The sequence below is a fragment of the Bradyrhizobium sp. 22 genome (assembly GCF_000482425.1).
GTDB classification, from domain to species: Bacteria; Pseudomonadota; Alphaproteobacteria; order Rhizobiales; family Xanthobacteraceae; genus Bradyrhizobium; species Bradyrhizobium japonicum_B.
In genome coordinates, this window is sequence record NZ_KI519399.1 from 2762414 (window position 1) to 2876940 (window position 114527).

The window sequence follows — 114527 nt, forward strand, 5'->3', positions numbered from 1 at the left end:
TCGCTGGATGGCGAGACGGTGCAGCTTGCCGTCAACAACGGGCCGAATGCCCTGCACGGCGGTCTCGATGGATTCGACCGCAAGCTCTGGGAGATCGTGGAGATCGACGAGGGCGCAGAGCCCGCAGTGACACTCGCCTATACGAGTCCGCCCGGGGAGGAGAATTATCCCGGCAAGCTCGATGTTCGCCTGACCTATCGCGTCACTGGCCCATCCGAGCTGTCGCTGACTATGGAAGCGCGCAGCGACCGGCCGACCATCGTCAACCTGACCAACCACAGCTTCTTCAATCTCGACGGCGCAACGTCGGGCACGTCCATCCTCGACCACCGCCTGACGGTCGCCGCCGAGCATTTCCTCGCGATCGATCCCACCGCCATTCCCTTGCCGGAGCCGCCGCGTCGCGTTGCCGGCACGCCGTTCGATTTCCGCGAAGCTCGGCCGGTCGGCGAGCGCATCCGGCAGGGCGATCAGCAATTGCAGAACGGCAGGGGCTACGACCACACCTACTGCCTCGGCCGCGACGGCAAGCTCGCGCTCGCCGCAAGGCTGGAGGCGCCGCGCTCGGGGCGGATCATGGAGCTGTTCACCGACCAGCCCGGCCTTCAGGTCTATTCCGGCAATTATCTGGACGGCACGGTTTCGGGGAAGGGCGGCAAGCTGATCCGGCAGTCGGACGCCATTTGCCTGGAGCCGCACATCTGGCCTGATGCGCCGAACCGGCCGGATTTTCCGAGCCCGCGCCTCGATCCCGGCCAGGTCTATCGCCATCACACGGTGTATCGCTTTGCAGTGAGGACGCCATGATGGAGCAGGTGCCGACCACCGTTCTCTCGGATGAACCCTGCCACCTCGGCGAGGGCCCGACCTATGACGTGACCACCGACACCGCCTGGTGGTTCGACATCCGCGAGGGACGGCTGTTCGAGGCGCAACTCGGCAACGGCAGCATCCGCGTCCATGCGCTCGGCCGGATGGCGAGCGCGCTCGGACGCATCGATGCCGAACGGCAGCTGATCGTCGCCGAGGACGGGCTTTACATCCGCAAGCTCGCCGATGGCGCCATGACGCTGTTCCTTGCGCTCGAGGCGGACAATCCGGTCACGCGCTCCAACGATTGCCGTGTGCACCAGTCCGGCACGTTCTGGATCGGCACCATGGGCAAGAAGGCCGAGCCGAAAGCCGGGGCGATCTACGCGCTCCATCGCGGCAAGATCTCGACACTGTTTCCCGGCATCAGCATCCCCAATTCGATCTGCTTCTCGCCGGATGGCGCCACCGGCTACTTCACCGACACTCCGCGCGCTGTGCTCTATGCCGTGCCGCTCAATCCCGCGACCGGCCTGCCGCGCGGCGAGCCGGAGGTGTTGCTGCGCCATACCGGCATTGGCGGTCTCGACGGCTCGGTGTGCGACGCCGACGGGCAGATCTGGAACGCCTGCTGGGGCGCGAGCCGGATCGACGTCTATTCTCCGCAAGGCGAACGGCTGCGTTCGCTCAGCGTGCCGGCACGGCAGGCGAGTTGCCCGGCCTTCGTCGGCCCCGACCTGTCGCGCCTCCTCGTCACCTCCGCCTGGCAGGACATGGACACGGCCGCGCGCGCCGCCGATCCGCAAGCCGGTTACACCTTTCTATTGGAGGCCTCCGCGCGCGGTCGCGCGGAGCCCGATGTCAAGCTCGCATAGGAGACAAGAAAGCAACCACGGCACGTTCTCGACGACACGAACGGACAATCTGAACACCCAAGGGAGTGAAACATGCAGAAACTGAAGATCGCATTCCTCGCACTGGCGCTGGCGGGCGCTGCGACGATGGCCACGAGCCTTCCCGCTGCCGCCCAGGACAAGGCGACCGTCGGCATCGCCATGCCGACAAAGTCGTCGGCGCGCTGGATCGACGACGGCAACAACATGGTCAAGGTGCTGAAGGAACGCGGCTACAACACCGACCTGCAATATGCCGAGGACGACATTCCGAACCAGCTCTCGCAAGTCGAGAACATGGTGACCAAGGGCGCGAAAGCACTGGTGATCGCCGCAATCGACGGCACGACGCTGTCCGACGTGCTCAAGCAGGCGAAAGCAAAAGGCATCACCGTGATCGCCTATGACCGCCTGATCCGCGGCACGCCGAACGTCGACTATTACGCGACCTTCGACAATTTCCAGGTCGGCGTCTTGCAGGCGCAATCGATCGAGCAGGGGCTCGGGCTGAAGGACGGCAAGGGCCCGTTCAACATCGAACTGTTCGGCGGCTCGCCGGACGACAACAATGCCTACTTCTTCTACAACGGCGCGATGAGCGTGCTGAAGCCCTACATCGACAGCGGCAAGCTCGTCGTTGCCTCGGGCCAGATGGGCATGGACAAGGTCGCGACGCTGCGTTGGGACGGCGCCACGGCCCAGGCCCGCATGGACAACCTGCTCAGCGCCTATTACGGCAACAAGAAGCTCAATGCCGTGTTGTCGCCTTATGACGGCATTTCGATCGGCATCATTTCGTCACTGAAGGGCGTCGGCTATGGCAGCGCCGGTCAGCCGATGCCGATCATTTCGGGGCAGGACGCCGAGGTGCCTTCGATCAAGGCGATGCTGCGCGGCGACCAATATTCGACCATCTTCAAGGACACCCGCGACCTCGCCAAGGTCACCGCGGACATGGTCGACGCCGCGCTCGCCGGCAAGCAGGTCACGGTCAACGACACCAAGACCTACGAGAACGGCGTCAAGACCGTGCCATCTTACCTGCTCAAGCCGGTCGTGGTCTACAAGGACAATTGGGAGAAGGTCCTGGTCGACAGCGGCTACTACAAGAAGGCGCAGTTCCAGTAGTTTATTGCTCTGTCATTCCGGGTCGATGCGAAGCATCGAACCCGGAATCTCGAGGTTCCGGGTTCGCCCTACGGGCGCCCCGGAACGACGACGATTGAAGGACACGCTGCCATGACCGCCATGCTGGAGATGCGCAACGTCAGCAAGAGCTTTGCCGGTGTGCAGGCGCTGCGCGACGTCAACTTCTCGGTTCACGCCGGACAGATCCACGCGCTCGTCGGTGAGAACGGTGCCGGCAAGTCGACGTTGATGAAGGTGCTGAGCGGGGTCTACCCGTATGGCAGCTACGAGGGCACCATCGTCTTCGAAGGCGAGGAGCGGCGCTTCCGCGACATCAACGATTCCGAGGCGCTCGGCATCATCATCATCCACCAGGAGCTGGCGCTGATCCCGCTGATGTCGATCGCGGAAAACATCTTCCTGTCGCATCCGCCCTCGAAGCTCGGCGTGATCGACCGCGACGAGGTGTACCGGCGCACGCAGGAGCTGCTGGCCCAGGTCGGCCTGAAGGAATCCCCGGATACGCTGATCACCGATCTCGGCGTCGGCAAGCAGCAATTGGTCGAAATCGCCAAAGCGCTGTCCAAGCGCGTGCGGATGCTGATCCTGGACGAGCCGACCGCCAGCTTGAACGAAGCCGACAGCGCCGCGCTGCTCGAGCGCCTGATGGCCTTCCGCCAGCAGGGCATCGGCTCCATCCTGATCTCGCACAAGCTCAACGAGGTCGCCAAGGTTGCCGATCACATCACCGTGCTGCGCGACGGCCGGACCGTCGACAGCATCGATTGCCATGCCGAGCCGATCCAGGAAGATCGCATCATCCGCAGCATGGTCAATCGCGATATGGCCCACCGCTTCCCGGAGCGTAACGCCAAGATCGGCGAGCCCGTGCTCGACGTCGCCAACTGGTCGGTCTACCACCCGATCCATCCCGAGCGGCAGGTGATCAAGAACGTCGATTTCGGCGTCAGGCGCGGCGAGGTCGTCGGCATTGCCGGATTGATGGGCGCCGGCCGCACCGAATTCGCCATGAGCCTGTTCGGCCGCTCCTGGGGAACCAATATCAGCGGCACGATCCGGCTGGAGGGACGGGAGATCGTGCTGCCGAGCGTCGCGGCGGCGATCGACGCCGGCCTTGCCTATGTCACCGAGGACCGCAAGCAACTCGGCCTGATCCTCGCCGACGACGTCCGCAAGAACATCACGCTCGCCAGCCTCGACCAGGTCGCGCCGAGCCGGGTGATCGACGACATCGCCGAGCTGAAGGTCGCCAGCGATTACCGCACCCGCATGCGCATCCGCTGCTCCGACGTCTACCAGGAGACCGGCCAGCTCTCCGGCGGCAACCAGCAGAAGGTGGTGCTGTCGAAATGGCTGATGACCGACCCGAAAGTCCTGATTCTGGACGAGCCGACGCGGGGCATCGACGTCGGTGCCAAGTACGAGATTTACTGTATCATCAACGAGCTGGCGGAGGCCGGCCGCGGCGTCGTGGTGATCTCCTCGGAGATGCCCGAACTGCTCGGCATCTGCGACCGCATCTGTGTCATGAATGAAGGCGCCTTCGTGGGCGAGTTCAAGGGCGCGGACGCGACGCAAGAGAAGATCATGCGCGCCATCATGCGCAACGAACGAAACATTGGGAACGCCGCGCCCGCGGCCGCGGAAATGGGAGGAATGCAGCCATGACCGACAAGACGGTGTCGCTGCCCGAGGAGCGCCGGCACGGCAGCTTCATCAAGAACAATCTGCGCAACTACGGCATGCTGATGTCGTTGATCGCGATCATGCTGTTTTTCCAGGTGATGACCGGCGGCACGCTGCTGCAGCCGCTCAATCTGACCAATCTCGTACTTCAGAACAGCTACATCGTCATCATGGCGCTGGGCATGCTTCTGGTGATCGTCACCGGCCATATCGACCTCTCGGTCGGCTCGGTCGCCGGCTTCGTCGGCGCGGTCGCCGCCGTGCTGATGGTGACCTACAAGGTGGACTACACGCTCGCCTTCATCGCCTGCCTGCTGCTGGGGGCGGCGATCGGTGCGGCGCAGGGCTACTGGGTGGCCTATTTCGGCATTCCGTCCTTCATCGTCACGCTGGCGGGCATGCTGGTGTTCAAGGGGCTCGCCCTCGCGGTGCTGCAGGGCCAGTCACTCGGCCCGTTCCCGGCGACCTTCCAGAAGCTGTCCTCCGGCTTCATTCCGGAGCTTCTGCCCGAGGCCGGCACGCTGCATCCGACCTCCATGCTGATCGGCGCCGTGCTCGCGCTCGGCCTCGTCTATGCCAGCGCCAAGGGCCGGTCGCGCGAGCAGGCGCATGGCATCGAGGTCGAGCCTTACGCGTTCTTCCTGGGCAAGAGCGTCCTGCTTGCCTGCGCCGTGCTCTATTTCACCTATCTGATCGCCTCGCATCGCGGCCTGCCGAACGTGCTGGTGATCATGACCGCGTTGATCGCGCTCTACGGCTTCGTCACCCGTCGCACCGTGATCGGTCGGCAGGTCTATGCAGTCGGCGGCAATGCGAAGGCGGCGAAGCTGTCGGGCATCAAGACGGAGCAGCTGACCTTTCTCACCTTCGTCAACATGGGCGTGCTCGCCGCGCTGGCCGGCCTCGTCTTCGCCGCGCGTCTCAACACCGCGACCCCGAAGGCCGGGCTCGGCTTCGAGCTCGACGTCATCGCCGCCTGCTTCATCGGCGGCGCCTCGGCCTATGGCGGCGTGGGTCGGGTCGGCGGCGCCGTGGTCGGCGCCATGATCATGGGCGTGATGAACAACGGCATGTCCATCCTCGGCATCGGCATCGACTATCAGCAGGTCATCAAGGGCCTGGTGCTGCTCGGGGCGGTGTGTATCGACGTGTATAACCAGCGGCGGTAGCCGCAGAGAAGGTCTTGTAGCAACCATTAAACGGCGCCCGCTTGCCGGTGAGCATGACGCCGTGCTTGCGGCCGTCAAGGCGTGGCCTGGCGGCAGTGGGGCAGGGGTGAGGCCGGCGCGACGGCCAGCCTTGACGGCCGCGGCGCGCGGCGTCTTTGTGAGGGCAGGTCGGGACGAAGAAACGGTGCTTCGGCCGAACAAAGAAACGCGATCAAGTGGCTGGTATGCCGGCGACTTCAGGCAATTTTTTCTGCCAGGGCGTGCCGCGAGCGACGACTGTATTGGCGAAGATCAGCAGCTTTCTGGCACACGCGATCAAGGCGCGTTTGTGCTCCTTGCCGGCTCGGGTCAGCCTTCCGTAGAACGCGATCAGCTGCGGATTCCAGCGGAATGAGGCGGGAAACGCGGCAGCAAAGAGCGCACGTCGCAGTCGGTCACGCCCGCCGGCGATCTGACGAGCGCCGGAGCGATCGCCGCTGTCGTCGTCGTAAGGGGCAATGCCAGCCAGCGCGGCCGCTTGTTCGCGCGTGATCTGACCGATCTCAGGCATCCGCACCAGAATGACCATGGCGGTCTTCAGCCCAATACCGTCGATGCTGTTGATCAAGGCGAGCCGCTTGGCAAGATCGCGATGCTCACGGATTGCGGCGGCCAGTGCCTTCAGTTCGACCCTCTCGCGCTTGGCCAGGCGGGCGATATCTTCCTTCCACAGCTTCTGGAGCCGCATATTGCGGCAGCTCTCGATCCGGTTCTTCAACCGAGCAATGTCCTCCGTGATCTGGTCGATCATCGTCAGATGCTCGGCAAAGGGCTGCAACCGGGGATCCGGAGCTGCGTGGATCTTCTTGACCGCGGCGGTACAGGCTGCAATCAGCGCGGCATCGATCTTGTCATTCTTGGCTCGCTGCAGCTGGAACACGCCATAAGCGCGCACCTGGGCCGGCTGAAACACGACGACCACAAACCGCTGCCGCCGCAGTTCGGCGACGACAGCTTGCTCATAGCCGCCACTCGCCTCGATCCCAACCCGCTTGATCTTGTGCTGCCGCAGCCATTCCACCAACACTTTATGGCCATCCGGCGTGTTGTCGGCCTGAAACCGCTCCGAACCACCATCAAGTGCAACATCGAGCTTACGTTTGCCGGTATCGATCCCGGCACACATCGTGATACGCTTGGCCATCTTCGTCGACCCTCCCTTGTTACGCGAACCTGAAGTTCGTTCAACCATCCGGGTCCCGATGAAGTGCCGATCGCGATCTTGCTACGTCTGACAGCCCTCAAGGCTTCGGTGGGCATCGATCCGATCGAACGGCGACCCAGCTCGGGCGGCCACCCGGGCTGGGCCATTCCTCACGGAACGCCCCATTATAAGCCGGCGCGCTGATACAAGGGTGGGCAAAGGCGCAACGCGCCGTGCCCACCATCGTTCTCCGATCGAAAGAAGTGGTGGGCACGCTACGATTTGCCCACCCTACGACAACGGCGCTACGGCAGCGGTGATTGCGTCGTGAACAGCACCGCCGCGATCGCGACGGACAGGCTCACCGCCGATATCGTTGCCACGGTCGACAGCACCCCCATTCGCCGGAGCGCGAGGGCGAACACGATGATGATGGGGGTCGCCGTCATCAGCCCGATCTGTGCATCGCTCATCTCTTCGCTCGCCGTTTTGCGGAACCGCCCGATGGCATCCACCCTATGACGGCGGGGCGGGCGGAACGTTGCGGCAGCGCAAACGTGCCTCTGGCCGGTTGCACTATTTGTCCGGCGACAAAGTCGGAACGGCGCACGTGGGATATCTGTCCGGCGGCTTGATGCGGAAGGCAGATGTCGGCGACGGACCTCGAACAAGAAGGCAGCGGCTGGGGAATCCTGGAAGATCTTCCTGGCGATCCCATGATCTGGGTGCTCATCTTCAGCGAGCTCGCCGCGTTCGGCCTGTTCCTGGGTGCTTTCGTCGTCGCTCGTGCGCTTCACCCAGCGGTCTTCGCGGCCGGTCAGGCCACGCTTGATGCGCATCTGGCGGGACTCAACACCATCGTGCTGGTGACCAGCGGCTGGGCTGCCGCACGGGCGACGGCTGCAGCACGCGCGGGCGACAGGGGACGTGCGCGCGGCTGGCTGTTCGGTGCCATGGCGCTTGGCACGCTCTTCATCGCGGTCAAGCTGCTCGAATATGCCGGCGAGATTGCGTCGGGAAACGGCCTGGAGACCAGTCCGTTCTTCACGCTGTACTTCCTCCTCACCGGATTCCATCTCCTGCATGTCGGCCTCGGCATCGTGATTCTCGCCGTGGTTTCCCGGGGTGCCCGGGCGGCAAGCGTCGAGACCGGAACCGCGTTCTGGCACATGGTCGACCTGCTCTGGATCGTCATGTTTCCCATCATCTATCTGGTGCACCCGTGATTCCCGATCGTCTCGACCTCGCCTGGATCGTGTTGATCGGCCTCGCGCTCGCGACCCTTCTGGTTCCGGCGCTGGTGTCGCGACCCTTGTTCGCCAATGCCTTGCTGCTGACCTTCGCCGCCCTCAAGGGCCGCCGTGTCGTGCTTGACTTCCTCGACCTTCGCGCGGCACCGGCGCTCTGGCGCGGCCTCGTCAGTGCCTGGATCCTCATCGTGGTGCTGTTCGCGTGGCTCGCATCCGCCATCGTCGTTCTGATCTGACCCCTATGTCGCGCATCTTCGCGCTCGTTGCGCTTCGACAAAGATTGATCGGCGCCCTTCGGCAATAAATCGCATCACCGAATTTTTCGACTCAAACCGGAAAGGATTGGCAATGGCTGAACGCCTGACCAAGTCGGCCGCTCGAAACGTGTTCTACGGCGGCTCGGCCTTTTTCTTCGCCATTTTCATAGGGCTGACGGCGCACAGCCATTACTACATCGCCACGACGTCCACGGACGCAACGACGCTGACGTCGTCGGTCGCCCGCGGCAAGCATGTCTGGGAGAAGAACTCCTGCATCAACTGCCACACCTTGCTCGGCGAGGGCGCCTATTTCGCGCCTGAGGTCGGCAACGTCTGGGATCGCTGGGGCGGCAACGAGGACCCGGCCGCAGCGCGCGAGACGTTGAAGGCGTGGATGCAGTCGCAGCCCTCCGGTGCGCCGGGCCGGCGGCAGATGCCGCAGTTCAACCTCACCAATCAGGAGCTCGACGATCTCGCCGACTTCCTGGAATGGACCAGCAAGATCAAGCGGCAGGAATGGCCGCCGAACAAGGCCGGCTGAGCGCCTTCCTCTTTCAAGACAGAGAGAACCCGAGATGAAATATCAAACCCAGAAAGTCGCGATGCTGTATTTCTACGGCGCGCTGACCCTGTTCCTGGCCCAGGTCCTGTTCGGCCTTCTCGCCGGAACCATCTACGTCCTGCCCAACACGTTGTCGGCCCTCCTGCCGTTCAACATCGTCAGGATGATCCACACCAACGCGCTGATCGTGTGGTCGCTGATCGGCTTCATGGGCGCGACCTACTTCCTGCTCCCGGAAGAGACCGAGACCGAGCTCTATAGCCCGCTGCTGGCGAAGATCCAGTTCTGGCTGTTCTTCGGTGCGGCCGGCGTCGCCGTGGTCGGCTATCTCTTCCACTATCACGAGGGCCGTGAGTTCCTCGAACAGCCCTTCATCCTCAAGGTCGGCATCGTCGTCGTCTGCCTGATGTTCCTGTTCAACGTCACGATGACGGCGCTGAAGGGCCGCAAGACCACGATCACCAACATCCTGCTGTTTGGCCTGTGGGGCGTCGCGATCTTCTTCCTGTTCGCCTTCTACAATCCGGTGAACCTTGCCGTCGACAAGATGTACTGGTGGTACGTCGTCCATCTCTGGGTCGAAGGCGTCTGGGAGCTGATCATGGCCTCCGTGCTCGCTTATCTCATGATCAAGCTCAACGGCATCGATCGTGAGGTGGTCGAGAAGTGGCTCTACGTCATCATCGGTCTTGCCCTGTTCTCGGGCATCCTCGGCACCGGCCACCACTTCTATTGGATCGGCGCGCCCGGCTACTGGCAGTGGATCGGTTCGCTGTTCTCCACGCTCGAAGTCGCGCCGTTCTTCACGATGGTGATCTTCACGGTGCAGATGACCTGGAAGGCCGGCCGCAAGCATCCGAACCGCGCGGCGCTGTTGTGGTCGGTCGGCTGCTCGGTGATGGCGTTCCTCGGCGCCGGCGTGTGGGGCTTCCTGCATACGCTGTCCTCGGTGAACTACTACACCCACGGCACGCAGGTCACCGCCGCGCATGGCCATCTCGCTTTCTTCGGCGCCTATGTGATGCTGAACCTGTCGGTGATGGCCTATGCGATCCCGCAGCTGAAGGGACGTGCGCCCTATAACCAGTGGCTGTCCATGACGAGCTTCTGGATCATGTGCACGGCCATGATGGTGATGACCTTCGCGCTGACCTTCGCCGGCGTCGTCCAGGTCCATCTCCAGCGCGTGCTCGGCCAGGGCTACATGGACGTGCAGGACCAGCTCGCGATGTTCTACTGGGTCCGTCTCGGCTCCGGTGTGTTCGTGGCGATCTCCGCGCTGATGTTCGTCTGGGCCGTGCTGGTGCCGAGCCGCGAGAAGCAGGCGGTCGTTCCCGCCGCGCTGCAGCCGGCTGAGTAAACGCAAAAGGCGGCCGCGGTTCGTCGCGGCCGCCCTCTCTTTTGAAATCCGGAGGAAGATCATGAACGCAGCACTTCTCGCCGTGGCAGCACCTCGGCCCGAGCTGCCGGCTTATGTCGCGAGCGGCAACGAATGCGCGCTGTTCGAACACGCCTGGCGCCATCAGCTCCCCGTACTGCTCAAGGGGCCGACCGGCTGCGGCAAGACCCGCTTCGTCGCGCATATGGCGGCCCGGCTCGGGCTGCCGCTTCACACCGTCGCCTGTCATGACGATCTGACCGCCGCCGATCTCACCGGCCGTCATCTGCTCAGGGGCGGCGACACCGTCTGGACCGACGGTCCGCTGACGCGCGCCGTGCGCGACGGCGGTATCTGCTATCTCGACGAGGTCGTCGAGGCCCGCAAGGACGTCACCGTCGTGCTGCATCCTCTGACCGACGATCGCCGCATCCTGCCGCTGGAGCGCACCGGCGAGGAGCTGGTGGCGCCACGCAGCTTCATGCTCGTCGTCTCCTACAACCCCGGCTACCAGACGCTCCTGAAGGCGCTGAAGCCCTCGACGCGGCAGCGCTTCGTCGCCATCGAATTCGATTTCCTGCCGCCGGAGCAGGAGATCGGCGTCGTGTCCGCCGAAAGCGGGTTGTCGCCGGAGCAGGTGCGGCCGCTGGTGGGGCTGGCTGGCCGGCTGCGTGCGCTCAAGGGGCACGATCTGGAGGAGGGCGTCTCGACCCGGCTCGTGGTTTATTGCGCCACCCTGATCGCCGCGGGCACGCCGATTGCCGATGCCGTGCTGGCCGGCATGATCGAGCCGCTTACCGACGACCCCGACGTCAAGGCGGCGCTGCTGGACGTCGCACGCGCCGTCATCGGGTGAGGCCGCACCGATGCTCGACTTCCTCGAACTGGAGGAGACGGTCGGCCGCGCCTGGCACAGGATGGTCGGCGGCACCGCGAGCTATCCGGTTCACGACGAACACGTCGTCGCGCTGACCGAGGTGAGGGGGCGGCTCGCGGTGATGTTCCGCGCGCTCGGCGGCGAGACCGGGGTGCAGATTGCAAGCGCAGGCGCGCGAAAATCGGGGCACCGCCTCGGCTGGCGGCAGCGCATCGGCCTCGGAGACGAGCGGCTCGAGCAGCCGGGCCGTGATGCTGCGACCATCTACCTGCCCGATCGCATCTCGATCTATCCCGACCGTGCGCTCAACGCGGCGCTCTATCGCTGGCTTGCGGCGTGGTTCGCCGCCGCGCCGATCGACACGATCACGGAAGCCGATCCGCTGCGGCGGGATCTCTTGGTGTTGCGCCGGGCCAGCGAGACGGCGGTGTTTGTGCTCATGCAATTTCCCGGCCTTGTCGGCGATTACGCGAAGCTCGCCGCAGCAACCGCCGAAGCCCGGCCCCGCCGTCCCCTTCCGCGGATCGAGCAGGAGGTCGAGCAGATCGTGCTGGCCCTGCTCGGAACCGGCAAGGCGCCTGCGGGCAAGCTGTGGCCGGCGATGATGGGCACGGGCCCGCTGCCGGACAAGGCGCCGCCGGGCTATCATTCGATCCTCCCGTGCCCGCTCTGGGGGGATTGCTGGACGCGCGAGCTCTCGCCCGCACATGCCGGCGAGGACGAATGCGCACCGGGCGCGGAAGCCGCGGCCGAGAACGATCGCAAACGCTTTGCCGTCCGCGAGCGCGAGGACAATGCCAACCGCCGCGATCCTTTCGTGCTCAACCGCTTCGAGAAGATCCTGGCGATGGCCGAGATGGTCAATGTCGACCGTCCGGCCGACGACAGCGAGGACGAGGATGCGCAGAAGGCGGCCGACGATCTCGAGGAGATCACGCTCAGCCGCCGCACCGGGAAGCCGGCGAGCCGGTTCAAGTTCGATCTCGACCTGCCGCCGGAAGCCGTCGATGCCTCGAAGTTGAATGCCGACCTCACCTATCCCGAATGGAACTATCGCAGCGGCTCCTATCTGCCGGATCATTGCCGCGTGCTCGCAGGCGCGGCCTCCGAGCAGGGTGAGAGCTGGACGCCTGACGATGCCACGCGCCGGCACATCCGTCAGGTGCGCCGTCGCTTCGAGGTGCTGCGGCCGCGCCACGAATTGATGCGCGCACAGACCGACGGACACGACCTGGATCTCGACGCGCTGGTGCGGGCGCAATGCGACCTGCGTGCCGGCAGCGGCGGCAGCGGTCTCGATCGCATCCATGTCGCCATGCGTCCGCAAGGGCACGATCTCGCCGTCACGCTGCTGGTCGACGTCTCGCTGTCCACCGACGCCTGGGTCGACGGCTACCGCGTGCTCGACGTCGAGAAGGAGGCGCTGCTGGTGCTCGCCCACGGTCTCTCGGCCTGCGGCGATCACCACAGCATCCTGACCTTCACCTCGCGCCGGCGCTCCTGGGTGCGGCTCGAAACGGTCAAGGCGTTCGGCGAGCCGATGAACGCGACGGTGGAGCGCCGGATCGGCGCGCTGAAGCCCGGCTATTACACGCGGATCGGCACGGCGGTGCGTCACGCCGCGGCCGAGCTGGTGCGCCAGCCGCAGCGCAAGAAGCTGCTGATCGTCCTTACCGACGGCAAGCCGAACGACGTCGATCATTACGAAGGTCGCTTCGCGGTCGAGGACACCCGGAAATCGGTGCAGGAGGCGCGCCGGCTCGGCATCGCCGCCTTCGGCGTCACGGTGGACGCAACTGCGCAATCCTACTTCCCAACCCTGTTCGGCCGCGGCGGCTACGCCATCGTCGGCAACATCAAGCGGCTGCCCGCGGCGCTGCCTGCGATCTACCGGCAGGTCGCGCATTGACAAGAACCCCCGGCGCCCCCTTGTCCTGTGAGCTATTGCTCACATTGTGGGTATATGATCGAATGGCCGGATGGAGCAGGACCGGCCGAGACCCGAACTGATCATCTTCGATTGCGACGGCGTGCTCGTCGACAGCGAGCTATTGAGCTGCCGGTGCCTGTCCGAGGTGCTGGCCGAGTTCGATATCGCGCTCAGCCAGCAGCAGGCGCTCGAGCTGTTTCTCGGCCGCAGCACCAAGGCGATCGAGCAGCATTATCGTAGTCTGGGACAGATCGTGCCGGAGAGCTTTCTGCCGCGCCTGAAGTCGCAAGTGCTGTCGACTTTTGCAGCTTGTCTTCAGCCGATCCCCGGCATTGCCGGCGTGATGTCCGACTTGTCGGTGCCGTTTTGCGTCGCCTCGTCCAGCGATTTCGACCGCGTCGCGCTCTCCCTCGATGTCACCGGCCTGCGGGCGTATTTCGGCGAGCGGATCTACACCGCGCAAATGGTCAGGCACGGCAAGCCGGCGCCGGATCTCTTCCTGCTAGCGGCGGAGAAGATGGGAGTGCGGCCTGCGCGCACGCTGGTGATCGAGGACAGCGTCAGCGGCGTTGCCGCAGGCAAGGCGGCCGGCATGACGGTCTGGGGATTTGTCGGCGGCAGCCATTACCGCGGCCGTGACGGGCAGGCTATATTGTCCGGCGCGGGGGCCGACCGGGTCTTCGCGCGCATGGGCGATTTCTGGGAGGCGTGAGGGCCGCATGGCCGCCGACAACGACAAGTCGCGACTCGACGACGCCGCGCGCGCCGGCTGGCTTTATTTCATCGCCGGTCACACCCAGGACGAGATCGCAAAGATGCTGCAGGTCTCGCGGGCCTCGGCGCAGCGGCTGGTCTCGCTGTGCCTTGCGGAGCGCCTCATCACCTTCCGGCTCGAGCATCCCATCGCCGCCTGCATGGAGCTTGCCGCGCGTCTGAAGCAGCGGTTCGACCTCGTCCATTGCGAGGTGGTGCCGGCCGATCCGGCTGCTCCCCAGGCCACCGCAGGCATCGCGGAGCGCTGCGCCAATCTGCTCGATGCGGCGCTGCGGTCGGAGACGCCCGTGATCGTGGCGCTCGGCACCGGCCGTGCCGTGCGCGCCGCGGTCGAGCGCGTCACGCCGATCGACCGGCCCAATCACCAGATCGTCTCGTTGGTCGGCAACATCTCCGCCGACGGTTCGGCGAGCTTCTACGACACCGTCGGCCGGCTCGCGGACCGCACCGGAGCGCGACACTATCCGATGCCGCTGCCGTTCCTGATGTCGTCGGAGGACGAGCGCAACAAGATGGTCCGCATCGAGCCGATCGCCAAGGTGAAGGCTGTCGCGGCCAAGGCGGATTTGCGCCTCGTCGGCATCGGCCAGATGGACCAGAAGGCGCAGGTTCACGTCGACGGCTTCGTCACACGCGACGAACTGTTCGAGATGATGCGGCTCGGCGCCATCGGCGAGATCACCGGCTGGGCCTATGATTCCAGGGGACGGCTGCTCAAGGCCGGCACCAACAAGCGCCTCACCAGCATCCCGCCGGAAGTGCCGGCGAAGACCACGACGATCGGTGCCGCGGTGGGCGCAGCCAAGGTCGCAGCCATCGCGGCCGCCCTGAACGGGGGGCTGATCAACGGCCTGATCACCGACGAGACGACGGCACGTGCTATTCTGGAGCGATAGGCCGGCGGGCTAGCGTCTCGCGCCGCTGTCATCGTCCGCGGAGGCGGACGATTCAGTACGCCGCGGCCTCTCTGAGGACAAACCAACTCACGGCACGGAGTACTGGATGCCCCGCCTTCGCGAGGCATGACACCAAGGTTTGGGTCGGCCGCTCCCGCACCGCAGCACTCATAAGTTGCAGGAACGCCGGCGCGCCTGCTTGACAATCCTTCTTGGTTGAGTTGAACATACGCCCAACGCGTGGGCATATGCTCAAACGCGATTGAGGGGAGGTCACCGTGAAGCTCGTCCTGGGCGCCGTCTGCGGCGCATCTGCACTTTTGCTGGCCGTCCCCGCGATGGCCGAAACGACCCTGACGATCGCCACCGTCAACAACGGCGACATGATCCGCATGCAGGGGCTGACGAGCGAGTTCACCAAGAAGAACCCCGACATCACGGTGAAATGGGTGACGCTGGAGGAGAACGTGCTGCGCCAGCGCGTCACCACCGACATCGCCACCAAGGGCGGTCAATTCGACGTGCTCACCATCGGCACCTACGAGGTGCCGATCTGGGCCAAGAAGGGCTGGCTGGTGCCGCTCGCCAATCTCGGCGGCGACTACGACGTCGCCGACCTCCTGCCCAAGATCAAGGATGCGGTCTCCGTCGACGGCAAGCTCTACGCCGCGCCGTTCTATGGCGAGAGCTCAATGGTGATGTATCGCACCGATCTGTTCGAGAAGGCCGGCCTGAAGATGCCGGAAAAGCCGACCTGGGATTTCGTGGTCGATGCCGCCAAGAAGCTCACCGACAAGGGTGCAGGCACCTACGGCATCTGCCTCCGCGGCAAGGCCGGCTGGGGCGAGAACATGGCGTTTCTTTCGGCCATGGCCAATTCCTACGGAGCGCGCTGGTTCGACGAGAAGTGGCAGCCCCAGTTCAACACGCCGGAATGGAAGGCGACGCTGACGACCTACGTCAATCTCATGAAGGACGCCGGCCCGCCCGGCGCGAGCTCCAACGGCTTCAACGAGAATCTGGCGCTGTTCAACGCCGGCAAGTGCGCGATGTGGATCGACGCCACCGTCGCGGCATCCTTCGTCACCAATCCGAAGGACTCCAAGGTCGCGGACAAGGTCGGTTTCGCGCTGGCTCCCAACACTGGCCTCGGCAAGAACGCCAACTGGCTGTGGGCCTGGAATCTCGCGATCCCCGCCGGCTCCAAGAAGACGGAGGCTGCCGAGAAGTTCATCGCCTGGGCGACCAGCAAGGACTACACCAAGCTCGTCGCCTCGAAGGACGGCTGGGCCAACGTGCCGCCGGGCACACGCACCTCGCTCTACCAGAACCCCGACTATCTGAAGGTCGCCCCGTTCGCCAAGCTGACGCTGGCCTCGATTGACGCGGCCGATCCGAACAAGCCGACGGTGAAGCCGGTGCCTTATGTCGGGGTGCAATACGCCGCGATTCCCGAATTCCAGGGCATCGGCACCCAGGTCGGCCAGCAATTCTCCGCCGCGCTGGCGGGCTCGATGACGGTCGATGCCGCGCTGACTGCGGCGCAATCGGCGACCGAGCGCGAGATGAAGCGCGCCGGCTACATCAAGTGAACCCGAGCTCGACCTCCTGAGCTCAGACTTGCGGCCATCCGCCGATCCCGGATGGATGGCCGCCTTCTTTCCAAGGTTTCATTCCGACGCGTTTTCTTCCCGCGAACCGGTCTCAACTTCGCTCGAAAACGCTCTGAAGGAGAAGTCAGGCATGGCAACCCGGCAGACGCAGCTCCTTGCGCGCTCGCTCCTGACGCCTGCGGTCGGGCTGCTCTTCATCTGGATGATCGTTCCGCTCGCGCTGACGATCTACTTCTCGACCCTGCATTACAGCCTGCTCGATCCCGGCTCCGAGTCGTTCGTGGGCCTCGAGAACTTCCGCTACTTCCTCACCGATCCCGCCTTCCTGGCCTCGCTTCGAAACACGCTGGTGCTGGTCGGCTCCGTGCTCGCGCTGACGATCCTGCTCGGCATTCCGCTCGCGCTGCTGATGGACCAGCCGGTGATCGGGCGCAATGTCGTGCGGCTGATGGTGATCGCGCCGTTCTTCGTGATGCCGACGGTCAGCGCGCTGGTCTGGAAGAACCTGTTGATGCATCCGGTGTCCGGCCTGTTCGCCTGGCTCGCCTCGTTGTTCGGGTTGACGCCGATCGACTGGTTCAACGACGTGCCGCTGTTTGCCGTGATCCTGATCGTGACCTGGCAATGGCTGCCGTTCGCGACGCTGATCCTGCTCACCGCGCTGCAATCGCTCGACGAAGAGCAGAAGGAGGCTGCCGAAATGGACGGCGCCCCCGCGGTATCGACCTTCATCTACATCACGCTGCCGCATCTGGCGCGTCCCATCACGGTGGTGATCCTGATCGAGACCATCTTCCTGCTGACGGTGTTTGCCGAGATTTTCGTCACCACCGGGGGAGGGCCGGGCCTGCAAACCACCAACATCGCCTTCCTGATCTATTCGCAGGCGCTGATCCAGTTCGACGTCGGCACCGCCTCGGCGGGCGGCCTCGTCGCCGTGGTGATCGCCAACGTCGTCGCCTTCTTCCTCGTCCGCATCGTCGGCCGCAATCTGGAGGCTTGAAGCATGGCGCGGATGGCGACGACGCGGCGGGTGGTGGTCTCGACGATCGGAGCGTGGTTCTTCGGCTTCCTGATCTTCTTCCCGATCCTGTGGATGATGCTGACGAGCTTCAAGACCGAGCTCGAGGCATTTGCCATTCCACCGTCCTTCCTGTTCTTCCACTGGACCACGGAAAACTATGCTACCGTCCAGGAGCGGAGCGACTATTTTCACCACGCGATGAACTCGATCGTCATCGCCGGCGGCTCGACGCTCATCGCTCTCTTGATCGCCATTCCCGCGGCCTGGTCGATGGCGTTCTCGCCGACCAAGCGCACCAAGGACATCCTACTCTGGATGCTCTCGACCAAGATGATGCCGCCGGTCGGCGTCTTGGTGCCGATCTACCTGATCTACAAGTCGTTCGGTCTGCTGGATTCCCGCATTGGCCTCGTCTTCATCCTGTGCCTCGGCAATCTGCCGATCGTCATCTGGATGCTCTTCACCTATTTCAAGGAGATCCCGCGCGACATTCTCGAAGCCGCGCGCATGGACGGCGCCACCATCGGCCGCGAGCTGGTCTACGTGCTGACGCCGATGGCGATCCCGGGGCTGGCGTCCACGATGCTGCTGAACCTGATCCTCGCCTGGAACGAGGCGTTCTGGACGCTCAATTTGTCGACCTCGAACGCGGCGCCGCTGACCACGTTCATCGCCTCCTATTCGAGCCCGGAAGGGCTGTTCTGGGCAAAGCTGTCGGCGGCCTCGACGATGGCGATCGCGCCTATTCTCGTCCTCGGTTGGTTCAGCCAGAAGCAGCTCGTGCGCGGGCTCACCTTCGGCGCGGTGAAGTAGAGGGGCTGCCGGATCATGGGTCAGATCACACTTCAAGGCGTGCAGAAATCGTTCGGCCCCGTGCACATCATCAAGGGCGCCGACCTCGACATCGCCGACGGCTCCTTCGTGGTCTTCGTCGGCCCGTCCGGCTGCGGCAAGACAACCTTGCTGCGGTTGATTGCCGGGCTCGAAGACGTCTCCGGCGGCAGGATCCTGATCGACGGCAAGAACGTCGTCGACACGCCGCCCGCCAAGCGCGGGCTGTCGATGGTGTTTCAGTCCTACGCGCTCTATCCGCATATGAGCGTGCGCGGCAATATCGGCTTCGGCCTGAAGATGGCCGGCCTTGCCAAGGACGAGATCAACCGCAAGGTCGAGGCCGCCGCCGCGACGCTGAACCTCACGGCCTATCTCGACCGCAAGCCGCGCGAGCTCTCCGGCGGCCAGCGCCAGCGCGTCGCGATCGGCCGCGCCATCGTGCGCGAGCCCAAGGCCTTCCTGTTCGACGAGCCCCTCTCCAACCTCGATGCCGCGCTGCGCGTGCAGATGCGCATCGAGGTGACCAGGCTGCAGAAGCAGCTCGGCACCACCGCGATCTACGTCACGCATGACCAGGTCGAGGCCATGACCATGGCCGACAAGATCGTCGTGCTCAACGGCGGCAAGATCGAGCAATATGGCTCGCCGCTGGAGCTCTACGAGCGGCCGGCCAATCTCTTCGTTGCCGGCTTCATCGGCTCGCCCAGGATGAATTTCGTCACCGGCGAGCTCGCTGCGCAGCAGGGCGCGACCACGATCGGCGTACGGCCGGAGCACCTCAAGATCGAGCGCGACGGCGCCGGCGGCTGGCTGGGCACGATCGCGGTCGCCGAGCATCTCGGCAGCGACACCTTTCTTTATGTCGATGCCGGTGCGCTCGGCATGCTGACGGCGCGCCACGTCGGGGAATTGAGCCTGCACGCCGGCGACCGCGTCTCGCTGTTGCCGGACCCTGCGCGCATCCACCGCTTCGACGAGGCCGGCAACGCGCTTCGACGCTGACAAGAAACGTCAAGACAACGGAAACACCGCCATGTACCTGGAAAAATTCAAGCTGGACGGCAAGACCGCGTTCATCACCGGCGGCGGGCAGGGCATCGGCCTTGGCTGCGCGGAAGCGCTGGCCGAAGCCGGCGCCAGGGTGATCATCGGCGACCGCGACGGCAGGGTCGCCGACAGCGCCAAGGCCAGCCTGAAGACAAAGGGCTTCGACATCGAGACCGCAATCATGGACGTGACCGATACCAGGCGGGTGGCGGAAGTCGCGAACGACCTCGTCGCCCGCCACGGCAAGGTCGATATTCTCGTCAACAATGCCGGCATCGCCCGCAGCGAAACCCCGGCCGAAACCGTCACCGACGAGCACTGGCTCAACGTCATCGATGTCAATCTCAACGGCACGTTCTGGTGCTGCCGCGAATTCGGCAAGCACATGCTGAAGGCGAAAAGCGGCGCCATCGTCAATGTCGGCTCGATGTCCGGCTTCATCGTCAACAAGCCGCAGGAGCAGTGCTTCTACAACGCCTCCAAGGCGGCGGTGCATCACCTGACCAAATCGCTGGCCGCCGAATGGGGCGCGCGCGGCATCCGCGTCAATGCGGTGGCGCCGACCTATATCGAGACGCCGCTCAACGCCTTCGTGAAGAGCAATGCCAGGATGTACGACGCCTGGATCGGTGGAACTCCGATGGCGCGGATGGGGCAGGTCGAGGAGATCGCCTCCGTCGTGCTGTTCCTCTCCTCGGAGGCGGCGAGCCTGATGACCGGCAGCATCGTGCTGGTGGATGGCGGCTACACTTGCTGGTAGGCTGACCGTCAAAAGCGACGGAAAGCGACCGGGAGCGACAATGCCGCGAGCGTATATCGGCGTCGACGTAGGGACCACCAGCGCGCGGGCGGGGGTGTTTGACGAGGCCGGAGACCTGCTTGCGACCGCGCGGCATCCGATCCGCATCTGGCACGAGGCCGGCGACATCGTCGAGCAGTCGTCTCAGGATATCTGGGAGGCCTGCACGACGTCGGTGCGAGCGGCGATGGCGCAAGCGAGCATTGCGCCCGACAGCGTCGGCGGCATCGGCTTTGACGCCACGTGTTCGCTGGTTGTCCTCGACAGACAGGGCGAGCCGCTCACCGTCAGCGCGACCGGCGAGGCGCAGCGCAATGTCATCGTCTGGATGGATCATCGTGCCATTGCCGAGGCACGGCTGATCAACGAGACCGAGGATGCCGTGCTTCGCTATGTCGGCGGCTCGATCTCGCCGGAGATGGAAATGCCGAAGCTGCTATGGCTGAAGCGGCACCTTCGTGGCAGCTTCGACGCAGCCGGCCACTTCTTCGACCTGGCGGACTATCTGACCTGGCGCGCGACCGGCTCGCTGCAGCGCTCAACCTGCACCGTCACCTGCAAATGGAATTATCTGGCCCATGATGGCGGCGGCTGGAGCGCGCAATTCTTCAAGCGTATCGGCCTGTCGGACTTCGTGAACGAGACATACGCCCGCATCGGCACCGAGATCGTTGCTCCCGGCACGCGGCTCGGCAGCGGTCTGACCCGCACGGCCGCGGCGGAGCTCGGCCTGGCGCCGGGCACACCGGTCGGTGCCTCGCTGATCGACGCCCATGCCGGCGGCATCGGCGCGATCGGTGGCCGCAACGGCTCGGGTGGGGACAGCGATGTCTGCGACCGGCTCGCCTACATCATGGGGACGTCGGCCTGCATCATGGCGACGACCAAGGAGCCGTGCTTCGTGCCGGGGGTGTGGGGACCCTATTACTCCGGCATGGTCCCGGACTTCTGGCTCAACGAGGGCGGTCAGTCTGCCGCGGGCGCGGCGATCGACCATCTGCTCAAGTCGCATCCGGCCCATGCCGAGGCCAGCGCGGCGGCGCGCGGCGAGGGGCTCGACCTCATCGACTTCCTCGAGCGCCGGATCATCGCACGTGCCGGCGATGCCAGCCGCGCCGCGCTGCTCGCCCGCGATATCCATGTCCTGCCTGAGTTCATCGGCAACCGCTCGCCCCACGCCGATCCGGATACGCGCGCGGTGATCGCCGGCCTCGATCTCGACACCGACATCGCCTCGATGGAGCGGCTGTTCGTCGCCGGCTTGTGCGGGCTCGCCTATGGGCTCGCCGAGGTGATCGAGGCCTTTGCCGCGCATGGCGTGCGCGCCAGCATGATGATCATGGGCGGCGGCGCCAGCCGCAGCCCGCTGGTACGGCAGATCATGGCCGATACGACGGGGCTCACTGTCGCGCTGCCGCAGACGAAGGAGCCGGTGCTGCTCGGTGCCGCGATGCTGGGGGCGGTGGCCGGCGGGGCCTATGCGTCGATCGGCGAGACGATGGCCAGGATGTCGGCGCTGGGACGGAAGAGCGAGCCGACCGCGCCCGACATGGCGGCGTTTCACACCCGCAAGCGCGAGGTCTACAAGCTGCTGCGCGAGCTCGATCGCGGCAGCCGTGCGGCGATGAGCGGCATCGCGAGAGGTTGAAGGACATGCTGATTGCCTGCGGCGATGCGCTGATCGATTTCGTGCCGACGCGAACCGCCGAGGGGCGCGAGGCGGTGATGCCGGCCGTCGGCGGCTCCTGCCTCAATGTCGCGATCGGCATGGCGCGGCTGGGCGCGCCGGCCGGCTTCGTCGGCGGCATCTCGACCGATCTGTTCGGGCGGATGATCGCAGATCATGCTACGGCCTCTCACGTCGATCTCGATCTCGCGACCCGCAGCGATCATCAGACCACGCTCGCCTTCGTCCGTATCGTGGCGGGCGAGTCGCACTACGCCTTCTACGATGCCGAGACTGCGACGCGGAACTGGACCTACCGGCGCGGGTCCATTCAGTTCGACACTGTCGAGGCCGTCCATGTCGGCTCGACCACCCTGGTCAACGATCAGGGCGCGGCCGAGACCAAGGCGCTGATCGCGGACGCGCGGGCGGCTTCGACGATCTCCTTCGATCCGAATTGCCGACCCAATCTGGTCAAGGACAAGCCGGCCTATCTCGCGCGCATGGCGGAGTTCGCGAACCAAGCCGATCTGATCAAGATGTCGGACGTCGACTTCGACTATCTCTTCGGCGAGGAGCCGCATCCGCAGCGCGCGCGCGCGCTGCTCGGGCAGGGCACCAGCCTCGTCGTCATCACCCGCGGCAATCATGGCGCGATCGCCTGGCACGCGGGAGCAGGGCAGATCGAGGTCGAAGCACCCAAGGTCGACGTCGCCGACACGATCGGCGCAGGCGACAGCTTTCAGGCGGCGCTGCTGTTTGCCCTGCATAAACAGGAACGCATTGCCCGGGAAGCATTGAAGGACATCAGTGCCGACGAGCTCCGCCGCGCGCTGTCCTTTGCTGCCAATTGCGCCGGCCTGACTTGCACCCGCCCGGGCGCCGATCCGCCCTGGAGCAAGGAGATCACTTGGAGCTGGTAGCGCGCCTCACATCCGCGCGACGGCCTTCTCGGCGCATTTGAGAAATCTGGAGATCAGCGGGCTCTGGGAATCCCGCCGCCAGCAGACGGCGATATCGAGGGAGTCGGCTGCATCGCGCAGCGGCCTGAACACGATGCCGTGTGGCGCGCCGAGCTTGGCGCAGGCCGGCACGATCGCAAAACCTTCGCCGGCGAGAACCAGGCTCATCGCCGAATGCACCGTCTCCACCCGGCTCGCGATCGGCATCACGATCTGATGCCGGCGCAGCAGGGCCGCGACGGCGGAGGAGGCCGGATCCTGCTCCGGCGGCGGCAACGCGATCAGCGGGCGGCCGTGCAACCGCTCCATCGGCACCGCACTGAGCCGTGCGAGCGGCGAGCGGATCGGCATTGCCAGCATGAATGGCTGTGCCCCGATCCGCGCCACCTGGATCTCGGGATGGTTGATGGCCGGCATGCACAGCGCGACCGTGACGCTGCGATCGAGCAGCCGGGCCTCGCGCGTCGATGCGCTGAGTTCGGCGAAGTCGAGATCGATGCCCGGAATGGATCGCCGCAGCTCCGGGATCAGAGATGGCAGCATCGCATTCGCCAGCACGAACATGTAGCCGACCGAGAGCCGTCCGCGCTTGCCGGCGGCGACCGCGCGCGCGGCTTCGGCGCCGTCGATGGCCAGCGCCAGCGCCTCGCTCGCGCGGGCCAGCAGCGCCTGGCCGGCCTCGGTCAGGTCCATGCCACGGGTGCCGCGGCGGAATAGCGGCGCGCCGATCTCGGCCTCGAGCTTGCGGATCTGGACGGAGAGCGGAGGCTGCGCCATCCGCAGCCGCTCGGCGGCCTTGCCGATGCTGCGCGCCTCGGCGACGGCGACGAAATAGCGGAGCCGGCGAAGATCCATTGGCATACCGAGAACGTATGGGTTGACGATCAAAATCGTATTGGACGGCGAGTTAACAAAACTGTCATTCTCGCTGTCAATGTCTTGTCGATGTCCTGGGACCAATTGCGGCCCGCTTCGGAGCGTGATGTGGCGATCAACGGTGATCCTTGTCTCTTGTCCGCAACCGAGTTACGCGGCCTCATTGCCGCAAAGAAGATTTCGCCGGTCGAGATCGTCCGTGCCGTGCTCGCGCGCGCCGAGGCGCTCCAACCCGAATTGAACTGCTTCATCACGCTCTGTGGCGAGGAGGCGATGGCGCAGGCGCGCGCGGCCGAGCGCAAGCTGATGGCCGGTGAGCCGCTCGGTCTGCTGCACGGCATCCCGGTTACCGTCAAGGACATCGTCAACACCAGGGGCGTCAGGACCACCTTCGGCGCCGTTCCCTACAAGGACAACGTGCCGACCGAGGACGCCGTCGCGGTGGCGCGGCTGCGCAGCGAAGGCGCGATCCTGATCGGCAAGACCACCACGCCGGAATTCGGCAGCAAGTGCCTGACGGATTCTCCGCTGTTCGGCCGGACCCGCAACGCCTGGGACGCGTGCCGCTCCTCCGGCGGCTCCAGCGGCGGCGCGGCGGTTGCGGTCGCCAGCGGCATCGCACCGCTTGCGATTGCGACCGATGGCGGCGGCTCGACGCGGATTCCCGCCGCCTGCAACGGCGTGGTGGGTCTGAAGCAGAGCAACGGCATCATCCCGCACAGCCAGGCGTTGGATGTCTTCGGCAACCAGACCTATGTCACACCCACGACGCGCACCGTCGCCGACACTGCGCTGATGATGCAGGCGATGGCGGGGGAGGACGCCTGTGATCCCTGGTCGATCGGCGTGCCCGTGCCTGACTTCATCGGCACCGCCGCCCCGCGCGGCGATCTGCGCGGGCTCAGGATCCTGTGCTGCCTGACGCCGCCGGGCCGTCCGGTGTCCGCGGAGGTCGCCGCCAATTTCAAGGCGAGCCTCGACCGACTGGCAGGGCTGGGGGCCGAGCTCGAGGAATTCTCGGGCGACGGTTTCGACATCGAGCCGATCTGGCGCGCCATCAACCACACGGTCTGGCGCACGCGCTTTGCCAAGCTTGCCGCGGAGCACAAGGACGTGCTGAGCGAGGCTTTCCTCAAGCAGCTCGCACTCGCCACCGAGGTCAGCGGCGTCGACTACCAGGAGGCGATGTTCGCGCGCACCGCACTGTTCCGCCGGGTGCAATCGTTGCTTGCGCGCGGGCACCTGCTGGCGATGCCGACCCTGACTCGGACCGCGCTGCCGATCGGCCAGGACCTGTTCGGCACCATCGAGATCGACGGTCGGCATTTCGACAGCGTCCGGCCGCATTGGTTCCCCTGGACCATGCCGTTCAACATGACCGGCCATCCCGCCATCAGCCTGCCCTCAGGCTTCGGCCGTGACGGCTTGCCGATCGGGTTGCAGCTGGTCGGCCGCTTCCGCGCGGATGCGGAGCTGCTGCGCATCTGCGCATTGTTCGAGGCCTCCGCAGGCCTTCTGTCCCGCTGGCCGGAATGACGACATGTCCCCGCAGCAAAAGGCTTGCCTCTCTCGTCCGGACATGTTGATCGTGCCGCAGCTGAGCCCTGAAGCCGAGCGCGCATGAGCGTATTTGTCCTCCGACGTCTGGTGACCTTGCTGGCGACGCTGATCGGCGCATCGCTGATCATCTTCCTGGTGCTCGACGCACTTCCCGGCAATGCCGCGCAGATGCTGATGGGCGCCGATGCCTCGCCGGACGCGGTGCGCGCGCTCACCATCAAGCTCGGTCTCGACCAGCCCCTGGCGGTTCGCTATCTGCAATGGATCAAGGGACTTCTGTCCGGCGATCTCGGCAATTCCTATGTCTACGGCACGCCGGTCGCCAGCCTGATCGGGGAGCGGCTGCTGCTGACCGTTCCGCTCGCGATCATGGCCATGGCAATCACGGTGACGCTGGCGCTCTCGGCCGGCATCTATACCGCCGCCAACCACAACAAGCTCGGCGACGTCGGCGTGATGTCGCTGACGCAAATCGGCATCGCGCTGCCCAATTTCTGGTTTGCGATCCTGCTGGTGCTGTTGTTCTCCGTGCGGCTGCAATGGCTCTCGGCGGGCGGCTTTGCCGGCTGGGAAGACGGCATCTGGCTCGGCTTCAAGTCACTGCTGCTGCCGGCGATCTCGCTCGCGGTGGTGCAGGCCGCGATTCTGGCGCGCGTCACGCGCTCCGCCGTGCTCGAGGTGCTGCGCGAGGATTTCGTCCGTACCGCGCGCGCCAAAGGGCTCGGCAAGCGCGAGGTGCTGTGGAGCCATGTGCTGCGCAACGCCATGATTCCCGTGATGACGGTGATGGGCCTGCAATTCGCCAATCTGCTGGCCGGCACCATCGTGATCGAGAACGTGTTCTACCTGCCGGGGCTCGGCCGCCTGATCTTCCAGTCGATCGCCAACCGCGACCTGATCGTGGTGCGCAATTGCGTGATGCTGCTTGCGACCATGGTCGTAATCGTCAATTTCGTGGTCGACGTGCTCTACGCCTTCATCGATCCCCGCATCAAGGTTCACGACCTGTGAGCGCGCCCATGACCATCGACGCGCCGCTCGCCACGCGGCCGCTGCCGGCCCGGACCTTCTGGCGCCGTGCGCTGCGCCACCGCAGCTTCGTCCTCGGCGGCACGTTGAGCCTTCTCGTGCTCGCCTCGGCACTCCTGTCGCTGGTTTGGACGCCGTGGTCGCCTTACGAGATCGACATCGCCTCGAAGCTGCGGCCGCCGTCGGCGGCGCATTGGCTCGGCACCGATTCCTTCGGCCGCGACATCGTCTCGCTGCTGCTCGCCGGCGCCCGCTCCACCATCATGGTCGGAATCATCGCGGTCGGCATCGGTCTCACCTTCGGCGTCACGCTCGGCCTGATCGCTTCGGCGCGGCGCGGCTGGACCGAAGAGATCATCATGCGCTTCTCCGACTTCACCTTCGCCTTTCCGGCCGTGCTGTCCGCGATCATGCTCGCCGCGGTGGCGGGGCCGGGCATGGTCACCTCGATCGTCGCCATCGGCATCTTCCAGATCCCGACGTTGACGCGGCTGACGCGGGGCTCGGCCAATGCGATCTGGGCCCGCGAATTCGTGCTGGCCGCGCGCGCCGCGGGCAAGGGGCGCTTCCGCATCACCATCGAGCACGTGCTGCCGAATATCCTGTCGATCCTGATCGTGCAGGTCACCATCCAGTTCGCGCTCGCCATTCTCGCCGAAGCGGCGCTGTCCTATCTCGGTCTCGGCACGCAGCCGCCGCAGCCGTCCTGGGGACGGATGTTGAACGATGCGCAGACCCTGCTGTTCCAATCGCCGATGCTCGCGGTCTATCCGGGTGCGGCGATCGCGATCGCGGTGCTGGGCCTCAATCTGCTCGGCGACGGCTTGCGCGACCTGCTCGATCCCAGATTGGCGCGCGAGCGATGACCATGACCGAGCGCTCCGACATGCCGCTGATCGAAGTTGAGAATCTCGGCGTCCGCCTCAACACCAGTCGCGGGCCGGCGCAGGCCGTACGCGGCCTCAGCTTCTCGCTGAAGCGCGGCGAGACGCTCGGGCTCGTCGGCGAGTCCGGTTGCGGCAAGTCGATCACCGCAATGTCGCTGATGGGACTGCTGCCAGATAGCGCCGTGGTCTCGGGCAGCATCAAGCTCGACGGCCACGAGCTCGTGGGATTGCCGGATGCGGATTATTGCCGCCTGCGCGGCAACCGTATCAGCATGATCTTCCAGGAGCCGATGACCGCGCTCAACCCGATGCACACGATCGGCGATCAGGTCGCCGAGCCGCTGCGGCGGCACAAGACATATTCGGCGGTGCAGGCGCGCAGAGAGACGATCGCCTTGCTCGACCGCGTCGGACTGCCCGATGCTGTCAGGCGCGTCGATGCCTATCCGCACCAGTTTTCCGGCGGCCAGCGCCAGCGCATCACCATCGCGATGGCGCTCGCCTGCGAGCCGGACCTCTTGATCGCGGACGAGCCGACCACCGCACTCGACGTCACCATCCAGGGACAGATCCTCGACCTCATTGCCGATCTCGTCGAGGAGCGCGGCATGTCGATGATCCTGATCTCGCACGATCTCGGCGTCATTGCCGAGAACGTGCAGCGCATGATGGTGATGTATGGCGGCGCCGTCGTCGAGAGCGGACCGACCGACGAGGTCTTCCGCCGCATGGGCCATCCCTACACGCAGGGCCTGTTCCGCGCGCGGCCGAAGCTCGGCGCACGCAAGGGGACGCGGCTGCAGACGATATCGGGCACGGTGCCGGAGCTGGCCGATCTGCCGACGGGGTGCACCTTCTCCGACCGCTGTCCGCTGGTGATCGATGCGTGTCGCGCCGCACTGCCGCCGATGGTGGAGGTCGGACCGCGCCATGGCGTGCGCTGCATCAGGACCGATGTGTCGATGGCAGAACGTGTCGGAGCGCTGACCGCATGACCGCCGCGCCGCTTCTCGACGTGAAGGATCTCGAACAGCGCTATGCGCTGCCGCGGGAAAGCCTGTTTCGTGCGCCGGGCCAGGTGCGTGCGCTCAATGGTGTCAGCGTGCAGGTGGCCGCGGGCAAGAGCCTCGGCGTCGTCGGCGAATCCGGCTCGGGCAAGTCGACCTTCGCGCGGCTGGTGATGGCGCTGGAGCGGCCGACGTCGGGACAGGTCGCGCTGCTCGGGCGCGATCTCAACCGCATCCCCGCCGATGAATTGCGCCGCGCCCGCCGCGATTTCCAGATGGTGTTCCAGGATCCCTACGGCTCGCTCGATCCGCGCCAGACCATCGCGCGCATCGTGGCCGAGCCACTCACCGTGCTGGAGGGAGCCGACCGCTCCACGTTCCGCGACCGCGTCGCCGCCGCGCTGCGCCAGGTCGGCTTGCGCGATGCCGACATGGAGAAGTATCCGCACGAGTTCTCCGGCGGCCAGCGCCAGCGCATCGCCATCGCGCGCGCGCTGATCACCCAGCCCAAGCTGATCGTCGCCGACGAGCCGGTCTCCGCGCTCGACGTCTCCGTGCAGGCCCAGGTGCTGAATCTGATGCAGGATCTTCAGGAGCAGTTCGGCCTCAGCTACATCCTGATCAGCCACGATCTCGCCGTCGTCGACTATCTCTGCGACGAGGTCGCGGTGATGTATCTCGGCCGTATCGTCGAGCAGGGCCGGCCCGAAGACCTTTTCGAGCATTGCGCTCATCCCTATACGCGAGCGCTGCTGGAGGCGGTGCCGCGGGCACGTGCCGGCGGCGGTCGGCGGCGGCGCGGCGGCCAGGCCATCGCCTCGCAATCGGCGGCGGCGGCCGGATGCCCCTATGTCGCGCGTTGCCCGCTCGCCGAGCAGCATTGCCGCGAGGCCCTGCCTGCGTTACGCAAGGTCGGCGAGGGACACCTTGCCGCCTGCCACAGGGCGGAGGCCGTGATGGCGTTGCCGCAGGTCGCGATGGAAGGTTAGTGTCCGGAGCCGGATTGGCGTAGGCTGAAGAACGGAACAGGCCGGGGAGTTACGCATGTTGAGGAAATTGTCGATTGTCGCCGTAGCGGCTGCGCTCGTCGCGGCGCCTTTGCCGGTGCTGGCGCAGAGCAAGAAGGACAGCGTCGTCATGGGGATGACGCTGGAGCCGCCGGGGCTCGATCCGACCAATGCCGCTGCGGCTGCGATCGCCGAGGTCACGCTCTACAACATCTACGAGACGCTGACCAAGATCAACGAGGACGGCTCGGTATCGCCGCTGCTGGCCGAGAGCTGGACTGCTTCGCCCGATCTCAAGACCTACACGTTCAAGCTTCGCAAGGGCGTCAAATTCCACAATGGCGAGCCGTTCGATTCCGCGACGGTGAAGTTCTCCTTCGAGCGCAACGCCGCGCCGACCAGCACCAACAAGGACAAGAGCCTGTTCCAGGCGTTCGAGAAGGTCGACGCGCCCGACGCCGACACGATCGTGATCACCCTGAAATATTCCGAGCCGAACCTGCCGTTCCTGCTGGGACAGGCGAGCGGCTCGATCGTCGAGCCCAAGAGCGCGGCGACCAACGTCACCCAGCCGGTCGGGACCGGACCCTATCAGCTGGGTGCCTGGGCCAAGGGCTCCTCGATCACGCTCAACAAATGGGCCGACTACCGCAACGCCTCCGCAATCAAGCTCTCGAAGGTGACGATCCGCTTCATCTCCGATCCGGCCGCCCAGGCCGCGGCGCTGCTGTCGAACGACGTCGACGCGTTTCCGCGCATCGCCACCCGCGTCGTTGCCCAGTTCAAGAGCGACCCGCGTTTCACGGTGCTGATCGGCGGATCCAGGGCCAAGACCATCGTCGCGATCAATCATCGGAAGAAGCCGCTCGACGACGTCCGCGTTCGCCGCGCCATTCTCGCTGCGATCGACCGCAAGGCATTGATCGACGGCGCCGTCGAGGGGTTCGGCACGCCGATCGGCAGCTTCTACACGCCGGGATCGCTCGGCTACGTCGACACCACCGGCGTCAATCCCTACGACCCCGAGAAGGCCAAGAAGCTGCTCACTGAAGCCGGCGTCACCGCGCCGCTCGAGCTGTCGCTGAAGCTGCCGCCGCCGCCCTATGCGCGGCAGGGCGGCGAGATCGTCGCGGCCCAGCTCGCCAAGGTCGGCATCGTCGCCAAGATCGAGAACGTCGAGTGGGCGCAGTGGTTGTCGCAGGTGTTCGCCGGCAATGGCCCGCACAATTTCGACCTCACCATCGTCAGCCACGTCGAGCCGTTCGATCTCGTCAAGATCACCGAGCCCGACTATTATCTCGGCTACAACAACGAGAAGTTCAACGCGCTCTACAAGCAGATCGTGTCGACACCGGAAGAAGCCGCCCGCGCCAAGCTGCTCGGCGACGCCCAGCGCATGCTCGCCACCGACGCCGTCTCCGCCTATTTGTTTCAGCCGCAATGGCCGACCGTCATCAACAAGAAGCTGAAGGGCGTCTGGAAAGAAGTCCCGCAGTTCGAGAACGATTTCTCGGCCTGGGCCTGGGAGTAGGAACGCGCGACCAAGGCGAGCGCGTCGGTTCAATCTTGGCCTCTTCCCGTCGGGAAGAGGCCAATCGTTTGGCAGGCCCAAAGCAAAAACTGAAAAACAACCCCATGCACAGTAGCCGGGCGTAGTCATTTCAATGGCTTGCGCATTGTGCGTTCGATCGTCGAGGCGGTGCGCGGGGACCATTGTCCCGTCGGGCGAAACAGCGATATTCGAAATTCCTCAGCTGCGGAACCGGAGTCCGCGTTAACCATCGCTGACGGTTTCAATCTGAACGCAATCGCTTCGAAGTTTCTTAAATTTTGCCGGGTTACCTCTGTTGGGCATGGTGACCTGGGGAAGCATATGAGCAAGCGAGCCAAACGCAGGAAGGCGGAGACGCTCGCGATACCGATGGCCGCCAGAGTTGCAATTGGCGCCGTGGCCGTGGCTACATTGGGCTACGGCTTGCTGTCTCGCCCGGCGAGCGTGCAACCGGCACGGAAGCCGTCCGCGCCGCAGGCCCAGGCATCGTCATCCCCGGTCTACGTGGCACCTCCGGTTCATGCATCGGCGCCGCCTCCGGCTCCGATTCCGGCACCGGCGCCTCTGGTCGAGCCTCCAAAAGCTGCTGACGGCCCCGGCGCTTTTGTCCGGCAGGTGGTTGACTATGCGAGCCGCCAGGCGCCGGGCACCGTGATCATCGATACCAAGAACACGTTTCTCTATTTCGTCCTGAACGACACGCAAGCGATGCGCTACGGCATCGGTGTCGGCCGCGAAGGTTTCACATGGTCCGGTGAGCAGACCGTGGCCCGCAAGGCAGAATGGCCGGATTGGCATCCGCCCGCGGAGATGGTCACCCGTCAGCCTTATCTGCCGCGGTTCATGGCAGGTGGCCCCGGCAACCCGCTCGGCGCCCGGGCGATGTATCTGGGCGACACCGAATACAGAATTCACGGCACCAACAAGCCCGATACGATCGGGAAGCGGGTTTCGTCCGGCTGTATCCGGCTCACCAATGAGGATGTCGTCGACCTCTATGAGCGGGTGAAGATCGGCGCGAAAGTGATCGTGCTTCCGACGAGTGCTGCGCGTCGACCATCCCAGGGCGTGCCGTCCGACGCCGCTTTCCGGTTGCCGGACCCGGCATCGCCGTCGAACCGGTCCTTGGCAGCCAACGCGAAGATGCCGTCGTCTGGACCTGACATCGCCGACGCCCGGTAACTCGATTCTCCATCTGAGTGAAGGCGGCGGCGCATCGTTCGGAAAACGATGCGCCACCTCTCTCTCATGCGGCTTTCGCCGCGACATTGCCGATCCAGTCGCGCGCGAGCGTCACGTCCGCTTGCGACAATTGATGGCCCGCCGGCAGGATCCTGTGGGTCACGCTCGCGCCAGCTTGCGAGAGCAGGGCCGCAAGCCTGGCCGAATTGTCGGCCGGCACGATCGGGTCGCCCTGACCGGACAGCAGCAGGATCGGCTTTCCGGCGAGATCCGCCGTTGGCGGATCAGACAGCGGCACCATTGCGCGCAGCAGGATCGCGCCGGCAAGCACTTCAGGCTCCAGCAACAACAGCGCGGCGGCGATGTTGGCGCCGTTGGAGAAGCCGACTGCGACAGGCGCGGCGATGCCGTGGCGCTGCCGCGCTTCGCTCACGAAGTCGCCGAGCTCATGCGCGCGGCGGCGCACGTCGTCCTCGTCGAACACGCCTTCCGCGAGGCGGCGGAAGAAGCGCGGCATGCCGTGCTCGAGCACGCGGCCGCGCGGCGACAGCAGGGCCGAGCCGGGCGAGATCATCTTGCCGAGCCCGAGCAGGTCGTTCTCGTCACCGCCGGTGCCGTGCAGCAGCAGCAGCGGAGGGGAGCCCGCGCGGGTGGCGGGCTCGAAGCGATGGATGAAGGCGCTCTCGGTCATGACACGGTCTCTTCCAGGCTCGGCAGCACGCCCTCGATCTGCTTGCGGTGCTGCTCGAGGAATGCAGGCAGCTTGAGGTCGCGCCCCAGCGTCGCGACGGGCTCGTCGACGGCGAAGCCGGGGATGTTGGTCGCGATCTCGAACAGCACGCCGCCGGGCTCGCGGAAGTAGATCGAGCGGAAGTAGTTGCGGTCCCTCTGCTCGGTCGGATGCAGGCCGTGATTGCTCACGAGCTTTTGCGCCATCCGGCCTTGCTCCGCATCGTCAGCCGCGCGGAACGCGATGTGATGCACCGACCCGCCGCCCTGATGCCCGCGCAAGAATCCCTTGGCCTCGTAGATGTCGACGATGCTGCCTTCGGCATCGCCCGCGGCCTTGAAGCGGATCACCGAGCCCTCGCGGCCGGTCTCCTTGAAGCCGAACACGTCGGTGAGGACGGCGGCGGTCTTCGCCGCGCTGTCGAGCAGCAAGGTCACGCCGTGGAAGCCGCGGATCGCATGCTCGGCCGGCACGTCGCCATTGCTCCAGCCGGGCTCGCCTTCGGCGCCGGGAATGCCGACCAGCGCGAGCGCCATGCCGTCGGGGTCGGTGAACGGCAGCACGGACTCGCCGAAGCGCTTCTCCAGCGCCTCATAGGCAATGCCCTTCTCGGTGAAGCGCTGGGTCCAGTAGCCGAGCGAGCGCTGCGGCACGCGGAAGGCGGTCTGATGGGTCTCGCCGACGCCGCGGCGTCCGGGCGAAACGCCGGCCCAGGGGAAGAAGGTCAGGATGGTGCCGGGGCGGCCGGTCTCATCGCCATAATAGAAGTGATAGGTGCCGGGATCGTCGAAATTGACCGTCTTCTTGACGAAGCGCAGGCCCAGATCCCGCGTGTAGAAGCCAAAATTGCGGATGGGGTCGCCGGCGATCGCAGTGACATGGTGCAGTCCAGACATGGTCGTCCTCCTGAGTTCGGGGGAGCGTCTTGCTCTGGCCGGAAATATTGTTCCGCTTTGGATTGGAGACAATCCATGCAAATATGACGGCTATGTCTACGATTTGGAAACAATCGGCAAAGGCGGCCCTTGGATAAGCTCGGCAGCCTCCGGGCCTTCGTGAAGGTGGTGGAAAGCGGCAGCTTCGCGGAAGCCGGCCGGCAGCTGCGGCTGTCGCGCTCGGCGATCAGCAAGTACATCGCCGACCTCGAGGAAAGCCTCGGCGTCCAGTTGCTGATCCGGACCACGCGGCACGCCAGCCCGACCGAGAACGGCAAGCGCTATTTCGAGCGCGCGCTCGTCATCCTCTCGGAGGTCGAGGCGGCCGACCAGGCGGTGACGCAGGCGCAGTCGGCGCCGCGCGGGCTGCTGCGCGTCAACGCGCCGATGTCGTTCGGCACCATGCGGCTCGGTCCGGTGCTCGCCGATTTCATGGCGCGATATCCGGAGCTGCAGCTGCAGATCGTGCTCAGCGACGATCTGCTCGATCCGGTCCAGGACGGCTTCGACGTGACCTTGCGGATCGCGGAATTGGAATCGTCGAGCCTGATCGCGCGAAAGATCATGCCGGTGGCGCGCATGATCTGCGCCTCGCCGGACTATCTGGCGCGGCACGGCACGCCAAAACATCCGCAGGATCTGCGCGAGCATAATTCGCTGACCTACGGCTTCCTGCTGACCGGCAATCAGTGGAAGCTCACGGGCCGCGACGGCGACCACTGGATCCAGCCGGCCTGGTCGCTCTGCGTCAACAACGCCGAGGTGCTGCGTGACGTCGCGATCAAGGGCAGGGGGCTGGCGCTGCTGCCGGAGTTCATCGCTGCCGATGCGTTGAAGAGGGGCGAGCTGCGAACCGTGCTGGACGATTATGCCGCGCCGCCGCTCGCGCTCTATGCGGTGTACCCGCCGACGCGGCACCTGTCGGTGAAGGTGCGGCTCTTCATCGACTTCCTGGTTGAGCGGTTCGGCCGCGAGGACGAGGGCGTGCAGGCGCGTTGAGGCGGATATCTGTGGACTTGCGCATATCAGCTTTCAATCACGATCCGAATGTCCACGTCCGCGCCGATGCGCACATGCCTGCGCGAATCGTGTTCCGCTATCGCCAACGCAAACTCGTGAAGCGTCTGTGTCAGCTCGGGCGCCAGCGCGACCGAGTTTGCGATCTTGATCACATAGGGCGGCTCGAGACCATTCATCCCGCCGCCGAACATCGAATCGAGAAATGCTCCCAAGATGTCGCCGTGCCATTCCGGCGCTCCAATCGCGACCTTGAGCGCGCGTCGAAAATCTCGAGCGGCTTTCCAGCTGCTCGCGTCGAGTTCAATTTTGTGCATGGCGTGTCGAAGGCGATGTTCAGCCGACAGTGCGCTGCTCTTCCGGCCGTAGCAATTCCTCCAGCGCGCCCATCGAGGCCTCCCGAAGCGCTGCGAGCCAGCGCGCGGCATCTTCGCATTCGGCAGGAGACAACGAGGGCGCCGCCAGCTCGACCTCGCGGCAGCGTTCGGACAGGCGGACGAGGCCGAGCGCGCTGGCGGCGCTGCCGAGCTGGTGCGCGGAACGCGCCAGCTGCTTGTGATCGCCGGCCGCCGCGGCGCTGACGATGTCGGCGATGAGCCTGTCGCTGGTTGCTTGCAGCAGATGGTGCAGCTTTGCGATCTGGGTCGGGCCCAGCAGCTCCCGCTGGTCGTCGAGAAAATGCCGGTGGATCAAGGCGCCCGTGGCGAGCTGCGCGGCGGCCGGCTCGGCTTCCGGATCGTCCTCGATCGCCTCGCGCAACGCGCCGATCAGGATCGGCTTGCCGATGATCCGGACGATGCCGGCGTCCGCGAGCCGCTCGCGCGCGCCGGACGATACGTCCGCCGTCACGGCGATGATACGCGGGATGTCTGGCAGATCGAGCGCGCCGATCCGGGTCGCAGCTTCGACGCCATCCATGTCGGGCATGTGCAGATCCATCAGGATGACGTCGAACGGACGATCGCGAGCGAGCGCGACGGCCGATGCGCCGTTCCTGGCGATCGTGGGGTGATGGCCGAGCCGCTTCAGGATCGCTTCCCCGACCTCGCAATTGACGGGATCATCGTCGACCAGCAGCACGCGGCGCAGCCGCGACGGCGGCGGCAGCACGCCTTGCGCGATGCCGCTTGCGGCCAGGCCCAGCGGCACCTCGAAGCTGAACGTGCTGCCCGCGCCCGGCGTGCTCGCAACCGTCAACTGGCCGCGCATCAGGCGGACGAGGCGCCGCGCGATCGCAAGGCCGAGGCCCGTGCCGCCGAACCGCCGCGCGATGCTGTCGTCGGCCTGGACGAAATCCTCGAAGATTCGCTCGTGCATGTCGGGCGCGATGCCGATGCCGGTATCGCGAACGGTGATACGCAGCAGGACGTGATCGTCGTGCCGCTCGGCGGCTGCGGCCACGGCGATCCCGCCCGACGGCGTGAACTTGACGGCGTTGCCGATCAGGTTGAGCAGGATGCGATTGAGCCGGACGGGATCGCCATGCACCGAGGCGTGGACCGACGCATCGCAGGCGAGATCGAAGGTCAGTCCTTTGCCGAGGGCCTGCGGACGCATCAATTCGGCGGCGGTCTCGATCAGCTGGTCGAGGCGGAAATTGCGCGGCTCCAGCGTCTCCGCACTGGCCTCCAGGCGCGCATATTCGAGGATGGTGTCGACCAGGGCGATCAGCGTCTCGCCCGACGCGGCCGCGGTCGCAAGGTGGCGCCGCTGCGCCTCGCCGAGGCTGCCGTCGTCGAGCAGTTGCAGCACGCCTATGACGCCGTTCAGCGGCGTGCGCAGCTCGTGGCTGACGACGGCGAGGAAGCGCGACTTGGTCTCGTTGGCCGCCACCGCCGCGCTGCGCGCACGCTCGGCGGAATCGTGCTCGGCGAGGGCGTGATCGCGCGCCTTCTCCAGCTCGGAGGTGCGCTCGATCACCTTGCGCTCGAGCGTCGCGTAGGACTCGCGCAAGTGCGCCGCCATCCGGTTGAACTGGTCGCCGAGCGCTTCCAGCTCGTCGCCGGTTCTGATCGCGAGCCGCAGACCGAGGTCGCCGCTGCCGATCCGCCGCGCGCCCTGCGTCAGCAGCTGGATCGGCCCGGTCATGCGCCGGCTGAGGAAGAACGAGACCAGCACCGCACCCACCAGCAGGACGGCGAGGAGAAAGGTCGAACGGCCGATCGATGCATAGATCGGCGCATAGGCTTCGCTGAGCGGCAGCTCGACGAACACCAGCCAGCCGAGCGAGGGCACCGTCGCATAGGTCGATAGCACGCGCTGGCCGGTCAGATCCTCCTTGACCAACCCGCCCGAGGGCGGCCCGACGCCGTCGAGCGCGGCGCGCACGTCCGCATGGCCGGACAGATCGCTGCGCTGCAGTGCCCGCCACAGATCGGGATGGGCGATCAGGACTCCCATGCGGTCGACCACATAGGCCTTGCCGGTGTTGCCGACCCTGATCCCGGTGACGAGGTCCCAGATGAAACGCAGATTGACCTCGGCGACGATCACGTTCGGATGGCGGCCGGTGCCGCGCGTGGCGAGCGTCATGAACGGCTCGGTGTCGGCGAAGAAATAGACCGGCCCGTAATAGGCGCGGCTTTCGTTGGCGCCGCGGAAGGCGGGCGAGGCCGACAGATCGGCCTTGCTGCCGATCCGGTCGGCGACACGGCGGGACACGCGCACCTGCTCCAGCCCTTGCGAGTCGAGCTCGGCGATTTCCGCGATCGCCGGCGAGAGGCGGAGGAGACGGATGGCGTCGAGGCGCTCGTCCTCGTTGGTCGACAGCTCCGGCGGCAGGCGCGAGAGCCATCTGATCTGGCTCTCGATCTGGCCGACGAACTGGCCGATCTGGATCGCGGCGGACGCTGCCTGCTCGCGCTGGGTTGCCGCCAGAAGCTGCTTCTGCTCGCGATAGGAGAACCAGACGTCGAAGCCGGTGTTGATGGCGAGCGCGGCAAAGGCGAGGGCGAGGATCGAGTAGAGATATTTGCGGAACAGCCGTCCGGGAGGCGTCCGCAAGTCTCCCTGGTCGCCCGTCCCGTTCACTCGCGGATCTCGTCGGCGCGCGCGAGCAGCGTGAACGGAATGGTCAATCCCAGCGAGCGGGCAACCGTGCGGTTGATCAGGAGCTCGTATTTACGCGGCGACTGCACCGGAAGATCGCCTGCCTTGGTGCCGCGCAGGATGAGGTCGACATAGTCGGCCGAGCGCACTTCCAGCGTCGGCCCGTAGCTCATCAGCCCGCCGGCATCCATGAAGTAGTGGAACGGATAGATCGCGGGCACGCGATGCTTGGCCGTCGCTGTAACGACGGCCTGGCGGTTGACGACAAGGAAGCTGTCGACCAGCGCGATCATCGCAGCCTTGGGCGGTTCGGAGAAACGCCTGACGGCTTCGTCGATCTCCGCCGGCGCGTTGACGGGAGCGGGGACAGCGGACACTCCGGACTGCATCGCCTCCTGCTCGATCGAATCGAGGAAGAAGCGCCCGCCGCGAGGCGTGGTCGCCGGGTTGAACAGGATGCCGACGCGCGCAATGTCAGGAACGGCTTCCCGGATCAGCTGCAGCCATTTGCCGCCCATCTCGGCCGTGCTGCTGGTGAAGCCGGTGACGTTGCCGCCGGGATGCGCAAGGCTCTGGACGAAGCCGTTGCCGACCGGATCGTTGGCGGTCGCAAAGACGACCGGAACGGTTTTCGTGGCGGCAAGGACCGCCGCGGTTTCGATCGTCGATCCCGTCAGGATCACGTCCGGCTTGAGCTCGAGCAGTTCCTGAACGGCCGCCTTCAGCCTGTCCGGTGCGCCGAAGCTCGAGCGCAGCTCGAGGCGGAAATTGACGCCTTCGACCCAGCCGCGCTGCCTCAGGCCGACGATGAGATTGCCGAGGCGAGAGGTCGCGCTGTCGATCATGCTCCGCCTCGTCAGCTCGTCGTCGAGCGGCAATGCGGTCAACGAAGCGACGATCCGCATGCGGTCCGACGTTGCGCCGAGCGCGATCCATCCCGCGGCGGTTGCTCCCGCAAGACGAATGAAGCCGCGGCGATCGACCGCGAGCGCGGAAGGCCGTTCGGTCATGGAGTTCTTTGCATGCTGGCTGGCCCCAGTCCGGATGCTTAGCGCGAACGGCCGGTGTCCACAATTGATCAAAGAATGCCCTTGTGAATGTTCATTCGCAGCGTTTGGCAGCCCAATACCGTATTCGTACGCGGCCCGAGAGCAGCTGTTTCGAACTTAGTCCCCTCGACGGCGTCTTGTAACGCCCTATGATTGCTTCCGGCTTCGCCAAGGCTTCGGCGGGACAAGTCGCTGCGCTCGCGACGACGGAGCATCGTCCGGCGGGCTAACGCCGCAGCGTAAGCTCATCCGCTCCGCGCCGATACTCCCATTTCGCCTGCTCCAGCTCGGGCTGGTCGCATTGGGCTTCCGGATAGCCGATGCAGAGATAGGCGATGAACTTCCAGCCATCTGGCACGTCGAGGATGGCGTGCACGCGATCCGGATTGAGGATCGACACCCAGCCGAGGCCAATGCCTTCCGCGCGCGCGGCGAGCCACATCGCGGTGATGGCGGCCACCACGGAATATTCCGTGGTCTCCGGCATGGTGGCGCGGCCGAGACCGTGGCCGATGTCGCCGGTCTTGTCGGCGAACACCGCAAGATGTCCGGGCGCCTGCTCGAGGCCCGACAGTTTCAGCGTGGCATAGCGCGCGGCGCGCTCGCCGGAATAGCAGCTCAGCGCATCGGCGTTGCACGCCCTGAAATCGTCGATCACGGCGCGGCGGCGCGCGGCATCGTCGACGATGACGAAGCGCCAGGGCTGGCTGAGGCCGACCGAGGGCGAGAGGCAGGCGGTCTCGATCAGGCGGTCCATGGCGCCGTCCGGCAGCGGATCGGTGCGAAAGCGGCGCACGTCGCGGCGCCACACGAACAGCTCGCGCAATTGCCGGCGGAAGCTGTCGTCGAATTCGACCATGAGGTCAGCCTCCGATCTGGAAGGAAGCGGCGACCAGCAGGATGATGGTCTCGCCCAGCTGCTCGAACGCGCCGAGGATGTCGCCGGTCTGCCCGCCGATCTGGCGGATCGCAAGCCGCGCCAGCATCAATCCGGCGAGCGACAGCAGGATGAGGCCGACCAGCGCCTTGCCCGGCCCCAAAGCCAGGACGAGCGCGAGCATTCCGATGGCAATGGCGAGGGCGGTGCTCCGGCCCGGCGGCGCGCCGGCGCTTGCCGACAGACCGTCCGGCCGGGCGGGCGGGACCAGGGCCATGAAGGCCGGGACGCCGGCGCGGGCAACAGCATGCGCGGCGCAAAGCGCGAGTGCGACGGCAACCGGATCGGCGATGGTCGCGAGCGCGCTCCAGCGCAGGCCGAATGAGAGGATCAGCGCGCAGACGCCGTAGGTGCCGATGCGGCTGTCGCGCATGATCTCCAGCTTGCGCTCGCGCGTGCGGCCGCCGCCGAGCCCGTCGGCGGTATCTGCAAGACCGTCTTCGTGCAGCGCGCCGGTGACGAGGGCGGTCGTAACCAGAGCGAGCAGGGCAGCAAGGCTCGGCGTCAGCCCGAACCACATGGCGCCCTTGTAGACGAAAGCGCCGGCGAGGCCGACCAGCACTCCCGCGACGGGAAGCGCCCAGGTCGCGCGCGCGATTGCGCCGTCAGGTGCCGGCTTCGACGATGCCACGGGGAGGATCGTCACGAACGATGCCGCCACCCTGAGATCGGCGACGATGTCTTTGAGAAGATCGGCGCGCGGCATCATTTCAGTTTCATGGGAAGGCCGGCGACGACGAATTCGACTTCATCGGCGGCAGCCGCGATCATCTGGTTCATGTTCCCGGCAGCATCGCGAAAACTGCGCGCCAGCGCGTTGTCGGGCACGATGCCGAGGCCGACTTCGTTGGTGACGAGGACGACGGGGCTCTTCAGACGGGGCAGGGTGCTGGCGAGCTCGGTCACCTCGTGCTCCCAGTCGCGCGTCGCATGCATCAGATTGGAGAGCCACAGCGTCAGGCAATCGACCAGCCGCGCGCCGCCGCCATCGCTTGCGACCAGCGCGGACACGAGATCGAGCGGGACCTCGCGCTCGATCCAGTCGGTTCCGCGGCGCGCGCGATGCTTGGCGATGCGCGCTTCCATCTCGGTGTCGAGCGGCTCGGCCGTTGCGACATAGACGGGCTGCCCGGGAAAGGCGCGCGTGCGCATTTCCGCGCGCTTGCTCTTGCCGGATCGCGCTCCGCCGGTGATCAAGATGACGGTCATCAAGGTCTCCTTCGGGCCTGACTAATCATCAAACGCGGTCAAAGACAAAGCCGAAATCAGGCGCGAAGGGGCTTGCGCTCGCGCCTTGCTTTGCGCAACAGGGGCGGGACAGGAGGCGGGATTGGGCTTTGCGGGCGCGATGGTAGCGGCGATGGCGGTGGATGCCTTCCTGGGCTGGCCGACATGGCTGTTCGCGCGGATCGGTCATCCCGTGACCTGGCTGGGGCAGGTGATTGCGGCCATTGATCGCGGCTGGAATCGCGCCTCCGATGCCCCGGCGCTGCGCCGTGCGGCCGGCATCGCCGGAGCGCTCCTGGTGATTGCAGTCTCCGTCGTGATCGGCTGGATGATTCAATCCTTGCTCCCCAAAGGTTGGATCGAGAGCGTGCTGGTCGGCATCCTGGCCTGGCCGCTGGTCGCGCTGCGTTCGCTGCATGATCACGTCGCTGCGGTCGCGACCCCGTTGCTGGCCGGCGATATCGCCGGCGCCCGCGCGGCGGTCTCGCGGATCGTCGGCCGCGATCCCGCGGCGCTCGACGAGGCCGGCATCGCGCGTGCGGCGATCGAGAGTCTTGCCGAGAACACCTCCGACGGTATCGTCGCCCCGGTGTTCTGGGGCGCGCTGTTCGGCCTTCCCGGCATTCTGGGCTACAAGGCCATCAATACGCTGGACTCCATGATCGGCCATCGCAGCGAGCGGCACGAAGCCTTTGGCTGGGCCGCGGCGCGCATCGACGATGTCGCCAATTTCATCCCGGCGCGGCTGACCGGATTCCTGTTCGTGCTGCTGGCGCCGAGGCGGTCCGAGGCGCTGTCATGCATGACGCGCGATGCGCGCCGTCACCGCTCGCCGAATGCCGGCTGGCCCGAAGCGGCGATGGCCGGTGCACTCGGCGTACGGCTCAGCGGTCCGCGCATCTATCACGGCAGCATCACGAACGAACCCTGGCTCAACGAGGGCGCGCGCGATCCGCTTGCCGCGGATATCGGCGAGGGACTGACGGTGTATCGCCGTGCCATGCTGCTGCTCGCCGGCGTGCTTGCGATCCTGGCCTTCGCGTGAAAGAACGGGGCATGCGCGAGCACGGCGGAAATCTCGATCAAGCCCAAAAGCGTTTTGGCGGACGCGCCGAGGACTGGATCGACTTGTCGACCGGCATCAACCGGTTGCCTTATCCCGTGGGCGAGCTGAGCGCGCGTGCGTGGAGCTCGCTGCCCTCGCGTGCCGAGATCGAGGCGCTGCATCAGGCCGCGCGGCACGCCTATCGCACCAACGCGCCGATCGTCGCGCTTGGCGGCGCGCAGGCCGCCATTCAATTGCTGCCGCAGCTCGCGCCGCCCGGCCGCGCGCGTATCCTCGCGCCGACCTATAATGAATATGCAGGCGTGCTGTCGGCCGCGGGCTGGGATGTGCAGGAGACCGGTGAGCTCGACGCGCTGGCCGGTGCGGACCTCGCCGTCGTCGTCAATCCCAACAATCCCGACGGCCGGAATCATGCGCCGAAGGATTTGTTGGCATTGCTGCCGCGCGTCGGCCGCCTCGTGATCGACGAGAGCTTTGCCGACGCCGTTCCGCTGCTGTCGCTTGCGCCCGAAGCGGATCGGCCGGGGCTGCTGGTCCTGCGCTCGTTCGGGAAATTCTACGGGCTTGCCGGCCTGCGGCTGGGCTTTGCCGTCGGCAATGCCGCCGACATCGCCAGACTCGCTGAGCTCTCGGGCCCGTGGCCGGTCTCGGGCGCAGCAATCGCGATCGGCTGCCGCGCCTTGCGCGACGATGCCTGGGCCGGGGCCACATCCGCGCGGCTTGCGCACGACTGCGTCCGCCTCGACGAGATGGCGCGCGCGCAAGCCTGGACCCCGGTCGGCGGCACACCGCTGTTTCGTCTTTACCGGACTCCTGACGCGCTGGCTGCGCAGGAAAAGCTGGCTCATGGCCATATCTGGTCGCGCGTGTTTGTGCGCGAGCCGACATGGCTGCGCCTCGGGCTTCCCGGCAGCGAAGCCGAATGGACACGCCTCGCCGAAGTGCTAGCGCGCTAGCGCGAGCAGGCCTGCGACGTCGAGATGTTTCTCGATGTGATCGGCGAGCGCCTCGAGCGCGCTTTCGACCCGGCCCATATAGGGCTGGTTGCCGGCGGGAATGTCGAGCCCTGCCAGGTACGCCTTGCGGAAATCATCCGACGTGAACAGGCCGTGCAGATAGCTGCCCTGCACGCGGCCGTCGCGCGAGATCGCGCCCTCGGGCTCGCCGTTCAGCTTTGCGAAGGGGCGGATGCGATCCGGTCCGTCGGTGCGTCCGATGTGGATTTCGTAAGCCTGGATCGTCTGCTTTGTGGCGGCATGCACGGCCGCGACACGCGTCAGCGTCTTCTGCGGGCTCATCACCGTCTCGACATCCAGCAGCCCAAGTCCGGGCGTATCGCCTGCGGGGCCCTCGATGCCATCAGGGTCGGCAACGCTGCGCCCCAGCATCTGATATCCGCCGCAGAGGCCGAGCACGTGGCCGCCGCGGCGATGATGCGCGAGCAGGTCGATGTCCCAGCCCTGCGCGCGCAGGAAGGCGAGATCGCCGCGGGTGGATTTCGAGCCGGGGATGATGACGAGGCGGACGTCGCCCGGAATCGCTTCACCTGGGCGCACCATCACGAGATCGACGCCTGGCTCCAGCTTCAGCGGATCGAGATCGTCGAAATTGGCGATGCGCGACAGCGCCAGGCACGCGATCTTGCATTGGCCGGGCTTGCGCGCATCGCTCAGGCCGAGCGCGTCCTCGGCCGGCAACTCGCCGGCGCGGGCAAACCAGGGCAGCACGCCGAAGCCGGGCCAGGCGGTCTTGTGTTCGATCAGCCGGTAGCCATCGTCGAACAGGGTGGGATCGCCGCGGAATTTGTTGATGACGAAGCCCTGGATTATCGCGGCATCCTCGGGGTCGATCACCGTCTTGATGCCGACGAGCTGCGCGATGACGCCGCCGCGGTCGATGTCGCCGACCAGCACGACGGGCACGTCTGCCTTGCGGGCAAAACCCATATTGGCGATGTCGGCCTTGCGCAGGTTGACTTCGGCCGGACTGCCGGCGCCTTCGACCAGCACGAGGTCGGCGCGCGCCTTCAGCCGCTCGAAACTCTCCAGCACCGCGCTCATCAATGACGGCTTCATCGCGGCATAGTCGCGCGCGCGCATTGTCGCGATGCGCTTGCCGTGAACGATGACCTGCGCGCCGATATCGGTCTCGGGCTTCAGCAGCACCGGGTTCATGTCGGTGTGCGGCTCCACGCCGGCGGCGAGCGCCTGCAGCGCCTGCGCGCGTCCGATCTCGCCGCCATCGATCGTGACGGCCGCGTTGTTCGACATGTTCTGCGGCTTGAAGGGGAGCACGCGCAGGTCCCGCCGGGTGAAGGCGCGCGCAAGGCCGGCCACGATGAGCGATTTGCCCACGTCCGAGCCGGCCCCCTGGATCATCAGCGCACGTGCCATCGGGATCAGAACTCGACGCCGGCCTGCGCCTTGATGCCGGAGCGGAAGGGATGCTTGACCAGCGTCATCTCGGTGACGAGATCGGCGATCTCGATCAGCTCGTCCTTGGCGTTGCGTCCGGTGAGCACGACATGCGTCAGCGGCGGCTTCGAGGTGGTCAGGAAGTCGACCACCTCGGCGATGTCGAGATAGTCGTAACGCAGCGCGATGTTGATCTCGTCGAGCACGACCATGCGCAAGCTTTCATCTGATATCAGTTCCTTGGCCTTCTCCCAGCCGGCGCGCGCAGCGGCGATGTCGCGGGCGCGGTCCTGCGTCTCCCAGGTGAAGCCTTCGCCCATGGCGTGGAACTGGCAGAGCTCGCCGAAATGGCCGGTGAGCAGGCGGCGCTCGCCGGTGTCCCAGGCGCCCTTGATGAACTGCACGACCGCGCAGGGGAAGCCATGGGCGACGCAGCGCACGATCATGCCGAAGGCGGAGGACGACTTGCCCTTGCCGGCGCCGGTATGAACGATGATGAGGCCCTTTTCGCCGCTCTTGGTCGCCATGATCTTGTCGCGGGCGGCCTTCTTCTTCGCCATTTTCTGGGCGTGCCTGGCGTCGGTTTCCTCAGGTGTTTGGGTGTCCGGTTCAGGCGTCATTGGATCCGGTCCTTCGGCTTGACAAGAGGCGGCCACCGGCAAATGGTGGCCCGGCGTTGGTTCCTGTCCTATGACAGGCGAAGAGGGAATGCGATAGGGTCCGAATCGGCAAGATTTGGATCCAAAATGCAGCCGCCCCCGCGACCGTGACCGGAGAGATGCCCAAAGCCACTGATTCCCCAGGGAATCGGGAAGGCGGGGATCGAAGGGCAAAACCCTGCTCCGCAAGCCGGGAGACCTGCCAGCGCGGACGAGTTTTGGACCGGCGGACGGGGTGTTCCGCGACGGGGAAACGGGCCTTCTGACGAATGGTCCGTGTGCCTCATCGCCTCCCGCTGTTATCTGGAAGAGGCGATGACCGTCACACTTCATGTCTGCATCACCTGCCGCGCCGGCCAGACGCTTGGCGAGGGCGAGATCACGCCCGGCAAGCGCCTGCACGGTGCGATCCTCGAGGCCGGCGTGCCCGACGGCGTCAATGTGGTTCCCGTCGAATGCCTGTCGGCGTGCAGCCAAGGTTGTTCCGTCGCGCTGAGCGCGCCCGGCCGCTGGTCCTATGTCTATGGCCGCCTGTCGGAGGCGAACGCGCAGGACGTCGCTGCGGGCGCTGCGGCCTACGCGGCCGCGCCTGATGGCCTCGTGCCCTGGCGCAGCCGCCCCGAAATCTTCCGCAAGCAGTCGCTTGCCCGCATTCCCCCCATCGCAATCGTGCCGGAGGCCGCCGAATGAGCTCGCTCGCAAAAGTTCCGGTCACGGTGGTCACCGGTTTCCTCGGCTCCGGCAAGACGACGCTGATCCAGCATCTGCTCGCAAACCCCGACGGCCGGAAGCTCGCGGTGCTCGTCAACGAGTTCGGCAGCGAGGGCGTCGATGGCGAGATATTGAAGTCGTGCGCCGATGCGAACTGTCCGGAAGAGAACATCGTCGAACTCGCCAATGGCTGCATCTGCTGCACCGTCGCCGACGATTTCATTCCGACCATGGAGCAATTGCTGGCGCGGCCGGTGCGGCCCGATCACATCCTGATCGAGACCTCGGGCCTGGCGCTGCCAAAGCCGCTGCTGAAGGCGTTCGACTGGCCAGAGATCCGCTCGCGCATCACGGTCGACGGCGTGATCGCGCTCGCTGATGCCGAGGCCGTGGCGGCGGGCCGCTTCGCGCCAGATCCTGACGCCGTCGAGGCGCAGCGCGCGGCGGACGACAATCTCGACCACGAGACGCCGCTGTCGGAAGTGTTCGAGGACCAGATCGCCTGCGCCGACATCGTGCTGCTGACCAAGGCGGATCTCGCCGGCAGCGCCGGGATCGAAGCCGCCAAGGCCGCGATCATTGCCGAGATGCCGCGCCGCGTGCCGATGCTGCCCATCACCGACGGCGCGATCGACGCCCGCGTCATCCTCGGTCTCGGCGCTGCCGCGGAGAACGATCTCGCCGCGCGCCCCTCGCATCATGACGGCGAGGAGGAGCACGAGCACGATGATTTTGCTTCCGTCGTGATCGACCTTCCTGAGGTCGCCGACGTCGATGCGCTGGTTGCCTCCGTGCAGCGCCTGGCGCGCGAGCAGAACGTGCTGCGCGCCAAAGGCTATATCGCGGTCGCGGGCAAGCCGATGCGTCTCTTGCTTCAGGCCGTGGGCGAGCGCGTGCGTCACCAGTTCGACAAGCCCTGGGGCGCAGGCCTGAGGCAGTCCAAGCTCGTCGTGATCGGCGAGCACGGCGATATCGATGAGGCCGCGATCAGGTCAGGACTTGGTATCTGATGCACGTCGTCTTCCGCGAGAGCCGCGGTCTGGAGGAGACCGCGACGCCCAGAGACATCGGCCAGGATCCGGCCGATCTTGTGGTGCTCTCGTATTCGGATTCCGACCTTGCGGCGTTCGCGGCCGGCTGGCGCCGTGGCCGGAACAGTCTGCCGTCGCTGCGGCTCGCCAATCTCGCGGAGCTGCGTCATCCGCTCTCGGTCGACACCTATATCGAGAAGACGCTGTCGCAGGCGCGCGGCATTCTGGTGAGGCTGATCGGCGGCGAATCCTATTGGCAATACGGGCTCGCTGCGCTCCAACAGCTTGCGAAGGACCGCAACATCGCGCTCGCCGTGCTGCCGGCCGACGGCCGCGATGACGCGCGGCTCGATTCCTACTCGACCTTGCCGGTGTCGACGCTGCGCCGGCTCAAGGTGCTCTGCGACACCGGCGGTCCGGTCGCCGCGCAAGCGGCGATCGCACAGCTCGCGCTGGCCTCGGGACTTTATGCGGGGCCCGTTACCGGCGAGCTGACGGTGCCGGAAATGGGCTTCTACGATCCCGCGCGCGGCGTCATTGCTGCGCCGGCCTCGAGTGCGGGCAGGCCGCTCGCGCTGGTGACGTTCTATCGCTCCTATCTCACCGCTGCCGACACGGCCCCGGTTGATGCGCTGATCGCGGCGCTGCGCGAGAGGGGCTTTGACTCCTACGGCGCGTTTGTCACCTCGTTGAAAGCGCCCGGCGTCGCCGATTGGTTGCGCGCGCATCTCGCGCAACATCCTCCGGCCGCGATCGTCAACGCGACGGCATTCTCGGCCATCGGCGACGACGGCGCGACGCCGTTCGATCAAGCTTCGTGCCCGGTGTTCCAGGTCGCGCTCGCGACGGCGCGGCGCGAGGATTGGGCAGAGTCGCTGCGAGGTCTCTCGCCCGGCGATCTCGCGATGCATGTGGTGTTGCCCGAGGTCGACGGCCGGCTGTTCGCAGGCGTTGTGAGCTTCAAGTCGGCCGCGATGCGCGACCCCGATCTGCAGTTCTCGCATCTGGCGCACACGCCCGATGCGGGGCGTGTGAAGGCCGTCGCCGCGCGCGTTGCGGCCTGGCATCGCCTTGCAAAGAAGCCCGCCGCCGAGAAACGGCTGGCGATCGTGCTCTCGAACTATCCGGGCCGGCCGCATCAGATCGCCCATGCGGTCGGGCTCGATGCGCTGGCTTCGGTGGAAGTCCTGACGTCGGATCTCGCCGAGGCTGGTTTCGATGTCGCGCGGGTTGATGCGCTCGGTGAGACTCTGTTGAAGCAAAAGCTCACCTGGAGCGTTGCAGAATACCGCGCGGCCCTCTCGCGCCTTCCGCAATCCCTGCAAGACGATCTCGCGCAGGCCTGGGGCGCGCCGGAGCACGATCCGAGCTGCCGCGATGGCGCGTTCCGTTTCGCGGCCATCGCGTGCGGCCGCTCCATCATCGCGGTTCAGCCCGAGCGCGGCGATGCAGTCACGCGCGATGCCGATTACCACGATCTCGCCCGTACGCCGCGCCACGCCTATGTCGCGTTCTATCTCTGGCTCCGTGCGCAGCGGATCGATGTCGTCGTGCACATGGGCGCGCATGGCACGCTGGAATGGCTGCCCGGAAAATCCGTGGCGCTGTCGTCTGCGTGCTGGCCGGAAGCGCTGATCGGCGATCTGCCCGTCATCTATCCCTTCATCGTCAACGATCCCGGCGAAGCCGCGCAGGCCAAGCGCCGCATTGGTGCGGTCACGATCGGCCATCTGCCGCCGCCGCTCGCGCAATCCGCGGTGCCGGAAGGCCTGCGCCGGCTCGAACGCCTGCTCGACGAATATTCGACCGCCGATGGTCTCGATCCCGCACGCCGCCAGCGGCTGATCGCGGCGATCCGCGACGAAGCGCGTGCGGCCGGTCTCGAAGACGATCTCGGCCTCGATGCCTCGGCCGCGCCGGCCGAGGCGATTCCGCGGATCGATCGCTTCGTCTGCGATCTCAAGGAAAGCCAGTTCGGCGACGGCCTCCATGTGTTCGGCCGCGGCGCGTGCGGCGAAGCGGAGCGCGATGCGCTGCTTGCTGCGCTTGGCGGCCAGCGCGTCGCGCCGGGCCCGTCGGGCTCGCCCTATCGCGGCCGCCAGGACGTGCTGCCGACCGGGCGCAATCTCTTCGCCGTCGATCCGCGCGCGGTGCCGACGCCGTCCGCGCATGCGCAAGGGATAAAGCTCGCGGAAGAGCTGCTGCGCCGTCACCTGCAGGATCATGGCGACTGGCCGAAGGGCCTGGTGGTCGATCTCTGGGGCTCGGCGACGATGCGCACGGCGGGCGAGGAGTTCGCGATGGCGCTGCATCTGGCCGGCCTCGCACCGCGCTGGGATCACGCCTCCGGCCGCGTCACCGGTTATGACATCATCGCCCCGGCCGAGCTCGGCCGCCCCCGCATCGACGTCACGCTGCGGGTCTCGGGCCTGTTCCGCGACGTCTTTTCCGGCCTTGCGCAATTGTTCGAGGCCGCTTCCGAGGCGCTCGCCGCGCGCGAGGACGAGGGCGAGGAGAATCCGTATCGCCACCGCGCCTCGCGCGTGTTCGCGCCGCGGCCCGGACAATATGGCGTCGGCCTCTCGGCAATCCCCGACGCGTTCACGCCGGAGACGCGTGAGGCCGCCGGCGAAGCCTGGCTGTCGGCCTCGTCCTGGGCATTCTCGGCCGCCGGCGAGATGCAGTACGATCGCGCCGGCATCGAGGCGCGGCTTGGCTCTGCCGATGCCTTCGTCCACGTCCAGGATTTGCCGGAAACCGACCTGCTGCTCGCCGCCGATTATGCCGCGCATGAAGCCGGCGTGGCGGCCGCCGCAGCGCATCTCGGTGCGGCAGGACCATCGCTCTATCATCTCGACACGACACGCCCCGAGCAGCCGCATGCGCGCACGCTGACCGAGGAGATTTCCCGCGTCGTCCGGGCGCGTGCCGCCAACCCGGCCTGGATCGCCGGCATGATGCGCCATGGTTTCCGCGGGGCCGCCGAGATCACCGCGACGCTGGAGCACATGGCCGCGTTCGCCCATCTTGCCGGCGCCGTGCCGCCGCATCTGTTCGATCTCTATTTCGATGCGACGCTCGGCAATGACGACGTCCGCGCCTTCATGACCCGTGAAAATCCGTCGGCGCTTGCCGCGATGGAGACCTGTTTTGCGCGCCTGCACGATGCGGCGCTGTGGCAGACGCGCCGCAACTCGATCGCGGCGGCGCTGCGGGAGGCCTCATGAGCGCTTCCGCAATCAAGGGCTGGTGTCCCGGCGCGCTGCGCCCAATGCTGTCGGGCGATGGGTTCGTGGTGCGGGTTCGCCCGTTCGGCGGGCGCCTCGAAGCCCCACAGATCACGGGGCTTGCCGACCTCGCCGGGCGGCACGGCAATGGCCTCATCGACGTCACGAGCCGCGCCAATCTCCAGATCCGGGGCGTGAGCGAAGAGAGCCATCGCCCGCTGCTCGACGGCCTTGCGCGACTGCGGCTGCTCGATCCCGACGCTGAGAGCGAAGCCCGGCGCAACATTCTGGTGACGCCGTTCTGGGGCGGCGGCGACGAAACGCAGTCGCTCGCTGCCGAACTGGAGGAGGCGCTCGCCGATTGCGGCCTCGCACTTCCGACCAAGTTCGGCTTCGCCATCGATGACGGCAGGTCGCGGGTGCTCGCCGGCGATTCCGCGGACATCCGCATCGAGCGCGATCGCTCGGGCCGTCTGCTGGTGCGAGCCGACGGTGCGAGGCTCGGCCGCTCCGTCGCGCGCGGCGAGGCCGTGGGCACGGCGCTGGCGCTCGCGAGTTGGTTCATCATCTCGGGCGGCGCGAAGGGCGGGCGAGGGCGGATGGCGGCGCACATCGCGTCCGGTGCGCCATTACCCCAATCGCTGCGGGGCGAGACCGAGCCTGCGCCGGTGATGGTCGCCTCGCGGCCCGGGCACTATCCGCAAGGCGCGATGGTCGGCGTCGCGTTCGGCCAGATGCTGCACACGACGCTGCATCACCTCGCCGGTAGTGGATATGCGCTGCGCATGACGCCATGGCGGATGCTGCTGAGCGAAGGCAGGCGCGAGATGCCGAGCGCGCCGGGTCTCATCACCGAGCCGTTCGATCCTGCACTGCGCGTCATCGCCTGCAGCGGCGCGCCGCGCTGCCGCGAAGCCCATGCCGATACGCGCGCGCTGGCCGCGGCGCTCGCGCCGCGCATCGCCGCCGATGCGCGGCTGCACGTCTCGGGCTGTGGCAAAGGCTGCGCCCATTCCGGCACGGCCGCGGTCACGCTGGTCGCGACGCGCGCCGGCTTCGATCTCGTCCGCGGCGGCTCGACGCGCGATGAGCCGGTGCTGCGTGGCCTGAGCGGCGCCGACATCGTCAGCGACCCCTCCATTCTGGTGGGAGAGAACTGATGCCGCATGTTTACGAGACCGACGGCGCGGCGATCTACCGGCAATCCTTCGCCACCATCCGCACTGAAGCGGATCTTGCCCGCTTCACGCCGGACGAGGAGCAGGTGGTGGTGCGGATGATCCACGCCGCCGGCATGGTCGGTCTGGAGTCGCATGTCCGCTTCACGCCAGGCATGGCGATAGCCGCGCGCACGGCCTTGCAGAACGGGGCGCCGATCCTGTGCGATGCGCGCATGGTCTCCGAAGGGATCACGCGCGCGAGGCTGCCCGCGGCCAACCCCGTCATCTGCACGCTCGGCGACGAGACCGTGCCCGCACTTGCGCAATCGATGCGCAACACTCGTTCGGCCGCCGCGCTCGAGCTGTGGCGGCCGCATCTCGCCGGTGCGGTCGTTGCGATCGGCAATGCGCCGACGGCGCTGTTTCATCTGCTCAACATGCTGGAGGATCGTGACTGCCCGCGGCCCGCCGCGATCATCGGTTGCCCGGTCGGCTTCGTCGGTGCGGCCGAATCCAAGGCGGCGCTGATGGCCGATCCGCCGGCGCCGGCGCTGACGGTCGCGGGCCGCCTCGGCGGCTCGGCGATCACCGTTGCCGCCGTCAATGCGCTGGCGAGCCGGAGCGAATAGCGATGGGACGCATCATTTGCTGCGGTCTTGGCCCCGGCGCCCCTGATTTGATGAGCGTGCGCGCCGATCGCACCGTGCGCAGCGCTAGCCACGTCGCTTACTTCCGCAAGAGGGGCCGGGCGGGCCAGGCCCGGCGCATCGTCGAGGGCATGCTGGCGGCCGGCGTCACCGAATATCCCATGGAATATCCGGTCACGACGGAGATCGCCTTCGACAGTCCGGAATACATCCACTTGCTCGCCGGTTTCTACGATGAATGGGCCGAGCGCCTGGCGCGGCTCGCGCGCGCGGCAGATGTCGTCGTGCTCTGCGAGGGCGATCCTTACTTCTACGGTTCGTTCATGCACCTGCACACGCGCCTGCAAGGCTGCGTCGAGATCGAGGTGATCGCGGGCATTCCCGGCATGGTCGGCTGCTGGAACGGCGTGGGACAGCCGATCGCGCTCGGCGACGACGTGACCACCGTGCTGATGGGCACGCTTCCTGAGGACGAGCTCGAACGGCGCATGCGTGATTCCGATGCGCTCGTCGTCATGAAGACCGGCCGCAATCTTGCAAAGGTGCGCCGTGCACTCAGCTCCGCCGGCCGGCTGGATGACGCCTGGCTGGTCGAGCGCGGCACCATGCCGGGCGAGCGCGTGGTGCGGCTCGCCGAGATCGACGCTGCCGACTGTCCCTATTTCGCGATCGTGCTGGTTCACGGCAAGGGCCGGCATCTGGACGCCGCCGAATGACGGGCTCCCTAACCATCGCGGGCCTCGGGCCGGGCAGCGATGCGCTGGTGACGCCTGAGGTCACGGCTGCGCTTGCGTCCGCGACCGACATTCTGGGCTACGCACCTTACGTCGCGCGCGTGCCGCAGCGAGCGGGGCTCACCCTGCATCCTTCGGATAACCGCGAGGAACTGCAGCGCGCCCGCGAGGCATTGCGGCTTGCCTCCGACGGCGGGCAGGTGGTGGTCGTGTCCTCCGGCGATCCCGGCGTGTTCGCGATGGCCTCCGCCGTGTTCGAGGCGCTCGAACAGGCGCCGCAATATCAGGCGGTTCCGATCCGTGTGCTGCCCGGCATCACCGCGATGCTGGCCGCCGCCGCCCGTGCCGGCGCACCGCTCGGCCACGATTTCTGCGCCGTCAACCTGTCCGACAATCTCAAGCCCTGGGCCGTGATCGAGAAGCGCTTGCGTCTCGCGGCCGAAGCCGATTTTGCGATTGCGATGTACAATCCGCGCTCGGCAAGCCGGCCGGAAGGATTTGGCCGCGCGCTTGCGGTGCTGAAGGACGCGGGCTGCGGCGAACGCGTCGTGATTTTCGCGCGCGCGATCAGCGCGGTTGATGAGAAGATCGAGATCGTGACGCTGAATGAAGCGACGCCGGAAATGGCCGACATGCGCACGCTGGTGATCGTCGGCAATTCGCAGACACGCTGCGTCGGCCGCTGGGTCTATGCGCCGAGGCGGGTCGAATGACCGAGCCATTGCATCACGGCAGTGACGCTCTCGACCCGCCGCCGTTCGGGCAGCGCCGGTCGCGAGATCATGATCACGGGAAGGCCGAGCGTGCGGGCCGCGTCGATCTTGGCGCGTGCGCCGTCGCCGCCGGAATTGCGGGCGACGATCCAGGCGGTGCCGCGCTTGCGCAGCATATCGAGCTCGCAATCAAGTGTGAACGGTCCACGCGAGACGATCACGTCGGCCGTGAAGGGCAGGGGCGCTTCGGGCGGATCGACGAAGCGCAGCGTGTAGCTGTGCTGCGGTTTCGTTGCAAACGGCGCGATATGCTGGCGGCCGATAGCGAGGAACACGTTTGCGGGCGCCTCCGGCAGCGCGGCGACGGCGGCGGTGACATCTGCAACCTCGGTCCATTTGTCGCCGGAGGCCCTGGTCCAAGGCGCGCGCTCCAGCGCGATCAGCGGCGTACAGGTTTGCGCGCACGCTTCGACCGCATGACGGCTCATCTCGGCAGCGAACGGATGCGTTGCGTCGATGACGTGGGTGATTCCCTGACAACGGAGGTAGCCGGCAAGGCCGCTCACGCCGCCGAAGCCGCCGATGCGGGTTGGCAGCGGCTGGTCCGCCGGTGCGCGGGTGCGGCCGCCATAGGAATAAACGGCGTCAAGCCCGGCGCGCGCGATCTCCGCGGCGAGCAGGCTCGCATCGGCCGTTCCGCCCAGTATGAGGGCGCGCATCGTGTCTGATCCCTGGCTGACCATCATCGGTATCGGCGAAGATGGCCTTGCCGGCCTGTCCGAGGCAAGCCGAAAGGCGCTCGATGAGGCCGAAACCGTGTTCGGCGGTGGGCGGCACCTTGCGCTTGCGGGCGTGACGGCGCGTGGCCGCCTTTGGCCGGTGCCATTTGATGCAGAAATCGTGCTGGGATGCCGCGGCCGGCCGACGGTGGTGCTCGCCTCCGGCGATCCTTTTTGGTATGGCGCCGGCGCAAGCCTTGCGGAGAGGCTTGAGGCGGGTGAGTGGATCGCGCATTCGGCGCCGTCGACGTTCTCGCTGGCTGCGGCGCGGCTAGGCTGGCGCCTCGAAACGACTGTTTGCCTCGGTCTCCATGCGGCACCGTTCGAGCGTCTTGTGCCGCATCTGGCGCGGGGGGCACGCATCATCTGCCTGGTGCGCGATGAGAACGCGGCAAGTGATCTCGCGAGATGGTTGACGGAGCGCGGATGGGGCGCCTCCGCATTCTGGACCCTTGCTGCGCTCGGCGGACCGCATGAAAGTATTCGCGAGCATCGCGCTGAGAGCTGTCCAACGGTTGTCCCGGGAAAGCTCGTTGCTGTCGCGCTGGAGGCGAGGGGGGCCGGCGGCCTGTCTCGCAGCTCGGGCCTGCCGGACGCTCTCTTCGCTCACGACGGCCAGATCACCAAGCGTCCTGTGCGCGCGCTGGCGCTCTCGGCGCTGTGGCCCTTCGCAGGCAGCACGTTGTGGGACATCGGCGCCGGCTCGGGCTCGATTTCAGTTGAATGGGCGCTGTGTGGCGGGACGGCAATCGCCGTCGAGGCGCGTGAGGACCGCGCGGCCAACATCCGCAGCAATGCGGAAGCGTTTGGGCTGGCTCACAAGATCACTGTCATCACGGGGAGGGCGCCCGAGGCTCTCGCAGGGCTGAAAGCGCCGGATTCCGTGTTTATCGGTGGCGGGCTCAATGAGGCGATGTTCGACGCCATCTGGTCGCGGCTTGCGCCGGGGGCGCGGCTGGTCGCACATTCCGTCACGCTGGAAACCGAAGCGCTGTTCGGCGAGCTGCACCAGCGCCATGGCGGCGAGCTGATGCGAGTCGAGATCGCGCATGCCGCGCCGCTTGGCCGCTACCGCTCCTGGGAGACGGCACGTCCGGTGGTGCAATGGAGTACGGCCCGATGAAAGTCGCCGGACTCGGATTTAAGAGTAATGTGACGCTGGCCTCGCTGCGGGAGGCGCTTGTGGCGGTGGGTAGCCTCGAAGGCCTCGACGCGGTGGCAACGGTCAGCGACAAGGCCGATGCGGAGGCGCTGCAGCAGCTCGCACGCGAGTGCGGTGTGCCGATCAAGGCTGTTCCGGTTGACATGTTGACCGGTATCGCAACGCCGACCCAGTCACATCTCGTGATGGAGAAGTTCGGGACCGGGTCGGTCGCAGAAGCCGCGGCGCTCGCGGCGGCTGGTCCTCGGGCCCGGTTGATTGCGACGCGCGTGATTTCGCAGGATCGCACCGCAACCGCCGCGATCGCGGAAGGAGACGGCGCATGACGGTGCATTTCATCGGCGCCGGGCCGGGCGCACCTGATCTGCTGACCTTGCGTGGTCGTGACCTGATCGCGGCCTGTCCGGTCTGTCTCTATGCGGGCTCACTCGTGCCCGAGGGCGTTCTGGCGCATTGCCCGCCCGGCGCGCGTATCGTCAACACGGCGCCGCTGTCGCTCGACGACATCATCGCGGAGATGGCCGCCGCGCATGCAGACGGCAAGGACGTCGCGCGGCTGCATTCCGGCGATCTCTCGATCTGGTCCGCGATGGGCGAGCAACTCCGCCGCCTGAGCGCGCTCGGCATTCCCTTTACGGTCACGCCAGGTGTGCCGTCCTTCTCCGCCGCTGCGGCAGCGCTGGAAGCCGAGCTCACGCTGCCGGGTCTTGCCCAGACGGTGGTGTTGACGCGCACACCGGGCCGCGCCAGTGCGATGCCTGACGGCGAGAAGCTGGCCGCGTTCGCCGCAACCGGCGCGGTGCTCGCGATCCATCTGTCGATCCACCTGCTCGATCAGTTCGTGGCCGAGCTCACGCCGCATTATGGCGGCGATTGCCCGGTCGCGATCGTCTGGCGCGCGAGCTGGCCGGATCAGCGCATCGTGCGCGCGACGCTGGCGACGCTCGATGCCACAATCGGCACGGAGATGGAGCGCACTGCGCTGATCCTGGTCGGCAAGACGCTTGGCGCTGCGGATTTCGACGAGAGCCGTCTCTATGCGGCCGACTACGACCGCCGCTATCGGCCGGTCGGAGCCGAGCCGCGCTTTCCGGAGGCGTCGTGATGCCGGCAGGCCTCGTCATCTCCGCACCGGCCTCCGGCGTCGGCAAGACCACGCTGACGCTGGCGCTCGCGCGGGCCTGGCGCCATCGCGGGCTGAACGTGCAGTGCTTCAAGAGCGGGCCGGATTACATCGATCCCGCCTTTCACGCCGCCGCTACGGGACGCGCCTCCGTCAACGTTGACAGCTGGGCGATGGATCGCGGGACGATCGCACATCTCGTTAGCCGCGGCACGGATGCCGATATCGCGCTCGCCGAGGGCTCGATGGGCCTGTTCGATGGCGTCGCCGCGCGCGGCGTCTGCGGCACCGGGGCCACCGCCGACATCGCGGAGATGCTGGGCTGGCCGGTGCTGCTGGTGATCGATCCCTCGGGCCAGGCCCAGACCGCCGCCGCAATCGCCGCGGGCCTGCGTGATTATCGTCCCGGCGTCAGACTTGCCGGCGTCGTGCTCAATCGCGTCGCCAGCCCGCGCCACGAGGATCTGGTGCGTCGCGCGCTCAACGATGCCGGCATCGCCGTGTTCGGCGCGCTGCCGCGCCATGCCGAGATCAGCCTGCCGAAGCGGCATCTCGGCCTGGTGCAGGCGGAGGAGCAGGCGGAGATCGGCAAGCTGATCGACGAGGCCGCGCGCTTCGTCGCCGAGCATGTCGATCTCGATGCGGTGCTGCGCGCGGCCGCGGCCTGGTCGCCGCAAGCGGCGGCGAGCGGCCTGAATGTGGCGCCGCCGGGACAGCGCATTGCGCTGGCGCGTGATGCCGCATTCTCCTTCGTCTATCCGCATATGCTGGAAGCCTGGCGCGCGGCGGGCGCCGAGATCGTGCCGTTCTCGCCGCTGGCCGATGAGACGCCGAACGCAAGCGCTGATGTGTGCTGGCTGCCGGGAGGCTATCCCGAGCTTCATGCCGGCAGGATCGCGTCCAATGTGCGCTTTCGCGGCGGCCTGCGTGCCTTCGCCGAGACGCGGCCCGTGCATGGCGAATGCGGGGGTTACATGGTGCTGGGGGCCGGGTTGACCGACGCGGACGGTGTCCGCCATGAGATGACGGGCCTGCTCGGCCTCGAGACCAGCTTTGCCAAACGCCGCATGCATCTGGGCTATCGCCTCGCGGCGCTCGCCGCGCCGATGCCGGGATATCGCGCCAGTGCGCGTCTGCGCGGCCACGAGTTCCACTATTCGACAATTCTCGCCCAGCCTGACACGCCGCTGGCGGTCGTGCATGATGCCACCGGCGCCGTCATCGCCGAGACCGGCTCGCAGCGCGGCCATGTCAGCGGCACCTTCTTTCATCTGATCGCGGAGGACCGGTGAGCGGGTTCGTTTCCTTCGTCTCCGCCGGGCCCGGCGATCCCGAGCTGCTCACGCTCAAGGGCGCCGCGCGGCTGCGCGAGGCCGACGTCGTGCTCTATGACGATCTCGCCTCGGGCGCAATCCTCGATCTCGCCCGGCCGGGCGCCAATCTGGTCGCGGTCGGCAAACGCGCAAGGCGGCCCTCGACCAAGCAGCATCACGTCAACCGCCTGCTGGTCGACTATGCCGCAACAGGGGCGCGCGTGGTGCGGCTGAAGTCCGGCGATGCCGGCATTTTCGGCCGGCTCGAGGAGGAGATCGAGACGCTGCGCGAGGCCGGCATCGGCTATGAGATCGTGCCCGGCGTCACCTCGGCCTGCGTCGCCGCCGCGCAGGCCGGCATTCCCCTGACCCGGCGTCACACCTCGCGCCGGGTGCAGTTCATCACCGGCGCCGACGTCACCGGCGAGCTGCCGCCGAATCTGAACTGGGCGGCGCTGGCCGATCCCGAGGCGACAACCGTGGTCTATATGGGCCGGCGCACCTTTCCGGCGCTTACCGCAAAATTGATCGCGCACGGCCTCGCCGCGGAGACCCCGGCGCTGGTCGCCGAATCCCTCGGCCGGTCCGACGAGCGGCTGGTCCGCACCACGATTGCCGAGCTGGCCGAGCAGCTTGCCCGCGGCGGTGCTCCTTCGACCGCCGCCGTGATCCTGTTCGGCGCGCTGGCCGGGGATTATCCGTCGTGATCGCCCCGGCCGCGCCTCGCCCCTTGACGCCGGCTCGGCGAAAGGGGCACACAGGAGCGGCAAGGTGCTCTACGCGGCGCAAAGCGCCGGAGCATAATCGGGAATGGGGATGGGCGGACCAAGTCGCGGCGCCCAAAACCCCAGCCGCCCCCGCGACTGTAAGCGGTGAGGGACTTCGATCAGCCACTGGGCCGCAAGGTTCGGGAAGGCCGGAGAACCCAGTGAACCGCGAGCCAGGAGACCGGCCCTGCACGTTTTGAGGCCAAGGCCGTCGGGTGTGACGGCAGGAAGGATCTGAGCCATGCATATCGAACCCGGTCTAGTGACGGGCGCCAAGCTCGTGCTGAGTTACGCAACCGGCATCGCCGCAGGCGGCGTTGCCTTGAAGCTTGCAGCCGAAACCGTGCGCGAGCAGGGCCTCGGCTCGTTCGCAGGCCGGACGCTCGCCACCACGATCCTCGTCTTCATCTTCTTCGAGATCCTGCCGCACTTCCCGGTCGGCGTCTCCGAGGTGCACTTCATCCTCGGCTCGACCTTGTTCCTGCTGTTCGGTGCCGCGCCCGCGGCCTTCGGCCTCGCGTTCGGCCTGCTGCTGCAGGGCGTGCTGCTGGAGCCGGTCGACCTGCCGCAATACGGCATGAACGTCACCACGCTGCTGGTGCCGCTGTTCGCGATCCAGGCCATCGCCTCGCGGATCATCGCCCGCAACACCGCCTATGTCGATTTGAAGTACGGCCAGGCGCTGGCGCTTTCGACGACCTATCAGGCTGGCGTGATCGCCTGGGTGGCGTTCTGGGCGCTCTATGGCTCCGGCTTTGCGATGAGCAATCTCGCCAGCATCGCGACGTTCGCCGCCTCCTATGCGCTGGTGATCGTGATCGAGCCGCTGGCCGATCTCGCCGTGCTGGCGGCGGCGAAGTCGCTGCGCGGCGTCACCGCGCCCGGCCTCGTCACTCCGCGCCTGCACAACGCAGCTTGACTGAGACAAGGGGCGGCCGTCATGGCCGCCCCGACGCGCGATGCTCACGCTTTCCCTGATCGGCATCGGTTGCGGCGATCCCGGCCAGCTCACGCGCGCCGCCGTTCAGGCCATCAACGCCGCCGACCTCATCCTGATCCCGCGCAAGGGAGCGGCGAAATCCGATCTCGCCGATCTCAGGCGGACGATCTGCGCGGATGTGCTCACCAGCGACACGACAGCCATCGCCGAGTTCGATCTTCCCGTGCGCGATGCTGCCGAGGCGGATTACCGCAAGGGCGTGGACGACTGGCACGATGCGGTCGCCGTGACCTGGTCGCAGGCGATCGCAGATCATCTCGGAAGCGGCGGCAAGGTCGCGCTGCTGATCTGGGGCGATCCTTCGCTGTATGATTCCTCGCTGCGCATCGCGCGGCGGCTCGCTCCCTTGCCCAGAATCGAGGTCGTGCCCGGCATCACGTCGATCCAGGCGCTGTGCGCGGCCCATGCGCTGCCGCTGAACGATATCGGCGAGCCGTTCCTGGTCACGACCGGGCGACGCCTGCGCGAAGGCGGCTGGCCGCAAGGCGTCGACACCGTGGTGGTGATGCTCGACGGCGGCACCGCATTCGAATCGTTGGATCCGGCAGGGATTCACATCTATTGGGGCGCCTATCTCGGCATGCCCGATCAGATCATCATGTCCGGCGCCCTCGCCGAAACCGGCCCGCGCATCGTCGCGGCACGGCAACAGGCGCGCGCGCGGCATGGCTGGATCATGGACAGCTATATTCTCAAGCGCAGGCGTTAAGCGAGGCAGCATGCTCCCCGAATGGGTCACCCGGAACTGCCCCGCGATCTCCGCGCTTCATCGCGAGGCGGCGATCGCGCGTCAGGCGCAGCTGACGAAGCCGACCGGCGCGCTCGGCCGGCTCGAGCAGCTCGCGATCGAGCTCGCCGGTTTGCAAGCGACCGAGCAGCCGCGCGCGGCGCGCGTGCCGATCATCGTCTTCGCGGGCGATCACGGCATCGTCGCGCAGGGCGTCTCGGCCTATCCGCAAGCGGTCACCATCGCCATGATGGCGAATTTCGCCTCCGGCGGGGCTGCGATCTCGGTGCTGGCGCGCGAGCTTGGCTCGCGCCTGGAGGTGGTCGATGCCGGCACGCTGGCGAGCGAGGCGATGACGGGCATCGTCGTCGACAAGCCGCGCCACGGCACGCGCGATTTCAGCGTGGAGGCCGCGCTCACGCCGGCCGAGCTGGCGTTTGCCTTCGAGGCCGGCCAGCGCGCGGTTGCGCGGGCGGAGGCCGACCAGCCCGATCTGTTGATCTTCGGAGAGATGGGCATCGGCAACACCACGACGTCGGCGGCGATTGCGGCGAGCCTGCTCGGCATCAGCGCCGAGGAGATCGCGGGCAGCGGCACCGGCGTCGATGCGGCCGGCCGGGCGCACAAGGCGCGCGTGATCGATGCCGCGCTTGCGCGTCACGGCGTTGCGGGCGCTGCGCCGGAGAAGATCCTGTGTGCCGTCGGAGGGCTCGAAATCGCCGCGATCTCGGGCGCGATCATCGCCGCCGCGCAGCGCCGCGTCCCCGTGCTGATCGATGGCTTCATCGTGTCGGTCGCAGCGCTTGCAGCGGTGCGGCTAAATCCATCATCTGAGCCCTATCTGCTGCCGTCGCACCAATCGGCCGAGCAGGGCCATCGTCTGGTACTGCGCGCTTTGAACGTGCAGCCGCTGATCAGCCTCGATCTCAGGCTCGGGGAGGGATCCGGCGCTGCCATCGCGCTGCCGCTGGTGCGGTCGGCCTGCGCGCTCCACAACGGCATGGCGACCTTTGCAGAGGCCAATGTGCCTGACAGGCCTAGCTGATCCGCTGGTTGACCGAGACGACGCGCCAGTCGGCCGCGAGCCGATCGATCCGGGTCAGCGACAGCGGCTCGATCACGAAACGCAAGGCGGCCTGCGGCGTCAGATCGAGCGCGATGCACAGCGCGGCGCGGATGGTGCCGGAATGCACGACCAGCGTGGCTGGTCCGGCTGCGATCCGCGACAGACCGAGCCGCACGCGCGCGACCTGATCCGCAAAGCTTTCGCCGCCCGGCGGCCGTCCACCGGCCGGATCGTCCCAGAACTGCGCATAGGCCGCGCCGCCGGCGGCAGCGAGCTCGTCGTGCCGATGGCCGGTCCAGTCGCCGAAATCCTGCTCGCGGAATTCGCTGACCTGCTCCGGTTCGAGCCCCAGCGCACGCGCCGTGTCGACCGTGCGCCGCGCCGGGCTGGCGTAGCTCGCAGCGTGCCGCGGCAGGCGCTGCCGCAGCGCCTCCAGCTGCGCACGATCGCGGAGATCTGCCGGCGCATCGGCGGCATGGATCGTCCCTTTGACGCCATCGACCGGCGCATGCCGTATCAGCCAGAGGAAGGTCTCGCCTTCCATGCTCTCATCTCCGAGGAAGTTGTTCGCTGTGGCAATAACGCCGCAACTGCACATTGACTCCGTTGTGACGGTAATCCTAGATGCTCGCGACGGTTTCCCCGAGAGGGGATGAAAAGGGAATGCGGTGCGGGGACGTTGTCCCCAATGCCGTGGCTGCCCCCGCAACTGTGAGCGGATAATCCTTCGTCACAAGCCACTGGGTCCTCGGTCCCGGGAAGGCGACGAAGTGGTGATGACCCGCGAGCCAGGAGACCTGCCGTCAGCCGTGGTCACACGCGAAGATGTCGGTCGGGGAGTACAGACATTCGGCTTCATCGGATGGCTGCAAGGCCAAAGGTGAGACCTCGTTCGCTGTGACGTGCCACTGACGTCATACCGAGGTTTTGTGCCGTGTCTCCTGTTTGCATCTTACGACCACGCCGCGTCCTGCTTGCCTCCGCCGCCCTCACATCCTTGGCCGTGCTCGATCTGCCCGCCGCGCTGGCGCAGCAGGTTCGCGAGCCGCTGCCGCCGGTCGAGGTGTCGCCGGCCCAATCCCGCAAACCGGCCAGGTCAACCGGCCGGGAGGCGCAAAGCCCGCGCCGCGCGGCGGCGCGCAGGCCCGCCGCTGCATCCACAGCGCCCAAGCCGCTTGCCCCGGCTGCGACGGCGCAGACGCCGCTCAACTCCAATGCGGTGGCCGAAAGCGCCTCGCGGCTCGGCCTGACGGTGCGGCAGACTCCCGCGACCGTCGAGGTGATCTCGGCCGAAACCATGCGCGAGCAGGGCTACCGCACCGTCTCCGACGTCGCCCAGGGCGCCGTCGGCGTTACCTCCGGAGACAATCCCGCGGAGCCTTCCGCCTTCTCGATGCGCGGCTTCACCAACAGCCAGATCAACACGCTCTACAACGGCATCAAGATCGGCCCGCAGAACATGACCTCGCGGATCATGGATACCGCCAATCTGGAGGCCGTGGAATTCCTGAAGGGCCCGGCCTCGCTGATCTCGGGCGAGGGCGCAGCCGGCGGCGCGATCAATTTCGTCACCAGGCAGCCGCATACGGGACCGATCCGGAACGAGGCCGATTTCTCCTGGGATTCGCTGAACTCGTTCCGCGCGCATTATGGCTCGGGCGGCAGCACCAACGTTCAGGGCCTCGACTACCGCTTCGACATCAGCCGCGCCGCGCTCAACGGCTTTGCCGACGACACCAACACCAAGATGCTGGATGTGTCCGGCCAGCTCAACTACCGCATCTCCGACAGCCTCAAGGTCTGGGGTGCGATCGAGTACCGCGAGGATCGCGGCAAGGCCTATTGGGGCGCGCCGCTGGTGCCGATCGCTTATAGCGGCTCGCATGCGACGAGCGGCATCGTTTCGGGCAATTACGTCTCGAACTACAACAAGACCAATCTCGGCGCGGTCACCATCGACGACCGCACCTTCAACACCAACTACAACGTTCTCGACAATCGCAATGTCGCGCAGGAAGTCTGGCTGCGGGGCGGTTTTGAGCTGAAGCTCGCGCCCGATCTCACGCTGAAAAGCCAGGCCTATGGCTATGGCGCGGAACGCAGCTGGTTCAACAACGAGGTCGAGGCGTTCAATTCCGCAACGAACCTGGTCGATCGCGAGCGCTTCTACGTCGCACACAGCCAGCGTCTCGTCGGCAACATCACCGACCTGATCTGGGACACGAACATCGCAGGCTTCGACAATCGGCTGGTCACGACCTTGTCGTCGAGCTATCTCGATTTCGTCAGGCCGGGCGCGGCAAACTTCCCCGGCGATTCCGTTTCGCTGGTCGACCCTAACCGCGGCTTCTATGGCCTGCTGACGACGCAGCAACAGACCGCGCGGATCGACAACGAAGCGCTCTCCTTCGAGGACCGGCTGAAGCTGACCCGGACCTTCGCGCTGATCGGTGGCATCCGCGTCGAGCATATCGGACTCGATCGCAACTCGACCGACTCCGCCGGGGTCGTGAAAGCGGGCTTCCCGTACACCAAGGACTGGGCGCCTGTGACGGGGCGCATCGGCTACACCTGGGACGCGGTGCCCGGATTGACTTTCTTCAGCCAATACGCGACCGGCGCGGACGTGTCGGCCAACAACATCTTCCTGCTCTCGCCGACCCAGCCATTGGACCTCACCACCGCGCGCACCTATGAGACCGGCGTCAAGCATCTGTTCTGGGACAACAGGGCGGAGTGGTCGTTCTCGGCCTACGACATCGTGCGCAAGAACGTCTATGCCGCGGCCGGCGGCCAGGCGCTCAACATCGCCGGGCGGCAGGAGTCCAAGGGCGTCGAGCTTGCGGCGTCGTTGCGCCCGATCGAGCCGCTGCGGCTGTGGGGCAACATCGCCTATGTCGATGCGCGCTATGCCGACTATAATTTCGCCGGCGGCTCGTTCTCCGGCAACACGCCGCCGAACGTGCCGCGCATCGTCGCCAATGGCGGCGCGTCCTGGCGCTTCTTCACGCCCTGGCCGGTGGAGCTCGGCATCACCGGCCGCCATGTCGGCGACCGCTACAACACCGATGCCAATGTGGTGACGATGAAGGCCTACACCGTCGCCGACGTCTATGCCTTCGTCGACATCCCCAAGACGGTGTTGGGCGCGGTCGACCATGCCCGCCTGACCTTCCGCGTCCGCAACATCGCCGACAAGCGCTATGCGATCTGGGGCGATCCATTCTATCCCGACCAGATCCTGCTGGGCGCGCCGCGCACCTACGAGCTCTCGGCGGCGTTCAAATGGTAGGATGCTGACCGCATGATGGGCGCGGTCGTCCTGTTGCATCGCTGGCTCGGCATCGCGTTTTGCCTGCTGTTCGTGATGTGGTTTGCGACCGGCATCGTGATGCACTTCGTTCCGTTTCCGTCGCTGACGGAAGCGGAGCGCTTTGCCGGCCTCGCGCCGGTGGAGCATGCGGAGACGAGGATTTCGATCGCCGACGCGGTCGCCGCGAGCGGAATCAGCGATGCCACGCGCGTGCGTTTGGTCGAGCGGAGCGGCGGATCGGTCTACATCGTGTCTGGCCCATCGCGCGTCCGCGCGGTTCGTGCCGCCGACGGGCAGGACGCAGCTTTGATCTCCGCGCTTGCCATCGCGCAGGATCACGCCCGCCGCCGCGGGCTCGATGCCGCGCGGGCCGGGATCGTGGCGCTGGAAGACTACGATCAGTGGAGCGTGCCGAACGGCTTTGACCGCCACCGGCCCTTGTTTCGCATCGCGCTCGGCGATGCCGCTGGAACGGAGGTCTATGTCTCGTCGCGTACCGGCGAGGTCGTCCTCGATACCACGCGAGGCGAGCGCGGCTGGAATTGGGCCGGCGCTGTGCTGCACTGGATCTATCCCACGGCCCTGCGGAGCAATTGGTCGCTGTGGGATCGCGTTGTCTGGTCGCTGTCGCTGCTGGCCTTGCTCGCGGCTGCGCTGGGCGCGGTGCTCGGAATGGTACGGGTCAGAATGCGAGGTTGCATGATCTCGACGCCCTACCGCGGCTGGCATGCGCTGCATCACCTCGTTGGCCTTGCGGCAACGGTCTTCGTGCTGACCTGGATCTTCAGCGGCTGGCTTTCGATGGATCACGGCCGGCTGTTCTCGCGCGGAGAGCTGAGCCCTACCGAAGCCGGCGTGATGAACGCGGCACCGGACTGGACGGCGGCTCCGTCATTCGATCGAGAGTCGACAGCATCGCCGGTCCGCGAGGTTGAATGGTTCGCCTTCGGCGGCCAACTCTATCGCCGCGATCGCTCCGCCCTCGGTGTCCAGACCCTGGCCATGGCAGGGGATGCCTCCCGCGCGGAATTTCTGACTGCGCGCGAGGTCGAAGGGCTGGCGGTGCGGCTCGCTACTGGATGCAGTACGCCGTCGGTCCTGGCCGGAAACGACGATTATCCTGCACATTCCGACGTCGCCGGTGCTCCCGTCTTTCGCGTCCGCTGCGGCGATCTCTGGTTCGACATCGACGGTGCCGGCGGCCAGGTGCTGCAACGCCTGGATGCGTCGCGGCGCGCCTATCGCTGGTTCTACAGCGCGCTGCACACGCTCGACTTTCCCGTACTCATGGCGCGCCCGCTTCTGCGCGATGTTCTCATCGTCGGGCTCTGTGCGCTGGGTTTCGTGTTCTCCCTGACCGGTGTCGTGATCGGTTGGCGGCGCCTGCGGCTCTCGCTGATGGTCTGACCCAGGCGAACCAGCCGCGATCCCGACGCGGAGCGCATGCCGGGGCGGCCCAAATCGCAATGAGATCCTGCTGGCGAAGGGCCGGTTCGTGGCATACCATTTGCAAGCCAATGAGCTCTGGTTTCACCTGCCTTTGGCCAACGATGGCCGGCAATCACGGCATTACTGGGAGGGACTTCATGGATCGCAGGACCGTATTGAAGGGACTGGCTGGCGCGGGCGGTCTGGCATTGACCGGCCTCTCGGCCCCGGCCATCGCGCAAGGCGCATCGGCCCGCACGCTGCGGTTCGTGCCCCAGGCCAATCTCGCCAATTTCGATCCGATCTGGGGCACGCAATATGTCGTGCGTAACGCCGCCGCGCTGGTCTGGGACACGCTCTACGGCATCGATTCCACGCTCCAGCCGCAGCGCCAGATGGTCGCGTCCGAGGAGACCTCCGACGACGGCAGGATCTGGACGTTCCGCTTGCGCCCCGGTCTCAAGTTCCATGACGGCGAGCCGGTGCTGGCCAAGGACGTGGTCGCGAGCCTGTCGCGCTGGGCGGCGCGCGATCCGATGGGTCTGATGATCATCGCGATCCAGCAGGAGCTGACGGCCGTCGACGACCGCACCTTCAAATGGGTCTTGAAGCAGCCCTTCCCGAAAATGCTCTACGCGCTGGCCAAGAACAATGCGCCGTGCTCCTTCATCATGCCCGAGCGCATTGCCAAGACCGACCCGTTCAAGCAGATCACCGAATATGTCGGCTCGGGTCCGATGAAGTTCGCCAAGGGCGAATGGGTGCCGGGCGCCAAGGCGGTGTTCGAGAAGTTCGCCGATTACGTGCCGCGCCAGGAGAAGGCATCCTGGCTCGCCGGCGGCAAGCAGATGATGGTCGATCGCGTGGAGTGGATCGTGATGCCGGATCCGGCCACCGCCGCCGCCGCCCTGCAGAACGGCGAGGTCGATTGGTGGGAGAACCCGATCGCCGATCTCGTGCCCGTGCTGAAGAAGAACAAGAACATCAGCGTCGATATCGGCGATCCCCTCGGCAATATCGGCTCGTTCCGCATGAATCATCTGTTCGCGCCGTTCAACGATGTGCGCGCGCGGCGCGCTGTGCTAATGGCGATGAACCAGGAAGACTACATGCGCGCGATCGTCGGCGACGATAACGCGTTGTGGAAGTCGCTGCCTGGCTTCTTCACGCCGGACACGCCGCTCTACAGCGAGTTGGGCGGCGAGATCCTGAAGGGCAAGCGCGATCTCGACGCCGCCAAGAAGCTGCTCGCCGAGAGCGGCTATTCCGGCCAGCCGGTGACGTGCCTGGTTGCGCAGGACCAGCCGATCACGAAGGCGCAAGGCGACGTCACGGCCGACCTCCTCAAGAAGCTCGGCATGAATGTCGACTTCGTCGCGACCGATTGGGGCACGGTCGGCTCCCGCCGTGCGGCGAAGACGCCGCCGGGGCAGGGCGGCTGGAACATGTTCCACAGCTGGCACGCCGGCGCCGACTGCATCACGCCGGCTGCCTACACCGCCATCCGCGCCAACGGCGACAAGGCCTGGTTCGGCTGGCCCAACAGCCCGAACACCGAGAAGGAGATTGCGGGCTGGTTCGAGGCCAAGAATCTCGAAGAGGAGAAGGCGGCGATCGGGCGGGTCAACAAGGCGGCACTCGAGGATGTCGTCTACGCGCCGACCGGCTTCTTCCTGACCTATACGGCATGGCGCAAGAACGTCTCCGGCATCACCAAGGGACCGCTGCCGTTCTTCTGGGGCGTGTCGAAATCCGCATGATGCCGCGCTGAGGCCAGATGCTCTCCTACATCCTCCGTCGCATCGTCGCGACCCTGCCGGTCATGGCGATCGTCGCGCTGTTCGTGTTCAGCCTGCTCTACATCGCGCCGGGTGATCCCGCCGTGGTGATCGCGGGCGACCAGGCAAGTCCGGAGGATGTGGAGCGCATCCGCCAAAGCCTTGGTCTGGACCGGCCGTTCCTGATCCAGTTCGGAAGCTGGGTCTGGCGCATCCTGCACGGCGATCTCGGCACCTCGATCTTCACCAATCTGCCGGTGTCGGCAATGATCGGGCAGCGCCTCGGACCGACGCTGTCGCTGATGATCGTCACGCTGCTGCTCACGATCGTGGTGGCGGTGCCGCTCGGCGTGGTGGCGGCGTGGAAGGCCGGCAGCCTGATCGACCGCGTCATCATGGGCTTTGCCGTGTTCGGCTTCTCGCTGCCCGTCTTCGTGGTCGGCTACATGCTCGCCTACATCTTCGCGCTCGAGCTCGAATGGCTGCCGGTGCAGGGCTATACGCCTCTCAACCAGGGCTTCTGGCCGTGGCTGGAGAATTTGATCCTGCCCGCAATCGCGCTCGGCTGCGTCTATATCGCGCTGGTCGCGCGCATCACCCGCGCGGCCATGCTCGAAGTGCTGCAGCAGGACTATATCCGCACCGCGCGCGCCAAGGGCCTCGGCCAGGGCGGCATCCTTTTCATTCACGCGCTGAAGAACGCGGCGGTGCCGATCGTAACGGTGATCGGGATCGGCATCGCGCTGCTGATCGGCGGCGCGGTCGTGACCGAGAGCGTGTTCGCAATTCCGGGCCTTGGCCGGCTCACGATCGATGCGATCCTGCGACGCGACTATCCCGTCATCCAGGGCATCGTGCTGCTGTTCAGCTTCGTCTACGTCCTCGTCAATCTGATGATTGACGTCATTTACACGCTCGTTGACCCGAGGATCCGCTATTGACCGACACGACCGTCAATCCGCAATCGCTTCCAGCCGGGTTCGTGCTTGCGCCACAACTGCCCGAAATCCTGCGGCCGGTCACGATCCGGCGCGGTTTCCTCGGATTCCTGCGCGGTCATCCCACCGTTGCGATCGGCGGCGCATTGCTGCTGACGCTGGTGCTGATCGCGGTCTTTGCACCCTATCTCGGGTCGGTCGATCCGACCGCGCTGGCGCCGGCCAAACGCACGCGCGCGCCGTCGGCCGATTTCTGGTTCGGCACCGACGTGCTCGGCCGCGACATCTATTCGCGCGTGCTTTACGGCGCGCGGGTCTCGCTCACGGTCGGCCTGTCCGTCGCGATCTTCGCGTCCGCCGCCGGCCTTGCCATCGGCATGGTCTCCGGCTTCATCCGCTGGGCCGACGGCATCCTGATGCGGTTCATGGACGGGTTGATGTCGATCCCGCCGATCCTGCTCGCCATCGCGCTGATGGCGCTGACCCGCGGCAGCGTCGGCAACGTCATCCTGGCGATCACCGTTGCCGAGATCCCGCGTGTCTCGCGCCTCGTCCGCAGCGTGGTGCTGTCGCTGCGCGAGCAGCCTTATGTCGATGCGGCGGTCGCCTGCGGCACGCGCACGCCGATGATCATCCTGCGCCATATCCTGCCGAACACGGTTGCACCCATGCTGGTGCAGGCGACCTATATCTGCGCCAGCGCCATGATCACCGAGGCGATCCTGTCCTTCATCGGCGCCGGCACGCCGCCGACCATTCCCTCCTGGGGCAACATCATGGCGGAGGGCCGCGCGCTGTGGCAGGTCAAGCCCTACATCGTGTTCTTCCCGGCCGCGTTCCTGTCCGTCACCGTGCTCGCCGTGAACCTGCTCGGCGACGGTCTTCGCGATGCGCTCGACCCGCGCATGGCCAAGAGCCTGTGATGTTGCCTGTAATGTTGCCTGTGATGGACCGAGGTTGACGCAATGGCGCTGCTCGAAGTCGACAACCTCCAGACCCATTTCCGCACCCCCGGCGGCATCAACCGCGCGGTCGACGGCGTATCCTTCCATGTCAATGAAGGCGAGACGCTGGCCATCGTCGGCGAATCCGGCTGCGGCAAGTCGGTGACCTCGATGTCCCTGATGCGGCTGATCCCGGAGCCGCCGGGCCGGATCGCAGGCAGCATCCGCTTTGCGGGCAGGGACCTCCTCAAGCTGTCCGATCGCGAGATGCGCGCCATCCGCGGCAACGACATCTCGATGATCTTCCAGGAGCCGATGACGAGCCTCAATCCGGTCCTTACTGTCGGCCGCCAGATCCGCGAGACCTTGATGATCCATCAGGGCCTCGACAAGCAGGCCGCCGAAGCGCACGCGATCGAGATGCTGACGCTGGTCGGCATCCCCGAGCCGAAGCGGCGGGTGCGCGAATATCCGCACCAGCTCTCCGGCGGCATGCGCCAGCGCGTGATGATCGCCATCGCACTCGCCTGCAATCCGAAGCTGCTGATCGCGGACGAGCCCACCACCGCGCTCGACGTGACGATCCAGGCCCAGATCCTCAAGCTGATGCTGGACCTCAAGCGCCGGGTCGGCGCCGCGATCATCCTGATCACCCACGATCTCGGCGTCGTCGCCGAGATCGCCGAGCGCGTCATGGTGATGTATGCCGGCCGCAAGGTCGAGGAGGCGCCGGTGGCCGAGCTGTTCCGCTCCCCGCGTCATCCCTACACCCAAGGCCTGTTAGGCGCGGTGCCGCGGCTCGGCTCCTCGCTGACGGGCACCGCGAGGCGGCTGGCCGAGATTCCGGGGCAGGTGCCCGATCTGCGCAAGCCGATCGCCGGCTGCGTCTTCGCCGGCCGCTGCGCGCTCGCGACCGATCTGTGCCGGCAGTATGCGCCGGGGCTCGAAGAGAAGGGCCCGCGCCACATCGCCGCCTGTCACTACGCGGCCAAGGGGGCCGTCGCGGCATGAGCCCTCCGCTGCTCCAGGTCAACGACCTCAAGAAGCATTTTCCGGTCAAGGCCGGGCTGTTCAGCCGCAAGTCCGAATTCGTCTATGCGGTCGACGGCGTGTCCTTCGAGATCGCGCGCGGCGAGACGCTGTCGCTGGTCGGCGAGTCCGGCTGCGGCAAGTCGACGGTCGGCCGCGCCATCCTGCGCCTGTTCGATATCACCGCAGGGCAGGTGATCCTCGACGGCCAGCGTATCGACGATGCCGCGCCGAGCACGATGCGCCAGATGCGCCGGCGCGTGCAGGTGGTGTTCCAGGATCCGTTCTCCAGCCTCAACCCGCGCATGCGGGTGCGCGATATCCTGGCCGAGCCGATCCGCAATTTCGGCCTCGCCAAATCCGCCGAGGATCTCGAAGTTCGCCTCACAGCGCTGATGGACACCGTGCGATTGCCGCGCGAGGCGCTCAATCGCAGGCCGCACGAATTCTCCGGCGGCCAGCGTCAGCGCATCGGCATCGCCCGGGCGCTGGCGGCAGAGCCCGAGCTGATCGTGTGCGACGAGGCGGTGTCCGCGCTCGACGTCTCGGTCAAGGCGCAGATCGTCAATCTGCTGCAGGATCTCCAGAGCGAATTCGGCCTCGCGCTTTTGTTCATCAGCCACGACCTCGCGGTCGTCGAGCACATGACCCACCGCGTCGCGGTGATGTATCTCGGCAAGATCGTGGAGGTGGCGCCGCGCCGCGAGATATTCGCCGCGCCCAGACATCCCTATACCAAGGCGCTGCTGTCCGCGGTGCCGTTGCCCGAGCCGGGTGCCCAGCGCAACCCGATCATCCTCAAGGGCGACGTGCCGAGCCCGATCAACCCGCCGAAGGGATGCCGCTTCCACACCCGCTGCCCGCTCGTGTTCGATCGCTGCCGGGCCGAAGAGCCGGTGCTTCGCGCAGCCGGACCCGAGCAATGGGTAGCCTGCCATCTCGACGAGGCCGCGCCAGCGGCGAGCCCGGAAGGGTGAGTTTCGCGCTGGAAATTCGTCAGCAGAAACAAACCCCGTTCTACTGTGCATGGGGTTGTTTTCGCAGTTTTGATGTGGTGTGAGGGCGCCAGAGGTTGAACTCGGCAGCCTTTCCAAAGCTGTCGAGATCTCTGAAGTCGCGATGATCTACCCGCCGATGTTGCCATCATCGTTCGCCGCATTGGCCGATGCACCGCGGAGCCGGGGACCTGGATCGACGCGGCGAAGTGAGCGGGAAGCATCCATGTATCTTGGCATCGATCTCGGCACCTCCGCAGTCAAGACCGTTCTCGTCGACGACGCCCAGCGCGTGATTGCAAGCGCGAGCCGGCCGCTGACGATCGCCTCGCCGCAGCCGGGTCATTCCGAGCAGGATCCCGCGCAATGGATCGAGGCGGCCTTCGCCACGCTGGATGCCCTGAAGGCGAGCCATGCCGGCGCGCTGGCGGCGGTCGAGGGCATCGGGCTGTCCGGCCAGATGCACGGCGCCACGCTGCTCGATGCGAGCTTACGTCCCTTGCGGCCTTGCATCCTCTGGAACGACGGACGCGCGGCGGCGGAGTGCCGTATCCTGGAGCAACGCTGGCCGGCCTTGCGTGCGGTGACCGGCAACAAGGCGATGCCGGGATTCACCGCGCCAAAGCTGCTCTGGATCGCGACGCATGAGCCCGAGATCTTTGCGGCGACCAAGCTCGTGCTGCTGCCAAAGGCATATTTGCGCCTGGTGCTGTCGGGCGAGGCCGTCGAGGACGTCTCGGATGCATCGGGATCGCTATGGCTCGACGCCGCGCGCCGGGACTGGTCGGACGCCGCATTGGCCGCGACCGGCCTGACGCGCGAGCACATGCCGCGTCTGGTCGAGGGCTGCGCGCCCGCCGCAACGCTGCGCGCCGAGCTCGCGCGGCGCTGGGGCATGACAAGGCAGCCGGTGATCGCGGGCGGTGCCGGCGACAATCCGGCGGGCGCCGTCGGCATCGGCGCGGTCCAGCCGGGAACCGCGTTCGTCACGTTGGGAACATCGGGGGCGCTGCTGGCGCCGACCGCCACGATCGCCGCCAATCCGGATCGCGCGGTGCATACGTTCTGCCACGCCATTCCCGGCATGTGGATTCAGGCCGGCGCGATCCTGTCGGCCGCCTCCTGCCTCGCCTGGGCCGCGCGCCTGTTCGGCGTCACCGAGGCCGAGTTGCTGGCGCCGCTGGGATCACGCCCGCAGGCGCCGTCGCCGGTGAGCTTCCTGCCGTATCTCGCGGGCGAGCGGACGCCGCACGACGATCCCGCGGTGCGCGGCATGCTCGATGGCTTGAGCCATGGCACCGATCGCACCGCGATCGTGCAGGCGGTGCTCGAAGGCGTTGCCTTCGCACTGGCCGATTGCCGCGACGCGCTCGCGGATGCCGGCATCGTGATTGCGGAAGCCGACGCCATCGGCGGCGGATCGCGCTCGCCATTCTGGCTCTCGGTTCTTGCAAACGTGCTGAATGTTCCGATCCATCGCTTTGCCGGCGGCGAGACCGGCGCGGCGTTCGGTGCGGCGAGATTGGGGCGGCTTGCTGTCACGGGTGAGGCAATCGCCGCCGTGTGCACGCGGCCGCAGCGCGTCGAGACGTTCGAACCTGACGCCGGGCTGGCGGATGCCTACGCCGAGCGGCTTCCCGCCTGGCGCGAACTGTATCGGCCGCGCCACTAGCGCCGCCGCGATGCTGCGTTCGCTCGTGTTCAGCCTTGCCCTGCGCCGCGGCCTTTTGTTTAATGCGTGAACCGCGCTGACAAGAACGATAGAGACGCGGGTGGGAAACGCATTGTGCGCGGGAGGCACGATGAACGATCCGATCCTCGAGATGCGCGGGGTGTCAAAATCTTTCTTTGGCATCAAGGCACTGCGTGGCGTCGATCTCACCGTCTACGCCGGCGAGATTCACGCCTTGATGGGCGAGAACGGCGCCGGCAAGTCGACGCTGATGAAGATCCTGTCCGGCGCCTACAAGCCTGATCCCGGCGGCGAGATCCGCATCGAAGGACATCCGGTTCGGATCGAAGGTCCGCTCGGCGGCCGCGCGGCGGGCATCTCCATCATCTATCAGGAGCTGTCGCTGGCGCCCAATCTCAGCGTCGCGGAGAATATTTATCTCGGACGGGAGATCTCGCGTTCAGGACTGCTGGCGCGCGGGGAGATGCGCGAGGGCGTCGGTCCCATTCTGAAGCGGCTCGGCGCAGACTTCCTGCCGTCGACGCTGGTGGCGCATCTGTCCATGGGCCAGCGGCAATTGGTGGAGATCGCGCGTGCGCTGCACGCCAGATCAAAAATTCTGATCATGGACGAGCCGACCACCGCGTTGTCGGCCGGCGAGACTGCGCGGCTGTTCGCGCTGATCCGTCAGCTCAGGGCGGAGGGGCTTGCCATCATCTACATCTCGCATCGCATGGACGAGGTCTACGCGCTCGGCGACCGCGTCACCGTGCTGCGCGACGGCCGGCTGGTCGGCTCGCTCGACAAGCCCGAGATCCGTGCCGACACCATCGTGCGACTGATGGTCGGGCGCGACGTCTCGTCGTTCTACAAGAAGGATCACGATCCCGATGCGGGGCGTGGACATCCCGTGCTCGCTGCGATCGACATGGCCGACGGCCAGCGCGTCAAGGGCTGCTCGCTGACCGTGCATGCGGGCGAAGTGGTCGGGCTCGCCGGCCTGATCGGCGCCGGCCGCACCGAGCTTGCCCATCTCATCATCGGCGCGCAGCCAAAGACCTCCGGCCGGCTCGAGCTGGAGGGACACCCGGTCGAGATCCGCAACCCCGGCGCGGCGCTCGAGGCCGGGATCGCCTATCTGACCGAGGACCGCAAGGCGCTCGGCCTGTTCCTGGATATGTCGTGTCTGGACAACATCAACCTCGCGGTGCTCGGCCGCGACGCCAAGCTCGGCTGGTTCCTCGATCGCGACAAGGCGCGCGAGCGCGCCGAGAGGGCCTTCGCGGGCCTCAGCATCCGCGCCGCCAATGTCGGCGTTCCGGCCGGTGGCCTGTCCGGCGGCAATCAGCAGAAGCTGCTGCTGTCGCGGCTTCTCGCCATCGCGCCGAAGGTCCTGATCCTCGACGAGCCGACGCGTGGCGTCGATGTCGGCGCCAAATCCGAGATCTATTCGATCATCGACAATCTGGCCAAGGCTGGCACCGCCATCCTCGTCATCTCGTCCGACCTGCCCGAGATCATCGGCATCTGCGACCGTGTCGTCGTCATGCGGGCCGGCCACGTCGCAGGCGAGGTGAGGCGCGGACCGAATTCGCCGCTGACACAAGAGGACATCATGGCGCTTGCCACGGGGATGGAGCATCTCGATGCCTGACAACGGTGCTGCGGAGGTCCGGTCCGACCTGACGACGACCAACGGTGCTGCCGCCGAGACAAAGCGCCAGCGGGTAAGGATGCTGATCAGCGCGCTCGGCATGCTGCCGGTGCTGTTGATTCTCTGCATCGGCTTCCATTTCCTGTCCGAGGGCCGCTTCTTCACCGGACAAAATCTCGGCATCGTGTTGCAGCAGGCCGCAGTGAACACCGTGCTCGCCGCAGGCATGACCTTCGTCATCCTCACCGGCGGCATCGATCTCTCGGTCGGCTCGATCCTGGCGGCCTCCGCGATGGCCGGATTGACGCTGTCCAAGCTGCCGGAGCTTGGCGTGCTGTGGCTGCCGGCCGCGCTGCTCACCGGTCTTGTCTTCGGTGTCGTCAACGGCGCGCTGATCGCGCTGCTCCGCCTGCCGCCCTTCATCGTCACGCTCGGTTCTCTCACCGCGGTTCGCGGCCTCGCGCGACTGCTCGGGGCCGACACCACCGTGTTCAATCCGTCCATTCCCTACGCCTTCATCGGCAACGGCTCGCTGACACTCGTTCCCGGCGTCGCGTCGATCCCGTGGCTCTCGGTGATCGCCTTGCTCGTCATCCTTGTCTCGTGGCTGGTGCTGCGCCGGACCGTGCTCGGCGTGCACATCTATGCGGTGGGCGGCAACGAAAGCGCGGCGCGGCTCGCGGGCATCAAGGTCTGGGCCGTGCTGATCTTCGTCTATGGCATCTCCGGACTGTTCGCCGGGCTCGGCGGCGCCATGCAGGCGGCGCGGCTCTACGCCGCCAACGGCCTGCAACTCGGCCAGTCCTACGAGCTCGATGCGATCACCGCCGTAATCCTGGGCGGCACCTCGTTCGTCGGCGGCATCGGCTCGATCTGGGGGACGCTGGTGGGCGCGCTGATCATCGCGGTGCTGTCGAACGGCCTCATCCTCGTCGGTGTCTCCGACATCTGGCAATATGTCATCAAGGGCCTGGTAATCATTGGCGCCGTGGCGCTCGATCGTTATCGGCTGCAAGGCTCCGCCAGAACCTGAGGGCTCCGCCAGAACCTGAGGGCTCCGCCAGAACTTGAAAGGCTCCGCCAGAACCTGAAGGCTCCGCCAGAACTTGAAAGCTTCCGTTGCGGCAACTGGTCTGCCGTGCCGGGAAAGAAGACAGACCAGGGAGGAAGTCCATGTTGAAGACGATCATGCTCGCCGGCGCCGCGACGGCGCTTGTTCTCAGCACCGCGCCGTCCTCGGCCAAGGAGCTCAAGTCGATCGGCGTCTCGCTGGGGTCGATGGGTAACCCGTTCTTTGTCGCGTTGTCGAAGGGCGCCGAGTTCGAGGCAAAGAAGACCAATCCCAACGTCAAGATCACCACGGTCGGCTTCGAATACGATCTCGGCAAGCAGGTCACCCAGATCGACAATTTCATCGCCGCTGGCGTCGATCTGATCCTGCTCAACCCCGGCGACCCCAAGGCGATCGGGCCGGCGATCAAGAAGGCGCAAGCCGCGGGCATCGTCGTCGTCGCGGTCGACACCGCGGCCGAAGGCGCCGATGCCACCGTGACCACGAACAACGTGCAGGCTGGCGAGATCTCCTGCCAGTACATCGTCGACAAGCTCGGCGGCAAGGGCGACGTCATCATCGAGAACGGGCCGCAGGTCTCCGCCGTGATCGACCGCGTCGTCGGCTGCAAGAACGTTCTGTCGAAGAATCCAGGCATCAAGGTGCTGTCCAGCGACCAGGACGGCAAAGGCTCGCGCGAAGGTGGCCTCACCGTCGCGCAGGGCTATCTGACCCGCTTCCCCAAGATCGATGCTATCTTCGCCATCAACGACCCCCAGGCGATCGGCACCGACCTTGCGGCCCGCCAGCAAAACCGCAGCGGCATCATCATCACCGCGGTCGACGGCGCCCCCGATATCGAGGCCGCGCTGAAGGATCCGCAGTCGCCGCAGATCCAGGCCTCGGCTTCGCAGGACCCGTTCTTCATGGCGCGGCGGGCCGTGCAGGTCGGTGTCGGCATCCTCAATGGCCAGAAGCCGGCTTCGACCGTCGAGCTTTTGCCGTCCAAGCTCGTGACCAGGGACAACGTCGCCCAGTACAAGGGCTGGACCTCGGATCGTTCGCAGTAAGCGCCGTCGTTGCTGACGTGCAGACTACGAGACAGCGGGCGGTGTGCTTGATGCGCGCCGCCCGTATCGTGATAGCCGACCCTGATCCGCGTCAGCGCGCCGCGGAAGGATTGGCTCGCGCGGGCAACACAGTCGACGGAGATTTGCTGGTAAAAGCACGGGTCTTGGGTTGGACCCGTGAGCCGTCGATTACTTCAAGCCGACCGCAGCGGTTCAGGGTGTGGAGCTTCCTGCCGGGCCACGCCGGTCCGGGCTTAAGGGAATGGCGCACGGTCTGCCTGAAGGCCGTCGGCGACAGTTCGACCACTTCCGCCAGCGCGAGCGCCGCGCCGTATCCGTCGGCGCAGTTCTGGACCGGACGCCACAATTTATCGTTGATGGTGACGAAATTCCCTGCCGGCCGCGTGCTCGCGCGGTCGATCAGGACCGGATTGCTGGCATGGGGCAACCAAGGCCCCAGGAGGTGCTCCGCGTAGTAAATCGCCAGCGAATCCGAATAGCCGCCGGTGCCGTCGCGCCAGGCGCCGAACAGATAATGCAGGCCGTTGTGCTGCGTGATCGTCGCGTCGGCCAGCTCGAGACCGGACAGCAGCGTCGCGTGCCGCTCCCATTTGTCGGGGAAGCGGACGCATTTGTAGAGGGCGACGTCGCCGTGCGTCGAGCTCTCCGGGATCATCCACAAGGCGCCGTCGTGTTCGATCAGGAACGGATAGGAGAGATGCCAGGGCTCCTCCAGCACCGGCACGGCCTCGCCGACCGGTCCGTTGTCACCGAACTCGACCGCCGAAATGATGCCTTTTCCGACGCGGTGATCGAGGTCCTCGAAGAAGACGAATGTTCGTCCCTGCCACGTGATCGGAAAGGGATCGGCGTAGAAGTGGTTTCCGGGATCCTTCAGAACGTTCCAGCCCGGACCTGAGAGATCTCCGGTCTGCCAGACCCCCGCGCCGTCATTGAAGCGCCATCCGACATGCCAATGCGGGGCATAGCAGCAGAGACGATAGATCTCCTTGGCGATCGATACGGCGAGGCCGCGCACGACATAGGCCGTCGGCTGCCGGCCGACGCCTGCTCCGGCGGGGCGCGCCAGTTGCGGCACGATGCGCGGCCGTCCCGACAGGATCGCCGCCACCATGGTCAGGGTTCGCGCCATGACGGTTTCGAGCGCGCCGCTGAGGCCTGCGGCAATTTCGCCGGACGGATGGCCGCGATCGACGACCGAGCCGTCGACCTCGTTGATGATCTCGATCACCGGCAGGTCGCCGGCCAGAATGGCGGCGAGCGCGGCATTCTCGCCGGCAACTCCGTTGAACAGCGGACGGAGATACAGCCGAGCGGAGCTGCCCGGATCGCGCGCGCCGCCGGTGAAATCGACGATCACGTCGGCGGTCTCGGTATGAGCCTGCGTGCGCTGCGGAATGACGTCGAGCCTGTTGGCGCCACTGGGCTTGCCCCTGTGCAACACCACGCGTTCGAGCTCGAAAAGGGTGTCGAGGCCTGCGGGCCGCGGCTCGGCATTTGTGGTCCACGCGATTTGAACCGGAACATCGCGGCCGTCGATCGACAGCGTCTCGCGGCTCATCCACCGCCGCGCGTAGTCCCGTTCACAGCGAAACTCGATGATCATGTCGAGCCGATCTATCCAAGGTTTCAGGTCAAATGACCTCGTCGAGAATACGAACGTATTCCTCCACCATGGCATCTACCGAATAGCGCAGCCTCAGGCCTTTGGCGTTTTGTCGCAGCGCCTCGCGCAAATCTTGGTCCGTCAGCAGCCTGGAGACGGCCGCCGCGAGCTTTGCGTGCTCGGAGGCATCGACGAAGAGCGCAGTCGGCCTGCCTTCGTAGGACAGCACTTCGCGCAAGACGGGAAGATCGGTCACGACGGAGGGAACACCTGCGTTGGCAGCCTCGACCGCGGCCAAGCCGAAGGTTTCGGCCTGTGTCGGGAACACGAACACGTCGAGACAGGCGAGGAAGTCCGCCATCCGGCTGGGGGGAATCTCGCCGAGCAGATGTAGCCTGTCGGAGACCTTCAGCTCATCCGCCAGCAGCTTGAGCCGGGCCTCGTCGGCGCCCTGGCCGGCGAGAGCGAGATGCCAGGACGGCTCATCTGGCAGCAGACGTATCGCCAGGTCGAGCCGCTTGTGCGGATGCAGCCTCGCGGCGCAGCCGAGCAGGACGCGATCGGGCGGCAGATTGAATGTCTGCCGTGCAGCGTCCTTCGACAGGGTGAGGGCCTTGTCGTCGAAGCCGTGCGGCACGTGCACCATGCGCGACCGGTAGGCTGCGGGGTAACGCGAATATTCGCGCTCCATGTCCTTCGAATTGAGCGTGATGCGGTCAAAGAAGCCGAGGCTGCCCATGACGATGTCGGCGGTGCGGACCGGCCGGCTCATCGCCAGCGCGGATGAAACCTGATTGGCGACGACAGGTGCGCGGCTGACGAGGCGCGTCATGCCGGCGCCGATGACGTTGCCGAAATGCTGGAACGTCAGGACGGCGTCGGGCCTGATGGTCCTGATGTGACGGCCGAGCGTCCAGAGCATGCGAAGCAGCGCCACCGGATTGCCCGGCCGGCTCGGCGCGCAATAGAGCGTATCGGGCGGCTCGTCGAACGAATCCGATTTACGGAAGAAGAACAGATTGGTGACGCGGTAGCCGCGCGCGGTCAGCCCGGCGCCGAGCAGCCTGGAGATCTCCTGCGCGCCAGCGTTCTCGGCCTGTGTTTGCGCGAGCAGCACGTGCGGCTTTGGTCCGCCATGGTTCGACCGCGCGGGTGCGGTCGCAGTCGGCTCGCCCAAATCCTTGTTCGGCTGATAGTGCAGCACGGCTCCCGATCCGCTCAAGAAACGAAATCTTCACCTTCTTAACTCCGTACCTATCATGCGGGCATCGCGCGGACACTGGCTAGCCACAAACGGAGTTAATGCGAGGCGCGACCGTCGACATCGATCACGCAGTTATTTCGCTGGTTCCCGGACGCTGCGCAGCGAGCGCGTTAACCAATCGGTCTTGCGCGCCGCTGATGCGTGAACGCGAGCTAGTCGCCGGAGTCGGCGCCGCGTACGGCATAATTGCCGCGTTTGATGGCGCTGAAGCGCAGCAGCACCAGAATTGAGGGATCGACCCCTGAGCGCCGACGGCAGATCACATTCAGGGCAATGGTTGCGAGCGCCAGCGACACCGTGGCGGAAATCGCCGCGCCAAGCAGGCCGAGCCAGGGAATGAGGACAAGAAATCCCACGAGCCGCAGTGCGACGTTCGCAGCCACGACGGGAACATAGATTCGTTCGTGGCCTGTCAGCTGCAGGATCGCAGCTGCGGGGCCGCCCGCGGCCTGGATGGCGGTGCCGACTGCCAGCACGATCAGGACCGAATGCTGCTCGGTGAAATGGGGTCCGAACAAATTGAGGAGATAGGTGCCGCCGATCCAGACCGTGGCGAGTCCGGCGGCCACGCACAGCGCGGTCACTTCCGCCATCAACCGCAGGGTCCGCTCGAACTCCCGATGATTCTTGCTGAAGTACAGTGAGGGCAGCCGGCGCGCGCCGAATGTATACAACGCTGCCGAGACCATGGCGAAGATGTTGGCGAGGCGCGAGGCGGCAAAGTAGATGCCGGCCGTCGTCGGATCCAGCATCCAGTAGACCAACACGACGTCTAAATACTGAGTGGCGACCTCGAGGATCGATGCAAGCCAGAAGTGCAGGGCACTCGATCGCCAGCGTGACGTCTCCGAGCGCGCGGGCGTGCTACGCAGATCCGGCAGCACGCGCGCGACGGATACGATCTGCGCAACAAGGCCAACCGCCATGGCGATCGTCATCGCCGCGAACAGCTCGACCGGATCGAGTTGGCGATGGGCGAGCAGCATCACGAGCAGGAACAGGACGACGATGGCCCGCCAGAGGAATTCGCGGTTTCCTTCGCCCATGAGAATGCTGACCAGCGAGCGCGCGATCTGGCTGCCGAGCATCAATCCGGCATTGACGGCGGTGAAGGCCGACACTGCAAGGATCAGCAGCCACCAGTCGCCTCTCAAGCTCGCGGCGACGGCGATCCCGCCGATCACGATCAGCATTGCGACGGACGCGATCTTCAAGCTCGATTGGAGTACGCCTTTGGTAAGGTCCGGCCTTTTGCCGACCTGATACTCGTTCAGGAATCGCACCAGCAAGGATTCCTGTCCGACCAGCCCCACGACGGCCGCGATCTGTGCGACCGAAAGCCAAGTCGCAAAGATGCCGAAGCCGTCGGGCGACATCGTCCGCGCCGCCAGCGAGAACAACGCGAACGCGAGCACGCCGCTGCCAACCTTCAGGAGGATGGTTCCGACGACACCGCGCGTGACGTCACGCCGCAACAATTGAAGGATGGATTCGATCATGGAAATTTAAGGAGCTGCTCTCTCCTGAGAGGACGTGTTCGGACGCCGACGGCAATCTAGCATGCGGAAAAATCGCGAGTGTTAATGGGTGGCAAGCGGGATCCTGCCGGCGACATCAGCCTCGTGGTTCCAATTGCTTCACTGTGAAACATCGCCGTCCTCGTTGTCTCAAATAGAGCAGGACTTGGCCGGACCGAATGAAGGCGTAGCGCCATATCGACGGCCGATAACGGCGAAGATCGGTCGTTCGAATGCGGGTTGGCCCGTCCGGATCGGACACCGCGCTACCGAACACCCAAGTTACGGGAATCCCGAGCAAGAGGCGTGCCGGCCATCGTCGCGACAGCCGGCTCGCAGCTCCGTTAACCTCGATAGCGAGAAATGATCGCGTTTGATCCTGCGATGCGACATCAGGCCGGAGAATTGCACGTGCGACTTTAGTTGACCGTGGGAGCCTTGGATCATGACGGCGGACAGAACCGGGACCGAGCCGATCGCCAAAGCCGGCACTTCGAGGACCGATGCGGACATCGCGATCGTCGGCGGCGGCCTTGCGGGATCGCTTGCGGCGGCCGTGCTGGCGCGGGCAGGGCACCGCATTGCCCTGATCGACAAGCGCGCGGTCTATCCGGACGAATTCCGGGTCGAGAAGATCGGCGGGCATCAATTGGCGATGCTCCGCAAGCTGGGCTTCCTCGGCGCGCTCGAGAATGTTGCCTGTCGATATGATCAGGTGCTCAATATCCGGGAAGGCAAGGTGGTCGACGTCAGCGTCGGTCAGGCCTACGGCTTTCCCTATGCCGATCTCGTGGCCATGGCGCGCAGCCAGATGCCCGATCCATCCGGCCTGATCGTCGACGAGGTCACTGCGATCAGCTGCAGCGACGACGTCCAGCATCTCGAACTGGCCTCCGGACGGCGCGTGACCGCGCGCCTCGTCGTTCTCGCCACAGGCATGTCGGAAGCTGTTGCTTACAAGCTCGGGATCAGACGGCGCGTGCTGGCCGAGCGCCATTCGGTGTCGTTCGGCTTCACGATCGTCCGCCAAGATGGTCGCCCGTTCGATTTCGAGGCGCTGACCTGTTATGGTGAACGCACGGCGGACGGCATCGACTATCTCAGCCTGTTTCCGGTCCGCGCCGGCATGCGGGCCAATCTCTTCATGTTCCGCGACCCGACCGATCCGATCATGCGCGAGCTGCGTCGCGAGCCGGAGACGACAATCTTGCGCCTGCTGCCGGGATTGCGGCCCTATCTCGGTGACTTCCGCGTCATCGGCCGGGTCCAGAACTGGGTGATGGATCTGACCGTCGTCGAGGGACACCTGCAGCCTGGCGTCGTGCTCATCGGCGATGCATTCCAGACCAATTGTCCTGCCGCCGGCACCGGCGTCGCGCGCCTGCTGGTGGACGTCGATCGTCTGTGCACCGAATATGCGCCGCGATGGCTCATGACATCAGGCATGGGCCAGGAGAAGATTTCGCAGTTCTATTCCGATCGCGACAAGATCGCGGCGGATCAGCAGTCGCTGAAGTTGGCGCGCTTCCGCCAGGCCCTGACGTCCCGCGACGATATCGGCTGGGACGTCCGGCGCCGGTTGCACTTCCTGCGCCGCAGCCTGGCACATCGTGTCGATCAGATGCATCCGGGCTGGCTCGGGCGTGTTCGCGGCGCGCTGCGCGCCTGAGTCTTGTGGCCGTTTGTCTGCCGCCGGATCAGCGCGTGGGCGTCGGCGTGCGGGCGGGCAGGAGCCGCAAGTCCGCTAGCCGCTTGGCCGCCAGCTTCAGCCAGGGCGCCTGCTTCAGCGCGAACAGGGCGATGGTGCCTGCCGGACTGCCGGCCTGCGTGACCGCCCACATCGGCGACGGCTGTCCGCCGAACAATTTCTTGTATGGCTCGTCACCAATGGTGAAATCGAGCATCTGATCGCCGCGCTCGATACAATCCCGCGCCACCTGCTCGAACATCTGTGCGCCGATCGACTGGCTCTTGTACCCGGCAATGTCGAAGGCGCTCATGATGACGAGGAAGCTGCCCCGATGGCACAGTCCGAGCACGGCGGCGATCACTTCTCCATCCATCTTCATGGCGTAGAGGCGCACGAAGCTGCCGAGGCCACGGAGGGCCACGTCGGAATAGAAGCCGAAATATTCGGGGCGCTGAAGCAGGTCGCCGTCGCCTTGTGCCTGAAAGCGCGGACCGCGAAACTTCTTCATCACCTCCAGTGTTTCGAGCACGGAGGCGCCGTCGGTGCAGCATGAGAAGCTCAGCGCGCCTTTCTTCTGGAGCTGGCGATACTTCTTTGCGAGCTCCTTCTGATAAGAGCGATCGATCGCGCTGGCCCGCCATTGCTCGAATGGTGCGACGAGAACCGTCGCGTAGGCATTGGTGTCCATCGACACGCGGCGCGAGGCAGCCAGGAGTTTCTCGATCGGAAGCCGCGCGTCGGGCAGCTTGGTCATGCGCAGCAGATCGAACGGGCGAACCAGGCGCCGAATCTCCGCGCATGCCTCCGCGTCGTCGAGCAATTGCGAGAACACCTCCGGGCTGCAAACCGGTGCCAGATAATCGGAGACGCGCAAATCGGCAAACTCGACCGTTCGGATCGGCCCGCGCCGGATCCGCAGCAGGGGCAGCACCATCGCAAGCGCCCCCGTCGCGCGGGTGCGGACCACGACGACCAGCGCTGTCGCGCCGGCATCCGAGGCGAGCCTGGTGTAGAGGCTGTGCAGCCAGATCGGATGCTGGAACGCGGTCGCGGCCGAGCGATCGAACAGCTCGGCATATTCCGGGGACAGAAAGTCGAACGCTTGCTCGATGACGATGTCGAACGTGTTGCTAGGCTTGTTCATGCGCAATCAAGGACACCGGGCAATTCGCGAAGATCGATCGAACCGTCGCTGCGCTTTATAGCAGGCTCGTTACGGGCGAGACACCAGCACTGTGCGATTTGCATCAATGCGTTCAACCATGTTGGTATTGTTACCAAACTCTTAAATCTCAGGCCCGTTTGGATATCGTGCCCCGATCGCAGTGGTTCATGGACCTCGACCGCGAGGATTGCAGCGGCAAGATCCTGCAATTGCGCCATGCCGGCAAGTTGCGGCTGATCGCCGTGACGAGCGATCGGCGGTTGCGCGGCGTCACAATGTAGGCATGAGCCCGGATCGCGTGTCGCGAGGAATCGATCCAGCTGTCTGGCGCGATGTCATAGGCGGACGCTGCTCGTCGCAAACGCTTGGGCGGCGGGCTCCTCGAATCTGTTCAAGATCACCATCCCCGCAATCGCGATCAGTACGGCCGCGACACAGCCAAGCAGAAAGGCCTTCATCTTCAGACTCTCTCGATCGGAACATCAAGCCATCTATACGATACATCCTTGATGTGACCAGCCGGAAACCAGCGTCCCGGCGATGCCAAAAGTCGGTTATTGCGGTGCACGCTCCGGAACGGAACGCGGCTTGGCCGATTTCAGTACGGATATGGGAGGATTTCGCGTGAAACTGCTGACAACGTCTTTGTGTCTCGCAGCACTTTGCCTTTCCGGAAGCGTCTGCGCACAGCCCGCACAATCCGGCTCATCGGCTGCGCACACCCCGCCCGAGGACAAGGGCCAGCTCCAGCCGCAAGGCTGGACCGGTCCGATCAATACAGGATCGGGTGGCGCGCCCGCCGAAAGTCCGCAAGGTCAGAGCCCGCCTGGAATGCAGGCTGCGCCCGAGGGGTCGTCGAAAACCACGACGGCGCCGGCCAAGTAAGCCCGTTAAGTAGGCCGGTTCCGATATTCATCTCAGCCGGCTCTTCTGGCAATCTTGTGAGCGCGGATGTGACCGGGGCCGGCCAGGAATGACCAGATCACCTTTGTGCGCGACGTTGGCCGCCGCACTGTGGGCCGTCTTTGCCGTCGCATCCGCGCACGCCGACATGGCGGGACACGGTGGCCCGATACGGGCGCTTGCCGTTTCCGCCGACGGCGACGAGCTTCTGTCCGGGGGCTTCGACACGTCCGCGATCCATTGGTCGCTCAGGACGGACAGCGCAGTGCAAGTGCTTCGGTATCATGCCGATGGCGTCAATGCGGTCGCCCTGCTGAAGGGCCACCGCATGATCACGGCCGGCGCGGACGCACGGATTGCGCTGTGGACGGCGGGCCGGCCGCAGCCGGACCGCGTGCTGGAGGGGCATGCCGCGCCGATCGTGGCGCTTGCCGTCTCGCCCGATGGATCGCTTCTCGCCTCGGCATCGTGGGATCGGACGGTGCGGCTCTGGTCGCTGTCGGACGGCACCTCGCGTGTGCTCGAAGGGCATTCGCAGAACGTCAACGGCGTCGCCTTCACGCCGGACGGCAGGCTTGTCAGCGTCGGCTACGATCTTGCGCTGCGCATCTGGCGTTTGCCGGATGGCCAGCCCGAAATCGTGACGTTGCCGGCGCCGCTGAACGCCGTGGCCGTGGCGCCGGACGGTGAGATCGTCACGGCTGCGGTCGATGGCAGGCTGCGCATGTTGACCGGGGAGGGCAAAGTCAGCGGCGAGGTCGCGGCCGGTCCCACGCCGGTGGTGGCCTTGGCACTATCGGCGGACGGCGCCTTGATTGCCGCGGCCGGCATCGGCGGCACAGTGGCGATCATCGATCGCAGGTCGCGCAGCCTGCTGCGAACATTGATCGGACCTGGACTGCCGGTGTGGTCGGTGGCCTTCCTGCCGGATCGCGAGACGCTGCTGACGGGTGGCGCGGACGGCAAGATCAGACGCTGGAATGCGCGCACCGGCGAGCCCATCGGCTCGATCCTGGCAGGATCGCCGCCCGATCCGCTCGCCGCCTATGCCGGCGATCATGGTGCCGATGTGTTCCGGGCATGCGTTGCCTGTCATACGCTGTCGGAGAAGGAGGTGCAGCGCGCAGGTCCGACGCTTGCCGGATTGTATGGCCGCAAGATCGCGTCGCTGCCGGGCTATCGTTTCTCCGATGCCCTGAAGATGATGGACATCATCTGGACGCCGGAGACGGTTGCGAAGCTGTTCGAAATCGGGCCGAACGCCTATACCCCCGGCACCAAGATGCCGGAGCAACGCATCGGCTCGGCCGAGGATCGCCGCGCGCTCACCGATTTCCTCGGCCGGGTGACGTCGCGCTAGAGCTGCTCCGCAAAAGCGCGCAGCGGTTTTCCGGAAAGATCATGAGCAACCGCCGCTCAGATCGAATCCCAATTATCCATCGGTAGATCCTTCATCTCCGGATGTTGCTTGAGGATCTGAATGACGTCGATGCCGGGGTGTTCCTTGAGCGCTTCCGCGACGCAATGGTTGACGTATTTGCGGCGCGACAGCCAGGCGATCTTTTTGCCCTTGGCTTCGGCTTTGCAGCCGACGATCGCCTGCTTCAGGGCGACCTTCTGTGCCTTGGTCAGCGGCGGAGCGGCAGCTTCGGCCGCGCCGCCCGCGAGAGCGATGGAAATCATGCACGTCGACAAAGCTGTGATCAAACGAGACATGGTGATGCTTCCCCCTGGTTTCCTGCCCCTGATGTCTGGCGGTCTTTTCTAGTCCTTGCCCTCGCGCTGGCGTAGATAGTCGTCCGTCGTCCGCGGCGGCGTTCGTTGCGGAACGCCCTTGAATGGATCGAATTGCTGCTCGCTCGTGACGATGACGCGGCAGTCGGCGCACATCCTGAGCGTCTCGACCAGCTTGTCGCCGGCCGGATACATCCAATGGCGGCCTTCGAGCTTGGCCGCGATGCGGTCGATCGTGCTCTTCACGCCGAACGGCGTGCTGCAACGGATGCAGAGCGCGGGTTCCTCCTCCTTGAGAATGGCGGCAGGCGCGCGGGCCGCGCGGAAATCGATCTGCGGCTCGAGGCTGATGACCTTTTCGGGACAGGTGCTCTGGCACAGCCCGCATTGCACGCAGGCATCCTCGATGAATTTCAGCACGGGCCGATCGGGATCGTCCCGCAGCGCGCCGGTCGGGCAGGCCGAGACGCAGGAAAGGCACAGCGTGCAGCCGCTGGCGTCGACGCGGATCGCGCCGATCGGCGCGCCCTGCGGCAGCGCGATCACGTCGACCGGCTGCGGCGCCAGACGATGCAACTCGCTCAATCCGAAGCGCAGGAGGTCGCGCCGCTTGCCTACGGTCTTGAAGGTCGCGGGCGTCGCGACGGCCGAGAGGGGGACGATGCCGGTCAAGTGCTCGCCGAGCGCGTCGGGATCGTCCGTTTCGATGGTGGCGAGACGGCGGCCGGAAAATCCGAGACCACTGAGGATCGGCTCGGCCATGCCGATCGTCTGCAACAATCCGCTCACATCGTGGCGCGGCTTGGCGCGCAGCAGATAGCGCACGGCGGATACGCCATAGGCGAAGGCGCCGACGATCGCCTCGAGCCCGAGCTGCGTGAGCTCGTTGACGGCAAAGGGAAGCACGTTCGCCGGCAGGCCGTCGCCGTGACGCGCCAGGGCGTCGATCAGCGGCGTGCCGTGCGGGCCGTCGTGAAACAGCAGCACGGCGTTCGCGCCGCCGGCCTCGCGGTAGGCGAGCAGCATGGCGCGAATTCGCTGCAGCTGCGTATCGGCGGGCGGCAGCGTGTAAGATGCAGCGCCGGTCGGGCAGGCGGCGGCGCATTGGCCGCAGCCCGCGCAGATATTCGGGTCGATTGCAATGTGATCGCCGACGGGCGTGATCGCCCCGGTCGGGCAGAGATCGAGACAGCGATGACAGCCTGTGCGCTTCGAGCGCGAATGGGCGCAAAGAGCGGGCGCGACATCGACATATTTCGGCTTGTCGAAGCTGCCGACGAGATCGCGGGCGGTCAGCACGGCGCGCAGCACCGCAGCGGGATCCTTCGTGTCGGCGCGAAGATAGCCGTCGCGCAGATCGTGAGCGGGAAACAGCGGCATATCGCCGGAAAGATCGAGCACGATGTCGCAGCGCGAGGTGACGCCGCTTCGCGCCGCATCCAGCACGAAGCGATCGCGCGAGGAGGGGCGGGGACGCGCATAGTCGTCGATCGCAAGCTCGAAAGCGCCGAAATGCCCCTTCGCGGAGCGGATCGTCCCCTTCACGATCGGGAAAACCGTCGCGGCGGGCGGCACCGTATCGTCGAGCTGCTTCAGCATCACGGTGACGTCGAGGTGATCGGCAAGCAGGCGGCCGGCCTCGATCGCGGCCTCATCACGTCCGTAGATCAGGACCACGCCCTCGCTCGACAAGGTGAGAAGCGGATAGTCCGGCGCCTGGACGGAAGCGGACGCGAGCAGGGCGGCCATTTTCGCGCCGGCGCGCGCACCGTCGCGCGACCAGCCGGCGGTTTCGCGGATATTGACGAAACTGATCGCATCACTCCGGTTGCCGGCCTCGTCCGAGAATTGCGCCGCCTGTTGCGTGCAGGCGACGGTCAAGGCGCCTTCTGCCGCCGCGATCCTGCGGAAATGATCGAGCTCCGCACCGCAGAGATGGCTGAAGCTCTTGATCTCGCTGCCCGGACATCCGCGCCGGATCGCGGCCGCGTCGAGGCGCATCGTGCCTTCGCACGAGCAGATCAGGACGGTCTTCGCTGGCTGCTCCAGGTGAACCCCTCCGCCATTCGGACGCCGGCGGCGGACTCGCGCCGGCCTCTCGTCTCGTATAGACATTATCCATCGGGAAGAAAAGGAAAGCGGAGGACGGCCTGCCGTCGACCCCAGTGAGCCATGTTTCCCTGGCGGAACCGATTCACCTGCCGCCGCCGTTCACGTTGGTGCGGCTGCGTGAGAGCGGCGACGCCTTTGCCCACGCATGCCGCATTGCACCGGAAAGCGGCGCCGGCACGCTCGTCTATGTCGGCCGCTTCGACCTCGCAGAGTTCGCCGTCGTGCTCGAGCCGGCCGAGCCCTTGCGCAGCGCGCGGCGCGCATTCTACGCGGGCATGGTCGCGCTCACCGATGCACTTCGCGCCTATGCGCCGCCGAGCAAGCCGATCACGATCGACTGGCCGGATGCGGTCCGGATCGACGGCGGGCTGGTCGGCGGCGGCCGGATGGGGTGGCCGTCCGATGCCGACGAGGATGCCCCGCCGCCCTGGCTGGTATTCGCAGCCATGATCCGGACCGTCGCCATGACCGATGACGAGCCGGGCGTTCACCCGCTGGCCTCGGCCCTCGATCAGGAAGGCTTTGGCGAGGCCGGCGCGGCGCAGATCACGGAGAGCTTTGCCCGCCATCTGATGCTGGCGCTTGATGGCTGGCGCGTCGATGGCTTTGACAGCCTCGCGCGCGATTATCTCACGCGGATGCCGCGCGAAAGGCAGACCGTTCAGCGCATTGATGATCGCGGCGATCTGCTCACGCGCCGCCTCGGCACCGACAAAACCGAAAGGAACGATCTCGTGCAGGCGCTCGCGACGCCATCCTGGCTCGATCCGGCGCTCGGAGGGCCACGCCTATGAAGCTCCTGCGCACCATCGCACTCGATCCCTCCGACACCTTCATATTCGATGTGGCGGCAGAGCCGGGCGAATGGGCCGTCTCCGGCGCCTTCCGCTTCTGGGACTGCGACGGATCGAAGCTGGAAGGCAAGCCGCGCGCGGCGTTTCGCGGCGGCTTCCTCGGGGTGCAGTCCTGGGGCTGGTCGACGCTGGCGCAGATCGTGCCAGCCACGGCGGATGACTGCCACAGTTTGATCGATCTGCTGGCGAGGCAGCTCGTCGATCGTTTCGGCGCGCCGGACATCGCCGTTGCGAGGGCAGCCGCGGAAGAGGAGGTCGCATTCGCGCAGTCGCTCTGCAGCCATCCGATCAGCTCGCTTATTGCAGTGCACCGCACCTCGAGCGATGGCGAGGTGCGCGAATCCTTCCGCCGGCTGCAGCTCCGCGAAGGGCAGGGGCACAGCAAGGCGTTCTCGTTCATGGCAATAGAGGACGACGTCCAGCCCGACGGCGATCTCAAGCTTGCGGATCTGGGCCGGGAGCCGACCGTCAGATGAACGATTTCTGGATCGCGTGCGGCCATCACCTGCTCGATCGCGACGAGGGCGGCGGGCTTCGCGTCACCGATGAGTTCCTCAAGGCCTATTTTGCCCGGCCTGAGCTGATGCCGCCGGACGACGCGTGCCCGGTCGAACGCCGGCTGCACCGCGAACTGCTCGCCGAGCCACGGCGCATGGTCAGCGCTGACGAAGTCGCTGGGATCGTCGATGCCGATGCCCGGGAGAACTGGCGCTTCGTGCTGGCGTTTCGCGATCTGCTGGTGCGGCATCCGACGCTCGAAGCCGCTTATCTTGCATTCGTCCGGTCCGGCGCGAACAATCTGCCGCCGCTGTTCGTCAACCAGCTCGTGCACGTCATCCTGCGCAATGCACTCGACGGCTGCGACGACCCCTTCGTGCTCCGCGCGGCCGAGCTGTTCTTCCGGATCCAGCGCGTCCTGCCGCATGAGCAGGCCCTGCTGCTCGGCGACGAGGAGATCGTCGGCGGCCGGAGCCCGACGCCGGTGCTCTCCCTGATGTCGATGCTGGGGGCGACCATTGATGCGACGGTCGAGGTCTTGAGCGAGGACAATGCGCAGGCCTATTGGCAGCGCAGCGACCAATTCGACATGGCGCTCGACCTCACGCCCGATGGGCAGGGACCTGCGGCGCTGGCCCTGGCGATGACGCGCTGGGTCTCCCATCTGCTCGGCATCGACGTGACGATCGAGCCGCTGCGGGCGCTGCAGGACGCCAGGCTGACCTGGTATGTCGGGCTCGACGCCGACGCCACCAGGCTTGGCGATCGTCTTTGGCGCGGGGAAGAGCTCGACGAGCGCAGCGCCGACCGCGTGCTCGCGCTGTTCCGGCTGACCTTTGCGGATTCAAGCCAGGCGCTCGACGATGTCGGGGCTGAGCCCGTCTACCTGATCCTGTCGATGACGTCCGATCAGAAGCTCCGGTTGAAGCCGCAGAATCTGCTGACCGGACTGCCGGTGAAACGCCTGGAGATGGCGACATGAGCCCTGCGGCGCTGCCGACCCTCTCGATTCCTGTCGGCGTCGTGGTCGAGCGGCGCAAGGCCGCTTCGCCCTGGGTCGATTTCGTCTGGCGCGGGATCGCCGTGCTGCCCGACGAGCCGACCACAAGGCCCTGGACCGTGCTTCGCGAGCAGGACGACACGACCCTGTTCTATGCCGGAAGCGCCGCCATCGAGCTTTATCCGTCCGAAACGGCGCGCTATCGCGACAATCTGGCTTCAGGCAATCCAAGCCTGTGGACCGTGCTGTCGCCATCGGAAGGCGTCTTTCCCTATGCGGTTGCGGCGGTGACCGCCGATCCCGCGGAGGGCGAGGGCTTCACCGAAGCCGCCGACAATCTCGTCGAGGCGGTGCCGATGCCGGAGACGCTGCTCGAGGCAATTGAAAAGTTCGTTGCCGAGCATCATGTCGAGCGGGAGTTCGTCAAGCGCAAGCGGCGCCGTGCCGACCCGGAGGCGCTGGCGCGGCGCGAACCTGAAGGCGGACAGGAATGAGCGAGGAGGAGTTCCTTTCGCGCTGGTCCCGCCGCAAGCGCGAATCGCGAGCGGAGCCGGCGAAGCCTGCCGAGGCGCAGCCCGCGCCGCCGGCCGAAACGGAGAACGCCGAGAGCGAGTTTGATCTCTCCAGCCTGCCGTCGATCGACGACATCAATGCGGCGACTGACATCACCGCCTTCCTCAGCAAGAATATTCCACAGGAGTTGAGCCGTGCGGCTCTTCGCCGCGCCTGGGCGACCGATCCCGCCATTCGCGACTTCGTCGGGCTTGCGGAGAACGCATGGGACTTCAACGACCCGACTGCGATGCCGGGCTTTGGGCCACTGGATTGCTCCTCGGAGGAATTGGCCGCGCTGGTCGATCGCGTCGTCGGCGGCGTGCGCGAGGCACTCCAATCTGCTCCGGATGTCTTGATCGAAGCAGCGGATTCTTCGCCGCAATTGCATCAGGCCGCCGCAACGACCGCCGATGTCGCCGAGACGCCGGAGGCGACAGAGTCTTTGGCAATCCCTGTTGCAATGCAACCGACGGCGGTTGACCGATCGATCGACCATGCTGAGCCGATCAGGACTCGCACCCATGGTGGCGCGCTGCCGCGCTGAGCAACGCGACCAAAGGCTATAGGCTTTGCCTATGGGGAGCGATTGACCGCCCGCGGAACCCGGATTACGCTTGCCTACTGCTTTGTAACAAAAGCGATAATCAAGCAGACGGGACTTGGATGGGAGGTCCACGTGCGTGATGACGGGCTTGATCGCGCGATTGATGCCGCAGGCGGCATCGCTCAACTTGCGCGCAAAATCGGGATCAGCCAGCCCTCCGTCTCGAGCTGGTCTCGCGTGCCCGCACAGCGGGTGATCGCCGTCGAAACCGCGACCGGTGTTTCCCGAAACGAGCTGCGGCCCGATCTTTACTGCGAGCACACTGAAGCCACTGAGCTGGTCGACCCCGTCGATGCCGCGCGCGCGCAGGAATACGCGCTGCTGGCGACGCTGCTGTCTGTACCTCCGTCGAAGCGTCTGCTCGATCGACTCGCTGCGCTGGCGGGTGATGTAACGCCGCTCGGGCGCGCACATGCGGCGCTGGCCGACGCCGCCGCGAGCGCGGTCGCAGCGCAAGTCGAGCGCGAATATTTCGATCTGTTCGTCGGCCTGGGCCGTGGCGAATTGTTGCCCTACGCGTCCTATTACCTGACGGGTTTCCTGAACGAACGGCCGTTGTCGCGCCTGCGCGCCGATCTGACGGCGCTCGGCATCGAGCGGATCGCCAACAATTCCGAACCCGAGGATCACGCCGCCATCCTGTGCGAGATCATGTCGGGACTTGCCGACGGCAGCTTCGAGGCTTCGCCCGAGGCGCAGCGCGCATTCTTCGAAAAGCACGTGTCGCCTTGGATGGGGCGGCTGTTCGCCGACATGGAGAATGCCGGCAGCGTCCGCTTCTATCGGGCGGTCGGCGCGCTCGGGCGCACCTTCATCGAGATCGAGACGGAAGCATTCACATTCGCCAACTGATCGACGCGGGTCGGTCCGGGAGAGATGCGATGAGTGACGAGACGAAAGCAAAGGTCGGACGCCGAGACTTCCTTCGCAAGGTCGGCATCGGCACGGTCGGCGCCGGCGCGACGCTTGCGACGCCGCTGGTCGGGGCCGCGCAGGCGGACAGCGAAAACAACGATGAAAAGCGCAAGGCGCGCTACAAGGAATCCGATCACGTCAAGACGTTCTACCGCGTCAACCGTTATCCGGCCTGACAGGGAGGCTGCCCGTGCTTATCAAGCGAACACACCAGCGGTCCGATCGCCGCGGCTCCGTCGCCGAAACCCTCGCAAGCCAGGGCGGCGGACTTGACCGCCGTACGTTCCTGCGCAGGTCCGGCCTTGCCGGCGGCGCCCTTGCTGCGCTCGGAACCATGCCGGTCGGCAGCGTGCGCAAGGCGGAAGCGGCGGCTGCCGGTCCGCTCGCGGCCGGCGCCGTGGTCAAGAAGAGCATCTGCACGCACTGCGCGGTGGGCTGCACCGTGACGGCGGAAGTGCTCAATGGAGTCTGGATCGGGCAGGAGCCGAGCTGGGATTCGCCGATCAACCGCGGCTCGCATTGCGCCAAGGGTGCCTCGGTGCGCGAGCTCGTGCACAGCGATCGCCGGCTGCGCTATCCGATGAAGCTCGTGAACGGGCAGTGGACGCGCGTGTCGTGGGACACCGCGGTGAACGAGATCGGCGACAAGCTGCTTCAGGTCCGGGAGAAGTCGGGCAGCGATTCGGTCTACTGGCTCGGCTCGGCCAAGATGACCAACGAGGGCTCCTACCTGTTCCGCAAGCTCGGCGCGTTCTGGGGCACCAACAACACCGACCATCAGGCGCGAATCTGTCACTCCACCACCGTCACCGGCGTCGCCAATACCTGGGGCTACGGCGCGATGACGAACAGCATCAACGACATGCGCAACTCCAAGACGATGCTGTTCATCGGCAGCAACGCGGCGGAAGCGCATCCCGTCAGCATGCAGCACCTGCTCGAAGGCAAGGAGCTCAACAAGGCGAACTTCATCGTCTTCGATCCGCGCCTGACCCGTACCGCGGCGCATGCCACCGAGTATGTCCGGATCCGTCCCGGCACCGACATTCCCGTCCTCTACGGCATGATGTGGCACATCCTGAAGAACGGCTGGGAGGACAAGGAGTTCATCTCCCAGCGCGTCTACGGCTTCGATGACCTGCGCAAGGAGGTCGAGAAGTGGAATCCGCAGGAGGTCGAGCGCGTCACCGGCGTGCCCGGCGCGCAGCTCGAGCGCGTCGCCAAGATGTTCGCGACGGTGAAGCCGGCGACCATCATCTGGTGCATGGGGCAGACGCAGCACACCGTCGGCACGGCCAATGTACGCGCGAGCTGCATCGCGTTGCTGATGACCGGCAACATCGGCAAGTCCGGGGCCGGCGCCAACATCCTGCGCGGCCATGACAACGTGCAGGGCGCGACCGACGTCGGCCTCGATATCGTGACCCTGCCGTTCTATTACGGCCTGGCGGAAGGCGCCTGGAAGCACTGGTCGCGGGTCTGGGAGGTCGACTACGAGTACCTGGTCTCCCGCTTCGACGAGAAGAAGCAGATGGAGACCCCAGGCATCCCGCTGACGCGGTGGTTCGATGCCGCGCTGTTGCCGAAGGCCGACGTCGCGCAGAAGGACAACGTCAAGGCCGTGTTCGTGCAAGGCCACGCCAGCAACAGCATCACCCGCATTCCCGAATCGATGAAGGGTCTGAAGGCGCTGGAGCTGCTGGTGATCGCCGATCCGCACCCCACGACGTGGGCGTCTCTGGCGGTCGAGGCCGGGCGCAAGGACGGCGTGTATATCCTGCCGGTGGCGACGCAGTTCGAGTGCGCGGGATCACGCGTCGCCTCGAACCGCTCGATGCAGTGGGGCGAGCAGATCGTCAAGCCGATCTTCGAATCCAAGGACGACCTCGAGATCATCTACCTGATGGCGAAGAAGCTCGGCTTCGCCGACAAGATGTTCAAGAACATCAAGGTCGAGAGCAACCTCCCGGTAGCCGAGGACGTGTTGCGCGAGATCAACCGCGGAAGCTGGTCGACGGGCTATTGCGGCCAGTCGCCGGAGCGCATCAAGGCGCACATGAAGAACCAGCACAAGTTCGACCTGGTGACGATGCGCGCGCCGAAGGACGATCCGGAGGTCGGCGGCGACTATTACGGCCTGCCTTGGCCGTGTTGGGGCTCACCCGAGGTGAGGCATCCCGGCTCGCCGCTGCTCTACAACAACAACCTGCATGTCATGGATGGCGGCGGCGCCTTCCGCCCACGCTTCGGCATCGAGCGCGAGGAAAAGCTGCCGGACGGCACGACGCGCAAGGTGAGCCTGCTCGCCGACAAGTCCTTCTCCAAGGGCTCGGATATCCAGGACGGTTATCCCGAGTTCACGCTGGCGAGCCTGAAGAAGCTCGGTTGGGACACGGATCTGACCGAAGCCGAAATGGCGACGATCCAGCGGGTCAACCCGGCCAATCCGGATGCGGTCTCCTGGGCGCTCGACCTTTCCGGCGGCATCCAGCGCGTCGCGCTGAAGCACGGCTGCGTGCCGTTCGGTAACGGCAAGGCGCGCATGAATGCGTTCGGCTTGCCGGACCCGATCCCGGTCCATCGCGAGCCGATCTACACGCCGCGCGTCGACCTCGTCGAGAAATATCCGACATTGCCCGATGCCAGGCAGTTCCGCCTGCCCAATATCGGCTTCTCCGTGCAGAAGGCGGCGGTGGAGAAGGGCATCGCAAAGCAATTCCCGCTGATCCTCTCCTCCGGACGTCTCGTCGAATACGAAGGCGGCGGCGAGGAGACCCGCACCAATCCCTGGCTCGCCGAATTGCAGCAGGACATGTTCATCGAGATCAGCCCGGCCGATGCCGCCGATCGCGGCATCAAGGACGGCGGCTGGGTCTGGGTGAGCGGCGCCGAGAACAATTCGCGCGCCAGGATGAAGGCGCTGGTGACCGAACGCGTCGGCAAGGGCGTCGCCTGGATGCCATTCCATTTCGGCGGCTGGCTCGGCGGCGTCGACCTGCGCAAGAACTATCCCGCCGGCACCGATCCGATCGTGCTGGGCGAGAGCGCCAACACGATCACCAGCTACGGTTACGATCCTGCAACGGGCATGCAGGAGCCGAAGGTCACGCTTTGTCAGATCGTCGCAGCCTGAGAGGAGCACGCACATGGCTCGGATGAAATTTCTCTGCGACGCTGATCGCTGCATCGAGTGCAACGCCTGCGTCACCGCCTGCAAGAATGAGCACGAGGTGCCGTGGGGCATCAACCGGCGCCGCGTCGTCACCATCAACGACGGCAAGCCGGGCGAGCGATCGATCTCGATGGCCTGCATGCACTGCACGGACGCGCCCTGCGCGGCCGTATGCCCGGTGAACTGCTTCTACACCACGGCCGATGCCGTGGTGCTGCACTCCAAGGATCTCTGCATCGGCTGCGGCTATTGCTTCTACGCCTGCCCATTCGGCGCGCCGCAATACCCGAAAGTCGGCAACTTCGGCTCGCGCGGCAAGATGGACAAATGCACCTATTGCGCCGGCGGCCCCGAGGCCGACGGCAGCAAGGAGGAATACGAGAAGTACGGCGCGAACCGGCTGGCCGAAGGCAAGCTGCCGCTCTGTGCCGAAATGTGCTCGACCAAGTCGTTGCTTGCAGGCGACGGCGAGATCATTGCGCAGATCTACAAGGAGCGCGTCATGAAGCGCGGCTATGGCTCGGGCGCCTGGGGCTGGAAGACCGCTTATCGCGAGACGATCGAGTCCTGATATGGACAATCGAAGGGCGCGCAATACCGGGGAGGACGTCATGGCGTCGTTTGGAAGGTTCGTTCGTCTGGCGCTGGGCGCCTTCGCGCTGCTTCTCCTGGTCACGGCGGTGCCCGCCGGCGCACAACAGGTCAATCCGACCGCTAGCGCGGTCAAGGAGGAGCAGCTTCTGCAGGAGCTCAACCGGATTCAGGGACGTGTCACCATTCCCGATCGGAATTCCAGCGTTCTCGAACAGCCGCAGGGACGGGAGTGGCGCGAGTTCCGCAATGTGACGCTGCGCTGGATCGGCGGCATCGCCATCCTCGGCATGATCGCGATCATCGTGATCTTCTATCTCACCGTCGGCATGGTGCGCCTCGAGGCCGGGCGGTCGGGCCGCACCATCGTGCGCTTCAACGCGTTCGAGCGGTTCGTGCACTGGCTGACGGCAACCTGCTTCATCGTCCTGGCGATTTCGGGGCTGAACATCACGTTCGGCCGGCCTCTGCTGCTGCCGCTGATCGGCTTCGAGGCTTTCTCGGAATGGTCGCAATGGGCGAAGTTCGCCCACAATTACCTGAGCTTCCCGTTCACTCTCGGCGTCATCCTGATCTTCCTGATGTGGATCGGGGGCAACATCCCCAACAAGGTGGATATCGAATGGGCCAAGCGCGGCGGCGGCCTGATCGGGCATGACCATCCGCCGGCCTATCGCTTCAACGGCGGCCAGAAGATGATCTACTGGATCGTCGTGATCGGCGGCGCTCTCGTCGCGACGAGCGGCTATGCGCTGATGTTCCCGTTCTACGGGACGGGAATCGAGGGCATGCAAATGGCCCAGATCGTCCACTCGATCGTGGCGGTCCTGTTCGTCGCGGCGATGATCGCTCACATCTATATCGGCACCATCGGGATGGAAGGTGCGTTCGAGGCCATGGGCTCGGGCGAGGTCGACGTCAACTGGGCGCGCGAGCACCACAAGCTCTGGCTCGAGCAGCAGAACGCGCGAACCGGACCGAACGACGGTCAGCCGCAGCCCGCAACCGCGCCGGCGGAGTAGAGCGCGCAGCCCGAACCCGGGCAGCCGGCTATGGGGCCGGCTCCTTGCCAAACAAGACGGAACGGTCCTGGATGTCCTGTTCGCGGAGCCGGGCCGTTTGGCCTGTCTGCATGTCCTGAATGGACGCCATGCCGCTTTGACCGGAGCCGAACAGGGCATGCGATTTGAGCATGGTGCTGGCCGCACCGGCCAGAGCGAGGGCTGCAATGAGCGAGAGCATGACGCGGTTCATGCGCATCTCCGTCGGCCATCTCCACCCAACATGATCAATACATCCGGATCGTCCCGTTGGATGTGAGCCACTTCACGGCGATCGGTTCCATGTTCGTTGAGGTGGCCAACGCGCTCCGCACGATTGCGCTCTCTATTCTCTCTGCCGAATTTCAGCAGCGCTGATTTGGAATCTTTCAAAGAAGAACTTTGGAATCTTTCCAGATCGCAACGCGACCACATCGCAAATGATCGAGACATTCTAAATCGCCGTGCACGCATTTGCGTTGCCGTCACGAGAGCGTCTTTCTAAAGAGGCGATGCAGATTGCTGACCATCGATGTTGCAGGCGAAGGCCGTCAACGCGAAGCGTGAGGCTGCGGACGGTTTGGTTGAAGGCCACAAGTGCCGGCTGCGTTCGGACGCGAAGAGCGATGATCCATCATCGTCCCGCGCGCCGAGCGACCGCCTCACGGTGGGCCACGTGCTATTGATGAAGGACTTTTTGATGCGGCGTACGGGTGGGGTCGGTACGGTAGCTCGCTTTACTGCGGCGCTGCTGGGTGGCGTGGCGTTGCTGGCGTGGTTCGAATCGCCCGCCCGGTCCCAAACGCCGCAAGGCGGCAGCTCGCTTCCACCCGTGACCGTCGATGCGCCGGCGCAGCAATCGGCTCGCCGTGCGCCAACAAGGCGAAGCGACGCCCGCGTCCGATCGACGCCGCGGCGCGCGCCGCAGGCCCTGACCGTCGCTGTGCAATCGCAACCGAGTGTCGTGCCCGAATTCGCCGGCGGCCAGGTCGCCCAAGGCGCGCGGCTCGGACTGCTCGGAAATACCAGCACGATGAAGTCGCCATTCAACGCGACGAGCTACACGGACAAGTTCATTCGGGATCAGCAGGCGGCAACGGGTGCGGATGCCTTGATCCTCGATCCGTCCGTGCGAAGCTCGCACCCGACGGGCGGCGTGGTGGACTCCTTCAACATTCGTGGATTTCCGATCAACGAAGGCAACAACGGTGAATTCGCCTTCGAGGGTCTTTACGGAATTGCGCCGTCATATCGCATCTTCACCGATTACGTCGAGCGCATCGAGGTGCTCAAAGGTCCCTCGGCCGCGCTCTCCGGCATGGCCCCCAATGGCGGCGTGGGCGGGGTCATCAACATCGTGCCCAAGCGCGCGGAAGAGGACCTGACGCGCCTGACCGCGAGCTACGGCTCGACTGCACGTTTTGGCGGACACTGGGATGTTGCGCGGCGCTACGGCGACAGCAGGGAATGGGGCGTACGCGCCAGCGGGAGCGTCCGCGGCGGCGACACGCCCATCGATCGCCAATCCGAGGCGACAGGTGTCGGATCGCTGGCTCTGGACTATCGGGGCGAACGGTTCAGGTCGTGGCTCTATCTGATCACGCAGACCGATCGGTTCGATGCGCCGTCACGTCCCTTCCTGATGGCTCCCGGCCTGCAGGTACCAAAGGCGCCGGACGGCCGGCTGAACGTGACACAGCCCTGGGAATGGTCGCACATCACCGACCAATCCGCCTTGCTGAAGACCGAGTACGATGTCAGCGACCAGGTCACGCTGTTTGCGGACGTCGGCGGATCCCGCACCAATGTCGAGCGGTTCTTCGGCCTTCCGACGATCGTCAACGCCAACGGCAACACGACCTCCACGCCCCAATTCTTCGGACTGAGCATCGATCGGAGCACCTATGACGGCGGTGTTCGCGCCCGCTTCGACACCGGCTTCGTCCATCATGCCGTGGCCTTCCAGGCTTCGGTTTACCACGACGCGCTGCACCGGCGGCTGACCAACGGCAGCCCGGTCACGTCGAACATCTACAATCCGACCGTCGCGCCGACCCAGTTCGCCAACGAGATCAGCGACCGCCCGCGGCTCTCGGACAGCGAGCTCACCGGGCTCTCCATTGCCGACACCTTATCCGTGCTCGACGAGCGTGTGCTGCTGACCCTGGGTGTCCGGCGCCAGGGCATCGAGGCGCACAACTACCTCTCCAACGTCGGGACGTTGACGTCGTCCTACGACAAGAGCGCGGTTACCCCGGTGGTCGGCCTCGTCGTCCGCCCGGTGGAGAATGTCTCGCTGTATGCGAATTATGTCGAAGGCCTCGCGCGAGGCGACGTGGCTCCCCAGAACGCATCCAATTTCGGCGAGGTACTGCAGCCCTACGTCGCCAAGCAGTACGAAGCCGGCGTCAAGGTGGACTTCGGCCGGATCGCAACGACGTTCAGCGCCTTCCAGATCTCGAAGGCGAGCGGCGAGCTGTCCGCCGGGCGCTTCGCGGCGACCGCCGAACAGCAAGTCCGCGGGCTCGAGCTCAACGTCTACGGCGAGCTCATGCCGGACGTGCGCGTGCTCGGAGGCGTTTCGCTGCTGGATGGCACGCTGACGAAGACTGCCGTCGCGGCCAATGTGGGTCACACGCCGATCGGCGTTCCGAACGTTCAGGCCAATATCGGCATGGAATGGGATCTGCCGTGGATGAGAGAGCTCACGTTGAACGGGGCCGTCATCTACACCGGCAGGCAGTTCATCGACACCGCCAACAAGCAGCCGATCCCGGAGTGGACGCGGCTCGATCTCGGCGCCCGCTACACCACGGCGATCAACGGCAGGAAGACAGTCTTCCGCGCCAACATCCAGAACGTGACCGGCGAGAGCTACTGGTCCAGCGTGGCCTCGTTCGGAACCTTCTTCCTGGGAGCACCACGCACCTACCTGCTGTCGATGACCGTGGACATGTGAAACGGCTCCGGCCGCGCGTGACGGCGGTCGCGGGAGTCGTGGGCGACGCGCCCGCGGAGCGGTCAACTTGGTCGGCCAAGTGGATACTTGCTTGCCAATCGGCGCAGCTCATCCTGCGCCCGGCGCAGCGTCACGCCGAAATCTAAATCGTCAATTAAATCAATGTGTTAGCTTTTCCAATCCGCGCGCCTTCCGGCCGTCAGGTCGAAAGTGGCGCGGCTCTTGCTCTTGCCAGTATGAGGGTTCTTGATAAACGTCATACTGTGGGATGGGGCGAATGGAGCAAGCGGTGAGGCGGAGTTTGCGGGCGATCGAATCCGGCACGCTGGTGCTGTTCGGCGGGCTCGTCGCCACCAATATCGCGGCATGGGCCTGGGCCTTCGCCCTGTTCGGCGACCGGCCGACGTTGCTGGCGACGGCGCTGCTGGCCTGGGTGTTCGGTCTGCGCCACGCCGTCGATGCCGATCACATCGCCGCCATCGACAACGTCGTGCGCAAGCTGATGCAGACGGGTGGCGCGCCGCAGAGCGTCGGCCTCTATTTTGCGCTCGGCCATTCCACAGTCGTCGTGGTCGCGACCCTGTTGCTTGCGTTCGGCGTGGTGAGCCTTGGCGGCGACAGCCTGCTCCGGGAGGTCGGCGGCCTGATCGGCACCTCGGTGTCGGCGCTGTTCCTGCTCGTGATCGCGGCCATCAATCTCGTCATCTTCGTCGGCCTGTGGCGGACGTTTCGCGCTGCACGGGAGCAGGGGGTTCACGACGCTGAAGGGCTGGAGAGGCTGCTCGCCAGTCGCGGCGTCCTCGCCCGACTGCTCGGGCCGCTGTTCCGCCTGGTCACGAAGCCCTGGCACATGTATCCGCTCGGATTCCTGTTCGGACTGGGCTTCGACACGGCGACCGAGATCGGCCTGCTCAGCATCTCCGCCACCGAAGCCGCGCGCGGCGCTTCGCTCGCGAACATCCTGGTCTTCCCTGCGCTGTTCGCGGCCGGCATGGCGCTGGTCGACACTGCCGATTCCGCGCTGATGGTGAGCGCCTATCGCTGGGCGTTCGTCGATCCCCTGCGCAAGCTCTGGTACAACCTCACGATCACCGGCGCCTCCGTGGCGGTCGCGCTACTGATCGGCGGCATCGAGGCGCTCGGCCTGGCCGCCGACCGGCTCGGCCTGTCGGGAACCATGTGGACACTGGTCGAGGGCCTCAACGAGTCGCTCGCCAATGTCGGCTTCGCCGTGGTCGCGCTGTTTGCGATCGCCTGGCTGGTCTCGGTCGTGCTCTATCGTCGCATCTTCGGGAGCGGCCGGCCCCTGGCCACCGCGGAAGCTCTGGAATGCGCCGATGCGACCGAAGCGGTGTGAGCCCGGTCGTGGCGGCGCGCTGACGGCACTGGCGGCCCTGCTGCTGCTCGCCGACGACGGCCGCGCCCTGGCGCAGAGCAGTCCGACCTCGGGCGAGCTGCCGCCAATCGAGATCGCTGGCGGCGAAACGCCGGCGCGAAAGAAGCCGGCTGCAGCGCGCCGCGCCGGCAAGCCGCTTGCGGCCGGCCACCGCATCCTTGTGTATCCAGCGGCGGCGCAGGGCGCGGATGTCCGCAGCGTTGCCTCGGGTGCGAAGGGCCAGCCAAGCATGGCCAGCGAGATCACTGTCTCGGGCGAAGAGCTCAACGCCCGCCCTTTCACGCGGCCGGGCGAAGCGCTCGAAGCGGTGCCGGGTCTCATCGTGACGCAGCATTCCGGTGAGGGCAAAGCCAACCAGTATTTCCTGCGCGGCTACAATCTCGACCACGGGACCGACCTTGCCATCAGCGTCGACGGCGTCCCCGTCAACATGCGCACCCATGGGCACGGCCAGGGCTATGCCGATCTCAACTGGCTGATCCCGGAAACCATCGCGGCGGTGGACGTGCGCAAGGGCCCTTACTTCGCCGACGAAGGCGATTTTGCCTCGGTCGGCAGCGTCCATATCGGCCTGATCGACCGCACCAGGACACTGGCGCAGGTCACCGTCGGCAGCTTCGGCTACCGCCGCATGCTCGGCATGGATTCCGCAAAGCTCGGCGACGGCGCGTTGCTCGTGGCCGGCGAGATCGGCACCTACAACGGTCCGTGGGACAATCCGGACAATGTGCGAAAGCTCAACGGTCTCGTGCGCTACAGCCAGGGCACCGCGACCGATGGCGTGTCCGTCACCGGCATGGCCTACACCAACGCCTGGAATTCGACCGATCAGGTGCCGCAGCGTGCGATCACCGGCGGCTTGCTCGACCGGTTCGGTTCGGAGGATCCCACCGACGGCGGCAACGCCAACCGGTTTGCATTGTCAGGCCGCATTGCGCAGACCGACGAACTCGGCTCCTGGCGAGCCAACGCCTATGTGGTGAAGAGCCAGCTCGATCTCTTCAACAACTTCACCTACTTCCTCAGCGATCCCGTGCTCGGCGATCAGTTTCACCAGCGCGACGATCGCTTGATGGCGGGCGCCAATGTCTCGCGCACGCTGGACGGCTCGTTGGCCGGTCTGCCGATGCAGACCACCCTCGGCCTGCAATCGCGTTATGATGCGATCGACCTCGCGCTCAGCAACACCTTCCAGCGCGGCTTCCTCTCCAACGTTCGCAGCGACAAGGTCGGCGAGGGCAGCGTCGGCCTCTACGCCGAGAACACGGTGCGCTGGACCGACTGGCTCAGAACGACGGTTGGCTGGCGCGGCGACTATTATGCCGCCGACGTCACCTCGCGGTTCAATGCCGGCAATTCCGGCCGCGCCGACGCCGCGCTCGGCAGTCCGAAATTCAGGATGGTGCTGGGTCCGTTCCGTCAGACCGAGTTCTTCCTCGGCGCCGGCTATGGCATGCACTCCAACGACGCCCGCGGCGCGACCACGACCGAGGACCCCAGCGATCCCGCGACGAAGCTCACGCCGTCGCCGCTCCTGGTGCGGACCAAGGGCGCGGAGATCGGCGTGCGCAGCAGGATCGTTCCCGGCCTGGATACCTCGCTCAGCGTCTTCATCCTGGATCAGGATTCCGAGATCCTGTTCGCGGGCGATGCCGGCGACACGTCGGCGACGCGCGCCAGCCGCCGCTACGGCTTTGAATGGACCAACCATTATCGGCCGAGATCGTGGATCGACATCGATGCCGATCTCGCCATGACCCATGCGCGCTTCCGCGGCTATGACAGCGAGCAGGCCGAGGTCTATGCCTCGCTTGCCGGCTATCCCGAGGCGCAGATCGGCAACGCACCCGGCAACTACATTCCGAACGCGCCGGCGATGGTGGCATCGGCCGGCGTCACGCTGGGCGAGAGGACCGGCTGGTTCGGAACGTTGCGCTGGCGCTATCTGGCGTCGAGCCCGCTGACGGAGGACAACGCGTTCCGCTCCTCCGCGACCAGTATCTTCAACGGCCGTCTCGGCTATCGCATGGACAACGGCTGGCGCCTCCAGCTTGACGTGCTCAACCTCTTCAACACCAAGGCGAACCAGATCACCTATGCCTATGGCTCCCTGCTCAAGACCGATACGCTCTACAACCTCTGCACATCGGGCACCGCGCCGGCTTCAGTCTGTCAGAATGGCGTGATGGACTACGTGCTGCATCCCGTGGAGCCGTTGACGTTCCGGGTTACCATCGCCGGGGCGTTCTAGGTTTGCGCGGGTCGCGCATCCGGGATTGCTGGACCATGGGTGGGTTGTGGTAGTGAACGGCCAGATGGCGGCACGTCGCGGCCTGAAAGCGCAGCAGGGGACCGCCGATGATCCGTGACCTCGATCTCGCCGAGTTTGAATTGCATCCGCAGCGCGGCGCGGTGCTGGCCGAGGTGCATGCTCGCCCATTCACCCGGCTGACGGCGCCGGTCACGGTGCTCCGCTTTGCTTTTCTGGGCCAGGGCGAGGTCGCGGCCACGGACCGGCAAGAGTTCGTGGCGTTCTGCACCTCGCACCGGCAGGCGCCGCCGGAGGACGGGACCAAGCATCACCAGGTGACGATCGGCACCACCCAGCTGCGCTGGGAGCAGCATTCGGAGTTCAGCACCTTCACCTGGATCCTGGGCGGCTCCGAGACATCGGCTCGCAGGTTCGGCGAGATCGGCGCCGAGTCCGCCGCGCTGATCCGGTCGCTGCGCCAGTCCGGGCAATTGCTGGTGGCGGTCAAGCTCGAGGTCGAGCAGACCTCGGCGGCGCTGGAGCGTGCGCAGCAGCTGTTCGAAAGAGGCAGCCTCGCCATCGCAGCAGTCCGCAGCGGGCCCGCGGTCGTCGCATCCGACTTTCGCACCGACGATCAGGGCTTCGTTCGTATCCTCGTCTGCAACGACGGCTTGTCGCCGGGCCGGCTCGGCGCCCTGGTGCAGCGCGTGCTGGAGATCGAGACCTATCGCACGCTGGCGCTGCTCGGTCTGCCCGCTGCGCTCGAGCTTGCGCCCTCCGTCGATCATATCGGCCGGCGTCTCGTCGAAGTGCTCGAGGAGATGCAAGGCGCCGAAGACCTCAAGCTCAACAACCATCTCTTGACGGAACTGACCGCATTGGCGGCTTCGCTCGAAAAGGGCGCGGCCGGCAGCTCGTTTCGTTTCGGCGCCAGCCGGGCCTACAACGAGATCGTGCAGGCTCGCCTCGCCGTGATCGAAGGCGGCGAGATCGCGGGCTATCCGACCTGGTCCTCCTTCCTCGCCCGTCGCATGGCACCGGCCATGCGCACCTGTGCGACGATGGAGGACCGGCAGGCCGACCTGTCGATCAAACTTGCGCGCGCAGCCGATTTGCTGCGGACCCGCGTCGACGTCGAGCTCGAGGAGCAGAACCGCGATCTGCTGCGCTCGATGAACGACCGCACCCGGCTGCAATTGCGGCTGCAGAGCACGGTCGAAGGCTTGTCGGTGGCGGCCATCGGCTATTACGTCGTCAGCCTGTTCGGCTATCTCGCCAAGGGCGCCCATGACGGCGGCCTGCATGTCGAGCCTTCGCTGGCAACCGCGATCTTCGTGCCGATCGCCGTGGCGGTGATCTGGATCGTCACCCGCAATATCCGCAGGCGGCACTTGAAGCATGACGAAATATCCGGCGCTCACGATTGAGGCGCGAACGAGCCTCTTGCGCTTCGAAGGCGAGCGGTTGAAGCTGGGGCGAGCAGGAGACGTCAGATGAGCCGATCCGATGCAATGACCAACGTGCTCTGGCTGCAGGGCGCCAGTTGCGGCGGCTGCACCATGTCGATCCTCGAAAGCGGCGCCTCGGGCTGGTTCGACGAGCTCCGGCAGTTCGGCGTCAATCTGCTGTGGCATCCGTCCGTCAGCGAGGAGACCGGCGAGGAGGCGGTCGACATCCTGCAATCCGTGCTCGAGGGCAAGGTGCGGCTCGACCTTCTCCTGCTGGAAGGATCCGTCGCCCGTGGACCGAACGACACCGGCCGCTTCAACATGCTCGCGGGAACCAACCGTTCGATCTACCGCTGGATGTTGGATCTCGCGCCGCACGCCGGCTATGTGATCGCGGTCGGAAGCTGCGCGGCCTATGGCGGCGTGCCGGCCGCAGGATCGAATCCGACCGATGCCGTCGGCCTGCAGTTCGAGGGAACCGATAGCGGTGGCGCGCTGGGGGCGGCGTTCCGCTCGCGGCTCGGCCTTCCCGTCATCAATGTCGCGGGCTGTGCGCCGCATCCGGGCTGGATGATGGAAACCATCTTGGCGTTGACCGCCAGGGATATCGCAGCGAGCGATCTCGACGGATACGGACGGCCGAAATTCGTCGCCAATCATCTGGCCCATCATGGCTGCTCTCGCAACGAGTTCTACGAGTTCAAGGCAAGTGCCGAGACCATGTCGGAGCGCGGCTGCCTGATGGAGCATCTCGGCTGCAAGGCGACGCAGGCGGTGGGCGACTGCAACCAGCGCTCCTGGAACGGCGGCGGCTCCTGCACCAAGGGCGGCTATGCCTGCATCGCCTGCACGTCGCCGGGATTCGAGGGGGCTCAGAACTTCCTGGCGACCGCGAAGCTTGCCGGCATTCCGGTCGGCCTGCCGACCGACATGCCGAAGGCCTGGTTCGTTGCGCTCGCCGCACTGTCGAAATCCGCGACGCCGCGCCGCGTGCGACTGAACGCAACTGCCGATCATGTCGTCGTGCCGCCGGGCCGCACTACCAAGACCAAGCCATGACCCGGATCACGATCGGGCCGTTCAACCGCGTCGAGGGCGATCTCGAAGTGCGTCTCGACGTCGAGAGCGGCCGCGTCATGCGTGCCGAAGTGACGGCGCCGCTCTACCGCGGGTTCGAGCAGATCCTGGAGGGCCGTCCACCGCTCGACGCGCTGGCGCTGGCGCCGCGGATCTGCGGCATCTGCTCGGTGTCGCAATCGGTCGCCGCCGCCGCGGCCCTGCGCGAGGCCATGGCCGTCGAGGCTGCGCCCAATGGCCTGCTCGCCACCAACATCGCGCATGCCGCCGAGAACGCGGCCGACCACCTCACCCATTTCTACATCTTCTTCATGCCGGACTTTGCCCGCGAGGCCTATGCCGGCCATGGCTGGCACGAGGCCACGCGCGAGCGCTTCGCCGCGACCCGTGGCAGCGCGGCCCGCGACGCCCTGCCGGCGCGGGCGCGGCTGCTCGAGACCATGGGCATCATCGCCGGGAAATGGCCGCACAGCCTCGCCTTCCAGCCCGGCGGTACCACACGCGCGATCGATCTCGGCGAGCGCGTCCGGCTGCTGTCGATCACGACGGCGTTCCGGAGCTTCCTCGAACGTGTCGTCTTTGCGGATTCGCTGGAGAATGTGCTGGCGATCGCCAGCGCCGAGGAGCTCGATCGCTGGCGTGACGGCCGTGGCGGCGATTTTGCCCATTTTCTGCGGCTTGCGGACAGTCTGGCGCTCAGCGCGCTCGGCAGGGGCACGGGCCTGATGATGAGCTACGGCGCCTATCATGGCGCCGACGGCGAGCTGTTTCCGCGCGGCCTGTTCGGCCCGCGCGCCGCGATCGAGCCGCTGCCCTTGACGCAGATCACGGAGGATGTCTCGCATGCCTGGATGCGGGATTCTTCCGTCGATCCCGCCCATAGCAGCACGGTTCCGGATCCCGACAAGCCGGCCGCCTATAGCTGGTGCAAGGCCCCGCGGCTGTCCGGTCAGCCGATCGAGGTCGGCGCCATCGCGCGCCAGACCGTGGCAGGGCAGGCGCTGATTGCGGACCTCGTATCGGTGAGCGGCACCAACGTGCGCAACCGCGTGATCGCGCGGCTGATCGAAACCGCGCGCATCGCGCTTGCCATGGAGCAGTGGACGCGCGCGCTGCGTCTGTCGGAGCCGTTCTGCCACAATTCCCGCGACATCCCCAACGGGAGCTATGTCGGACTGGTCGAAGCCGCGCGCGGCAGTCTCGGTCACTGGATGGCGGTACGGGACGGCAGGATCGAACGCTACCAGATCATCGCACCGACCACTTGGAATTTCTCACCCCGCGATTCCTTCGACGTGGGCGGGCCGCTGGAACAGGCGCTGGTCGGCACCGATGTCGGCGATGCCGGCGCGCGCGCGGTTGCGATCCAGCACATCGTGCGTTCGTTCGATCCCTGCATGGTGTGCACGGCGCACTGACCGGAAACTTCGTTGCCGGCTGCAAATCGAGTTGTTTCCGCTTCTCGGCCTTTGTCGTGCTCTCCCTTCCTTCATGAGAGCAATTCAAACACGTAACATTTTGGAATCTCTCTACATTTGAATCGCTCCAGGCTGTTGGCCTGCTTCTTGCTGTCTTTGGCGTCATCGAAAAGTCAAAGCCGAAGGCGGGAGGATTCATGGGCGCGGCGACGGAAACGTTTTACAGCGTGATCAGGCGGCAAGGCATCACGCGTCGGAGCTTTCACAAGTTCTGCAGCCTGACGGCGACGAGCCTCGGGCTCGGCCCGCTGGCGGCGAGCCGTATCGCGAACGCGCTCGAAACCAAGCCGCGCGTACCCGTCATCTGGATGCACGGGCTCGAATGCACCTGCTGCTCGGAGAGCTTCATCCGGTCCGCCCACCCGCTGGTGAAGGATGCGGTGCTGTCGATGATCTCGCTCGACTACGACGATACCATCATGGCGGCGGCGGGCCACCAGGCGGAAGCCATTCTCGACGAGACCCGCGCCAAGCACAAAGGCCAGTACATCCTCGCGGTGGAAGGCAATCCGCCGCTGAACGAAGGCGGCATGTTCTGCATCGACGGCGGCAAGCCGTTCGTCGAGAAGCTGAAGATGATGGCCGAGGACGCGATGGCGATCATCGCCTGGGGTGCCTGCGCGTCCTGGGGCTGCGTGCAGGCGGCAAAGCCGAATCCCACGCAGGCGACGCCGATCGACAAGGTGATCACCAACAAGCCGATCATCAAGGTGCCGGGATGCCCCCCGATCGCCGAGGTGATGACCGGCGTCGTCACCTTCATCACCACCTTCGGCAAATTGCCCGAGCTCGACCGCCAGGGTCGGCCAAAGATGTTCTACTCGCAGCGTATCCACGACAAATGCTACCGCCGCCCGCATTTCGATGCCGGCCAGTTCGTCGAGGAATGGGACGACGAGGCCGCGCGCAAGGGCTACTGCCTCTACAAGATGGGCTGCAAGGGCCCGACCACCTACAACGCCTGCTCGACCGTGCGCTGGAATGGCGGCGTCTCGTTCCCGATCCAGTCCGGTCACGGCTGCATCGGCTGCTCGGAGGACGGCTTCTGGGACAAGGGCTCGTTCTACGACCGTCTCACCACCATCAAGCAGTTCGGCATCGAGAAGAACGCCGATCAGATCGGCATGGTGGCAGCCGGCGCCGTCGGTGCCGCGGTGGCCGCGCATGCGGCAGTGACGGCGGTGAAGCGGCTCGCGTCGAAGCGCGAAGACGTTGATCACAACAGCTGAGCAAAGCGACAGATCAGGGTAGGGCAATTATGGGCATCCAGACTCCCAACGGCTTCAATCTCGACAATTCCGGCAAGCGCATCGTCGTCGATCCCGTGACCCGGATCGAGGGTCACATGCGGGTCGAGGTCAACGTCGACGCCGACAACGTCATCCGTAACGCGGTCTCGACCGGCACGATGTGGCGCGGCATCGAAGTGATCCTTAGGAATCGCGACCCGCGCGACGCCTGGGCGTTCACCGAGCGGATCTGCGGCGTCTGCACCGGCACGCACGCGCTGACATCGGTGCGCGCGGTGGAGAACGCGCTCGGAATCACCATTCCGGAGAATGCCAATTCGATCCGCAACCTGATGCAGCTCGCCCTGCAGGTGCATGATCACATCGTTCATTTCTATCACCTTCACGCGCTGGACTGGGTCGATGTCGTCTCCGCGCTGTCGGCCGATCCGCGCGCGACCTCGACGTTGGCGCAGTCCATTTCGAACTGGCCGCTGTCCTCGCCCGGCTACTTCAAGGATCTGCAGACCCGGTTGAAGAAGTTCGTCGATTCCGGGCAATTGGGACCGTTCAAGAACGGCTATTGGGGCAGCAAGGCTTACAGGCTGCCGCCGGAGGCCAACCTGATGGCGGTGGCGCACTACCTGGAAGCGCTCGATTTCCAAAAGGAGATCGTCAAGATCCACACCGTTTTCGGCGGCAAGAATCCGCACCCGAACTGGCTGGTCGGCGGCGTGCCCTGTCCGATCAATGTCGACGGCACCGGCGCCGTCGGCGCCATCAACATGGAGCGGTTGAACCTGATCTCCTCGATCATCGATCAATTGATCCAGTTCAACGAGCAAGTCTATCTGCCGGACGTCGCGGCGATCGGCTCGTTCTACAAGGACTGGCTCTATGGCGGCGGCCTCTCCGGCAAGAGCGTGCTCAGCTATGGCGACGTGCCCGAACATGCCAACGACTATTCGGACAAGAGCCTGAAGCTGCCGCGCGGCGCCATCATCAACGGCAATCTCTCGGAGGTGTTTCCGGTCGATCTCGCCAACCCCGACGAGATCCAGGAGTTCGTGGTGCACTCCTGGTACAAATACCCCGATGAGACCAAGGGCCTGCATCCCTGGGACGGTGTCACCGAGCCGAATTACGTGCTGGGCCCGAAGGCCAAAGGCACCAAAACCGCGATCGAGGAGCTCGACGAGGGCGGCAAATATTCCTGGATCAAGGCGCCGCGCTGGAAGGGACACGCCATGGAGGTCGGCCCTCTGGCGCGCTGGATCGTCGGTTACGCGCAGAACAAGGCCGAGTTCAAGGATCCCGTCGACAAGTTCCTGAAGGATCTGAACCTGCCGACGTCGGCGCTGTTCTCGACGCTCGGCCGCACCGCGGCGCGCGCGCTCGAATCGGTCTGGGCTGGCCGTCAGATGCGCTACTTCCAGGACAAGCTCATCGCCAACATCAAGGCCGGCGACTCTTCGACCGCCAATGTCGACAAATGGAAGCCGGAGAGCTGGCCCAAGGAGGCCAAGGGCGTCGGGTTCACCGAGGCGCCGCGCGGCGCGCTCGCGCACTGGATCAAGATCAAGGACACCAAGATCGACAATTACCAGTGCGTGGTGCCGACCACCTGGAACGGCTCGCCTAGGGATCCCAAGGGCAATATCGGCGCGTTCGAGGCGTCGCTGATGAACACGCCGATGGTCAATCCGGAGCAGCCGCTGGAGATCCTGCGCACGATCCACTCCTTCGATCCGTGCCTTGCCTGCTCGACTCACGTCATGAGCCCGGACGGCCAGGAGCTCGCCAAGGTCAAGGTCAGGTAGGAGGAAGCCATGATGGACGCCATTGCTCCCGGGTCGGACTCACGGCCGGATCTCGCGGCGCTCGCTGCTGATGCTTCCGGAGAACGGGCGGTGGGTCGACCCACCGTCTATGTCTACGAGGCGCCGGTGCGGATCTGCCACTGGGTCAACGCGTTCTCGATTCTCGTGCTGATGGTGACCGGCTATTTGATCGGAGCGCCGCTGCCGACGGTCGCGGGCGAGGCCTCCGACAACTTCGTGATGGGCTACATCCGCTTCGCCCATTTCGCCGCCGGACAAGTGCTCGCGGTGTTCTTCCTCACGCGTATCCTGTGGGCCTTCGTCGGCAATCACCATTCCCGGCAGATCTTCTACATTCCGGTTCACCGCAAGCAGTTCTGGAAGGAAGTGCTGCACGAAATCCGCTGGTATGCGTTTCTCGAGCGGGAGCCGAAGATGTATGTCGGCCACAATCCGCTGGCGCAAACCGCGATGTTCACGGGCTTCACGCTGTTCGTGGCCTTCATGATCGTCACCGGCTTTGCGCTCTATTCGGAAGGCGCGGGGATCGACAGCTGGCAGCACAAGCTGTTCGGCTGGGTGTTTGCGATCTGGCCGAACAGCCAGGACGTTCACACCTGGCACCATCTGGGCATGTGGGCACTGGTCGTGTTCGTGATGGTGCACATCTACGCGGCAATCCGCGAAGACATCATGTCGCGCCAGAGCATCATCTCCTCGATGGTCTCCGGCGAGCGGCAATTCCGCGATTGAAAACGGGAACCCGACCGATGCCGACATCTTCGCAGCGCGATCGCATCCTGGTGCTCGGCATCGGCAACATCCTGTGGGCCGACGAAGGCTTCGGCGTGCGCACGGTGGAGGAGTTCCACCGTCGCTACGCCGTGCCTGACAACGTCACCATCCTCGACGGCGGTACGCAGGGTCTCTATCTCGTGAATTATCTGGAAGAGGCCGACCGCCTGATCGTGTTCGACGCCATCGATTATGGCCTTGAGCCGGGCGAATTGAAGCTGGTGCGCGACGACGAGGTGCCGCGCTTCACCGGCGCCAAGAAAATGAGCCTGCATCAGACCGGTTTCCAGGAAGTGATCAGCGCAGCCGACCTGCTCGGCAGATGCCCGAAGCATCTCGTGCTGATCGGCTGCCAGCCGCTCGATCTCGACGACTGGGGCGGGCCGCTGACGCCACCGGTGCGCGACCAGATCGCGCCCGCGATTGATCTCGCTTGCCGGATCTTGGCGGAGTGGGGTGTCACGGCGAGCCGCCGTAGCGCGCCGTTGGCGGACACCGAGCGGTTGCTCGCCAATGACATCGACCACGCCAATTACGAGATGCGGCCGGCCTGACCGGCTGGCCTTTGGGAGCAAACGCGATGTGTCTCGGCCTGCCGATGACGATCGTCGAGACCGACGGAATCTCGGCGCTGTGCGAATTTCGTGGTGGGCAGCGACGCGTCTCCATGCTGCTGCTCTCCAATCCGCCGGTCGGCGCCCATGTGCTCGTCTATATTGATACCGCGATCCGGCTTCTGGATGAGGAAGAGGCGCGTCTGATCGGCGCTGCAATCGATGGGCTTGGTGCCGCGCTCGATGGCGAGGATTGCGACCGCTTCTTCGCCGATCTGATCGACCGCGAGCCGCAATTGCCCGCACATCTCCGGTCGGAATAGGCAAAACTCCAGCAGCTGTGACCGCCGTGCCCGCGGCTCGTATCCGGCCTCGCGGGACCCAAGTCTTGTCTGGAAGTCACCTTTCCATCTGCAAAGAGATATTCCATCAGGATTGGAAAGTATCTTACCATTGATGGATGGCGAGTTCTGGATGTTAGAGAATAGATGATCTAAATCAAAGAGATAGTCTAGAAGAACTGCTGGAATGTCCTGGCATGTGCCTTGCTAATCCTGCTCCGAGCAAAATCATAAGCTTGTCAGGGGAGGTCTGATGGAATTCCAGGTGGCGAAGCAGGATCTGACGCGGCACGGCCTGACCGAGGTCAGTGCCGCGACGGTCGATCGTTTTCTTGACGCGGCCGATGAGGCCGGCGCGGTCGCGGTGCTGCTGTCGGCAGGCGATCCCAACCGTTTCCCCGAGGCGATCGACGTCGCCGTGGTGCTGCCGGAGCTGATCACCGCATTCAATGGCCGGCTGCGCGGCGCGATCATTGCCCGCGACGACGAGAACGTGCTCGGCCAGCGCTTTGGCGTGCGGGTGCAGCCGACGCTGATCCTGGTCGCCAAGGGCGAGACCCTGGGCCTGATTGCCAAGATCCAGGACTGGTCGGTCTACATCGATCGCATCACCAAGCTGATCGACCGACCGCGCGGCCAAGCCGCCGCGGTCGCCGTCACCATCGTTCCCCAGCATCGCGCGCAAGGTGTCGAGCTATGAAGGTCGGATTCTGGGACGCGCCCGAAGGCGCCGAGCAACCGGTCAGCGTGTTTCCGATCGGCGAGGAAAGTCTCAATGCAACGAAAGGCAGCCTGACGGCGGCCGGCGCGCTGGCAAAGCTTGCCACGCTCGACAGCGTGGAGCTTGCCGAGCGCTGCCCGAACGCGGTCGCGCTGCTCGCGAAGATCGCGCAAGCCATCGCGGGCCAGAAGGCCGATGGCCCCACCCAATTGTTCCGGCTCGCCAACCTCAACGAGCTCGA

Annotated in this window: 103 protein-coding genes and 3 riboswitches (2 of these 106 running past the window's edge); of the genes, 81 read left to right on the forward strand and 22 right to left on the reverse strand. The window is 65.9% G+C overall.

The features are described from left to right. The 5 genes from K410_RS0114285 to mmsB all read left to right on the forward strand — a co-directional run. Positions 1-807, forward strand: partial view of an aldose epimerase family protein gene (locus tag K410_RS0114285; protein ID WP_028135511.1) — the 3' portion only. Its footprint begins 270 nt before the window's first position; the window shows 807 of its 1077 coding nt (coding positions 271-1077); its start codon lies off the left edge, out of view; it ends in the stop codon at positions 805-807. Further along, entirely contained in the window at positions 807-1685 is an 879-nt protein-coding gene (locus K410_RS0114290; protein WP_028135512.1) for an SMP-30/gluconolactonase/LRE family protein, read from the forward strand. Before K410_RS0114285 ends, K410_RS0114290 begins: the two co-directional genes overlap by 1 nt. 72 nt (positions 1686-1757) lie before the next feature. Then, positions 1758-2831 carry a multiple monosaccharide ABC transporter substrate-binding protein gene (chvE, locus tag K410_RS0114295; RefSeq protein ID WP_028135513.1) on the forward strand — a complete coding sequence of 358 codons (1074 nt, stop codon included), beginning with the start codon at positions 1758-1760 and terminating at the stop codon, positions 2829-2831. A 111-nt stretch (positions 2832-2942) separates the two neighbouring features. Next, positions 2943-4520 (forward strand): multiple monosaccharide ABC transporter ATP-binding protein, encoded by a 1578-nt coding sequence (gene mmsA, locus K410_RS0114300; protein ID WP_028135514.1) that lies wholly within the window; start codon positions 2943-2945, stop codon positions 4518-4520. Next, on the forward strand, positions 4517-5707 hold the full coding sequence (mmsB, locus tag K410_RS0114305) for a multiple monosaccharide ABC transporter permease (protein WP_028135515.1): 1191 nt from the start codon (positions 4517-4519) through the stop codon (positions 5705-5707). The genes mmsA and mmsB overlap by 4 nt, the downstream gene beginning before the upstream one ends. A gap of 211 nt (positions 5708-5918) precedes the next feature. Here the strand turns inward: mmsB and K410_RS0114310 are convergent, their stop codons facing one another. Both K410_RS0114310 and K410_RS40375 read right to left on the reverse strand, forming a co-directional pair. After that, on the reverse strand, positions 5919-6890 hold the full coding sequence (locus K410_RS0114310) for an IS110 family RNA-guided transposase (protein WP_028135516.1): 972 nt from the start codon (positions 6888-6890) through the stop codon (positions 5919-5921). 305 nt (positions 6891-7195) lie between these two features. Next, positions 7196-7363 (reverse strand): hypothetical protein, encoded by a 168-nt coding sequence (locus K410_RS40375; RefSeq protein WP_196236017.1) that lies wholly within the window; start codon positions 7361-7363, stop codon positions 7196-7198. 174 nt (positions 7364-7537) lie between these two features. Here K410_RS40375 and K410_RS0114320 point away from each other — a divergent pair, with 174 nt between their 5' ends. From K410_RS0114320 to K410_RS0114390, 15 genes are all read left to right on the forward strand, one after another. Beyond that, entirely contained in the window at positions 7538-8116 is a 579-nt protein-coding gene (locus K410_RS0114320) for a cytochrome c oxidase subunit 3 family protein (protein WP_028135517.1), read from the forward strand. Continuing rightward, positions 8116-8376, forward strand: a complete 261-nt coding sequence (locus K410_RS0114325; RefSeq protein WP_028135518.1) for a cytochrome C oxidase subunit IV family protein — start codon at positions 8116-8118, stop codon at positions 8374-8376. The genes K410_RS0114320 and K410_RS0114325 overlap by 1 nt, the downstream gene beginning before the upstream one ends. Before the next feature lie 112 nt (positions 8377-8488). Continuing rightward, entirely contained in the window at positions 8489-8941 is a 453-nt protein-coding gene (locus K410_RS0114330; protein WP_028135519.1) for a c-type cytochrome, read from the forward strand. Positions 8942-8975: 34 nt separating this feature from the next. Then, on the forward strand, positions 8976-10322 hold the full coding sequence (locus K410_RS0114335) for a cbb3-type cytochrome c oxidase subunit I (protein WP_028135520.1): 1347 nt from the start codon (positions 8976-8978) through the stop codon (positions 10320-10322). Between the two features lie 61 nt (positions 10323-10383). Next, complete coding sequence (locus K410_RS0114340; protein ID WP_028135521.1) at positions 10384-11196, forward strand: CbbQ/NirQ/NorQ/GpvN family protein; 813 nt, start codon at positions 10384-10386, stop codon at positions 11194-11196. 10 nt (positions 11197-11206) lie between these two features. Beyond that, complete coding sequence (locus tag K410_RS0114345) at positions 11207-13126, forward strand: nitric oxide reductase activation protein NorD (protein ID WP_028135522.1); 1920 nt, start codon at positions 11207-11209, stop codon at positions 13124-13126. 70 nt (positions 13127-13196) lie between these two features. Then, positions 13197-13859 carry an HAD family hydrolase gene (locus K410_RS0114350; protein ID WP_028135523.1) on the forward strand — a complete coding sequence of 221 codons (663 nt, stop codon included), beginning with the start codon at positions 13197-13199 and terminating at the stop codon, positions 13857-13859. A gap of 7 nt (positions 13860-13866) precedes the next feature. Beyond that, on the forward strand, positions 13867-14817 hold the full coding sequence (locus K410_RS0114355) for a sugar-binding transcriptional regulator (protein ID WP_028135524.1): 951 nt from the start codon (positions 13867-13869) through the stop codon (positions 14815-14817). A 338-nt stretch (positions 14818-15155) separates the two neighbouring features. After that, positions 15156-16409: an ABC transporter substrate-binding protein gene (locus K410_RS0114360; RefSeq protein WP_245269470.1), complete on the forward strand. Its 1254-nt coding sequence runs from the start codon at positions 15156-15158 to the stop codon at positions 16407-16409. A 151-nt stretch (positions 16410-16560) separates the two neighbouring features. After that, positions 16561-17433, forward strand: a complete 873-nt coding sequence (locus tag K410_RS0114365; RefSeq protein WP_028135526.1) for a carbohydrate ABC transporter permease — start codon at positions 16561-16563, stop codon at positions 17431-17433. A 3-nt stretch (positions 17434-17436) separates the two neighbouring features. Next, on the forward strand, positions 17437-18267 hold the full coding sequence (locus K410_RS0114370) for a carbohydrate ABC transporter permease (protein ID WP_028135527.1): 831 nt from the start codon (positions 17437-17439) through the stop codon (positions 18265-18267). A gap of 15 nt (positions 18268-18282) precedes the next feature. Then, entirely contained in the window at positions 18283-19290 is a 1008-nt protein-coding gene (locus K410_RS0114375; protein WP_028135528.1) for an ABC transporter ATP-binding protein, read from the forward strand. A gap of 31 nt (positions 19291-19321) precedes the next feature. Further along, positions 19322-20095 carry an SDR family NAD(P)-dependent oxidoreductase gene (locus K410_RS0114380; RefSeq protein ID WP_028135529.1) on the forward strand — a complete coding sequence of 258 codons (774 nt, stop codon included), beginning with the start codon at positions 19322-19324 and terminating at the stop codon, positions 20093-20095. Positions 20096-20135: 40 nt separating this feature from the next. Next, positions 20136-21782, forward strand: coding sequence for an FGGY-family carbohydrate kinase (locus tag K410_RS0114385; RefSeq protein WP_028135530.1), 1647 nt, complete (start codon positions 20136-20138; stop codon positions 21780-21782). Positions 21783-21787: 5 nt separating this feature from the next. Further along, entirely contained in the window at positions 21788-22723 is a 936-nt protein-coding gene (locus tag K410_RS0114390; RefSeq protein ID WP_028135531.1) for a carbohydrate kinase family protein, read from the forward strand. A gap of 6 nt (positions 22724-22729) precedes the next feature. Here K410_RS0114390 and K410_RS0114395 read toward each other — a convergent pair whose 3' ends face one another. After that, a complete protein-coding gene (locus K410_RS0114395; RefSeq protein WP_028135532.1) occupies positions 22730-23617 on the reverse strand; it encodes a LysR family transcriptional regulator in 888 nt (295 codons plus the stop codon). Between the two features lie 135 nt (positions 23618-23752). Here K410_RS0114395 and K410_RS0114400 point away from each other — a divergent pair, with 135 nt between their 5' ends. The 7 genes from K410_RS0114400 to K410_RS0114430 all read left to right on the forward strand — a co-directional run bounded on the left by K410_RS0114400 (position 23753) and on the right by K410_RS0114430 (position 31862). Then, on the forward strand, positions 23753-25174 hold the full coding sequence (locus K410_RS0114400) for an amidase (protein ID WP_028135533.1): 1422 nt from the start codon (positions 23753-23755) through the stop codon (positions 25172-25174). Positions 25175-25258: 84 nt separating this feature from the next. After that, positions 25259-26209 (forward strand): ABC transporter permease, encoded by a 951-nt coding sequence (locus K410_RS0114405; protein WP_028135534.1) that lies wholly within the window; start codon positions 25259-25261, stop codon positions 26207-26209. Further along, the gene (locus K410_RS0114410; RefSeq protein WP_028135535.1) at positions 26206-27093 is read left to right on the forward strand and encodes an ABC transporter permease; all 888 of its coding nucleotides are present in this window, start codon (positions 26206-26208) and stop codon (positions 27091-27093) included. The genes K410_RS0114405 and K410_RS0114410 overlap by 4 nt, the downstream gene beginning before the upstream one ends. Positions 27094-27095: 2 nt before the next feature. Next, positions 27096-28109: an ABC transporter ATP-binding protein gene (locus tag K410_RS0114415; protein ID WP_028135536.1), complete on the forward strand. Its 1014-nt coding sequence runs from the start codon at positions 27096-27098 to the stop codon at positions 28107-28109. Next, positions 28106-29110, forward strand: a complete 1005-nt coding sequence (locus K410_RS0114420; RefSeq protein ID WP_028135537.1) for an ABC transporter ATP-binding protein — start codon at positions 28106-28108, stop codon at positions 29108-29110. Before K410_RS0114415 ends, K410_RS0114420 begins: the two co-directional genes overlap by 4 nt. 55 nt (positions 29111-29165) lie before the next feature. After that, positions 29166-30659 (forward strand): ABC transporter substrate-binding protein, encoded by a 1494-nt coding sequence (locus K410_RS0114425; RefSeq protein ID WP_028135538.1) that lies wholly within the window; start codon positions 29166-29168, stop codon positions 30657-30659. Between the two features lie 342 nt (positions 30660-31001). Beyond that, a complete protein-coding gene (locus K410_RS0114430; RefSeq protein ID WP_049820043.1) occupies positions 31002-31862 on the forward strand; it encodes a L,D-transpeptidase in 861 nt (286 codons plus the stop codon). 64 nt (positions 31863-31926) lie between these two features. Here the strand turns inward: K410_RS0114430 and K410_RS0114435 are convergent, their stop codons facing one another. After that, complete coding sequence (locus K410_RS0114435; RefSeq protein WP_028135540.1) at positions 31927-32553, reverse strand: alpha/beta hydrolase; 627 nt, start codon at positions 32551-32553, stop codon at positions 31927-31929. Beyond that, positions 32550-33488, reverse strand: coding sequence for a ring-cleaving dioxygenase (locus tag K410_RS0114440; RefSeq protein WP_028135541.1), 939 nt, complete (start codon positions 33486-33488; stop codon positions 32550-32552). The genes K410_RS0114435 and K410_RS0114440 overlap by 4 nt, the downstream gene beginning before the upstream one ends. Positions 33489-33617: 129 nt before the next feature. Here K410_RS0114440 and K410_RS0114445 point away from each other — a divergent pair, with 129 nt between their 5' ends. Then, positions 33618-34526, forward strand: a complete 909-nt coding sequence (locus K410_RS0114445; protein WP_028135542.1) for a LysR family transcriptional regulator — start codon at positions 33618-33620, stop codon at positions 34524-34526. A gap of 26 nt (positions 34527-34552) precedes the next feature. Here the strand turns inward: K410_RS0114445 and K410_RS0114450 are convergent, their stop codons facing one another. From K410_RS0114450 to cobU, 6 genes are all read right to left on the reverse strand, one after another. Further along, on the reverse strand, positions 34553-34861 hold the full coding sequence (locus K410_RS0114450) for a barstar family protein (protein ID WP_028135543.1): 309 nt from the start codon (positions 34859-34861) through the stop codon (positions 34553-34555). Positions 34862-34880: 19 nt separating this feature from the next. Further along, on the reverse strand, positions 34881-37574 hold the full coding sequence (locus tag K410_RS0114455) for a hybrid sensor histidine kinase/response regulator (protein ID WP_028135544.1): 2694 nt from the start codon (positions 37572-37574) through the stop codon (positions 34881-34883). Then, positions 37571-38602, reverse strand: coding sequence for an ABC transporter substrate-binding protein (locus tag K410_RS0114460; RefSeq protein ID WP_028135545.1), 1032 nt, complete (start codon positions 38600-38602; stop codon positions 37571-37573). The genes K410_RS0114455 and K410_RS0114460 overlap by 4 nt, the downstream gene beginning before the upstream one ends. Before the next feature lie 265 nt (positions 38603-38867). Continuing rightward, on the reverse strand, positions 38868-39500 hold the full coding sequence (bluB, locus tag K410_RS0114465) for a 5,6-dimethylbenzimidazole synthase (protein WP_028135546.1): 633 nt from the start codon (positions 39498-39500) through the stop codon (positions 38868-38870). A gap of 4 nt (positions 39501-39504) precedes the next feature. Next, positions 39505-40287: an adenosylcobinamide-GDP ribazoletransferase gene (gene cobS, locus K410_RS0114470; RefSeq protein ID WP_028135547.1), complete on the reverse strand. Its 783-nt coding sequence runs from the start codon at positions 40285-40287 to the stop codon at positions 39505-39507. Beyond that, complete coding sequence (cobU, locus tag K410_RS0114475; RefSeq protein WP_028135548.1) at positions 40284-40787, reverse strand: bifunctional adenosylcobinamide kinase/adenosylcobinamide-phosphate guanylyltransferase; 504 nt, start codon at positions 40785-40787, stop codon at positions 40284-40286. The genes cobS and cobU overlap by 4 nt, the downstream gene beginning before the upstream one ends. A gap of 121 nt (positions 40788-40908) precedes the next feature. On the opposite strand from cobU, the gene cbiB reads away from it, so the two are divergent. Beyond that, positions 40909-41850 carry an adenosylcobinamide-phosphate synthase CbiB gene (gene cbiB, locus K410_RS0114480; RefSeq protein WP_028135549.1) on the forward strand — a complete coding sequence of 314 codons (942 nt, stop codon included), beginning with the start codon at positions 40909-40911 and terminating at the stop codon, positions 41848-41850. 11 nt (positions 41851-41861) lie between these two features. After that, the gene (gene cobD, locus K410_RS0114485; protein WP_028135550.1) at positions 41862-42827 is read left to right on the forward strand and encodes a threonine-phosphate decarboxylase CobD; all 966 of its coding nucleotides are present in this window, start codon (positions 41862-41864) and stop codon (positions 42825-42827) included. Here the strand turns inward: cobD and K410_RS0114490 are convergent. Together K410_RS0114490 and cobO are read right to left on the reverse strand one after the other, a co-directional pair. Continuing rightward, entirely contained in the window at positions 42816-44264 is a 1449-nt protein-coding gene (locus K410_RS0114490) for a cobyric acid synthase (RefSeq protein WP_028135551.1), read from the reverse strand. The genes cobD and K410_RS0114490 overlap by 12 nt on opposite strands. Before the next feature lie 5 nt (positions 44265-44269). Next, on the reverse strand, positions 44270-44905 hold the full coding sequence (cobO, locus tag K410_RS0114495) for a cob(I)yrinic acid a,c-diamide adenosyltransferase (protein ID WP_028135552.1): 636 nt from the start codon (positions 44903-44905) through the stop codon (positions 44270-44272). A gap of 40 nt (positions 44906-44945) precedes the next feature. Beyond that, positions 44946-45165: riboswitch (cobalamin riboswitch) on the forward strand. Between the two features lie 94 nt (positions 45166-45259). Here cobO and K410_RS0114500 point away from each other — a divergent pair. From K410_RS0114500 to cobJ, 7 genes are read left to right on the forward strand one after another with little or no spacing between them, the layout of a single operon-like run. Next, positions 45260-45634: a DUF1636 family protein gene (locus K410_RS0114500; protein WP_028135553.1), complete on the forward strand. Its 375-nt coding sequence runs from the start codon at positions 45260-45262 to the stop codon at positions 45632-45634. Then, the gene (cobW, locus tag K410_RS0114505; protein WP_028135554.1) at positions 45631-46665 is read left to right on the forward strand and encodes a cobalamin biosynthesis protein CobW; all 1035 of its coding nucleotides are present in this window, start codon (positions 45631-45633) and stop codon (positions 46663-46665) included. The genes K410_RS0114500 and cobW overlap by 4 nt, the downstream gene beginning before the upstream one ends. Beyond that, complete coding sequence (gene cobN / locus K410_RS0114510) at positions 46665-49913, forward strand: cobaltochelatase subunit CobN (RefSeq protein WP_028135555.1); 3249 nt, start codon at positions 46665-46667, stop codon at positions 49911-49913. Before cobW ends, cobN begins: the two co-directional genes overlap by 1 nt. After that, positions 49910-51073 (forward strand): precorrin-3B synthase, encoded by a 1164-nt coding sequence (cobG, locus tag K410_RS0114515; RefSeq protein WP_028135556.1) that lies wholly within the window; start codon positions 49910-49912, stop codon positions 51071-51073. Before cobN ends, cobG begins: the two co-directional genes overlap by 4 nt. Continuing rightward, the gene (locus K410_RS0114520) at positions 51073-51702 is read left to right on the forward strand and encodes a precorrin-8X methylmutase (protein WP_028135557.1); all 630 of its coding nucleotides are present in this window, start codon (positions 51073-51075) and stop codon (positions 51700-51702) included. The genes cobG and K410_RS0114520 overlap by 1 nt, the downstream gene beginning before the upstream one ends. A 2-nt stretch (positions 51703-51704) precedes the next feature. Then, positions 51705-52436: a precorrin-2 C(20)-methyltransferase gene (locus tag K410_RS0114525; RefSeq protein WP_028135558.1), complete on the forward strand. Its 732-nt coding sequence runs from the start codon at positions 51705-51707 to the stop codon at positions 52434-52436. Further along, a complete protein-coding gene (cobJ, locus tag K410_RS0114530) occupies positions 52433-53167 on the forward strand; it encodes a precorrin-3B C(17)-methyltransferase (protein ID WP_028135559.1) in 735 nt (244 codons plus the stop codon). The genes K410_RS0114525 and cobJ overlap by 4 nt, the downstream gene beginning before the upstream one ends. On the opposite strand, the gene K410_RS0114535 is transcribed toward cobJ, so the two are convergent. Further along, positions 53143-53886 carry a cobalt-precorrin-6A reductase gene (locus K410_RS0114535; protein ID WP_028135560.1) on the reverse strand — a complete coding sequence of 248 codons (744 nt, stop codon included), beginning with the start codon at positions 53884-53886 and terminating at the stop codon, positions 53143-53145. The genes cobJ and K410_RS0114535 overlap by 25 nt on opposite strands. A 1-nt stretch (position 53887) precedes the next feature. Between K410_RS0114535 and K410_RS0114540 the strand changes: the two genes are divergently transcribed. From K410_RS0114540 to cobT, 8 genes are all read left to right on the forward strand, one after another. Further along, positions 53888-55069 carry a bifunctional cobalt-precorrin-7 (C(5))-methyltransferase/cobalt-precorrin-6B (C(15))-methyltransferase gene (locus tag K410_RS0114540; protein ID WP_028135561.1) on the forward strand — a complete coding sequence of 394 codons (1182 nt, stop codon included), beginning with the start codon at positions 53888-53890 and terminating at the stop codon, positions 55067-55069. After that, positions 55066-55434, forward strand: coding sequence for a cobalamin biosynthesis protein (locus tag K410_RS0114545; RefSeq protein WP_028135562.1), 369 nt, complete (start codon positions 55066-55068; stop codon positions 55432-55434). The genes K410_RS0114540 and K410_RS0114545 overlap by 4 nt, the downstream gene beginning before the upstream one ends. Then, the gene (cobM, locus tag K410_RS0114550; protein ID WP_028135563.1) at positions 55431-56213 is read left to right on the forward strand and encodes a precorrin-4 C(11)-methyltransferase; all 783 of its coding nucleotides are present in this window, start codon (positions 55431-55433) and stop codon (positions 56211-56213) included. The genes K410_RS0114545 and cobM overlap by 4 nt, the downstream gene beginning before the upstream one ends. Further along, complete coding sequence (locus tag K410_RS0114555; protein WP_028135564.1) at positions 56213-57523, forward strand: cobyrinic acid a,c-diamide synthase CobB; 1311 nt, start codon at positions 56213-56215, stop codon at positions 57521-57523. The genes cobM and K410_RS0114555 overlap by 1 nt, the downstream gene beginning before the upstream one ends. Next, a complete protein-coding gene (gene cobA, locus K410_RS0114560; protein WP_028135565.1) occupies positions 57520-58251 on the forward strand; it encodes a uroporphyrinogen-III C-methyltransferase in 732 nt (243 codons plus the stop codon). Before K410_RS0114555 ends, cobA begins: the two co-directional genes overlap by 4 nt. 45 nt (positions 58252-58296) lie before the next feature. Continuing rightward, a riboswitch (cobalamin riboswitch) is annotated at positions 58297-58515 on the forward strand. 37 nt (positions 58516-58552) lie between these two features. After that, on the forward strand, positions 58553-59230 hold the full coding sequence (locus K410_RS0114565; RefSeq protein WP_028135566.1) for an energy-coupling factor ABC transporter permease: 678 nt from the start codon (positions 58553-58555) through the stop codon (positions 59228-59230). Between the two features lie 40 nt (positions 59231-59270). Beyond that, the gene (gene cobF / locus K410_RS0114570) at positions 59271-60020 is read left to right on the forward strand and encodes a precorrin-6A synthase (deacetylating) (protein ID WP_028135567.1); all 750 of its coding nucleotides are present in this window, start codon (positions 59271-59273) and stop codon (positions 60018-60020) included. A gap of 10 nt (positions 60021-60030) precedes the next feature. Then, a complete protein-coding gene (gene cobT, locus K410_RS0114575) occupies positions 60031-61083 on the forward strand; it encodes a nicotinate-nucleotide--dimethylbenzimidazole phosphoribosyltransferase (protein WP_028135568.1) in 1053 nt (350 codons plus the stop codon). Here cobT and K410_RS0114580 read toward each other — a convergent pair. Beyond that, positions 61076-61648 (reverse strand): histidine phosphatase family protein, encoded by a 573-nt coding sequence (locus K410_RS0114580; protein ID WP_028135569.1) that lies wholly within the window; start codon positions 61646-61648, stop codon positions 61076-61078. The two genes, cobT and K410_RS0114580, sit on opposite strands and share 8 nt — an antisense overlap. A 73-nt stretch (positions 61649-61721) precedes the next feature. Further along, a riboswitch (cobalamin riboswitch) is annotated at positions 61722-61923 on the forward strand. Positions 61924-62038: 115 nt separating this feature from the next. Here K410_RS0114580 and K410_RS40380 point away from each other — a divergent pair. The 11 genes from K410_RS40380 to K410_RS0114635 all read left to right on the forward strand — a co-directional run bounded on the left by K410_RS40380 (position 62039) and on the right by K410_RS0114635 (position 76976). Continuing rightward, a complete protein-coding gene (locus tag K410_RS40380) occupies positions 62039-64396 on the forward strand; it encodes a TonB-dependent receptor (protein WP_028135570.1) in 2358 nt (785 codons plus the stop codon). Between the two features lie 12 nt (positions 64397-64408). Next, the gene (locus tag K410_RS0114590; protein ID WP_028135571.1) at positions 64409-65824 is read left to right on the forward strand and encodes a PepSY domain-containing protein; all 1416 of its coding nucleotides are present in this window, start codon (positions 64409-64411) and stop codon (positions 65822-65824) included. Positions 65825-66003: 179 nt separating this feature from the next. Further along, the gene (locus K410_RS0114595; protein WP_028135572.1) at positions 66004-67605 is read left to right on the forward strand and encodes an ABC transporter substrate-binding protein; all 1602 of its coding nucleotides are present in this window, start codon (positions 66004-66006) and stop codon (positions 67603-67605) included. A 17-nt stretch (positions 67606-67622) separates the two neighbouring features. Next, complete coding sequence (locus tag K410_RS0114600) at positions 67623-68564, forward strand: ABC transporter permease (protein WP_028135573.1); 942 nt, start codon at positions 67623-67625, stop codon at positions 68562-68564. Further along, the gene (locus K410_RS0114605) at positions 68561-69484 is read left to right on the forward strand and encodes an ABC transporter permease (RefSeq protein WP_028135574.1); all 924 of its coding nucleotides are present in this window, start codon (positions 68561-68563) and stop codon (positions 69482-69484) included. Before K410_RS0114600 ends, K410_RS0114605 begins: the two co-directional genes overlap by 4 nt. A gap of 42 nt (positions 69485-69526) precedes the next feature. Further along, positions 69527-70516: an ABC transporter ATP-binding protein gene (locus K410_RS0114610; protein WP_028135575.1), complete on the forward strand. Its 990-nt coding sequence runs from the start codon at positions 69527-69529 to the stop codon at positions 70514-70516. Then, complete coding sequence (locus K410_RS0114615) at positions 70513-71511, forward strand: ABC transporter ATP-binding protein (RefSeq protein WP_028135576.1); 999 nt, start codon at positions 70513-70515, stop codon at positions 71509-71511. The genes K410_RS0114610 and K410_RS0114615 overlap by 4 nt, the downstream gene beginning before the upstream one ends. Positions 71512-71755: 244 nt before the next feature. Further along, entirely contained in the window at positions 71756-73201 is a 1446-nt protein-coding gene (xylB, locus tag K410_RS0114620) for a xylulokinase (protein ID WP_028135577.1), read from the forward strand. Positions 73202-73331: 130 nt separating this feature from the next. Next, positions 73332-74855, forward strand: coding sequence for a sugar ABC transporter ATP-binding protein (locus K410_RS0114625; RefSeq protein WP_028135578.1), 1524 nt, complete (start codon positions 73332-73334; stop codon positions 74853-74855). Then, a complete protein-coding gene (locus K410_RS0114630; protein ID WP_028135579.1) occupies positions 74848-75888 on the forward strand; it encodes an ABC transporter permease subunit in 1041 nt (346 codons plus the stop codon). Before K410_RS0114625 ends, K410_RS0114630 begins: the two co-directional genes overlap by 8 nt. Positions 75889-76028: 140 nt before the next feature. Then, complete coding sequence (locus K410_RS0114635; protein WP_028135580.1) at positions 76029-76976, forward strand: ABC transporter substrate-binding protein; 948 nt, start codon at positions 76029-76031, stop codon at positions 76974-76976. Between the two features lie 91 nt (positions 76977-77067). Here the strand turns inward: K410_RS0114635 and K410_RS0114640 are convergent, their stop codons facing one another. From K410_RS0114640 to K410_RS0114650, 3 genes are all read right to left on the reverse strand, one after another. Beyond that, a complete protein-coding gene (locus K410_RS0114640; protein WP_028135581.1) occupies positions 77068-78603 on the reverse strand; it encodes a glucosamine inositolphosphorylceramide transferase family protein in 1536 nt (511 codons plus the stop codon). A gap of 28 nt (positions 78604-78631) precedes the next feature. After that, complete coding sequence (locus tag K410_RS0114645; RefSeq protein ID WP_028135582.1) at positions 78632-79807, reverse strand: glycosyltransferase family 4 protein; 1176 nt, start codon at positions 79805-79807, stop codon at positions 78632-78634. Positions 79808-80019: 212 nt separating this feature from the next. Further along, positions 80020-81366, reverse strand: coding sequence for a lipopolysaccharide biosynthesis protein (locus tag K410_RS0114650; RefSeq protein WP_028135583.1), 1347 nt, complete (start codon positions 81364-81366; stop codon positions 80020-80022). A 463-nt stretch (positions 81367-81829) separates the two neighbouring features. On the opposite strand from K410_RS0114650, the gene K410_RS0114655 reads away from it, so the two are divergent. Next, positions 81830-83053, forward strand: a complete 1224-nt coding sequence (locus tag K410_RS0114655; RefSeq protein WP_028135584.1) for an FAD-dependent oxidoreductase — start codon at positions 81830-81832, stop codon at positions 83051-83053. Between the two features lie 28 nt (positions 83054-83081). On the opposite strand, the gene K410_RS0114660 is transcribed toward K410_RS0114655, so the two are convergent. Further along, positions 83082-84218, reverse strand: a complete 1137-nt coding sequence (locus K410_RS0114660) for a GNAT family N-acetyltransferase (RefSeq protein ID WP_028135585.1) — start codon at positions 84216-84218, stop codon at positions 83082-83084. Between the two features lie 994 nt (positions 84219-85212). Here K410_RS0114660 and K410_RS0114675 point away from each other — a divergent pair. Further along, positions 85213-86502, forward strand: a complete 1290-nt coding sequence (locus K410_RS0114675; protein ID WP_028135586.1) for a c-type cytochrome — start codon at positions 85213-85215, stop codon at positions 86500-86502. A gap of 56 nt (positions 86503-86558) precedes the next feature. Here the strand turns inward: K410_RS0114675 and K410_RS0114680 are convergent, their stop codons facing one another. Further along, positions 86559-86825, reverse strand: a complete 267-nt coding sequence (locus K410_RS0114680; RefSeq protein WP_028135587.1) for a hypothetical protein — start codon at positions 86823-86825, stop codon at positions 86559-86561. An 81-nt stretch (positions 86826-86906) separates the two neighbouring features. Continuing rightward, positions 86907-88877, reverse strand: a complete 1971-nt coding sequence (locus K410_RS0114690) for a 4Fe-4S binding protein (protein WP_028135588.1) — start codon at positions 88875-88877, stop codon at positions 86907-86909. Positions 88878-89041: 164 nt separating this feature from the next. Here K410_RS0114690 and K410_RS0114695 point away from each other — a divergent pair, with 164 nt between their 5' ends. From K410_RS0114695 to K410_RS0114740, 10 genes are all read left to right on the forward strand, one after another. After that, complete coding sequence (locus tag K410_RS0114695; protein ID WP_028135589.1) at positions 89042-89782, forward strand: biotin/lipoate--protein ligase family protein; 741 nt, start codon at positions 89042-89044, stop codon at positions 89780-89782. Continuing rightward, complete coding sequence (locus K410_RS0114700) at positions 89779-90318, forward strand: DUF6505 family protein (protein ID WP_028135590.1); 540 nt, start codon at positions 89779-89781, stop codon at positions 90316-90318. Before K410_RS0114695 ends, K410_RS0114700 begins: the two co-directional genes overlap by 4 nt. Continuing rightward, positions 90315-91322 (forward strand): DUF6352 family protein, encoded by a 1008-nt coding sequence (locus tag K410_RS0114705; RefSeq protein ID WP_028135591.1) that lies wholly within the window; start codon positions 90315-90317, stop codon positions 91320-91322. The genes K410_RS0114700 and K410_RS0114705 overlap by 4 nt, the downstream gene beginning before the upstream one ends. Beyond that, entirely contained in the window at positions 91319-91834 is a 516-nt protein-coding gene (locus tag K410_RS0114710) for a DUF3305 domain-containing protein (RefSeq protein WP_028135592.1), read from the forward strand. Before K410_RS0114705 ends, K410_RS0114710 begins: the two co-directional genes overlap by 4 nt. Further along, positions 91831-92439 (forward strand): DUF3306 domain-containing protein, encoded by a 609-nt coding sequence (locus K410_RS0114715; protein ID WP_028135593.1) that lies wholly within the window; start codon positions 91831-91833, stop codon positions 92437-92439. The genes K410_RS0114710 and K410_RS0114715 overlap by 4 nt, the downstream gene beginning before the upstream one ends. A 132-nt stretch (positions 92440-92571) precedes the next feature. Further along, positions 92572-93351: a molecular chaperone TorD family protein gene (locus K410_RS0114720; RefSeq protein WP_028135594.1), complete on the forward strand. Its 780-nt coding sequence runs from the start codon at positions 92572-92574 to the stop codon at positions 93349-93351. Positions 93352-93380: 29 nt separating this feature from the next. After that, positions 93381-93590, forward strand: coding sequence for a twin-arginine translocation signal domain-containing protein (locus tag K410_RS0114725; protein WP_028135595.1), 210 nt, complete (start codon positions 93381-93383; stop codon positions 93588-93590). Positions 93591-93604: 14 nt separating this feature from the next. Then, positions 93605-96547: a formate dehydrogenase subunit alpha gene (locus tag K410_RS0114730; protein WP_028135596.1), complete on the forward strand. Its 2943-nt coding sequence runs from the start codon at positions 93605-93607 to the stop codon at positions 96545-96547. Positions 96548-96560: 13 nt separating this feature from the next. After that, positions 96561-97157: a formate dehydrogenase FDH3 subunit beta gene (fdh3B, locus tag K410_RS0114735; RefSeq protein ID WP_027571966.1), complete on the forward strand. Its 597-nt coding sequence runs from the start codon at positions 96561-96563 to the stop codon at positions 97155-97157. A gap of 40 nt (positions 97158-97197) precedes the next feature. Then, on the forward strand, positions 97198-98199 hold the full coding sequence (locus tag K410_RS0114740; RefSeq protein ID WP_028135597.1) for a formate dehydrogenase subunit gamma: 1002 nt from the start codon (positions 97198-97200) through the stop codon (positions 98197-98199). Positions 98200-98227: 28 nt separating this feature from the next. On the opposite strand, the gene K410_RS0114745 is transcribed toward K410_RS0114740, so the two are convergent. Next, entirely contained in the window at positions 98228-98431 is a 204-nt protein-coding gene (locus K410_RS0114745) for a hypothetical protein (protein ID WP_245269381.1), read from the reverse strand. Positions 98432-98917: 486 nt separating this feature from the next. On the opposite strand from K410_RS0114745, the gene K410_RS0114755 reads away from it, so the two are divergent. The 13 genes from K410_RS0114755 to K410_RS0114815 all read left to right on the forward strand — a co-directional run. Further along, positions 98918-101176: a TonB-dependent receptor gene (locus tag K410_RS0114755; protein WP_433994198.1), complete on the forward strand. Its 2259-nt coding sequence runs from the start codon at positions 98918-98920 to the stop codon at positions 101174-101176. A 277-nt stretch (positions 101177-101453) separates the two neighbouring features. Beyond that, a complete protein-coding gene (locus tag K410_RS0114760; RefSeq protein WP_028135600.1) occupies positions 101454-102533 on the forward strand; it encodes a HoxN/HupN/NixA family nickel/cobalt transporter in 1080 nt (359 codons plus the stop codon). After that, positions 102514-104823: a TonB-dependent receptor gene (locus tag K410_RS0114765; RefSeq protein WP_028135601.1), complete on the forward strand. Its 2310-nt coding sequence runs from the start codon at positions 102514-102516 to the stop codon at positions 104821-104823. The genes K410_RS0114760 and K410_RS0114765 overlap by 20 nt, the downstream gene beginning before the upstream one ends. Positions 104824-104930: 107 nt before the next feature. Then, complete coding sequence (locus K410_RS0114770) at positions 104931-106250, forward strand: DUF3422 domain-containing protein (protein ID WP_028135602.1); 1320 nt, start codon at positions 104931-104933, stop codon at positions 106248-106250. A 66-nt stretch (positions 106251-106316) separates the two neighbouring features. Beyond that, positions 106317-107330: an NADH-quinone oxidoreductase subunit B family protein gene (locus K410_RS0114775; RefSeq protein ID WP_028135603.1), complete on the forward strand. Its 1014-nt coding sequence runs from the start codon at positions 106317-106319 to the stop codon at positions 107328-107330. Then, on the forward strand, positions 107327-108766 hold the full coding sequence (locus K410_RS0114780) for a nickel-dependent hydrogenase large subunit (protein WP_028135604.1): 1440 nt from the start codon (positions 107327-107329) through the stop codon (positions 108764-108766). The genes K410_RS0114775 and K410_RS0114780 overlap by 4 nt, the downstream gene beginning before the upstream one ends. Before the next feature lie 197 nt (positions 108767-108963). After that, on the forward strand, positions 108964-110055 hold the full coding sequence (locus K410_RS0114785) for a hydrogenase small subunit (RefSeq protein WP_028135605.1): 1092 nt from the start codon (positions 108964-108966) through the stop codon (positions 110053-110055). Positions 110056-110084: 29 nt separating this feature from the next. After that, complete coding sequence (locus K410_RS0114790; RefSeq protein WP_028135606.1) at positions 110085-111875, forward strand: nickel-dependent hydrogenase large subunit; 1791 nt, start codon at positions 110085-110087, stop codon at positions 111873-111875. 9 nt (positions 111876-111884) lie between these two features. Next, positions 111885-112628 (forward strand): Ni/Fe-hydrogenase, b-type cytochrome subunit, encoded by a 744-nt coding sequence (cybH, locus tag K410_RS0114795; RefSeq protein ID WP_028135607.1) that lies wholly within the window; start codon positions 111885-111887, stop codon positions 112626-112628. A gap of 17 nt (positions 112629-112645) precedes the next feature. Further along, the gene (locus tag K410_RS0114800) at positions 112646-113224 is read left to right on the forward strand and encodes a HyaD/HybD family hydrogenase maturation endopeptidase (protein ID WP_028135608.1); all 579 of its coding nucleotides are present in this window, start codon (positions 112646-112648) and stop codon (positions 113222-113224) included. 26 nt (positions 113225-113250) lie between these two features. Continuing rightward, a complete protein-coding gene (locus K410_RS0114805; RefSeq protein WP_028135609.1) occupies positions 113251-113547 on the forward strand; it encodes a HypC/HybG/HupF family hydrogenase formation chaperone in 297 nt (98 codons plus the stop codon). Between the two features lie 271 nt (positions 113548-113818). Continuing rightward, complete coding sequence (locus K410_RS0114810) at positions 113819-114265, forward strand: thioredoxin domain-containing protein (protein ID WP_028135610.1); 447 nt, start codon at positions 113819-113821, stop codon at positions 114263-114265. Continuing rightward, positions 114262-114527, forward strand: the 5' end (the start) of a protein-coding gene (locus tag K410_RS0114815; RefSeq protein ID WP_028135611.1) for a hydrogenase expression/formation protein. 598 nt of this gene lie beyond the right edge of the window; only the first 266 of its 864 coding nucleotides appear in the window; the start codon lies at positions 114262-114264; its stop codon lies beyond the right edge, outside the window. Before K410_RS0114810 ends, K410_RS0114815 begins: the two co-directional genes overlap by 4 nt.

Excerpts from the sequence above, each read along its gene's own strand:
- K410_RS0114290 (WP_028135512.1), top strand. The coding sequence starts at position 807 with ATGGAGCAGGTGCCGACCACCGTTCTCTCGGATGAACCCTGCCACCTC.
- chvE (WP_028135513.1), top strand. The coding sequence starts at position 1,758 with ATGCAGAAACTGAAGATCGCATTCCTCGCACTGGCGCTGGCGGGCGCT.
- mmsA (WP_028135514.1), top strand. The coding sequence starts at position 2,943 with ATGACCGCCATGCTGGAGATGCGCAACGTCAGCAAGAGCTTTGCCGGT.
- mmsB (WP_028135515.1), top strand. The coding sequence starts at position 4,517 with ATGACCGACAAGACGGTGTCGCTGCCCGAGGAGCGCCGGCACGGCAGC.
- K410_RS0114310 (WP_028135516.1), bottom strand. The coding sequence starts at position 6,890 with ATGGCCAAGCGTATCACGATGTGTGCCGGGATCGATACCGGCAAACGT.
- K410_RS40375 (WP_196236017.1), bottom strand. The coding sequence starts at position 7,363 with ATGAGCGATGCACAGATCGGGCTGATGACGGCGACCCCCATCATCATC.
- K410_RS0114320 (WP_028135517.1), top strand. The coding sequence starts at position 7,538 with ATGTCGGCGACGGACCTCGAACAAGAAGGCAGCGGCTGGGGAATCCTG.
- K410_RS0114330 (WP_028135519.1), top strand. The coding sequence starts at position 8,489 with ATGGCTGAACGCCTGACCAAGTCGGCCGCTCGAAACGTGTTCTACGGC.
- K410_RS0114335 (WP_028135520.1), top strand. The coding sequence starts at position 8,976 with ATGAAATATCAAACCCAGAAAGTCGCGATGCTGTATTTCTACGGCGCG.
- K410_RS0114340 (WP_028135521.1), top strand. The coding sequence starts at position 10,384 with ATGAACGCAGCACTTCTCGCCGTGGCAGCACCTCGGCCCGAGCTGCCG.
- K410_RS0114345 (WP_028135522.1), top strand. The coding sequence starts at position 11,207 with ATGCTCGACTTCCTCGAACTGGAGGAGACGGTCGGCCGCGCCTGGCAC.
- K410_RS0114350 (WP_028135523.1), top strand. The coding sequence starts at position 13,197 with ATGGAGCAGGACCGGCCGAGACCCGAACTGATCATCTTCGATTGCGAC.
- K410_RS0114355 (WP_028135524.1), top strand. The coding sequence starts at position 13,867 with ATGGCCGCCGACAACGACAAGTCGCGACTCGACGACGCCGCGCGCGCC.
- K410_RS0114360 (WP_245269470.1), top strand. The coding sequence starts at position 15,156 with ATGGCCGAAACGACCCTGACGATCGCCACCGTCAACAACGGCGACATG.
- K410_RS0114365 (WP_028135526.1), top strand. The coding sequence starts at position 16,561 with ATGGCAACCCGGCAGACGCAGCTCCTTGCGCGCTCGCTCCTGACGCCT.
- K410_RS0114370 (WP_028135527.1), top strand. The coding sequence starts at position 17,437 with ATGGCGCGGATGGCGACGACGCGGCGGGTGGTGGTCTCGACGATCGGA.
- K410_RS0114375 (WP_028135528.1), top strand. The coding sequence starts at position 18,283 with ATGGGTCAGATCACACTTCAAGGCGTGCAGAAATCGTTCGGCCCCGTG.
- K410_RS0114380 (WP_028135529.1), top strand. The coding sequence starts at position 19,322 with ATGTACCTGGAAAAATTCAAGCTGGACGGCAAGACCGCGTTCATCACC.
- K410_RS0114385 (WP_028135530.1), top strand. The coding sequence starts at position 20,136 with ATGCCGCGAGCGTATATCGGCGTCGACGTAGGGACCACCAGCGCGCGG.
- K410_RS0114390 (WP_028135531.1), top strand. The coding sequence starts at position 21,788 with ATGCTGATTGCCTGCGGCGATGCGCTGATCGATTTCGTGCCGACGCGA.
- K410_RS0114395 (WP_028135532.1), bottom strand. The coding sequence starts at position 23,617 with ATGGATCTTCGCCGGCTCCGCTATTTCGTCGCCGTCGCCGAGGCGCGC.
- K410_RS0114405 (WP_028135534.1), top strand. The coding sequence starts at position 25,259 with ATGAGCGTATTTGTCCTCCGACGTCTGGTGACCTTGCTGGCGACGCTG.
- K410_RS0114415 (WP_028135536.1), top strand. The coding sequence starts at position 27,096 with ATGACCGAGCGCTCCGACATGCCGCTGATCGAAGTTGAGAATCTCGGC.
- K410_RS0114420 (WP_028135537.1), top strand. The coding sequence starts at position 28,106 with ATGACCGCCGCGCCGCTTCTCGACGTGAAGGATCTCGAACAGCGCTAT.
- K410_RS0114425 (WP_028135538.1), top strand. The coding sequence starts at position 29,166 with ATGTTGAGGAAATTGTCGATTGTCGCCGTAGCGGCTGCGCTCGTCGCG.
- K410_RS0114430 (WP_049820043.1), top strand. The coding sequence starts at position 31,002 with ATGAGCAAGCGAGCCAAACGCAGGAAGGCGGAGACGCTCGCGATACCG.
- K410_RS0114435 (WP_028135540.1), bottom strand. The coding sequence starts at position 32,553 with ATGACCGAGAGCGCCTTCATCCATCGCTTCGAGCCCGCCACCCGCGCG.
- K410_RS0114440 (WP_028135541.1), bottom strand. The coding sequence starts at position 33,488 with ATGTCTGGACTGCACCATGTCACTGCGATCGCCGGCGACCCCATCCGC.
- K410_RS0114450 (WP_028135543.1), bottom strand. The coding sequence starts at position 34,861 with ATGCACAAAATTGAACTCGACGCGAGCAGCTGGAAAGCCGCTCGAGAT.
- K410_RS0114460 (WP_028135545.1), bottom strand. The coding sequence starts at position 38,602 with ATGACCGAACGGCCTTCCGCGCTCGCGGTCGATCGCCGCGGCTTCATT.
- bluB (WP_028135546.1), bottom strand. The coding sequence starts at position 39,500 with ATGGTCGAATTCGACGACAGCTTCCGCCGGCAATTGCGCGAGCTGTTC.
- cobS (WP_028135547.1), bottom strand. The coding sequence starts at position 40,287 with ATGATGCCGCGCGCCGATCTTCTCAAAGACATCGTCGCCGATCTCAGG.
- cobU (WP_028135548.1), bottom strand. The coding sequence starts at position 40,787 with ATGACCGTCATCTTGATCACCGGCGGAGCGCGATCCGGCAAGAGCAAG.
- cobD (WP_028135550.1), top strand. The coding sequence starts at position 41,862 with ATGCGCGAGCACGGCGGAAATCTCGATCAAGCCCAAAAGCGTTTTGGC.
- K410_RS0114490 (WP_028135551.1), bottom strand. The coding sequence starts at position 44,264 with ATGGCACGTGCGCTGATGATCCAGGGGGCCGGCTCGGACGTGGGCAAA.
- cobO (WP_028135552.1), bottom strand. The coding sequence starts at position 44,905 with ATGACGCCTGAACCGGACACCCAAACACCTGAGGAAACCGACGCCAGG.
- K410_RS0114500 (WP_028135553.1), top strand. The coding sequence starts at position 45,260 with ATGACCGTCACACTTCATGTCTGCATCACCTGCCGCGCCGGCCAGACG.
- cobW (WP_028135554.1), top strand. The coding sequence starts at position 45,631 with ATGAGCTCGCTCGCAAAAGTTCCGGTCACGGTGGTCACCGGTTTCCTC.
- cobN (WP_028135555.1), top strand. The coding sequence starts at position 46,665 with ATGCACGTCGTCTTCCGCGAGAGCCGCGGTCTGGAGGAGACCGCGACG.
- cobG (WP_028135556.1), top strand. The coding sequence starts at position 49,910 with ATGAGCGCTTCCGCAATCAAGGGCTGGTGTCCCGGCGCGCTGCGCCCA.
- K410_RS0114520 (WP_028135557.1), top strand. The coding sequence starts at position 51,073 with ATGCCGCATGTTTACGAGACCGACGGCGCGGCGATCTACCGGCAATCC.
- K410_RS0114525 (WP_028135558.1), top strand. The coding sequence starts at position 51,705 with ATGGGACGCATCATTTGCTGCGGTCTTGGCCCCGGCGCCCCTGATTTG.
- cobJ (WP_028135559.1), top strand. The coding sequence starts at position 52,433 with ATGACGGGCTCCCTAACCATCGCGGGCCTCGGGCCGGGCAGCGATGCG.
- K410_RS0114535 (WP_028135560.1), bottom strand. The coding sequence starts at position 53,886 with ATGCGCGCCCTCATACTGGGCGGAACGGCCGATGCGAGCCTGCTCGCC.
- K410_RS0114545 (WP_028135562.1), top strand. The coding sequence starts at position 55,066 with ATGAAAGTCGCCGGACTCGGATTTAAGAGTAATGTGACGCTGGCCTCG.
- cobM (WP_028135563.1), top strand. The coding sequence starts at position 55,431 with ATGACGGTGCATTTCATCGGCGCCGGGCCGGGCGCACCTGATCTGCTG.
- K410_RS0114555 (WP_028135564.1), top strand. The coding sequence starts at position 56,213 with ATGCCGGCAGGCCTCGTCATCTCCGCACCGGCCTCCGGCGTCGGCAAG.
- K410_RS0114565 (WP_028135566.1), top strand. The coding sequence starts at position 58,553 with ATGCATATCGAACCCGGTCTAGTGACGGGCGCCAAGCTCGTGCTGAGT.
- cobF (WP_028135567.1), top strand. The coding sequence starts at position 59,271 with ATGCTCACGCTTTCCCTGATCGGCATCGGTTGCGGCGATCCCGGCCAG.
- cobT (WP_028135568.1), top strand. The coding sequence starts at position 60,031 with ATGCTCCCCGAATGGGTCACCCGGAACTGCCCCGCGATCTCCGCGCTT.
- K410_RS0114580 (WP_028135569.1), bottom strand. The coding sequence starts at position 61,648 with ATGGAAGGCGAGACCTTCCTCTGGCTGATACGGCATGCGCCGGTCGAT.
- K410_RS0114590 (WP_028135571.1), top strand. The coding sequence starts at position 64,409 with ATGATGGGCGCGGTCGTCCTGTTGCATCGCTGGCTCGGCATCGCGTTT.
- K410_RS0114595 (WP_028135572.1), top strand. The coding sequence starts at position 66,004 with ATGGATCGCAGGACCGTATTGAAGGGACTGGCTGGCGCGGGCGGTCTG.
- K410_RS0114600 (WP_028135573.1), top strand. The coding sequence starts at position 67,623 with ATGCTCTCCTACATCCTCCGTCGCATCGTCGCGACCCTGCCGGTCATG.
- K410_RS0114610 (WP_028135575.1), top strand. The coding sequence starts at position 69,527 with ATGGCGCTGCTCGAAGTCGACAACCTCCAGACCCATTTCCGCACCCCC.
- K410_RS0114615 (WP_028135576.1), top strand. The coding sequence starts at position 70,513 with ATGAGCCCTCCGCTGCTCCAGGTCAACGACCTCAAGAAGCATTTTCCG.
- xylB (WP_028135577.1), top strand. The coding sequence starts at position 71,756 with ATGTATCTTGGCATCGATCTCGGCACCTCCGCAGTCAAGACCGTTCTC.
- K410_RS0114625 (WP_028135578.1), top strand. The coding sequence starts at position 73,332 with ATGAACGATCCGATCCTCGAGATGCGCGGGGTGTCAAAATCTTTCTTT.
- K410_RS0114630 (WP_028135579.1), top strand. The coding sequence starts at position 74,848 with ATGCCTGACAACGGTGCTGCGGAGGTCCGGTCCGACCTGACGACGACC.
- K410_RS0114635 (WP_028135580.1), top strand. The coding sequence starts at position 76,029 with ATGTTGAAGACGATCATGCTCGCCGGCGCCGCGACGGCGCTTGTTCTC.
- K410_RS0114640 (WP_028135581.1), bottom strand. The coding sequence starts at position 78,603 with ATGATCATCGAGTTTCGCTGTGAACGGGACTACGCGCGGCGGTGGATG.
- K410_RS0114650 (WP_028135583.1), bottom strand. The coding sequence starts at position 81,366 with ATGATCGAATCCATCCTTCAATTGTTGCGGCGTGACGTCACGCGCGGT.
- K410_RS0114655 (WP_028135584.1), top strand. The coding sequence starts at position 81,830 with ATGACGGCGGACAGAACCGGGACCGAGCCGATCGCCAAAGCCGGCACT.
- K410_RS0114660 (WP_028135585.1), bottom strand. The coding sequence starts at position 84,218 with ATGAACAAGCCTAGCAACACGTTCGACATCGTCATCGAGCAAGCGTTC.
- K410_RS0114675 (WP_028135586.1), top strand. The coding sequence starts at position 85,213 with ATGACCAGATCACCTTTGTGCGCGACGTTGGCCGCCGCACTGTGGGCC.
- K410_RS0114680 (WP_028135587.1), bottom strand. The coding sequence starts at position 86,825 with ATGATTTCCATCGCTCTCGCGGGCGGCGCGGCCGAAGCTGCCGCTCCG.
- K410_RS0114690 (WP_028135588.1), bottom strand. The coding sequence starts at position 88,877 with ATGCGCCTCGACGCGGCCGCGATCCGGCGCGGATGTCCGGGCAGCGAG.
- K410_RS0114700 (WP_028135590.1), top strand. The coding sequence starts at position 89,779 with ATGAAGCTCCTGCGCACCATCGCACTCGATCCCTCCGACACCTTCATA.
- K410_RS0114705 (WP_028135591.1), top strand. The coding sequence starts at position 90,315 with ATGAACGATTTCTGGATCGCGTGCGGCCATCACCTGCTCGATCGCGAC.
- K410_RS0114710 (WP_028135592.1), top strand. The coding sequence starts at position 91,319 with ATGAGCCCTGCGGCGCTGCCGACCCTCTCGATTCCTGTCGGCGTCGTG.
- K410_RS0114715 (WP_028135593.1), top strand. The coding sequence starts at position 91,831 with ATGAGCGAGGAGGAGTTCCTTTCGCGCTGGTCCCGCCGCAAGCGCGAA.
- K410_RS0114725 (WP_028135595.1), top strand. The coding sequence starts at position 93,381 with ATGAGTGACGAGACGAAAGCAAAGGTCGGACGCCGAGACTTCCTTCGC.
- fdh3B (WP_027571966.1), top strand. The coding sequence starts at position 96,561 with ATGGCTCGGATGAAATTTCTCTGCGACGCTGATCGCTGCATCGAGTGC.
- K410_RS0114740 (WP_028135597.1), top strand. The coding sequence starts at position 97,198 with ATGGCGTCGTTTGGAAGGTTCGTTCGTCTGGCGCTGGGCGCCTTCGCG.
- K410_RS0114745 (WP_245269381.1), bottom strand. The coding sequence starts at position 98,431 with ATGAACCGCGTCATGCTCTCGCTCATTGCAGCCCTCGCTCTGGCCGGT.
- K410_RS0114755 (WP_433994198.1), top strand. The coding sequence starts at position 98,918 with ATGCGGCGTACGGGTGGGGTCGGTACGGTAGCTCGCTTTACTGCGGCG.
- K410_RS0114760 (WP_028135600.1), top strand. The coding sequence starts at position 101,454 with ATGGAGCAAGCGGTGAGGCGGAGTTTGCGGGCGATCGAATCCGGCACG.
- K410_RS0114765 (WP_028135601.1), top strand. The coding sequence starts at position 102,514 with ATGCGACCGAAGCGGTGTGAGCCCGGTCGTGGCGGCGCGCTGACGGCA.
- K410_RS0114770 (WP_028135602.1), top strand. The coding sequence starts at position 104,931 with ATGATCCGTGACCTCGATCTCGCCGAGTTTGAATTGCATCCGCAGCGC.
- K410_RS0114775 (WP_028135603.1), top strand. The coding sequence starts at position 106,317 with ATGAGCCGATCCGATGCAATGACCAACGTGCTCTGGCTGCAGGGCGCC.
- K410_RS0114780 (WP_028135604.1), top strand. The coding sequence starts at position 107,327 with ATGACCCGGATCACGATCGGGCCGTTCAACCGCGTCGAGGGCGATCTC.
- K410_RS0114785 (WP_028135605.1), top strand. The coding sequence starts at position 108,964 with ATGGGCGCGGCGACGGAAACGTTTTACAGCGTGATCAGGCGGCAAGGC.
- K410_RS0114790 (WP_028135606.1), top strand. The coding sequence starts at position 110,085 with ATGGGCATCCAGACTCCCAACGGCTTCAATCTCGACAATTCCGGCAAG.
- cybH (WP_028135607.1), top strand. The coding sequence starts at position 111,885 with ATGATGGACGCCATTGCTCCCGGGTCGGACTCACGGCCGGATCTCGCG.
- K410_RS0114800 (WP_028135608.1), top strand. The coding sequence starts at position 112,646 with ATGCCGACATCTTCGCAGCGCGATCGCATCCTGGTGCTCGGCATCGGC.
- K410_RS0114805 (WP_028135609.1), top strand. The coding sequence starts at position 113,251 with ATGTGTCTCGGCCTGCCGATGACGATCGTCGAGACCGACGGAATCTCG.
- K410_RS0114810 (WP_028135610.1), top strand. The coding sequence starts at position 113,819 with ATGGAATTCCAGGTGGCGAAGCAGGATCTGACGCGGCACGGCCTGACC.